The organism is Mycoplasma sp. HS2188 (genome assembly GCF_025209835.1).
GTDB lineage: Bacteria > Bacillota_I > Bacilli_A > Mycoplasmatales > Metamycoplasmataceae > Mycoplasmopsis.
This window is the reverse complement of the sequence record NZ_JAOAOI010000003.1, coordinates 1-103,730: the sequence shown is the minus strand read 5'-3', so window position 1 is coordinate 103,730 and position 103,730 is coordinate 1. Positions and strand designations below refer to the sequence as shown.

Here is a 103,730-nt window from a genome sequence, read left to right as displayed (position 1 = left end):
TTAAAAAAGGTATCAAACACCCAAGCCTATAATGACGCACTAATTAGTGTTTTATCTAAAAAAGATATTCTTGCTGAATGCAAGGAACTACAACAACATTTTAATGAATATGGTTATTTAGCACCCAAAGCGGAATTATTAAAAAATGACAAAAATGAAGATTTTAGAAAAATTAATGACCAAGATAAAATCACTAATTCAATTGAGCTAGAGCTATACATTGAAAATTTTTTATATACAAACAAAACATATTTTATTGATACAACAAAATACAACATTAATAAATGAATAAAATCAACATTTATCGATGATCCTAATAAACCTGAATATATTTCAGCTAATCTAATTTGATTTGTAATTAGTTATCTTTACATTAGTCAAATTAAACAAATTCATAAAGAACAAATAAATAAACACAAAAGAAGTCAGCACGAAAAAGAATTTATATTGTCTAAACAAAACTCTTTACCAAGCAATGAATATCAATGAATAAATAATGACTTACATTTTGCCTTTGACAATGAATTTGATGAAGCGAAATTAAATTACGCCTATCAAAACACGTTTTTCATTGATGAAAAAGAAAAATATAAACATTATTTAGACAGTCATAATGAAGAAATTATTTTAAGTGCACTAAAAAATGTATTTAAAGAAAAATACAAAAATAATGTTCAAGCATTTTACGACAAAGTAAAAATTTGAAGCAAAAACCCGGCTTTAAATGGTGTAAATTATGAATACTATAGTAAAGATTATGATATTAAAAACTCTTTCCCTGACATTGTAATTAAATACGGCAATCATCAACTTATTATTGAAGTAAAAGATGCCACTAATGACTACGACAAAGATAAGACTAAAAAAATTGTAGAAGCATATCGTGCTTATATTAACGATCATTCTGACAATAGTTTTGACTTAGTACCATTAACATTATTAGTTTGCAAAGTTAAAAAAGAAGATTCACAAAATAATAAAAACGGACAATTGACCATAACTTTTGAAGGTGCCAGCACAAATGAATTATTTAATAAGAAAATTAATGATGGCGAATTTGATAAAAAAGGGTTTGCTATAGACAATATTTTCAAAGATATGTTCGATCTGATCGATGAATTGGATAATAATTTGCATAATCAATAATTTTTTTAAACTAAGTAAATAAGTAAAAATTAAAGCGAGTTAAAAAGCGAAATAATTAGGTATTTGTTCTCTATGAAATATAAAACAAAAGTTCTCATTTGTTAAATTCAAAAAATTGGAACTTTTGTTTTTTGTTTCATATCCAAAACCAGCGATAACACCCAAACACTGCATTGCGTCGATTTCTAGTATAATTAAATTGATGCAAAATCGAATGAAAACATATTTTCAAAAATATTTAAAATAAGGAAGAAATGAAAAAATTACAAAAAAAACTATTATTATACCCATCTTTAATCGCAACTACACTATTAAGCGGGATAAGCGCTGCAGCTTGTCAAGGAAAAAAACAACAAGATAATCAAAAATCTAACCCTGCAAAGCCCGCTTCGAAAACTAATTCTGATTCTAATGCACAAAATAATACTGTTAATAACGAAAAAGAGTTAACTTCTCAAGACCCATCTTTTGCAAGTTGAACTTTAAATCTAAATAACGCATTAAAAATTTCTGCGGAAGTTAATGAAAATATCATTAATTTAATTAATGGTAAGAAACTATTTTACTCATTTTCAAAAAATGCTTTAGTTGTGAGTGAAAATAGACCATCAAGAAATGAATGATCAAGCGCAAAAACAGTATTTGAATTTAAAAATACTCCACCTAAATTTTTCAACATCGCTTCACCCGATATTAATCAAGGCGATAAAAATAATGATGAAATTAAATACCAAATAACCGATGATGAAATAATTTTAAGTTACAAATCATCAAAATATATTAAAGGACAAAATCCATTAATTTCTACCCAAGTTTACCAGACTAAATTTGTTAGAGATAATTCAACATTAGGTATCAAAGACAACGAAACAAAACAAACAAATCACTCAGTCAATTCAAGTGCAAATAATAACGACAATACAGATGCAAACACAACAACCACCGGTGAGGAAAAAAGCGTAGCAGTAAGAAAAACGAAAGATGGAGTTTATGAAAATCTAGTAGCTCCGTCAATAAAAACTGCCAAAAGCATTAAATATGTCGAAAGTAATTTTTACCAAAGTTTAGAAGGAAAAAGTGGCCAAGAATTGATAAATGCCTTAATTAATTTACAAAAAATGCACCGAGATACGACCGGAAACTATAATGATTTGTATGCGACATATCGTAATTCATTTGTCGATAAATACTATGAAAAAGATAATTCACTAATGGATATTTACGAAGAAGATCCGCAAGGAAATGATCCACACATTTATGGTTTCAACAACACAGGCGGATCTGGTTATGAAGGTAAAGGTTGAAATAGAGAGCACTTAGTTGCGCAATCATGATTTAGTAAGGCTTCGCCAATGCGTAATGATGCACACCATGTTTGACCAACAGATGCGACAGTAAACCAAGCACACGGAAATTATCCTTATGGTGAAGTTAGTCGTGCTACATTTACCTCTGAAAACGGAACAAAAGTCGGGACTAGTGTTGAAGATGGCCAACCTGTTACTGAAGTAATTAACGAGTTTAAAGGTGATGTTGCTCGAGCATTCTTATACTTTGCGATCACATATCAAGATAAAAACATCACAAACAACGAATCAAGCAATAGATTTTTCGATTCTAGAAATGGAAACTCGATTAGAAAACCATTTTTGGATACTATGTTAAGATGATCTAAACTTGACCCAATTACCCAATTTGATTTAGATAGAAATAACGGAATATATCAACACCAACAAAATAGAAATCCGTTTAGTGACTATCCAGAATTAATTGATGTCGTATTTAATGGCGACACTGAATATGTCTTCCACAATCACGGTTTTGCTACCGAATTAGTGTTTGAATAATGTTAAATTATTTAAAAAATCCAGGTAATTTTACCTGGATTTTGCTTATTATATTGTTGTTAGTATTGTGTAATAATTGGGAATTCTTTCGTTAGGGAAACTACTTTATTTTTATATTCAGAGAATAATGTTTCATTTTGAGTTATATTAGCATGATTTCGTAAAATAAAATCAATGATTGATGCTAATTCATTTCATTTAGTGAAGTTACGCGAGGTCATTGCTGCAACACCGATACGAATGCCCGAAGACACCATCGGACTTAATGAGTCATTAGGTATCGTATTTTTATTTACAGTTATATTGAATAAACCTAGCAATTTCTCTGCGTCTTTACCGGTTAAGCCATAGCTTTTATAAACATTGATGGTAAATAAATGATTTTCAGTTTTACCGGAAACTATTTCAACACCTCTCGAAATGAATCATTCACTAAAAATACGGGCATTTTTGACGATATTTTCACCATAGGTTTTAAATTCGGGTTTTAGCGCTTCACCAAAAGCAACAGCTTTACCAGCTATTGCATGAAATAGTGGACCACCTTGGTATCCCGGAAATACTCATCTATCTATTTTTTTAGCAATTTCTTCGTCATTAGTCATTACTATTGCACCACGTGCACCACGCAATGTTTTATGTGTGGTTGAAGTAATAATATCAGCATAGCCAACTGGCGAAGGGTGTACGCCGGCAATAATTAAACCTGAAATGTGTGCAATATCTGCCATTAACTTAGCACCGGCAGCGTCAGCTATTTCCCTGAATTTTTTAAAATCTACAATTCTTGGGTATGCTGAATAACCACATATTATGACTGCTGGTTTTTCTTTAATTGCCAATTCTTTAATCGCTTCATAATCTAAAACACCGTCTTGACCAACTTCATATGAAACTGATTCATAAAAAATTCCGCTGAAACTGATTTTATAACCATGTGTTAAGTGACCACCAGAATTAAGAGAAAGGCCCATTATTTTAGCACCAGGCTGAGCAATTGAAGCTAAGGCTGCTGCATTAGCTACAGAGCCTGAATAAGGTTGCACATTAGCAAATTTGACACCAAATAGTTTCTTTAATCTATCGATAGCCAATTGTTCAACAATATCAACATTTTCGCAACCACCATAGTAACGTCTACCAGGATAACCCTCACCATATTTATTTGTTAAAACGCTCCCTGTTGCTTTTAAAACATCATCCGAAACATAATTTTCCGAGGCAATTAACTCAATATGTTCATTTTGTCTTTTAACTTCGTTATTAATAGCTTTTTCAATCTCTTTGTCATTAAGTTCAATAAGTTTATACATTTTTACCTCTAATTGTATTTTTGATTAAGTAGTTCAATAGTTTCACCATCAGCACTAATTCTTAGTGTGATTTTTTTAGTTTTTTCAGTATGGTATTCATCAATTTTTTGAATAGCAAAAACGTTGAAGTTATCTTTAATGTCATCAATATTTTGGCCGATAGAAACATCCTTAGCAAGTTCGAATGTGATGTCTAATGTCTTTAAAGGATTGCTATTGTAAGGTTTGAATGTTACTTTTTCAGTATTTGTTGACTCTTTAAATTCGGCAACTCAAACATCTAAATTAGAATAACAAGGGTGAATTTTACCAATTCAGCCAATCATTTTGTTGTCTAAAATAATTTTTGCTGAAACATTATGATTAATGTGTTCATCATCAACAAAAGGGACAAATTTCAGTGTATTTTGTTTAAGATAATTGAATATGTCTTGTTTAATTTGGCTATATGTTTTAGTATTTGAAACTAAACCAACCGCATAATCATTGTAATTAATCATTCCTTTTTCAAAAATATCGATTTTCTCAATTTTGCGTTTGAAATTGTATTCAACGACCTGCAACATTGAAGTAATGATTGAATTTCGAATAACTTCACGTTCTTTAGAAACAAATGTTTCAAGTTTAATTTCGCTATCATATTTAAAAGGATTTAATCAATTGTTTTGCGCACTCTCTAATGTAAAAGTTCTCACTTCGTTATAGCCCATTGCTTGCAATAATGATTTTGAAATATCACGTTGAGCTACTTTAAAAGGTACTAAATTTGGGGCAACTGGTTTGAAATTATCATAGCCATAAAATCTAAAATACTCTTCAATAATATCTTCATAATTTGATATGTCACGACGATAATTCGGTGCAGTAATTCTGTTTTTGTCCATTTTGAAACCAATAGTTAATAATTGCTTTTCTACATTAGCAAATTTTTTCAACTCTCCGATTTCGCAATTAGCATAAATAGCTAATTTTTTACGGTTTTGCAAAACAGAAACGCCTTTTTTAGCAGCCGGTAAACCGACAACATTGCTAAATTGATTTTTATCCTGATGGGCTTTATATTGTAAATATTGCATACCTAAGCGCACCATTTGGGTGCTAACAACACGGCCTGCTTGAATACTTGAACTAGTTTCCATTTTAATTTCTTTAGCACCATGACGAATTAATTTATGATCAAAAGAACCAATTTCAAAAGCAACTAAATTTGTGTTTTCATCAACTGCTGAATTTTGTGCTCCAATAAGCGAAGCTAACGAAATAACTTTTTCGTTGTCATGAATAGCTAAAACGTTTTTAACTTCAACCACTTTATTACCTAATACTTCTACTTCCCCTGAATAAATTTGAGTAGAAACACGTGAGCCAATTTTGTTTCTATCATATGCATGAGTAGGAGCACCTGTAAATAACAATGTTAAATTCGTAACGTCAATTGCTCAAATTCCTTTAGCATCAACACCATGTTTAGCCAAAAACAACATATCTAATAACGAAGTTTTGTTGTTTTTGTGTTTTAATTCCATTAATGCTAAAGCATTTTGATCATTTTTCTTTGCAGTGATGTGTGCTTTGAATTTTTCTTTAATTTTCTTGTTTTCTCAGTCAAATCAATTGAATTCTGTATTGTAGTATGCTGCTAATTCTCTGGCTAAAACATAATATGAGTTGGCATCTGAACGATTAGCCGGTGTTGTGATGTCAATAATGTAATCATCTAAACCAAAATATTCAACCGGATCAGCATCTAAAGGCAATTGTTCATCTAGCATCATTAAATCATCTTCGTTAAATGGTAATTTAGAAATATCAAAACCTAATTCGTTAAAATTTGACAGCATACCTTGCGATTCAATACCCGCCATTTTTTTGCTACCAAAAATTATTTCACCATTAGTTGAACCTTCAACAAAGGCAGTAGTATAGGCATCAACTCTTGCGTTTTTTGCGTTTGTTTGAATAGTGATTTTTTTTGCTTTATCTAATTCAAGCTCCACCACGGTTAAGTTTTTCGAATTTGGGTTAGGATAAACATTAATAACTTTAGCAAATTTAACACCTCTTACTTTGCTTAACGGAGTTATCGATTCAACTTCATATCCTAAATTATTGATATCTTTTTCTACACTTAAATCTAAATGTTTATTAGGTAGGAATTTATTTAATTCTTTTAATGTAATAATCATTATTTTTCCTTTCTTATACTGAAATCTATTGGATTTAGCAGTTTTGCATTGACTTTTTTATAAAAATTAAAGTCTTTAAAACTCACTTTTCCCCTTGAATACGATAGAGGAGAGGGGTGTGAACATACAATCATATTTTTTGCATTAATTACGCCTGAATCAACTAGCGGTTGCACAAATTTTAAGGCCTGATTGCCCCATAAGGCGATGAGAACATTACTATTGGATTCATACACAAATTGCAATAAATTAAGTACAAATTTTTCTCAACCTAAATATTTATGTGAGTTAGGCTCTTTTTCACGCACGCTCAAAACTGTATTCAGAAGTAATACTCCTTGCTTAGCTCATGAATCTAAACTAAATGTTTCAATCTTTGCTTGCGGATAATCTTTTAACAATTCTTTAATCATGTTAGCTAAACTGCGCGGACACTGGTTTTGTTTGGTACTAAACGCCAGGCCATCTGCTTGGTTTGGTAAATGATAAGGATCTTGTCCTAAAATAATTAATTTTGCATCCTCAGGTTCAAAAAATTCTAATGCTCGGTAACGATCGTTGTCGCTTGGATAAATTGTGTATTTTTCCTGTTCAAGTTTTAGTTTTTGCTTTAATTCTATAAAATAATCTTTTTGTTGTTCTTTGTGTAAAAATTCAGTAAATTTATTCGCCATTGAACTGATTTAGTGTTCTTAAATCATTATTATAGAATTCGCGAATGTCTTTAATTTCGTATTTAATCATAGCCAATCTTTCAATACCGATACCGGCTGCAAAGGCATTAAATTTTTTCGAATCATAGCCAGCTAAATTCATCACATTCGGATGCAGCATTCCCGCACCTAAAACTTCAATTCATTTCCCTTTGTAAAATATATCTACTTCAACACTAGGTTCAGTAAATGGGAAAAAACTTGGACGCAATCTTAGTTCAACTTCTTCTTCAAAAACATACGAAAGTAAAGATTTAAGAGTTCAAATAAGGTTTGGAAAACTCACATTACCCACGCTAACAAAATCTAATTGTGTAAATTGGTGTGAGTGAGTAGCATCATCTTCATCGTTACGGTATACTTTACCGATTGCAAAATTATTCATTGTTTTATTCACATTTTTTTCTAATTCAACAGCACTTATACCAGTATTATGGGTTCTTAAAAGGGTTGTGGCGTTTAAGTATAAAGAATCTTGCATTGCACGAGCAGGATGATCAGGTGGAATATTTAATTTTTCAAAATTATAATAATCCGAAACAATTTCGCCTGCCTTTGATTCAAAATAACCATTTTGAATAAATCAATCACGCAATCTATTTTCAATGATAGTAATAGGGTGTAAAGAACCACTTGCTAATAACGGTTCACTAACATCAATGCGTGAAGAATCAACTATTTTTTGAATACGTAACTCTTCAATTCTTTTTTCTGCTTTTTCAAATTGATTTTCGTATTCGGTTTTTAATTTATTAATTTGTTGCCCAATTATTTTTTTCTCTTCGACCGGAGCTGATTTTAATTGTAGTTGTAATTTAAAAATTTCACCATCCTTTGAATAAATTTTGCTTTTAGCAATTTTTAACTCTTCAAGAGTGTTGATTTCATCAAAATTTATATTCATTATTTTTCTTCCTTCCATTTCTCAATTAATTTATAGTAATCAACTATTTTTTTTGCGTCATTTTCGCCAGGAGTAAAAAATTTAACATTCTGTATTTTCTTTGGTAAATATGTTTGTTTTACTCACGAATTTGGGTAATCATGTGGGTATTTATAGCCAACACCATGACCTAATTTTGCCGCTGATGCGTATGCACGTTCTCGTAAAATACTTGGCACATCGTAAATATTACCTTGATCAATAAAACTTTGAACTTTTTTCATTGCTTTGTAAGTTGTTGAACTTTTAGGTGAAAGAGCAATATAGCTAACAAGATAAAAAATCGGTAAATTAGCCTCCGGAAAACCTAGTCTTTCAACCGCATTCATTGCAGCTTCAACACGCAAGGCGATGTTAGGATCAGCTAAACCGATATCTTCATAAGCTATCGCTGTTATACGCCTAAATAGGCCTTGATAATCGCCAGTTTTCAAAATCAATGCTGCGTAGTATAAAGCAGCGTCAACATCAGAGCCACGCATTGATTTATGAAATGCAGATAAATTATTATAGTGTGCGTCAGCGTCCATATCTGAATAAAAATTAACATTAGGAATCAAAGTTTTAATTGTATCTTCTTCGACTTCTTCGCCATTATTGAGAATTGCCAACATTTGCAAGTTATTTAAACAAAAACGATAATCTCCGGACGAATGTTTTACTAATATTTTTAAATTTTTATCACTGATTTTTAACTCAGGATAAACTTTGCTTGTAACTTTTTTAATTGCGTTAAAAACTTCTTCTTCTTCCAATTTACGAAACTGCAAAATTTGCATTCTGCTTCTAACCGCCGGATTAACTCTAAAATAAGGGTTTTCAGTTGTTGTTGCGTAAATAATTATTTTGTCAAATTCCAAATAAGAGAGAAGAATATCTTGCAAATTCTTATTTAAGCGGTGTATTTCATCAATAATAACAATGTCATTATTTTCAATAGATTGCACTAAATCATTTTTAGTATGAATACTAGCATTGAAGATTGCGTAATTGAGCTTTAGCTCATTAGCTAATGCAATTGCGCAAGAAGTTTTGCCTGTTCCTGCTTCGCCATAAAAAATAAAACTTGTATGTAGTTTTTTGGTAACAATTTGCTTTAGTAATTTTATATTATTGACCTGACCGATAATATCGTCGAGTTTTTGTGGTCGTAATTCATTTGCGAGATTATTCATAATATAATTTTAAGACAATAACGAAAAAAAATAACAAAAATTAAAAATTCCCAAAATAAGAGAATTTTTAATTTTGCGAGCTATTTAAATTAGACTTTCTAAATATGTTTTAAGATCTTTAAAAACAATGTTCTTATTGATTTCATTGTGTATTTCGTGGCGCATTTTTTTATAAATTTTAACTTCCACATGTTTTAATTTGGCACTTTTGTAGTATTTCGCACTTTTAATAACACCTTTCCCGTATTTTCCAATTGGATCATCTTCGCCAGCAATAAAAAACATTTTTAAATCTTTATTTAAAAGTGCTTTATATTTCTTATTACCCATGTTAATGGCTAAGCGTGCTAGGTCAACATAAAAACTATTAGTGCATAAAAAACCGCATAAATCATCATTCATAAATTTATCAATTTCACTTTGATCGCTTGTTAGTCAATCAAACTTTGTCTGTGGGTTTTTAACTCTTTTATTGACATTTTTTGATGCTAAATTATTAATGAAGCGATTATAGCTGTTTGCTCCTTCATTTTGAACAAATTTTTGGGCAATATATAAACCTAATTTTTCTTTAAGGCCGGCAAAACCACTTGTGCCACTAATAATAGCGGCACTTAAACTTTTTGAATACAAAATCAGGTAATTTCGTAAAATTATCGAACCCATACTATGTCCGAAAATAACATATTTTGCTTCTGGGTATTTATTGTGTCAAAATTGGTATAAATCGTGCATATCATTGATTAATTTTCTTGCTCCATCTTGATCATCGATATGGCCTAAAACGCCTGTTTTAACTCCGGTTTTACCATGTCCACGATTATCCATGCCAACAACTTTTATATCTTTGTTACTTAAAAATTGTGCTAATTCGCTATAGCGTAAAGCGTGTTCCATCATCCCGTGACATAATTGGACGATAATTTTAGGTTTGTTAGTTTGCGGAGCAAAATCATAGCAGACTAATTGTGCTCTATCGATTGAAGATTTAATTACAAATTCGTTTATTTCATTTTTCATCATATTAACATATTATAAATAATGTGTCAATCATTGAGTGCTAAAACAATAAACAAAAAATCTAGCGCTGCTAGATTTTGCTATTAATTTGTTGAATTAATATTGATTGTAATTGTTTTTGAAAGTAGAGTTCTACCTACTTCGAAAAATGGAATTTGTACTTTGACTTGATTATTAGTTATACCTCTAACAAACATACCAACTGCGGATGGCGATTTTGACAAGTCATAATTCGTAATGTTTAATTTGCTGAATAAATCTTGCAATCTTAAATTAGCAATATTAAAGGGACTATAATCTTGATTATTGTTGCTTGTTGGTAAAATAGCATAACTATCATGCACAAAACTTTTAGCATCTTTATTTTCAAGGGTAATATTGTAAGTATCCTGAGTAAATAAAGAGTCAATATAATTTTTTTGCGATTCTAATGTTGGTATATTATATGGATTTGTGTTTGGATTTGTTTGACCGTGTGGATTGGCAATATTATTGCCTTGTCATTTATTGATTAGAAAATCAATGTAAGGTAAATCGTAATAATCTGAGTACTCTATCATTCTATTTTCATCAATTTCAACACCACCTTCAATGTCGATTAATTCAGAAATCGAATCAACTTGGTCAAAGGCTTTATTAGATGTGTAATTTCCTTCAACAGATGAAATTGACAATGAAGTTCCATCAGGTAAAGTTGTCGGTAAAATCGAAAATGCTCCACCACCAGTTTTATGACCTATAACTTCTGCGAGATTATTAGTTTTAGCAATCCCAGTCATTATATTTGCTGATGAAAATGTATTGATACTACTCAAAATATAGAATTTATATTTTTCGCCATATCCGTCTAAATCATCAAAATTGTTATCGGCGTTTGCATCGACATCGTATTCTTCAAAAGTGAATGCACCTGTTAATTTATTAACTTGAATATTAGTAATTGGTTTATCAGTCAAAAAGCCTAATGCTTTGATTAAAGCCGCCGACAAACCGCCACCATTTAGAGATAAATCAATAACGATATTTTTAATTTTTGTACTATCGGCTTTTTTGTTGTTTTCTTCAATCAATTCCATTGATTTTTTGAATAAAATGAATGTATCGGAAAGAGCATTTTCAGTCTCAATTGCCCGTTTAGAGCCTACTGTAAAGTTTGGTGGAATAATATATCCGGTTGTGTTGTAAGCTGCAAATAGTGAATTTCTTGAATCAAGGTTTTGACTTTTAAAGTACTCTTGTTTTTGGCTTTGTAAAAATAAAGTTGATAAATAAGGCGTTAGTCAAGTAGCATTTTGGTTTTGGGCTCTAACATCAGGTTGGAGTTCAGGTTGGTTATAAAAAGACAATGAGTGAACTGATGAGTGTCTATCTTTCAGATCAGTGTAAATTAAATTCATTATTGCTTCATTATTGTCTGCAGTATTAGTTGATAAGAATAAATCTTTATCAAATTCGGTAATAGTTTGTTCTCATTTTTGATCTTTAAATTTTCTGTCTTTTAAGCCATAAAAATTGTTCATCAAGAATCTCAACACATTGAAGTTATATTCCCTGTCCTTAGTTGTTTGACTTGCTCTATTAAGTGCATTTGTTTTAATTGTTTCATAATTTGGTCTGCCAGCTTCAACATACATTGAAACACCATAAATATATTGCCCTTCAAAATAAAGGTTGTAATAATTTGGCGAATTGAATAAGATATTGAAAATAGATAGAGGAATTAATAAATCATTTTGTTTGTTAATAAATTTAAGTCCAGCTTCTTTTAAATTAAAAGTAACTTTTGGTTTACCTTGATGAGTTTGTGAATTTTTTGATTTTAAAAATTGTAAATAATCCATACCTTGCAATGGTTCGGTGATTCTCGAAAAGTATGGTGAATCAGCTTCGAATACACCAGCGTCAGTATTAACTTTTATGTTTACTTGGTCAGCAACTCTAAATGTTCACAAATTGCCTTCGTGTGATAATAACTTAAATTTATTACTTTGATACACACCATTCATTTTATAGATGATATCTAATAAACCAACATAAGGAACAACTTCATTAGTTTCTTTGTATAAAGAAATTTTTGCTGACTTAACGTCATATTCCGGAAAGTAATTGACATATGAATATTCATTTACACTTAAATTTTCAGATGCATTTTGTACTTGAATGCTTTTATTGATTTTTACTTCATTTTGTTCGTAAATATTAACAATTTCTTTTCTTAATTCTTTTATTTCTTCTGATGTTTTATTTGGTTGTTCTGTTTTAAGAATAAATTGATTTAAATTTGAACTAATTTCATTTTTTAAAGTTTCATTTTTAATTTGTGTTAAGTATTCAATTTGATTTTTTACTGAATTTATGTATGAATTTACAGTATTTTTCTCTCTATTTTCTTCACTGTATTTGTTTTTAAATTTACTATATTTTGTATTTAAGTCTGCTGGATATTTTGCCATAGCACTCGACAATGAATTAATTTCAGTGTGCGAAATTGATAAGTTTAATGCTTTTTCAACATTTGACTCAACCAATAGTTGTGCTTCATTAAGTAAATTTTGAAAACCTTCATCATTACTGTATTGATTAGAATCCGCTTTAATTTTGTTTAACACACCTAAATAAACATTGATATTTTTGACAAAATTAAATCTGTTTTTAAAAGATTGAACATCATTTGTTAAACTATTAAGCAACATTTTTTTATCGTTGTCACTTAATTGATTGAAATTGTTCATTTTTTCAATAAATTGATTGATTAATTTACTCAAATCATCATATTTTGCTTCAGGAAAAGATGTTTCGGTATTTAGTCTTTGCACTAATCTAGTTAATTCATTTTTGCTATCAGCTAGTTTTTTAGTAACCTCATGGTTGTTGACATTTTCGTCACCTTTTTTCCCCTTATTATCGTTAGTACATGCTGCTGCTAATGCGGTTATTGGTGATAATGATGTCAGCAATATACTATTAAACAATGATTTATTTTTTATTTTCATTTTTCCTCCTAAATTTATTTGTTAAATTATATTATTTATAAAAAAAGAGATTATTTAAATTTAAAATAATAAATCACAGAAAATAACAAAAATATTGAGGACCAAATTCCTCAATATTTTTTTGTATTATTATTTAGAATCTTCTTCTTTAAAACCGTCTGGTTGTGCTTCTTTATTAGCTTCTTGGTTTTGCATTTGTTTCGAGATCATTTCAAATGCTTTATCAATTTCGTCAAGTTTTGCTTTTAGTTCTTCATAGTTTTTATCATCTAGTAATTTTTGTAGTTCATCAACTTTTTCTTGTGTTTGTTTTCTTTGTTCATCGTTGATTTTATCTTTATTTTCGTCTAGTGATTGTTTCATTTTTGAAATTAATGTTTCAGCACGAACTTCAGTTTCTATTTCTTGAGCACGTTTTTCATCTGCTTCTCTATTTGCTTCAGCATCCTTAACCATTTTATCAATTTCATCGTCACTTAATTTTGAGGAGTTTTTAATTACAATACTTTCTTCTTTCCCTGATTTTGCATCTTTCGCTGCAACTGTTGTAATACCGTTGGCATCAATTGTAAATGAAACTTCAATTTGCGCAGTACCACGTGGCGCGGGATCAATGCCTTCTAAATTGAACATTCCTAATGATTTATTGTCTTTTGCTAGTTTTCTTTCACCTTGAACAATGTGGATTGTAACTGCTGTTTGATTATCAGCTGCAGTTGTAAAGGTTTTTGATTTAGTGATTGGAATTCTAGTGTTACGGTCAATTAGTGAAGCAACTACACCGTGTTCAGTTTCAATACCTAGTGTAAGTGGTGTAACATCTACCAATAAAATATCATTAATATCACCTGCTAAAACAGCACCTTGGATAGCAGCACCCATCGCAACAACTTCATCTGGGTTAACAGATTTGTTAGGTTTTTTACCTAATTTAGATTCAACTAACGCTTGGACAGCTGGCATTCTTGTTGAACCACCAACTAATAAAACATCACTAATATCTGATAATGATAGTTTAGCATCTGAAAGAGCTCTATCGATAGGAGCTTTTGTTCTTTCTAAAAGAGATGCAGTCATTTGTTCAAATTCACTTCTTTTTAAAGTCGCTTCAACGTTAATTGGTGCTTTACCTTCCACAAAAATTAAGAATGGTAAAGAAATATTTGCAGTCATTGATGATGACAAGTCAATTTTTGCTTTTTCAGCAGCTTGTTTTAGACGAGCCATTGCCATTTTGTCTTCTTTTACATTGTAGTTGTGTTCTTTTTCAATTTTTTCAACAAGTCATTTAACGATTGCATTATCTCAATCATCACCACCCAATTCATTATCACCGGCAGTTGATAAAACTTCAAATGTACCATCTGCTAATTCAAGGATAGAAACGTCGAATGTTCCACCACCAAGGTCAAATACCAATACTTTTTTCTCTTCTTCTGTTTTGTCTAATCCAAAACTTAATGCAGCAGCAGTTGGCTCGTTAATAATTCTCATGACTTCAAGACCGGCAATTTTACCAGCCAATTTTGTCGATTCACGTTGAGCATTATTGAAGTAAGCAGGAACAGTAATAACAGCTTTTTCTACTTTGTGACCAATTTTTTCTTCAGCATATTTTTTCAAATTGCTCAAGATCATTGCTGAAATTTCTTCAGGTTTATATTCTTTTCCGTTCGCTTTAACAGTTTGTTTAGTCCCCATTAATCTTTTAATTGAAGCAATTGTGTCAGGGTTTGTTTCAATTTGGTTTTTAGCATTATCCCCAACAATAGTTTCGCCATCTTTAAACGAAACAACTGAAGGAGTTGTTCTTTTTCCATTTAAGTTTTCTAGTACTACAGGAGTTCCATTATCCACAATTGAAACAACTGAGTTTGTGGTACCTAGATCAATACCAATAATAACTTCTTTTGCCATAATTATTTTCCTTTCGTCCGGTTTCTTTTTTTGTTTTACATAACTATTTTACCACAAATTAGCACTCGAACTATTAAAGTGCTAATTTTTTTATTTATGACGTTTAGGTCTAAAAAACAGTGGAATATGTAAAAAGAATGCATAAGATATCATTCAAATTAATAAAGTTTTTTGAGAAATATTTAGCGATGTCGCTATAACTATGCTAAATTTCGCTGCCATAATTATTATTTTGTCAAGAATTAAATAAATTAGGTTTAAAAATAGCGGACTGAATGAAAAAAATATACTTAAAATATATACTATCTCAATAATTGGTGCTAAAACGAGTGAATATATTATTCCAGTAATGTTAACAAAATTATTCATTTTAATTGTTCACACTACCATATATAAATAAAGAATAATAATAAACAATATATAACGTAATACCTTATTTATTTTTCACTTTGTGAATATTTTATTAGTGATTAATATTACAAGCGTAATTGAATATGAAAGCAAAAAAGTGATCGAAATTATGTTGTTAAAATCAATAGCGAAAATTATTAAGGCGCTAAAAACCAATGCACTTCAATTTTTCTTGGGAAAAAGCATCAAAAACACATGCATAATAAATGCTCTCAAAGCCGGTACCGGATTATTGATAATGGTAAGGTAGTAAAAAATTAATATTAAACAAAAATATTTAATACTATTGCTAACTCATTTATTTCTAATTTTGGCGATTAATTTATTCGATATTTTAAATAGGATTTCAAAATGTAAACCCGAAATAACCAGCAAATGTATTATGTTAATTTTGATTGCATTAGCAATCACATCTTGAGAATCATTATTTATCCCAAAAAGTATTAATTTTCAATATTTTTTAAAATAGTCACCGCCGCTCGCTGAATAATTTTCAATAAAAGCATCGATTGAATAATCAGGATTTTTAATGGTTTTAATATAACCTTTTTTAATAAAATATTGAATATTATTACTTAAAGCAAAATAATTTTTACTATCAGTTTTTTCAATAAACGCATCGATTTCGACAATATCGCCGACATAAACTCGATTAGGTGTTGTGTATTTATTTAAGTAAATTAATAAGTTGTTGTTATTGACGTTGATGATTGCGTATTTATTTGATGTTTTAGCAATTCGGCCTTTGATATTGTATTCAATACCACTGATATAAACATCGGGTTTTCTTAAGAGATATAAAAATATGTAACAGAGTATTAAAATTAATGCTATTCAAGTTTGTTTAGGTCATAAAAAACCGAAAAATAATGTATAAATTATTGAAAAAAATATTCAAAAGTATTGAGTTTCAATAGGTATTGCCGATAAATGTAAAACAATAGGAAAAAGCATTAAAAAAATTAAAGAATTAAAATTTTTCTTAATTTTTTTAATGTTTCTGGTCCAATTCCTTTTAATTGTCCTAATTTTGTCCAAGTTGTTTTGTTATTTGTTTTTCTGTATTTTAACAATTTGCTAGCAATACTTTTTTTAATACCATATCTGGATAATTGAGTTGATTTATTCAATAATTTTCAGTCAAGAAACGGGCCTTTTTCAATATCATATTCAATAAATATACTCATATTTTTATTGATAGACAAACCGATGTCTATTTCTTTTAAATTTGCGTTTGATAAGGGTTGTGCTTGTTTGATGACATCAAATAATTTATCTCCTTTTTTAGCTATATATTCACCTTTATTTAGCACAGCACCTTCAATTTTAATTTTAAATTCTTTTGGCGTTTCTCTAGGTTTTATATAACTCTCTTTCTTATCAATTACCAAAGAAGTAGTAACCCCAAACACCATTATAGGTACGAGCGTACCCAGAGTTCAAATCTTTCACTTTTTCATGCCTAATAAAAAGGTTTTTTATCCAAAATGGCAAAAAACGGAAAAAATTAATATTTTTATTGATTTTTTTTAATGCACAATTATTGAAATAAAAAATTCAAGTTTAACTTTAAATTAAACCTGAATTTTTATTATAAGTAATGTGGGTTAATTAGTATCCTTCATTTGAAGATTTACCTTCAACAATAGCGATTGAACGGCTAGTTCCGAATCTATTTGCTCCGGCTTCAACCATTTTAATCATATCTTCTTTGTTGCTAATGCCACCGGCTGCTTTAATTAATAAAGCGTCGCCAGCAATTGCCTTCATTATTTGAACATCTTCTAAAGAAGCACCTCTTGAAGCAAAACCAGTAGAAGTTTTAATAAATTCGGCACCTGATTTCATAACAATTCTTGTCACTTCTTCGATTTCTTCCTTAGTTAATAGAGCTGTTTCAACAATAACTTTTAAAACATTGTTAGGTAAAGCAGCTTTAACAGTTTTAATATCTTCTAAAACGTAAGCGTAATCGCCTTCTTTCATTTTTCCGATATTAATAACCATATCGATTTCATCAGCTCCTGCTTTAACTGCTTCGGCAGCTTCAAAAGCTTTAACATGAGATAGAGTAGCACCTAAAGGGAAACCGATTACTGATGTGATGCCTACTCCACTATTAGCTAATTTTGCTTTTGCGTAAGGAACTCATGAAGCATTAACACATACAGTTTTAAATTTGTATTGAATTGCTTCGTTTAATAGTTTATCGATTTCTTTTGTTGTTGCGTCAGCTTTTAAATATGTGTGGTCAATCATTTGGTTGTAGTTTGTCATATTTTCTCCTATCCTAGTTTTGCAATAATTATTTTGTTTTCAACTTCTTTATCATTGAATTTATAAGCGCTAGCTAACTCATCGACTAGTTTTAAGTCAATTGGGTTTGATGAGTATAGAGTGAATAAAGTGTCACCTTTTTGCACTTTTTCATTAGTTTTTTTATTCAATGTGATTCCAGCTTCAAAGTCGATTGAATCTTCTTTTTTAGCACGTCCGGCACCTAGTTTCATTGCCACAATACCGAATGTTAAAGAATCAAAAATTTCTAAATAACCATCTTGGGTTGCTTTAATTTCGTGTTTGTATTTTGGATTTCAAAATTCCGCTTCTTTCATTAAGATATCAGCATCACCACCTTGAACTCTTACCATTTCAATAAATTTGTCCAATGCCTTACCATTATTCATTACTTCGATAACTCTTTGTTTTGCTCTATCGTAATCGGTTTCTAATTTAGATTGCAATAAGATTGTTGAACAAGACGAAATAACTAGCTCATTAAAATCTTGTGGGCCTTTACCTTGTAGGGTTCAAATTGCTTCTAAAACTTCGTTTTTGTTACCGATTTCTCTACCGATTGGACGGTTCATGTTGGTGATTTCAGCACGAACATCAACGTTCAATGATTTACCGATTTCAATCATTGTATTCGCTAATTCAATAGCTTCTTCTTCATTTTTCATAAATGCACCATTACCGCATTTAACATCCAACAAAATAGCATCCGAACCAGTTGCCAATTTTTTAGACATAATTGAAGAAGCGATTAAAGGAATTGACTGAACACAGTTAACAACATCTCTTAATGCATACAATTTCTTGTCAGCAGGCACTAATTGTCCTGTTTGACCAATAATTGCAATTTTGTGTTTTTTAACTTGCTCGATAAATTCACTTTCACTTAAAGCAAATCTAAATCCAGGAATAGATTCAAGTTTGTCTAATGTTCCACCTGTGTGACCTAATCCTCTACCAGACATTTTAGCAACAGGAGCTCCTAAAGCCGCAACAATTGGAGCAACGGCTAAAGTTGTTTTATCACCAACACCACCTGTTGAGTGTTTATCAACTTTAATTCCTGGAATTGAACTTAAATCAATCACATCACCTGAGTGCATCATTGTTTTAGTGAATTGAGCAATTTCTTCTTTAGTCATTCCATTGAACATAACAGCCATAATAAAGGCTGACATTTGATAATCTGGTGTATCTCCTGATACATAGGTTGAAATTAAGTGATGAATTTCTTCTTTAGTTAATTCTTTGTTTAGTCTTTTTTTCTCAATTAAATCAACAATTCTCATTATTTAACTGCTCCTAAAGCAACTTTCATCATATTTGTAAATGCAGTTTGTCTTTCTTCAGGTGTAGTTTCTTCTTGAGTAGCAATATTATCTGATACTGTCAATAAACATGCTGCATTTTTGCCTAATTTTTCGGCATTTGTGAATAATGCTAAAGATTCCATTTCAACACAAATAGCTTGTGTTTCATCAATTCTTTCTTGAAGTGTTTGAACTGAATAGAATACATCTGATGAGTGAACTCTTCCTTCGATTAATTTGATATCTTGCGCTTTAGCTGATTCTTTTAATCTTTCGTTTAATTCGGCAGAAGGCATTGAAACGTTTGATTCAAATTCTTTTCCTAAAACTAATCTTCTAAAGTGAGAACTATCTGCTACTGCTTCAGTAGCTAAAACTGTATCGTAAAGTTTTAATTCGGGAATATAAGATCCAGTAGAACCAATTCTAATAATTGAGTCTACATCATAGAATGCGAATAATTCATAGCTGTAGATACCGATAGAAGGGCATCCCATCCCTGAACCAGCGATTGAAACATCTTTTCCGTTGTATTTACCTGTGTAAATAAACATGTTTCTTACTGTGTTTACTAATTTAGCATCTTCTAAAAAAGTTTCAGCAATAAATTTTGCTCTTAATGGGTCTCCTGGCATTAAAACTGTTTTGGCAATTTCGCCTTTTTTTGCGTGAATATGTGGGGTCATTTTATCTCCTTTTTTTAAAAAATCAAAATTCTTGAAAGTTCGTGAAATCTGATAACGTGCGATTTATGTATACTAGCTTTCTTTATATAAATATATAAGTAAAACTTACGAGTAAATTTTACCATATTTTCTTCATTTTTTACTGATGTTTATTGTCTTACATTGTTGAAAATTTTGATAAAAATACAGGCATCAATTAAATCTGATGCTCTGTATTTATCTTAGTTATAAAACCGTAATGTGCTATATAAAAACTCAATTAATGTAGTGCTTGATCACTATATACTGCGATACGACCAATATAATTTATAAATTGCTCAAGTTGCTCATCTGTAAGTTGTTCTGCTCCATTTTTGGTTAGTTCGTCGTACCCACTTGAAAAAGCATCAATATATTCTTTAGACCCTGGAAATTTGCCGTATTTTTCTTTAAATCATTGAATTTTTCTTCTGGCTTTTGAGTTGTTGTCTTCTTTATTACATGCAATTGTTGCTAATGGTGTTATTGCGGTAGCTAAAACAGGTAATGAATAAAACATTAATTTTTTTTAATTTCATATTTTTATCTCCTAAATAAAATACACTTGCGACACTTTGTTTTGAATTCTCAGAATGTCACATGTATATTTTATTTTTTTATTTTTTTGCAAGAAAGTCAACAAAATTATTAACAAGATGTGAAATAAAAAAACAAAAGTTCTCATTTGTCAAATTCAAAAAGCGGAACTTTTGCTTTTTATTTCACAAAGAAAATCACCAAAATTATTAACAAGATCAATGTCTTTTTTTCGTTATAATTAATAAGAAAACTATGTTTGATAATAAACACAAAACATTAAGCAAAATGGCTTAAAGTGTGTTAGTTTTTCCCCCAAAATTTATTAATATCTATTTAATTTATAAATTTAAATAAAAAATTAATGTATTATTTACTAGATTATAGACAAATGTCGGAAAAGAGGAATTATGAAAAAGAAACCTATTGTGTTTAGTGACGTTGACGGCACAATTTACACAAGCAACGGTTATGTGTCAATTTATAATTTAAACATAATTAAGCAAAACGAGTTAAGTTTTAACATTGCAACAGGTAATCCTATTTGTCCAAAAATGTTTAAGCTGGCAAAATTAGTTAATGCCGATTACATCATCGGTTCTAGTGGTGTTCAGATCTATGATTTTAAACACTATAAATTCGTTCGTGAAGAATTTATTAAAGAGAGCGAAGTTAAAAAGATTTTTGACTTATTTAGAGAGAAAAAAGTTTCTGCTGCTGGTTGAAGTTCAGATGCATTCTACATTTTCAAAGATGAAGATAAAGAATTTTTAAACCGTATTTACTTTAAGTACGAAAACTTCGACCAATTTGAGTTATACGAGGGACAAGAAATTAAAAATGTTTCAAAAATCGAAGTTTATTTCGAAACCACAGAAAATGTTGATGAGTTAATTGACGTTCTAAAAAATTATGATGTTAAATTAATTAAAACTCATATGAACCTAGAAATTTTACCTCGTGGTGCTTCTAAAGGTAAAGCAATCACATGAATGATTCAAAACATTTTTAAACAATACACAACTGATGACGTAATGGTAATCGGAGATAGTGAAAACGATTTCTCGATGTTCAAACGTTTCAATTATTCATACGCAATGGATAATTCAAAAGATTTTGTTAAAGAAAAAGCAAAATATGTGACAAGATCAGTGCAAGAGCACGGTTTGGGAATTGCTATTCTAGACTATATTTCAAGATTGAATGGCGAAAACGAAAAATAAATTTATCAAGGAGGTAAAATGGCTAGATTTATTGATGAAATAAAAATACAGCTTATCGCCGGAAAGGGTGGCGACGGAATGATTTCTTTTCGTCGTGAAGCACATGTAGATAAAGGTGGTCCTGACGGCGGCGATGGTGGTCGTGGCGGAAACATTTATTTCGTTGGTGATTTAGGTAAAAATACCCTCTTATCTCTTTATGGTAATAAAAAAATCACCGCCGATGATGGTGTTAACGGAGGCCCTAAAAACCTTTATGGTGCTGCCGGTAAAGATAAATATATTCCCGTTCCTATTGGTACAGTGGTTTATCGTGACGGCAAAGTAGTTGCTGATATTATTGAACCAAAAGAATACTTAGTTGCCAAAGGTGGGCAAGGTGGCCGTGGAAACATGAAATTTAAATCTCCACGTAACACTGCCCCAAGAATTAGTGAAAACGGAACAAAAGGCGAAAAATACGATGCACATATCGTTTTAAAAATTATGTCTGATGTTGGTGTGGTTGGTAAACCATCGGCCGGTAAATCAACATTACTAAGTGCTTTGTCGAATGCTAAAGCCAAAGTGGCTGAGTATGAATTTACAACTTTAGTGCCTCAGCTTGGTATGGTTAAATATTACGATAATTCATTCGTAATTGCTGACTTACCTGGACTTATTAAAGGTGCTTCACAAGGAAAGGGATTGGGAATTCAATTTTTAAAACATATTGAAAGATGTCGTGTTATAGCGCATATTGTTGACTTTGGTAGTGAATATAAAGACCCAATTGCCGATTTTGAAGTTATTAAAGATGAACTAAAAAACTACAGTTTAAACTTGGAGAAAAAAGACCAATTAGTAATTGCTAATAAATCTGATTTACCGGATTTTGAACAAAATTTGAGTAAATTTAAACAAAAATACCCTGAAATTAAAATTGTATCTATCTCTGCTTTAACAAGCGAAAATCTGGATGAAGTAAAGAAAGAATTATTCAATTTGATTGAAATCAATAAGTTAAAACCTGTTGAAGAGATTGAAGAAGATTCAGTTGTAGAAATTATGCTTGAAGAAGAATACAAAGTCATAAAACCATATGAAGGTTTTTACGAAATTAGTGGACCTAAAATTAAACATCTATACGAAAAAATTCCGTTGGTTAGTTATGATAACTTATTAAGATTCAATAATATATTGAAAAAAATCGGCGTTTGAGACGACTTAATCAAAAAAGGCATTCAACCTGGTGACACAGTTAGAATTTTTGAATATGAATTCGAATGGGACGGCGATTATTAAACAACGCGTTCGACATACTAAAAAATAAACCCTTGTTTTCATGCTTCGGGTTTATTTTTTGTCCTATTTTAAGGTGGTTTATTTTATATAATAATAAGTATGAGAAATAAAAAAATTTTAAAATTAATAAGTCTCCCAATTTCTGCAAGTTTTTTCCCGATCGCACTATTTACCGCATCATGTACGAAACAAAAAACTAAACAAGATAGCAATGAAAATACAGAAAAAAATGCAATTGAGAAACAAGAAGGAAGAGATAAACAAAAAGATAATACAAATCAAAATTCAACAAATAATACTGTTGTCGAAAACAATAATGAAGGAAAGACCAACATCAATAACGAAGAAAAAAATGATTCGACAACAAATATAATAGCAAAAGACCACTTAGTTGCTCCGACACCGGCTGAGTTAGACTTAATTAGTAACAATGTACAATTAATTGACCCAATTGAACAAAACAATGATTTTATTGTTGAAGATGACGAAGTCGAAAATACTAGTGAACCTTCATATGTGTCTTTATTTAAACATAAAACCAATCAACAAATATATGTAAATATCAATGAATTTTTCACAAATGTTCCAGGTTATTTCAGTGTTACGGCACTTAAAGAAATCAAATCAAATAAACCATCAATAATTTCATACAAAGTTAATGATAGTGATGACTTAATTTTTGATGCTGAACAAGAAAAAATTACCTACACATCAGAAAATTCTTTTATTATTAACGATCAAAGCGAAACTCCCGACCCACAATACAATTCTCATCTAAATGAAAGTGAAAATGTCTATCAATACAACCGTGTCGAAGAAAGCGATTCCTTAGATATTAACCTTAAAAAATATAACTTCGATATTATTGTCAAAGACAATTTTGTATATATTCCTTTAGCAATATTTAACTTATTCTTTATGTCAAACGGCTACAATAATATTCAATATAATAACGATAAATTATTAATTTTGAGCTATGAGCTAAGTAGAACTACCGACACAGATAGCTTAGATCGAGAAATAGAAACTTTATACTCTGGTAACAAAAATGTTACAGGAGCACAACGTCGTGAAAATTATGATTTTCTAGCATTATTATTTGATAATTTCTATGGATTAAACAACGAATTATACAAACGCAACGGAAATGCTATTGATTTTTATTCTTTCGCTAAGACGACTAATTTAGAAAATGAATTATTATCAACAACGCCAAGTAAATATTATTCTGCGTATAAAAAATTGTGGGGAGTATATTTAAACGAAGCACACTCGAGAATAATCTCCAAATCTTATGCGCAAACAAATGAAAAATATGTACCTAATAATGTCGATACTTCGGCTAAAAGTAAAGAATATGATAAATTGGCAAATAAATTATACGAATTAAAATATGGTGTTGATAGCGAAAACGAAACCGAAATAGACCCAAATAAGTTATTCCAAGTAGAAAATGACACAGCGAGAATAACTATCGACTCATTTAATTTGGAAATTGAACCAAGTAGAGTAAATGCAAATGATTTATGGAAATATGATACATTTTTCTTTATGTTAAAAGCAATGGAACAAATCAAAGATTACAACAACAAAAATAACAATGTAATCAAAAACATAGTTCTTGATATATCACAAAACGGCGGTGGATCGCCTTTGTCTGCTCAACAACTTTTAGGATTCTTAACCAATAGCGAGAAAAAAATTAAACAAGTTATTATGGATAAAATGTCGAAAATTCTATATGACATCGAGTACTTAGTCGATACGAACAATGATGGTACATTTGATCAAAATGACGGTTATGCAAATCTATATAACTGATATGTTTTAACTAGCGGAATAACTTTTAGTGCAGCTAATATGTTTGCTCATGTTGTTAAAACCAATAATCTTGCAACATTAATCGGTCAAAAAACTGCTGGTGGTATGTATTCAATATTGCCAACCGTGTTACCTGACGGAACAAATGTTGATATTTCTTCGGTCAATGCATACGCAGGAAAAAGCAATGAGGCATTCGAAACCTTAGACGAATTCCCTAATACCGAAGACGGTGTGGAACCAGACATTACCTTAAGTTACGAACATTTTTATAATGGCAATATATTAAAACACATCAAACAAAACGACCGACAATAAATTTGAACACATAAAAAACTTGAATCATTGCGATTCAGGTTTTTTTCTTATTATTGATTTTGCCTTAAACTGATAATTTTTTTAAAATAATCAATCATGCTTAAGCACTATTATATAAACCTTGAACCATCCCTTTGAATTGAAAAAGTTTGTTTGTTAATGCTAGTCAATACCATATGAAGTGGTGAATAATATTCATATAAAATTCTAATTAGTAATATTAATTGATTACATTTTTATATTTATAAATTCTTTTAGATAACAAAAAAACACCTACAAAGGTGTTTTAATTAATCTATAAATTTTGATTTATACAATTTAGCTTGCTCTTTAATTGATTCAAATTCTTCATCAGATGCCAGAACAAAATGTTTATCAGTAACTTTTTGTCATTTTGGTTGATGTTCTTCATCATAATCGTGAATACTTGGGTCATAAATTTTACCGACCAATGAACCTTTTTCGGCTTCAATTGAAGGAACAGCATCCAATAAACTTTGAGTATATGGGTGATGTGGATTATGGATAACTGATTTAGTCGGTCCAACTTCAAGTAAAGTACCTTTATTAATAACTGCAATCCGGTCAGAAATATATTCAACCATTCGTAAATCGTGAGCAATAAAGATAATAGTTAAATTATATTTTTCTTTTAGCTCTTTAAAGATATTAATAACTTGCGCTTGAATTGAAACGTCAAGTGCGGAAATAGGTTCGTCGGCAATTAAAATTTGTGGTTGTAAAACAACAGCACGACAAATTCCCACACGTTGTTGTTGCCCACCAGAAAACTCTAATGGATATCTATTTAGCACAGTTTCATCTAAACCAACTTGATTTAAAATATCAACAATTAATTTACGTTTATATTGCTTTTCGCTCAATTTATTTTCTGCATCACGAATTTCTCTTCGTGATTCTAAATAATTTATTAATGATTCATATTGTTCATTATTGAGTTTAATACTTAAATTATTAAGTTTTTGTTTAGTATCTTCGTAAACAAATTTATACAAACTTTTGGCACTTTCTCAGTTATTTCTAATATCTGATCACACATCTTTAGAAAGGGCAAGATCAGGATTGATCTCACTGATTTTTTTGTTTAATTCAACATATGTTTCAGTATCAACATTAGTCAAATAAATATATCTTGAATTTTTTAAATTTGTTAAACCTTCACCAACTACAGTTTCCACATTTTTAAATGGGTTTAATGAGTTAGTTGGATCTTGGAAAATCATTTGGACTTTATTAACCATAAAGTTAATAATGTCTCTACCTTTTTTTGACCATTTAAAAATTTTATCTCTGTTTTTTGGTATCACACGATCTAAGATTTTAATTTGACCAAATGCGTGTGGAGTTAAGCCGATAATTGCTCTTCCGGCAGTGGTTTTACCCGAACCTGATTCACCAACTAAACCTAAAACTTCACCTTGATAAATATTTAGGTTTAAATCTTTTAGCGCGTAAAAGGTGTTTGCACCATAACCATAAGTTACATCCATATTTCTAATTTGCACAATCGCTTCTTTATCAACAGAATTCAACATTTCCTCAGTACCAGGTCTGATTGGGCGGTAAAGTTTTTTACCACTACGAGTGGTCTCAACGTAATATTTTTTTTCTTCCATTATGACTCCTCGATTTGTTGTTGTTTTTGTGCGATTTCGTGTGCTTGTTGTTCTTTTATCTCAATAACTTTTGCATTATGTTCTTGTACTTTATTTAAATCATTCATGTAATCATCGTGTGAGACAAAAATATTTTCACCATGAATTAATTTCAAACGATCAAAGTAACGTTTTCAAAGATTTTGAATGATTTTAGGTGGCTCATAAAATGGTGCATTTTCGTCCAACAAATTAGATTTAACATAGTGGGTTGGCGATACATAATAAAAGTTTGCTTCTTCTTCTAAATCAATTTTTAATGCGTAATCATTACGCACTGCAAACGCATCACCTTTGATGTTGTTTAGAGATGAAGGCACAGCACCTTTAATCACATTCAAACGTTCATCATTATTGTAATCAGGCATCGAAGAAATCAATCCTCATGTGTATGGATGTTGTGGGTGCATTAGCACTTCTTCACGAGTTCCTGATTCAACAATTTGTCCTGCATACATAATGTTGATAAATTCAGATATAGATGCAACAACTCCTAAATCGTGGGTAATGAAAGCTACTGCGATTTTGAATGTTGATTGAAGCTCTCTTATGATGTCTAAAACTAGAGCTTGCACTGTTGGGTCAAGAGCGGTCGTTGGTTCATCCATTACTAATATTTTCGGTTTAAGACTAACAATTGCCGCAATAGCAATACGTTGAATCATTCCACCTGAAAGTTCATGCGGATAAAGTTTCATAACTTTTTCTGGATTGTTAATTTTGGCTAATTGTAGATATTTAATTGCTTCTTGAACCGCTTCTTTTTTAGTTTTAACAATTCCGTTAATTAACATTCCTTCGGTAATTTGATTACCTACTTTCATCGTAGGGTCTAATATTGACATTGGGTTTTGGAAAACAGCACTAACTACCCGACCTCTTAATTTTGATTTTTCTCAGTTATATAAGTTGAAATTATGAACTTCTAAGCCATACAACTTCACAGTTCCTGATTCAACAATTGAGTTATTTCCAGTCAAACCGTATAACAGCGAAGTAATTACTGATTTACCAGAACCGGATTCGCCAATTATTGAGTGTATTTTTCCTTCATATATTTTGAAACTAGGACCTCTTAAAACAAGATTTTTTTCTTTAGGGTTAGCTGGGTTTTTAAAAGTTAAATAAATGTCTTCAATTTCGGCAGCTACTTTAAGATCTTCGCCTAAAACGTGTTCAATACGTGCTGAGTCAAAATATGACTGTAAGTCAATATTTGATTGGAATTTTTTGCCTCAGCGAAAAATTCTACTAATTCCGTGACAAATATTTTTTCAAAAATCAGCCACATCTTTTCAAAAGCCTTTATTTTTTTCTTTCCGTACTTCTAAAAGATTAAGTGGGTGTGGTTTTGCTAATTTTTTTATAACTTGTGGATAAAGTTTACTGTAAGGTGCTGGATTTAATTCACCTTCTGTTTTCAATGTTGTTTGCATTGTTGAAGCATAGTATTCAATTTTTTTATCATAGGATAGATCATTTCAATTCTTGGGTTTATTCATAATTCTCCTATCTTTGTCTTAACAATGAATCTTGAATACTTGCGGCAATTAATTGAATTGATGTTGTCAATAGCACAAGCACCATCGAAGGCAACAGCACATAGCGCGGATACGCCGTAAATACTTTTGAACCTTCGGAAATCAAGTTACCTAATGTTGGAATATCAATACTCAAACCAATAAATGCTAATGATGTTTCCGAAAGAATAACACCAGGAATATGGAAAACAATTTCGGTAACTAATAAAGGAATAACAACAGGTAAATAATTAAGCAGTATTTTTCATGTTGGAGTACCTAGAATGCCCGAAGCCGAAACTCACTCAAATGTTTTTGCTCTCAATACTTGTGAACGCATTTGGTTAGCGATACCCGTCCATGAAGTAAAAGTTAGGGCAAAGACCATAACTCAAAATGTTGGCCGTCAAACAATAGTAATAACAATCAAAATAATTATTGAAGGCACGTTTGAAATTACTTTAATAACGTAGGTCATAATTGTGTCAAAAATTCGAAAGTGACCCATCGTAATTCCAATCAGTAAACCGACAAAAACTTGAATTACAGCCGTAACTAAAGCTAGTGCTAGTGAATATCTTAAACCTCATCAAAGACGAGCGAATAAATCACGTCCTAGTGCGTCAGTACCGAAAATGTAATCAGCCGATTCAAAAAAGTTGTGATATCTGTCATTAATACTCAATTTATCAGGATCTTTTGTGAAAAAAGGAATAAATACTGCACTAAGTACAATTACCATAAATAACACAAATCCGAAAACTCCGGCAAAAGATCTAGAAAAACGATAGAAGAAATCTATTCATTTGTTTTGTTGTTTTTTAACATTGTTTGATTCATGAAATTCTAATAAATTCCCTAATAATTCTCATTTTTTGTAATTTAAAGGTTGCACAAAACGATTCGGTGCTAAATTTTTACCGTGTTCGTTATTTGGCGAAGTCTTATTTCTGTATGCTCAAATTGCCATATTGTGTCCTTTCTATTTACTTCTTCTAACACGTGGGTCAATCGCTTTATATAGCAAGTCACGGCATGTGTATGAAAGTATTGTGATTAATGAGAATAATGTAACCATAAATAAAATAATATTATAGTCTTTTGAAGTAATAGCGTTCAATAATAAACCACCACTACCAGTGATGAAGAATATTTGTTCAACAAATAAACTTCCAATAAAACTTCCAAAGATTACTACTGGGAAAAAGGTAGCAATCGGGAATAAAGAAGGTTTAAGTGCATGTGTTCAAACGAATCTTGATTTTGATAAACCTTTTAAATAGGCGAATTTTGCGTGTTGTGAATTTAATTCTCTATTTAGCTCTGTTCTAATATATTTAATATAGACGATAATCGAACCTAACGAAAGAGCCAATCCAGGCAATAGATAGGTTGCTAAATCAGTTTCAACATATAGATAAGGTATTTTAACTGTTCTTCCTAATAATAATAACCATAGTGCGAAAACCAATGAAGGTATTGATGAAAATATCGAAACTATCACGGTTGCAATATGATCGGGTAACTTATCGGGATTCATACCAACATAGACGCCGACAGGAATTCCAATCACAAGTGTTAACATAACCGAGAAAATACCAATTAAGAATGATTTATAGAATCTAATTCACACAAAATCATTGATATTTTGGCCTGGAAAGACTGAAAGCGATACACCGAAATTACCGACTAAAATATTTCTTAAATAGATAAAATATTGTTCAACTAGTGGTTTATCTAATCCGTAGGTCGCCTCAACAGCTTTTCGTGAAGATTCATCCAGTCCTAATGTTAATGATGTAGAACCGGGAATTGATTTAATTAAAAAAAATGTAATTGTAATAACAATTCAAGCGATTGTTAAAAATTCAAAGACAATAATTAGAAATCTCAATAGAAATTTAATTAAAGGAGATTTAATATTGAACGTCATCGCAAGCTTAGAAATATTAGGCTTGATTTTGTTGTTAAAATCAACATATGATGGTCTTTGAACATATGCTTTGTTAGTTAAATCAAGTTCTGATTCACTAACAATATTATTTGTCGTTTTTTGTTCCATTTTTCCTCCTTTACTTAATTATTTTTGGCAATGTTGCTGATGGTGGGTTAGAAACATCATAAGCATATTGCAACGAGTAACTATATAAACTCGAAGTACCATTCACCCTTGAAACTTCTCAATAAGTATCAACTTCCATTAAAGGAATAACAGGGGCAGTTTCTCTAACTATTTTTTCAAAACCAGCTATTACAGCAAACGCTATAACTTCGGTTCAACCGTCTTTTTTCTCTTCGGGTGTAAATTGTGAAGTGAAAAATCTAAGGTGTCTTTCAGTATAATCATTGATATTTTCGCCATTTTTTACAACTGATAGGTCAACTATCTTATCTCAAACATCCGGACCACCTGGCTTAGTACCTAAAATTCTCAATCTTTGTTTTAATTCATTTATTTGTTTTGCTTTAACCGGATCATTAATAACAAGATTATTGTTTTCATCACGTGAATATCCTAATGATCTGAAATATTCATCATATGTTCATGAACCTGAAGGGTTATTTCTAAAACCTGTTGTTTTTTGACTTTTGGAGTCAATACCATCTGATTTTAGAAACACTCTGATATATGAATAAATATCACTACCAAAGGCATCGAAGTTACGGTAAATTAAGTCATATTTACCAGTAGTTCTTCAATCTTCATAAACGTTTTCCGGTAAGTTTTTGATGTCAATTTGTACATAGTCACCAAATGCTTTTTTCATGAAATCACGCAAAGCAATTCCGGCATTTTTTTGCTCGTCAGTTGAGTTAGAAATAAAATTCAATGTAACATTTTTTAGGTTTGGATGTTCTTTTTTAAACTCATCCAAAAATGCACGAGCAACATCTAAATGATAACCTTTATCGGTACGATCGACAGTCTCGAATTTCATTGATTTAGATATATGATCAATGTGAGTGTAATTTTGTACAGGAATTGGAATTCCTCAAGATTTATCTTTAGCTTCTTCTTTTGCTTTTTTGTAAATATATTTATTTAAATAATTTTTATCGTTGTTTAACTCATCGCCCGAAGGGTATGAACCAAATTTGGTATACATATAGTCGTGTTCAAAACCAGATTCAACTGCATCACCAAAACTAGAAGATGCTTGACCAAAGGCTGTTCATGTAATAACGGGGAATGATGAAGATCACCCAACAATGTTTAATAATTCATTTCTATCAATTGCATAATAAATCGCATTTCTTAAATTTTGGTCATTAACGAAAGAATTTTTATTTGTTTCAGCGTCCAAGTTAAATGCTAAGGCAATAGTACCAAAACCGTTTGATTTATTCATATATGTACGATGTTCTTTATCTGTTCAATATTTTCATTGTAAAACAGGTGGAATTCTAGTGGCTGAAATATAGCCATCATCATACATTGCTGAGTTAATGTTTGGGTCATTTGAGAAATAAATTTTTATGTTATTAGAAATAGTTTTTGCAGCTGAATAATATTGATTATTTTTAGTTAATCTCACAAATCCTTGTGGACCTAAAACAAGTTCATCAATATTGAAAGGACCATTTGTTAAAAAGTTTTCTTTTTTCAGCCCAAATTCTCTTATTCCACCAATTGACTCAACAAAACGTCTATTGATTGGCACTACAATTGATGTTATATCTTGATATGCGTTGTTTAAATTTGTTGGTTGGAAATCGTCATAGGCGATTCTTAAGGTAAATTCATCCAAGGCTAAAACTCTATTTTTAAAGTATTTTTTAGGATCAATATGTTTAGCAAAAGGATTATCAAGTGTTGTTTGGCCACTTGGCAATAAATTAGCGTATAACTTATTTACTGCATCTTGGTAAGGGATTGGGTCAAATTCATCATACGAAATAGACCCTAATTTATGTTTTAACTCATGTGATTGCTGCAAAATCTTTGTAAATTCATCCGAAATTGTTTGTTTAGGGTCAAAATATAGATACTTTTTAACTCTGGTAGGAATTCTTTGTGGTATTTCCTCCAGTTCTTTTTCGGTGTGCAAGTTTAGTGAATATTCAGGGTTAGGAAGCATCAAAATTGTTTCATCATCTTCTCAGTTAAAATCAGGTGAATATGGGATTGATGTTAAAACAGTTTTATTGTCTAAATTTCAGTACATTCTACCTGAATAAAAACCAAAATTTAAAGCAGCTTCTTTAATTTTTGCAACAGCTTCTTCATCACCTTCAACTTGTGATGCTCAAGGTGAATAATCGAAATTGAAAACGTCATATATTCATTTACCGTTTACTTGTTTTAAAGGTGGATAAGCAAAAGGATTTTTATATGCCACTTTGAATTTTTGAATGTATTCTTGTTGGGCTTGCAAAATCTCATTTGAAGCTCTGAATTTTCTTTGCAACATTGTTGTTTGTTTTTGTGATCCAGTTTCTAAGTCAAAGATATAGTGCATTGCGTCAATGTAATCTTCGGCAGTAACTAAATCACCATTGCTTCATTTGCTTTGACCATCGTTAAGTATTACATTCATTGAAAGAAACTTATTACTTGGTGTAACAACTGCATTTACTGGTAAATAGTCTGTCAAACCAGTTCCGATATTACCGGGAGCTGAACCAAAATCATCCAATGAATAGAAACGACCCGAGTTTTCTGGGTTAGGATTATCGTTTAAAAACTTATCTAAAGTCCCATCTTCTTCTGTTTGATATGTTCCAAGACGGATATTTGGAATATTAGCTATTCTTTTTATTGCCTCGTTAGGTCCAGATTTTAAAGGTGATTCAACAATAGAAGGAAGAATTGTGTTTACTGATGGATATTTAATGTAGTTCAATGAGTTGATTGGGTTAGTAGCTAAACCGAAGTCATAATCTTTTTTGTACTCTAATTTAGTTTTTTGATTATGATCATCTTTTTTGTTATTGGTGCAAGCTACAACAACAAATGGTGTTGCGATAGGCAATAAACTCAATAATTTTCAATATTTTTTACTCATTTTCCCTCCTATTTTGTTCCGTTGAATTGGAAACCAACTTTTATAACTGATACTTTTTTACCATCAATATCTTTTCTATAAACAGATATTGGCGCTTGAGAGAAGGTTTTACCATTCTCTGATACACTTTCGTTGCTTCCTAAGTCAATATTTAATTTTTCACCTGCTTTATTTGCAAAGTAAATTTTGTACTCGTGTCCTGGTGTTAATAATTTATTTGAATAATTCGACATAATAGCATAATCACTAACTCAGGCTGTAAATCCTGAACCGCTATGGTGTCCATTAGAATCAGTGTAGTCATAAACTTCATCTTTTAAGTAGTGACGTGAGCTAGGATCTGATTCGTTATTTACATGTTGAGTTTTGTAATAGAACATATTACTACTGTTTTCTTTATTGATTTTTAGTGTTTTAACTTCTTTGGTTGATAGATCTTCGAAAACTAAACGATCAGCTTTATCAACAACGTCGTTGCTCAAGTAACCGAATAATGCCACAGCATCTTTATCTGTGTTTCTTCAAATGTTTGAAAGGTTTCTATCACCAATTCCTTGGGCTTGAATGTAGTATTCTCAATAAGCTTGTGGACGATTTGTCACTGTTTTACCAGTTAAATCTTTAATTCTAATTGTGTCATCGTGGATAGGTTGACCATTGTCATCGTATAGTTTAAATTTCAACATTTCTCTGTATCAACGGTCTTTAAATCAACCGTTATTGATTGATTTAAATTGGCCGAAGTAGTTTGAAACTCTATTTGAATCTTCCGAAAATGCTTCAGAATTAACAAATGAACTTGGTTCAAAATCAGTACCCAATTTATCAGCACGTAATTTAGCTTCGGTATCCTCATTAATTTCGTAATTAATAATTGCGTTTTGTACATTTGTACGTTGTTCGCCAGTGAAATTAACTTTTAAGTTATTTCATTTATCAGTTGGAGTTCCATCGATCACATATTCTAAACCAGTATTTGACTCATTTACATTAGTTAAAAACGATGGTAGGTTTTTAAACTCTGTATTTGATGGAGAATAGGTAATTTGCAAGTTATCACGGTTAATAACTTCGGCAAATGAATATGTATAGTCAGAGAAGAATTCATTGAATCTTCTTTCAGTTTTGGTTTTGAAGTATTCTTCAACATCTGAAGTAGGTCTTGATTTTTTAGTGAAACCTTTAACTATTGAAAGCAAGATATCTTTCATACTGAAATTAGATTGACGGAAATTGAAATGTAATTGTGTTGAATACATTTGTGTTTTGTCGTCTAAAATCAACTCATCGAATAACGACATATCATCTAAACTTACACCATTTTCAGTGGCAAAAGTTGAAAAAGTATCAAATAATTTTTTAACACTTATTTCTCAATTGTGCTCATCAATTGAATCAGGATCGGCATTCACATCGTTTGATTTATATAGTCCATATCCAAGATTTTTGTCAAAAATTCAGCCATATCTCAATGCATCATCAGTGTTTGCATTCACTTTTTCTTTAATTTTACCTAATTGAATATCTTTAACTAACATTGCAAGTGGAGAACTTGTGAATCTTTCCATTATTTCATTAGCCATCACTTGTTTATCGTAAGAACCATCTTGGGCAAATAGAGCATTTAGTCTTTCTCTATCGCTTTTTGAAAGAGTGGTTGCAGTCGAAAGTGCTGATCTTAGTGAGTTTGCGAATCTTTCAATATTGAATTTAGATTCAACATAGTCTATATCTCAGTTAACAACTTTTTTAACTGGGTCTAATTTTGCTCTAGTAGTATCCACGCTTGAAAAACTAAAGAACTTATTGTAGTCGTTGAATGTAATATTGTGTCCAAAACGTTTTATTCCATTTTCGTCTGTTGAATAGAATGAATTAAATAAAGATATTGCTGCGTCTTTTGCCAAAATGTTGTCATTAATTTTAACGGCGCTCATCTCTCAAAACGCAGGGTAATCTTTGGCTCTTGGGTTTTCGTTAACAACTTCACCACTTGAGTTAACCATTATATAAACATGTTTTCTTAAGTCATGCCCAACCATTTCTTTCATGTATGGACTGAATCAATTCATATATGGAAGTTGGTTTAACTGTTTTAGGATTTGCGGACTAAAACTGTCTGCTAAGAACCCAGTGGTTAGTGATTGAGAAAGTTTGATATTTGGTAAATAAATTTCATCTGGTGAAAGTCATAATGCTTGTTTTCCACCTGCTGAAACCATTGAATAATTACGTCCATCTCCAAGATACATAGCAATCATGATGTCAGCAAAAGTTACACTCGATTTATCTTTTTCTCTTCCTGTTTCATCATCTTCAATAAATGGGTTAACATAGAATATTTCTTGATCAATTGGTGTTGAAAATCTTACTTTTCTCACTGCTTGTCTTGAATCATTAATATCGTAAAGCAATTCACCATCTGTTGAATAATATTTTGCAAAGAAATAACCTGGTCTTAATCATCCGGTTTCTCTTTTTCTAGAATGGATGTGGTCTAAGTAAGGTTTTAGCAATACATTATTGTAGTTTTTGTCAACTTCGGGGAAGATTTCACTATAGCTAGGGTAAGCAATTTGAGTTTTAGGTGTCAATGAAGTATTGGTTGTCGCAAAGTCTCAACCGTTAATTGAGAAATCTTTAACAATTAAGGCTTTAATTGTATTTGATGCATCAGTAATTTTTTTGTTTACAAACTCTAATGCAGCATTATAAGTTTGATTTGCTCTTCTTCTTTGTTGATAATATGGATTGACATTTAAGTCGGTGCTTGATAAATCAATACCAGTTGGAACATTCACAATTGGAGTTCCATCAGCATTAAAGACTAACACTTTATTAATTGTGGTGTAATCACCAGTAGCTTCGTTTCTGATACCTTCAACGATTTTAGGAACAACTTCACCTTTGTAAATTTCAAATTGAATATCGTTGCCTAATCCATCTTTTGCAATTCCTTTTAACATATCTAAAGAAGCTTTTTTGAATGATCAGGTGCCATCAGCGTTTTGTGTCATGTATTTTACAGGGTATTGGTCATCAGAGTATTTTGTTGGGTTCAATGTTCCAGAGTTTTGATCTAAAGTATTCATTAATCATAGGTCGAATACTTCAAGTCATTTTTTATCTTCTTCACCATCAATACCGTTTGCTTTACGACGCTCTTCGGTTGCTTTAACTAGACCTTCATATGTTTGCAAGAAACGACGTTTTGAATTTTCTAATGCTGTTTTTAAATCTTCTTCGCCAACATTGTGACCTCAAACATCGGCAGCAGTTTCCACTGTTGTTTTATCAATAATAATTTGATCACCTTGTTTTTTAGCTAAGTTGTATAGTAAGTATTCACCTTCATTATTTTCTGAAACGATATTAGGTTGGTTCAATAACGGAGATGAGTTTAAACCAACGTGGGTTCTAGCTTTTAGATATAAATCTAATACTTTTCTTGAGTAATAGTTTTGAATGTTTGGAGTTGATCCAGGCACTAAGGCAGAACCATAAAGTGGTTTTTGTCCTTTGTCTCCTAAATCTTGTGCTGCGTTTAAAGTCATATGGTGTCCATACTCATGGGCTGCAACAAATTTTAGAAAATCTACTGATAATCCTTTGTAATCAGGGTTGTTCATTGCCAATAGTGATCATAGACCAATACGTGTATCTGGTTGGAAACCTAAATATTTTCCATCTTCGATTGAATACTCAAATTCACCCTCGTCATTAACTTTTTTAACTAGGTGTTTTCCTTCCAATCATTCAGCAGCTCAAGGTACTTTTCTTAATAATTCATCACTAAAGCCGTCGTATGCTTCGACAAAGACACTGTATGTCAAAATTGTTTTATCGTTGCCTTTTTCGTCTTTAACAATTTTGCTACCTTCTTCTTTAATAACTGCTGGTTTTATTGAAGGTTTGTAGCCAGCTGAGTAAAACATTTCTTTTAATTGTTCTAATGATTGAGTATTTAAAGCGAAATCATCTTTGGCATCAATGTTGTATTTTAAGTATCTAATTGCTTTTAATGTATCAACATCATTAGCACGTTTATCACTAACTTCTTTCAATGTGAAAAATAGTTTTGAACCTTTTTTGTAAGTTCTGTCAATTTGCACATGAAGAATTTTTTCATTAGCTTGTTTTGCCAATTCTTGAGGTGATGTGGTGTCGCCATTAGCACTTATAATACCTAATTTAGTTAATTTTTCTATTAACTCGATTTTAGAAGTTGCAACGATTAATTGATTTTCGTTGTTTAATTCTAGACCGTCACCATTAATCATTTCGTTAAGAACTAGATTTTTAACACTATCAGTTAATTTGATGTTTTTAGCAGCTTTAATTGCGTCAAGATATTTATTGTTTATTTGTCTCTCGAATGACTCAAGATCATTTGCAACAGACAATAGAGATTCAGCTTTGTCAATAATGTCTTTAACAAAAGCTTCTCTTCTATCATTGTAGTTGTTTCTAGTTTGTACATAACGAGTAACAGCGGCGTTATAAGCATCAACAATTTCTTTGTTCGATTCGTAATTTAGTTGATTTTCTTCGCTAAAGTCAAATTCGTGCTCACCGTCATCTTCAAAATCGTAAAATTCGTAAGCATCTTCAAAAGCTTCTTTTAGAGTGTCAAGATTGAATAAATCAACCATTTTTTTGTTGTTTGGTAATTGTTGACTTGATTCACTCTCATCATTTTCTTCTTCATCTTCAAATTCTTGGTATCAAGATTTTTTAGCTTCCGCAAGATAAAAATTAGCTTTTGCTTGTGCATCGGTATATTCACTTAATTTTTGGTTATATTCTGGTGAATTTTGTTCTAATTCGTCAAGTTCATTTTTCAAGTTTTCGGCTAGTTCTGAAAACTCATTGTGTTTTTCAATTTTTTGATCGAAGAAGTGTTTTTGGAAAGCAATTACTGGGTTAAATATAGTTGCTAGGTAAACTATTTTACGTTGTTCAGGAGCATTTTCTCCATCTCTTGTAAATGTTTTGTAAACATTGTTTGTGACAATTGCGAAGTATGTTCTGATTAATTCGTTTGTGTCGTCAATCATGAATTTAGCAGCAATATCTTTTACATATTTCAGCGGTTCTTTGAAATCAGCCATTATTGATGATAAATCTTGATCATTGCTTAATAATGTTAGAGCTTTAAATAAATCTTCAACGTTATTTTTTATTGCACTATCAGACAAGTTAGCATCTTTAATTTTCTCGTATATTTCATTGATTTTTTGTGTGAAAAATGCAAGTTTATCTTTTTTGTATTGATCAATACCGCTATCAAGAGTTGCTTTATTAGTAATTATTTTTGAATATTCGTCGTAAATAGATTTAATTATGCCGGCAGCTTGTAAGTTGAAATCTGAAATTTGTTTTTCAGCATCTCTTCTCATATCGTCAATATTATCCATTACATATTCAAACGAAGATAAATGCTCTTTTAAATCATCGTTTGAATTAATGATTTCTAGAATTTCGTCTTTTAAAGTAGGACGATTTTGTTGATCAGTAAATTGAACAATGGCTTTTAGAGTCATTATTCTCACATAGTTTGGAATATAGTACTCAAATTCTTTTGATAATTTACTTAATTTATCAATATCGTCTTTAACTTTTTGCACTGAATCGGCAATATTTAAAGAATCATATTGTGATGAAAGCTCATTATATGCATTTTTTAATCTTGCTTCATCAATAAACTCGTTTTCCAAGGTTTTGAATTCAGATTTAATTTTATTCGCAATATCGTTAATTTGTTCATCACCGCCAGTAAAATCTTCCGCAACACTTCTAGCATTAGGGGCATAAACAAAGAAATCTTTTGGCTCATCATCATTTTGCGAACGAATGAAACCGTTAATGTCTGAATATTCTCTTCAATTAACTTGTGATTTTTCAATATTTTCTTTTAATTCATCAATTGCAATCAATTGTAATGGGTTAAAAGCTAAATCGTGTGAATACAAGACAAATTTTTGTTTTTCAGGCACGATTCTAGCAAAGAAATCACCACCAAGGAATTTTTCATAATATTTATAAATTGGTCTAAATTTGTCAATTTCCTTTTTGAAATCAACAATATATTGTGCTTTTTCAATTAATGAAGCAAATTCAGTTTGTGGGTTGATAAACGGTGATGCTTTGATGTCAGTATAAAGTTTTTCTAATCCAATAAGTGTGTCAAATGTTGCACTTTGGATATTTGCTCTAGCTAGAATTTTTCCAGCATCGCTTTTTAGTTTTTCTTCATTTAACTCATCTTGTTCGTTCAACAATGCACCGATTTGTGTGTTAACTTCTTGAACTTTTTCTTTATTAGGCAATTTATAGTATTGCTCTAAAGCTGAATTAAATCTAGCTAATAATTCATTCAAGTCGGTTAGTTTTTCACGAGCAGCTTGAACTTGTTTATTTAAGTTTAAGATTTGTTCTTTTAGTTTAATTATTTCATCTTTGTCGTGCTCATTTTCAATTTGAGTGTTAAGTTCTTTAATTTTTTGTAATTGTAAACCTAATTTAGTTTCAGTCTCTTGTCTTTCTTGATTGTTTGATTCGATTAAATTATCATAAAAACTCTGAACTGTTCTAAATTGACCAGAAGTATTTGTGGCGATTAAATTGTCTTCTGTTGCTTGAGTTTTATTTATTTCATTGCTCAATTTAACAATTTCTGCTTTAATGTCGTCAATTCTTTTTAACTTTTTAACCAATTCTTTGAACGATTGAAAATCAGCTTGTTCAAGCAGTATGTTTTCCGACAATCATTTTGCGTATAAAGAATCTAAGTCACTATTTAAGTTATTAAAATCTTTTAGACTTAAGTCAAAACCTGCCTCAATGCTCTGTACATTTTTTGATTTTTCTCACATTGCGTCAGTGTCTTCATTGGTAGATGACACTTCGTATTCGGCATCTTCAATTGGACTAAACATTGTGAATGATTTACCATCATTAAAGTTTAATTGAACAAATTTGTCGGCAATTTTATCTTTTTCTTTAGTTTCTTCAACAAAATCACGAGTTATATTCATAATAGTTTTTTGTTCAAAACTATATGATTCAATATCAGTTGAAAAACCTTTTATACCTTTTTTCGCATATTCATTCAATAGTTTGGCAAATTTAGTTTTAGCTTCTTCAGCGCTAGCGGCATTAACTATTGAAACATATTCAGAACTTGCATTTACCCTTCCTGTTTCAATAGGACTGAATGCATCGTCTTTGTATTCAGCAGGTAATTGTCCTTTTACGGCAAAAACAGTTTTATTGATTAGTGCTCTCATGTCAGGGATTGATCTAAACGAGTTGGCTTTAAGCGTTTTAAGTGAAATATTGCTAAATGCATTATATTTGCTTGCTTTGTCTAAAAATGATTGAATTTCTTCAGAAGTCAATAGTTTTTTATTGATTTTATATAACAATGAATCCGTTGCGTTACCTTGACCACTAATTGTGCTGTAAAAAGGAATAGAACCGAAAAACGCATCAGGGAAGAATTTGATTGTTGTATATTCTTTGTCTTGATTAGAGTGTGAACCTAATGTTATATTATTTCCTTTAAGTTCAACACCCTTAACAATTGAAAACTCTTTAAGAGTAATGATTTCGGGACCTCATGACACATTTTTCATAAATCATTTAGTAAATGAATAAAAGTCTTTTGCACTAACAGCTTCTAAGTACTCATTGTAAAAATCAAACATACCATATCTAATATTTAGAAATGGATATGCTTTATTCGCTTCGTAATATTGTTTTAGAAACTCATTGTATGACAACTCTTTCCCTTTGTAAACAACAACACCTTCTTCACCTTGATTTGGATCAAATGAAGCTACTTCACTTGTTTTTTCAGAGTTTACGAAAGTCATAGACGGCTCTTTAGATAAGTCTAAAAATTCATTGCTTAATTTTTTAGCTTCTGTTCCGTCCTCTAATTTCGGGTTGCTTGAGTTATATTTAAGTACACCGATAGTTGCACCCGCTGCGGCTGCAACTATTCCTAGTGAAATTAAATATTTAGGTCAAACTAGTGTTCTTCAATTTAATGCTTTTTTGGGTTTCTTGTTATTTTTTTTCATATCCCCTCGCTTATTTTTTATTTTACATATTCGTTATATAAATTCGTGGCCACTTTGTTAACTCCGGTTGATGATACATATTTTTTCAATAAATCAAATGGAGTTAATTTGTCTTCTGCGTCTTCATCAGTTACGTATCTATCAGCGCTCATTCTGATAAATTTATTATCTAAAATTACACCTTTTTCTTTTAGAGAATTTAAAAATTCATAATAGTTATTTCTTGCTGTGTTAACTGATGCTTTTAGTTCATTTTCTTTGCTATCTTCGTTGTTTTCAATAAATTCAATCAATGCATTAGCATATTGCTCTTCTAATGTTCTGAATTCTTGGAATATTTTATTTTGCTCAGCAGGGTTTTCGTGACTAAAGTTTTCTACTTCAACAGAAGTAATTTGTTTAGCTGAACTTGGTTGGCTAGTTATTTTTAGAGATTCATCAAAGAAATCAGCGATTTCTTTATCTTGACCACCGTTAGCCTCTGTTGCATTGTTTCCGTTTTGGTCATTTGATTTTTTAGGAAGAATTTCTAATAATTTTGATTTTTGATTATTTTCATAATATCTAATTAAGACTAGCAATTCTTGAATTGGTAATAATTTTGCTAGATTTTGGATTCTTCTTTTTCTTCTATTTAGATTTTGAATTGCTTCGTTTGCTGTATCAATACTGATTTTGATTGAAGAAGTTAATTCGTTTGTAGGTGTATCAGTTGCAGGGTTTCCTAGTCCAGGAATTAAAGTTGCAAGTCTATTTTTAATGCTTGCTAATTGTGCTTTTGCACCGCCGTCACCATCAACATTGCCAGATTCTTTTTCAGAAAGAACTTTTTGAAGTTTTCTATCTAACCATAATAAATCGACGGCTATATCATCTCTAATTTGGTTTACAATTTCGCCTTCGACATTTCAGTCGTAGTGACTGTTATAATCTTTTGCGTTTTCAACATTTTGTTTAACTGTTGCTAGTTGAGTTTTGATATTGTTTATATTAGTAACCAGGTTAGAATCATCATAGTTTAAATCTTTTGACTTATTGTATAAATCTAAAACGTCAGTAAACAATTGAATTTGTTTGCTGTATTCTTCTCCAGATGTTTCGTATCCTTGCTCTTGTAAATTATTGAAGAATTGAACAAAATATGAATCAGAGTCGCTTTGATCATCGTTTGCTTCATCTTGGTTTTCTAAAGATGTTTTTGAACCAAAGAAATCTGTTTTAAGTTTATTTGTTTTTTCTTTAATTTTTTGAATATCACTAATTAGCGATTCATAATCTTTTGATTGTGCTGATGAGTTGATTCCTTCAACAAATTCTAAATAGTTGCTGAACTCTTCAATCATTTTTCTTGTGTCTTCTGCAGAATAAAATGAATTTCACTTACCACCTTCTGCAAAGTTTGTAGTTAACAATGTTTTATCTTCATTGGCTTTGGTATAAATATTTTGGATATAAGCCAATGCCTCTTCTTTTGTAGAACCTGTATATTCTTGTAATAATGCTTGAATTAGATCTCATTTTTGTTTTAAAGCATCTTTGTATGAAGCAATTTTCGCTTCTTGTTCTTTAATTTTTGAATCAATTTCTTCGGTACTATCATATTTAGTTAATGCTTTAAAGTTGTCATCATTAATATTATCGCCTAGTAATTTATGCAAGTCAATTAATTTGTATGCATGATTAATTTCTGCCTCTAAAGTTAAAAATTGAGTGTATCTAACAAATGATTCTTGGAAGTTTGAGTGTGCTTTGTTTCTCAATTCAACAATTTTGGGTCTGTAATAATCGTTAAAATCTTTATACATCTTTTCGTAATTGTCTTCGTTTTCTCTAAATTCTTTAGTATTTCTGCTTGCGAATGATGTTCATAATGTTCCGTCAGCACCAACTGCATCATCAACTAATTTATCAAGTTTTGCTTTCTCTGCTTCAAAGTCAACTGCTTTTAATTGTGATAATAATTCTTTGGCTTCAGCAATAAATAATTCAACGTCTTTTTCGTATTCAAAACTGCTATATTTAACACTATCGCCAGTTGTTGAAGAAATTAAAGAGCTAAGTGTTGAAATTAGTTTTGTGTAAAGTTTTGTGTAACGCAATGAACGTACAAACGGTTTTTGTTTTTCAACTTTTAATCACTCAACAACTTGATTTTTCATCGCTGTTAATTTTTCTTTGGCACTTTGAATAAATTCTTGATCAATTATTGATTGATATACAGGGAATGGCGAAATTGTCATACTTGGATCAACTTTATATTTTGCTAAGAAACGTCTATTAGCTATTGAGTCAGTTACTGAACCTACATTAATAAATTTTCCAGCAACAGCTGTTGCAGTATTATCTTCCAATCTGTATCAACTAGCAATTTGAGCCATCAATAATTTTTCGTTTTTAGCATTCAAGTATTCTTCTTTATATGATTCTAATTCAGCGATAAGTTTTTGTTTTTCGCTCGCACCATCATCATTAGAGCCCTCTGTGTTATACACTGAGTCTTGATTTGCTTTAACAGCTTCAATCAATCTATCAATATCATCAATTCTTCATTGGAATAACATTGCTAATTGTTCATCTGCTTTAACAGGTAATAAAACAACACTCGAACCGCTATTAACATAGTTTGCAACAACTGAAGCACGACCTAAAACATTGATAATTGCTTGTTGTCAACTGATAAAATTAGATAAGTCTTCTGGAGTATTGTTGTACTCGTTCAATGTAGCTAAAACACTTGTTCTAATTTGATTTAGAACATTTTTTTCGCTCTCATATCTTTCAGGGAACTGTCTTTGCAATTCATTTGGAAATTGATCGGTTAAAAATTTCGATAAAGTGTTAAGTAATTTTTTAGCCGAAACATTACTTCTTTCGATTTTTTTACCTCTAACTTTTTCAATTTCTCTATTTAACAATTCAATTTGAGCTTCTAGATCAGCAATTCTATCTTGATCATTTGAGTTTGGGTTTTGTTGTGCTTCTAATTGAGCAGTTAATTTTTCAATCAATTTTTTGCTTTTTTCAATATCTTCTCTTGCTTTTTTCAATGTATTTGTTAAACTAGCAATTTTTCTTTCGTCTTCGTTATTGTTTGATTTTTGTCCGTCATTAGTACATGCAGCAGCCAAAGCTACTAATGGCAATGGCGACAATGCTGTTATTGACAATAAATTTTTCTTCTTCATATTGACCTCCGTGGTATTGATTTATGGTTATGTAAATAAAATTAAAAGTAGATTTCTAGAACCTACTTAAGTTAATTAAATTTACTGGGTAGGCTTCGATCAGCCACCATAGAAACACTTGTGGCTCGCATTAGTAAAAATTCATGATTTGAATCATGATAATATTTTTCCCTTTAAAAATGCGTGCATTTAAGCTTTTTAACATAACAATTCAATTATATAGAAAAAAGATTTTTTAAAAAATAATTTTTATTATAAAAAAACACTTAAAAAGTGTTTGAAATCATTTGTTTTAACGAACTAATAACTCGATTTTTTCAATATATTTATTGAGATTTTCTTCAGAAATTTTCTTTGTTTTGCCATAAGCAAAAATATAAAACTTAATTTTTGGTTCAGTGCCAGAAGGTCTTAAAGCAATTCAATCATCGTTATCTTTAAAACTGATCTTAATCATATTTGCTTTCATGTAATCAGTGTTTTCGTTAAAGTCAGTAACAACTTTATTTGCTAAGTCAATATTTTTAAATTGTTGTTGTAATTTAGATAAGTCAAAATTTTCACTGATTTCAATATTGATTGTTTTCGAAGAAATAAAATTGTATTCTTCGTAAATGTCATTAAGCACATCAACAAGTGTTTTGGATTGTTGTTTGTAAAAATCAACCATTTTTAACAGTATAGCTAACGATTGCAAGGCGTCTTTATCACGTGCAATTGATGGATCAATTAAAGAACCATAGCTCTCTTCAAAACCATATAAATAATTGCCACTGTTTTCGTTAATAAATTTAGAAATTCATTTAAAACCTGTCGGAACTATAAAACTATTTATATTGTGTTTTTTAGCAATCAAAGCGGGTAGATTTGATGAGACAAACGAGTAAACAATGTATGAATTTTGTTTAATGTTTTCAATATTTTTCAGTAAAAAATCAAAAATTAAGGTAGCAGTTTCATTTCCATTTAGCAATACATATTGCCCTTTATGTAAAACCTTAATACCTACTCGATCCACATCAGGATCAGTAACTATAATTGCGTCTGCATTGTTTTTTAATGCCACTATTTCACTCTCTTTATAGGCTTCATTTAATTCGGGATTAGGATAAGGACAGGTAGGAAAATTACGATTAGGTTTTATTTGTTCTGTTGGCATAAAATAATCAATATTTTGTTTAAAGCCAAATCTGTCAAAAATTTCACGAGCAAATTTAATTCCCGCTCCGTGCAAACTTGAATAGACAAATTTTATTTTTTTAGAAGTGCCAAAATTATATTCGCCGCCAGCTTGAATAGCTTTAGTCAAATACTCTTTTTTCTCTTTTTCAGTATTAATTTGAATGTTTTTGCTACTTAAAGGAAATTTAGCATCAACATATTCAGAATAAAAGTCATAATTTTCAAAATATGATTTTATTTGTTCAATTTCCTCAGGCAAACATTGTGAACCATAGTTGTTATATAGTTTGATTCCGTTGTATAGATAAGGATTATGACTTGCAGTGATATTAAAACCACCATGGGCTTGGTGTTTAATAATTAAAAATGAAACAAAGGGTGTAGGTGTTAAATCTTTGCTTATAATTATTTTAAATTTTTTGTAGCTTTGCAAAATATTTGCAATAATGCTTGCGTATTTGTGTGAGTAACGACGGCTATCACGTCCAATTACCACTTTTATTTGTTTTTCATCTTTGTATTTATTCAATAAATATTTAGCAAAGCCGTGTGTAATCCGTTGAACATGTGCTTGGGATAAATGATTTATACCCTTGCCGACAATTCCCCTTATGCCTGCAGTTCCGAAATCTATCGGTTCTAATTTAATATTTTTACTCATGCAATAATTATAAATTAATAAACTCCTTATTAGTTATAAACTGGTAATTTTATACAAAAAGTCAAAAAATAAAAATTTTTTTCAAATATTCATTATTCCTTTTCTGTGTGTTTATAATTCATCTTGAATTGGAGGTTTATGAAAGATTCTATTATAAAAAAACCTAAGTCTAAAACTTGAATTGACGAAATTTTTAAAGTAAATGTTTATGAACTGGTTCTTGGCGCTATATTTTTGTCAATGCATATTGTGATTATCTATTTTGCTAAATTTACAATATTGCGTGTAATTCCAGTGCAATTAGAATATCTGATGTTTATTTTTTATGGTCTAATTTTCGGACCTTTTAAAGGTGCAATATTATCTTTATTAGGTGACACTCTCGTTCTTTTATTAACAGGCTCTATTGGAACATGATTTTGGCTTTACGCAATTGTGCCCCCACTAATTTCGGTTGTATCTTATTTTTATTTTTTAATGTTTAAGAAAACAAAAATAATTCGTTTTGTATTTGCTTACACATTGACCATAATTTCTTTTGTACTAGCAATAATCATTTATTTAAAATATGCCGATCCTAATGGCGATTTTAAATTAAGCAAAAAAGTAATTGCTCCTCGCAATATTATTGTCATTTTAATTATGGTTTATGCATTCTTATCACTGATTTTAACTACTTTTTTCACTATTTTGTACTTCATTTACAAAAACGAAAAATGAAACTATTATATTCTCGTTACATCATTAATTTTATTTATCTCAATAGTATTTAGATGAATACTAGGACCAGTAAGCTATATAGAATTTTATAATTACTTTTTTGCTCCCAAGAGCGGAAAATTAAAACATTATGGCATAGACTATATTGTTTTATTCGTAAAAATAGTCATTAAAGACTTATTTATAATTCCAATTTACATTACAGTTTTTAGCCCCGTATTTATCGTAACTAATATTTTGAAAGAAAAATTCATTAATAATGTCCGAAAAATCAAATATTAATTGAATTTTAGTATACAATTACAAACATGAATAAAAAGACTAAATCACGCAGAACTAATCGAATTGAAGTCATTAATGTTATTTATGCTTGCGAGTTATTGAATAATTATGATTTAGCAAGAATAAGACAAACACACGATGAATTGAATGATGAACAATTTTTACAATTAGAAAAAGTTGTTCAAAATAAAGACTATTTAGCGAAAATTATTGACAAATTTTTAACCAATAAAACTTGAAACGAAGAAAGCCCATTAATAAGAGCAATTTTATTGAACTCAACATTGGAAATGTTCAGTATTAATCCTAGAATTGTAATTAACGAAGCTGTCGAAGTAACCAAAGATTTTTTTGGAGAAGAATCCAATTTATACAAACACGTTAATAGAGTAGTTGATAATGTTTATCGTTTCTTCGTGGTTAATGAAGCATTTTTACGTAAATATTTGAAATAATAAAAATGGCTTGCGCCATTTTTTTATATTTCCAATGATTCTAAAATTTTATTTAATTCAGGTTTAACTTCAGCAATGATTTCATCGTGGCTTTGTTTGCTTCTAGGTTCAACTTTGTTGCCGTCTACTAAAAATGTTTCAATTTGTTTAGCACCAAAGAAATTGAAAATTCCTTTTAGTGTGTCAAGAAAACCGGCAAATGGGTATCAACCTAATGGAGCTCCTTGGGTTCCGATAATAACAACTTTAAGATTAGTTAGTAAACCAATTGAACCACCTTTTGTACTGTATTTATATGAAAAAGTTTTGTTGGCAACTGCAATAGCATCTAAAAAGTTTTTAATTCCTGCTGTGTATGAAAAGTTTGTCATTGGTGTCGATAAAACTAAAACATCTGTGTCGTGTAATTTATTGATTCATTCGTCTGAGTCAACATCTTTAAAAAATTCTGCAAAGTTTGTTGCTGTCAATGAATGATTAGCAAATTGTGAATTTGAAGTATCTAATTTAGTTAATGTTGAATTTGGATATTTAGCCATTAATTCTTTTACGGCTTCATTGTTTAGTTTTTCTGATAAAGATTCTTTATTTACGGTACCTGTTACCGATAATATTTTTAATGATTTCATTTATTCCTCCGATTATATAACGTTATTATAACACCACACGAAATAGCATAAATAACTTTTTTTCGGTTTTTTTCGCCTTAAATCACGTTTTTTGCTTTTTTTGCACCTTTAATGCCGGCGAATAGTCATTAAATTAAAATAACGACTTGAAAATTATTTATAATTAAAACATTATGAATCAAAACCAATTTAATCAGATTTTGCAAAATACCGCCAATGAGCCAAAAAATATATCGTTCGAAATGCGAAACGGTATTATTATAGGCACAGTTTTAATGGGATTATTAATCGTATCTCTATTAACTCTTTACATTTGACATATCACCAAAGCAAGAAAAAAAGAAACAATGGGCTTTAAATTCGAATCGCAAATTTCCAACGAGTTAACTTACTACGCAAAAAACAAAAAAATCAATTTCAAATACATTCCTGGTGGCTTATACGAATATGCCATGGGCAGTCAAAAATTTGAAATTGACGGAATTTTATACAACAACAAAATATTCATTATTATTGAAACGAAATATTTAATTGGTGAATTAAAAGGCAGTGTTGCCAACAAAAATTTGTCATTAGTTTATAAAAAACACAACCGAAAAGTAACTAATCCAATATCGCAAAACCATACACACTTAAATCATTTCCACGCTATGTGCGGCTTTAATTTACCAATGTTATCGATGATCATTTTTCCCGAAGATTTGAAATTTAGTGTTGAAGGTGTTGATAATCACACAATAATTGCCAGCAAAAAAAATTATCAACAAATACTGCAAGAAGTTGAGAACGATTTGGATGAATTCGGAGAAATGGATAAAGAAAAAGTTAATGCTGTGTTAGACGCTATTAAAACAAATAAAGTAACTTCACGTAAAGATATTAAAAAATGAGAAAAAGGCTTCAAACAAAATGGAGAATAATATCCCGAGCTCAGTATCTATTGACAATGTCACCTACGATTTATACTATACAAAAAATAAAACTAATGGCTATAAGGCTAGCTCAATAACTAAAAATATTGTTATCTTTTACAATAACAAAAAGAATTTAGCAAAATACATAAATGGACTTATCCAAAATAGTAACTTTATTAAATTTGAACAAAAAGCAATATACGTTTTTTCACCAATCGAGAATAAATTTGTTTGAATAGGTGGAAAAAGATACCAAACAAAATTCATCTATAAAGACACAAAAATGCGTATGCTTTTAGATGATAAAGAAAATATTGCCTATTTTGTATTGAAGCAAAATTATCGCAATATCAGTATGGAAAAACTTAATTCAAAACTATTGAATTTATTGAAAATCTGGTTATTTAAAGAAGTTGAGCAAAGACACAGGAATATTGAAAGTAAGCTCAATGTTATTGATACAATTCCAATAAATATCTATAAAAGATTGAGCTATTGGGGATCATACAAGTTCAATACCTTAACAAAGAAAAAAGAAATTCACTATTCAGTGTTAACATTGTTAACACCGCGTGAATATTGAGATTCAGTCATGATACATGAAATCGCACATGATATTTTTCGTGGTAAAGGCCACAGTCGTGAATTTAAACAATTTTGTAAGCAAAATGATTCTAATTTTAATATTTATTCAAGAAAAAATAATGAAATCTCTGCACATATAAATTTAGATTTAGAAATAGCAAAATAGCTCTTTTTAATAAAGAAAAACCGGCGTTTATATTGACGCTGGTTTTTGATTATTTTTCGCTTAAATCTATTTATATTAAAGCAATTCTTTATATTTTTTTAGATACAATCTTTTTACAAATAAAGTTAGGGTTATGTATAAAAGTATTGAGCCAGCCAATAAGGCGTAGAATCAAGGATTTAATGCCTCAACTTTTAATGCATTATTTAGTCATGGAACATAAGGACTAACAGTAATTAGAATTGACCCTAAAATTGAGAATAACAATAGCGGTGTTGCCGGTTTTGATTGAATAAAGGCAATTTTTTCAGTACGAATAAAGTGAATAATCAAACTTTGAGTTCACATTGAAATTATGAATCAGCCTGTTTGGAATAAGATTTTAAATCTTTCGCTGTCAACATCAAGACCTGGATATAGATTAGGTATAAAGACATAGCGCAATAGTATAAAGGCTAATATATCAACTATAGATGAAACAGGTCCGAATCAGAGCATAAATTTAACAATTGACTTCGGATTCCACTTACGAGGTTTGTTTAGTAATTCTTTATCAACATTATCTCAAGGTATTGCACCACAAGAAATATCATAGATTAGGTTAAGGAATAGAATTTGAACTGCCATCATTGGCGAGAATGGTAAGATCAACGCAGCAAATAAAATACTGATAATATTACCGAAATTACTTGCGACAGTCATTTTGATATATTTATTCATGTTTGAGTATGTTTTACGGCCTTCAATAATTCCGGTTGCTAAAACATTTAAGTCTTTTTCTAAAAGAATAATATTGGCACTTTCTTTGGCAATATCAACTGCTGTATCCACTGAAATAGAAACATCAGCAACTTTCATTGCGGGGGCATCATTAATACCATCACCCATATAACCGACAACATGTCCTTTGTTACGTAAAGCGGTAATAATAGTTGCTTTTTGGTCTGGTGAAAGTTTGGCAAAAATATTGTAATGTTCAACAACATCTTCAATTTGTTCTTGGTTTAATGACTCAAGGTCTTTACCTAAAATTACTTTTTCGCTAGGGATACCAACTTGTGCGCAAATAGCTCTTGTAACACGAGCATTGTCACCTGTTAAAATTTTAACTTCTACACCGTGTTTGTGTAGATTTTCAATAGCACTTGCTGTTGATTCTTTAGGTGGATCAAGGAAGGCTAAATAACCAATCAAAATCATTTCTGATTCATCTTTAACGCTAAATGTTCCTACGGTATTTAAATCAACATCTTTACGGGCAACCGCAATAACACGCATACCTTTATCGTTTAAATCATCAACATTTTTCAATACTTTTTGTATTAGATGAGTACTTAATTGTTCTATTTTGCCACCAATTTCAATATGTGAACAAATTGATAACATTTCTTCAACAGCACCTTTAGTAATAACTTGTACTTTTGAGTCTTTGCTCTTAACAATAACTGACATTCTCTTTCTTTCGAAATCAAATGGTATTTCATCAACTTTATTGTATAAAGCCTCTAATTGACGTAATTGCTCATCAATAACACTTAATTCTTCTGTTTTATCAATTATCGATAAATCAAGCAGATTTTTTAAACCTGTTTGGAAATACGAGTTTAAAAAACCATATCGTAATACACGATTATTGTCTTTACCTAAAACATCTAAGTGACGTTCTAAGACAATTTGATCTAAGGTCAATGTTCCAGTTTTATCTGTACAAAACACGTCCATTGCCCCAAAATTCTGAATTGAATTTAGACTTTTGATTATTGTTTTTTTCTTAGACATTGTCACAGCACCTTTAGCCAAGGTCGATGTGACTATCATCGGCAACATCTCAGGAGTTAAACCAACAACAACTGAAATAGCAAATAGCATTGCTTCTACTCATTTACTACTATCACCTTTGACTTGTCCTTTAATACCAATAATCAAAAATACAATCGGTACCACTATCAACATTATTCTAATTAATAATTTTGAGATTGATGAAATACCTTTTTCAAAATCAGTTTTAACTGGTTTTTCGTTTATTTTCTGTACAACTTGACCAATGTATGTTTCATTTCCAGTCGCCACAACTATTGCCCGAGCAGAACCAGAAATAACATTAGAACCCATAAAGGCTAAGTTGTGGTAATCAACGATATTATCGTAGTCAAAGTTTTTGACTAAATGCGAAAATTTTTCGATCGAATGACTTTCGCCGGTTAAAGAAGACTGAGAGACGAATAAGTCTTTCGCACTCAATATTCTCACATCCGCAGGAATAATATCGCCCGCAGCCAAGACTATGATATCTCCAACCACGATCTCTTCCAATGGCAACTCATAATAGATTCCGTTCCTTTGAACCCTTGCGGTAGTTGATATCATTTTGATTAATTTATCAGATGATGAACTCGAACGAATTTCTTCAACTAGATGCAAAATACCACTTAATAAAACCATAGAAAGAATAATAATCATTGTTGCCGGTTCAGCTTTTTCGTTATTTACTAATTTCAATATAACATCAGTAACAAGTGAAATAAGTGACAAAACGATTAAAATAATTGAAAATGGATTAAAAAAGGAAGTCACAATTTTATTCCAAAGTGTATTATTAGATTTTTTATCCAACTTATTTGAGCCATAAATCTCAAGATTTTTTTCAATAGTTGAATCATCAATAATTCCTTTGGCTGAGGAATTAAATGTTGCAAATAATTCACTATCATTCATATTCGCACTCTCGTGAATACGTTTTTTAACTAAATCGGTTGAGACAGCTTGTTTTTTGTTTTTTCTTTTCATCTAACCTCCTTTACTATGCACTTATATATTAATTTTATATTAATTAAATATATAAGTTAATTATTAAATGAATATTTAAATATTTATGTAAAATAAAAATCAGGAGATTAATATGAGTAAAAAATATGAAAAATTAAGTACAAGACTTAAAGAATATATGGCTATTGAAGCAATGAGTAGATACGAAGAACCAGTCGTTGATGCTCTAAAAGCAAACATCAAATCAGATAAATTAGAATTTAGTAGAGACGGTTTTGGTTCGCTAATTATTTCAAATAAACAAAGCGATCCTAATGCCCCTGTAATTATGTTTGCGGCACACATGGATGAAGTTGGTTATTTTGTTAGAAATATCGAAGAAAACGGTAATTTACTAGTTGAACCAGTTGGTGGAATTTGACCAGTTACTGTTATCGGAACTAAAGCTAAAATTGTCACAAATCGTGACAACAAGGAAATTACTGGTATTTTCGGCCACACATCAATACACATTTTGGAAAGAGAAAAAGTTACAAAAGCCCCAACAAATAAAGAATTATTTGTGGACGCAGGTTTTGCTAACAAACAAGAAGCAATTGATTTTGGTATCGAACCAGGAGATAGAGTTTATATGAGTGGCGAAGCATTTGATATGCCTAATAATTTAGTTGCCGGTAAATCAATGGATAATAGAGCTGGGGTAACAGTTATTGATTTTCTAGCCAACAACATCAAAGATTTAGACTTACCAAATAAAACATACATCGTTGGTACAGTTCAAGAAGAAGTAGGTCTAAGAGGTGCTAAAACAGCAACATCTATTATTGATGCTGATGTGGCAATTGCAATTGATACATGTGCAAGTCACGATACAACTGGTGCAATTAAAGGTGGAACAAAATTAGGGGATGGAGTTGCTCTATTAGTTAAAGATGGAGGTTTACTAACTAATCCTAAATTTACAGAAATGTTAATGTCTTTAGCACGTAAACACAATATTCCTGCCTATAAATATATTTCTGAAGGTGGTGGTAACGATGCAACTGCATTGCAATATGGTAAAGGCGGTGTGCCTGCAATTACTTTCTCTCTACCACAAAGATATCTACACTCACCAATTGGTGTGTGTTCGTTAGTTGACATACAAGCCGCAATCGATTTAGCAACCGAATTCGTAAAATTCTTCAATGCCGAGAGAGCCAAAGAATTAAAACACCAATAAATATTCATTATTAAAAACAGCGTCAACAAGACGCTGTTTTCTTAAAAATTCGCAAATTATTCAGTCTTTTTATTGATTAAGTCCAACTAATATACCTTTATCAACAAAAACATCATCGCCAGTTCCGAAAATTAAACTAGCTAAATTGGGATAGTCACTGAATGGATTACGCAACCCTCCATAGTATTTTGCAATTTCGTTGTTTCGTTGGATATCAAAACCATCAATGCCATCTTTTTTACTTCAATCAATGTAGGTGTCTAAATATTTTTTGTTTAAATAAGGGAATGTGTTTTTGAATAAATCAGCACTACCCTTACCATCTTCTCATGAAAGTGGATATGTTAAAACAAAATAAAGTGTTGCACGCGCTAAATCGCCTTTGAATGCGTCAATAGGTTCAGTGTAGTTAGCGGTAGTTTTTGTTCCATTTAAACTTATTTTTGCACCATTATCCACAGTATAATAAATTCCATTCCCCCTATCGGCATTTACTTTTTTATCACTAGGAAATACAAAATGTGCATCAGTTCTTATATTTGGTTCTTTGTTAAATCAAGATTGTGGAACAGTATGTTCTCTGTTAAACACACTTCCTTCACCTTTTGTGTTATTAATCTTCTTACCACTTTTGTTGTTTTTGTCGCGCCCTTCATAATTATTAAATGAATATACATAAGGGTCTTTACCATTTGGATTTTCTGAATAAATATCAATAATTGATTGATCTTTTTCAAAGAAATTATCAGCAAAAGCTGTTTTGTAAATATTGTATAGCTCTGCATATTGATAATCGTGTTTGTTAGGCCCTTGATTAATAATTTCTCGGCTGTTTTTGATAGCTACTTTTTCAGCTTGAATTTTTGATAGTTCTTCAAAAAGTTCTTTGCCACGCAAACCATTTAGCGATGAATAATAATTGTTTTTTTCATAGACAAATTTGTTGTTAGTTGAATTACTTTGACTGCTTGAGTCAATGTATTTCATATGGATTTGTTGTGTTTTTTGTTCACTGGTTTTTCTTGTTGCTTTGTCGACGATTTCAAATGTTACTAATAAGTTATCGTCGCCTACTTTTTGAATTTTTTTTATGATTATTTTATTATTTGGTGATAGTCCATCGACTTTAAGATACTTATCGCTAGCGAAATCGTCTAGTGATACACTAGAATCAACACTATCACGTACTGGTGTTATTGATACTTTTTTTAGTTCTTCATTTAATTTAGGATCTGTATAGTTGCAAGCGCTTAGAGTAATAGGCATCAGTGCGACAGGCAATAATTTAAGTAAATTTTTTCTCATCTTTCTCCTTAAGAATCTTTCATAGAAATTTTATTATTTTTTAGTTCAAAAAATAGAAAAAGACACACAAAATAAGTGTGTCTAAATCTTTAATTTCTGGTTTTTTTGTTTCAATAAGTTGTTAGGTTTGTCTCGGTTTTTTGATCGGTAGGAACTATTGCAGTGTGGTTAACATCATAAGAAATCAATGTTTCGCCACTTACTGGATCGACAATTTCGTAATTGTCTTTAATTTCATAAAGTTGTTTAGCGTATTTAGCTTCGTATAGTTCTTGTTTATATTTTTCTAACGCTTCAGGTGTTTTTTCATCATCTTTCAACTCGTCAACATTAAAGTTGTTTGCAGTTATATAGTCATATAAAACTTTATACACCGGTGTATATGAAACATAATCAAAATTATCGTATGCTGAATATGTTCGAATTGTTTCTTCACTAACATTTTCTCATGTTCTTTCTTCACCTTCGTTGAATTGAAGACCACTCATGAATGCATGTTTAACATTCTCTAACATTTCATCATAGAATTTTTCATTGACTTTATCACTGTTTGTAATAACTAAACCATCAACTAACAATAGATTTTGTTTTGGTCTAATGAATCTTATTGTTCCTTTTTTAACAGCTTCGTAATTATCCTCTGAATTGTATGCGTCAAATGCATCACCGTTATAGATAATTCCGGCCTCAACATTTGAATCAAAATTAATCAAGTTATTCAATAATAATTGACCATCACCTAAAAGTTGTAAATTAGGATTAGTTAAGTTGTAACCGATACCGGCTTTAATTGACTCAGCAAATTGATTAATCAATTTTTGATATAGTTTTGGTTCTGATTTTGTACTTGCTTCACCTGTTGGGATTTGATTGTTATAACCTGAACCATAAATCATGTTATCTCTAACTGAATCGGTTAACTCTCAACGATTGTAACTAGATTGTTTCAATGATTGCAACGCATCAACAAACATAACTTCTTTTTGATCCATAGGTTTATTTGCGTTAAAACCAATATTTGCTAATTTATTCAATACTAATGAGTCTAATTCGTAAAGTTTTTTTCTTTTTTCAACAGTATCTATTGAAGCGTTTTTCAACTCATTATCAAGTTTTGTAGGATTATATGCAATAACCATGTCTTGACTAAAGTAAGGAATAAAATAGTCGTATAAGTGTTTTGGTTCATCATCTTCTCATGGTTCATCCATTAAGTCGGTTTTTAAAACTTCATCGTAGTATGCTAAGTGATCTCAAACTAATTTTGTATAGATTTGGGTTTGCATTTTTTTGTATTGATCTAGTTTACGATATTCTGCAAATGTCTTACCTTTTGCTCAATCAGGTGTATCTTTGTAAAACAATTTAACATAATCAATTCTTTTCAATTTATTACGTTTAATTAATTGAACTGCCTGCGCATCTGAGCCAATACCACCGATTGCTTTTTCTGTTAAAACAGCTTTAGTAAATTCACCAATTGTTTCAAATTCTTTAAAGTCAAATTTTTCACTTACAGCCTGTCTTGCATTGTCTGATATATATGATTTATAGTTATAAAAAGTTGGTTTAAATGGTTTTTTAAATTTATAGATTAGAGCAGCTGCTAAAGCAGTTGCCATTGCGGTTAAACCAACGCCAAAGGCAACTCTTTTTAAAATGAATTTAGTTTTAGTTTTCATTTTGCTCCTTAAATTTTACTTTTTTAACTTTAGTTTTTTTGACTTTGTATGCGATATAAATTGCGTTACCAACTAATGTCATCAATAACACTGCAGCACCAACAACCAATCCTCAACCACGGAAATTACCTTCATATAGTTTTGTTCCTAGAGTTGAGGTATTTGTTGTAGTTTTTAAGATGATAAAATCATCAAACGACAAGAAAGTGGCAACAAGACCTGCAAAAATTATTGAAGGAATCATGTAGATAAAATAGGTTTTGAATCAGGTTTTGAATTTTGAATAACCTAAATCTTGACTAGCTTCAAATAATGAACGCTCAAATTTTTCACTTCTTGGATACATTAAACTAATTCCATAAGGTAAAGCCATAACTGTATGAGCAACTATACCTCTTAAAAGTCCTTCTTTTGCAACAGAAAGAGTTCCAAAAAACAGTGAAAATACTAAAACCAATGCAATAGCTGTAATATTATCAGGATTAATCAAAGGAATATTATTAACAGATTTAATTACACTCTCAATTTTTTTATTTTTTTGTCTTCAAAGAGCAAAAACCGTTAACAATGATATCGAGACAACTAAAACAGCTGTAAACAAAGCAACAATTATTGAATTTATCAGTGCAATATCTCTACCGTCATCGAAAAATGTATTTCATGATTCTAGAGAAAATGCGTTTCAAGAAGTTGACAAATATCCTTTATCGCTTGGTTTGTTAAAACTGAAAATTACTGAAAACACAAGTGGAATGTAAGTTAGAGCAAGAATGAAATAAATGTATGTTCTTTTAAAAAACTCAGCGATTTTATTCATTGTTGCCTCTTTTCTTGTGATTTACTAACTTAACAATTAATCTTGGTATAAAGTTAATTCCTGCGTAACAGCCAATGAATAAAGCACTCACAACAATAACTAACACTGATCCTGAAGATAATTCAAATACGTTTGATGGGTTTGAATATTGGTTAATTATCGAACCTACTGTTTGTAGTTGAGCAGGATTAGCTAATAATTTGTCGCTAATCACAAAAGTGGTAGCAGAAGCTAGAAAAATTAAACTCACACCACTTAAAATAGCTTTAGTACTGTATGGAATAACTACTCTGAATAAAGTTTGGATTTTGCTATATCCTAGATCGTGACTAGCTTCAATAATATTTTTAGGCATGTCTTTAAACACTGAATACAGTGGCATAATCATGTAAGGTAAATTTAAATAAGTTAATGCTAAAATCATAAATCATTCAGCCTCTAAACTATCTTCATTGAAGATACTCAAAAAGAAGCCTCTTATTGCGTATATCTTCGCAATAGTGAATATAATCATTGGCGAAAGAATTAGACTCATCGCATAAATTGGTAATATTTTATTTTTTGTTGTCGCTATAAAGTAAGCATAAGGGAAACCTATTAATAAACAAAGAATAGAAGAAATAACACCAATTTTTAAGCTCCGGCCAATAATTTTTCAAGTTCCAAACTCTTTTATTAATTGAGCACTATCGAAATTATGTCTTGGAGTTAAAGCTTTAATAATAATTAAAATTATAGGTAGAATAACTAAAAATATTGCTAATAAAATATAGGGCAAAAGTAATAATAATCGATTATTTCAGGAAATTTTACTTTTAATTTTTGAATTCATCAGATTGATAATCCCATTTTTCATCTTTTGCCATTAAGTGAATTGAATCAACGGTTCAACTAATAGCAACCGTTTCATTCAAATTGAATTTTTTAGCAGTTTCAACATAGATGTGAAAACCATTTGCAAATTTAACTTTTAAATAGAAATAACTTCCACGGTAAGTTGAGTCAATGATTGTACCTAAAATTACATCTTTGCCATTTGATTCATCAAGCGATACGATATCAACATCTTCAGGACGAATTAAAACGTCAACATCTTGTCCAATTTTAAATTCATCTTGTTTATGTATTGTTTGAAAATTACGACCCATGAAATCAACACTTGCTCCGTTTCTGAAAACACCATTGTAAATATTTGAACTTCCAACAAAGTTTGCTACTCATTTGTTTACTGGGTAGTCATAAATTTGTTTTGGAGTGTCATATTGCTCAATCACACCATCACGCATAATCGCAATTCTATCCGATAACTCAAGTGCTTCGTCTTGATCGTGAGTAACAAATATGAATGTAATACCCAATCTTTGTTGAATACTTCTCAATAGTTTTTGCATTTTTTCTCTAATTTTAGCGTCCAGTGCACTTAGAGGTTCATCTAGCAATAGAATACTTGGTTCGATAACCAATGAACGAGCCAATGCAACACGTTGTTTCATTCCACCAGACAATTCGCTAATCGCTTTATTTTCAGAACCGTTTAGGCCGACTAATTGCACTATTTGAGCAATTTCTTCTTTCATTTCCTCTTTTGAAATTTTTCTAGTTAAATATTGCTTTTCGAATGCTTCAACTTTCATTTCAACATAGTTTTCTCAATATGAATAGTTAAAATCAGATTTATCTAATCATTTTTGTCTTTTCTTGAATTGCAATGAATTAGGCTTAAATTTATCCATTTCAGATTCATATTGGGCTTGTAGTTTGTCCAATTTAGCCATTTCTAAAGCGGCTTTTTTTTCTCATTGTTGTTTTTTAACTTGCAATAATTCAAGATGCTTTGGATTGATTGTTTCTTTTGGAACACGTTTTAGTGTTAAACCATATTTAATGTTTCCTTCAACATTTAAATGCGGGAATAAAGCATAGTCTTGAAAAATAGTTGAAAGATCTCTCTTGTGGGCTGGTAGATCTTTAATATCTCTACCATTAAATTTAATTTCACCACGTGTGGCTCTTTCAAAACCAGCAATAAGTCTTAAAATTGTTGTTTTACCAGAACCAGAAGGTCCAAGAAGGGTAACAAATTCACCTTTTTTAATATCTAGATTAATTTTTTCTAAAACTACTTTGTCATCAAATTCTTTAACAACTTCCTTCAATTCGATAACATTTCGTATATTTTGATTTTTTTCCATAAATATACTCCTTAATTTAAAAAGTTAATTAAAGTTTACTAGTCGGTCAAATGCTCAACTAGTAATTATCGGAAGCTAAATCAAAAATATCCTCAAAGTATTCGGCGTATGAAAAACATAGCGAAGTGCAAAACTTGCTAGAATAATTCGCTAATACAAATTTAGTACCTGTTTTATTTAAGTCTTTCATAATGGAGATAATTATATTAAACAATCGCAATTGTGAATAAAATTTGCGAAGATTTTTCGGCAATAATAATTCAATCTATTAATGCTCACTGAAATTATCATTTAGCCTTTAATTTAACGCTATTATCGGTATAGAAATAATTCTACTTTGTAATATAATTAATAATTATTAATTAAAAGGAAAGGAGAAAAAAAGATGAAACAATACAAAAAATTGAGCGATGTTGATAAAAAATATCAATTTGATTTAGAAAGTTTATTGAACGGTAATGGCATTGAAGATTTATTCAATGAATATCAAACAAAAATGCAATATTTTATTGATGTTAAAGAATCTAAATACGACAATATTGATGCATATATTGAATATTTGAATAAATCGGCCGAAGTTGGTGTGCTAACAAATAGAATTTCTAACTATCTTTCGAATAATTCTAATCGTGAATTAACAAATTCTAAATACTCAGAACTAAGTAATAAATGAGATCTAATTAGTCAAAAAATCAGTGAACAAATTGGGTCTGAACCTGTTAGATTTTTCAAAAATATTGAAAAAATCAAATCATGAATCAATGACCCTCGTCTATCGAGTCACAGAAAAAATTTAACTGATGCAATTAATGATTTTGAGCATAAGCTAGATGATAATGTTGAAGAATATATTGTCAAACAAGCAAATGCAACACCATCGTTCGAAGGTGTTTTTGATTTAATTACTGATGCAGAATTAGATTATGGATTTATACAAGATTCAAAAGGTAAAAAATATAAGTTATCACCTGCATTACGTATTAAATTCATGAAATCAAACGATGCTGTGCTGAGAAAAAATACTTATTTGAATTATCAAAAGGCAAATTTAAGACACAAAAATTCATTGGCTAATTTGTTATTCCAACAATTCAACACGATTGCAACCGAAGCAAAAATTAGAGGTTATAAAGATTCAGTGAACATGCTGACTTTTAGTGATAAAGTTGATGATGAATTATTACAATCATTATTCCAAAAAGTCAGTGGTCTTAAAACTATTATTGCCAAGCGAAATAAATATTTTAAAAAATTTTACGAAGCCAAGTTTAATGAGAAATTTCGGCCAAAATATGACTCGATGCGTGAGTTAGTAAAAGTCAAATCTACTTTCACTGTAGAACAAATGAAAGATATTGTCCTTGAAGCATTAGAACCTTTTGGACAAGAATATACAGATATTGTCAAAAAAGCTTATAGTGAAAATTGAATTGACTATATGACAATAGACAATAAAATTTCTGGTGCATATTCAATAGGTTCAACATATGGTTTAGATAAAAAATACATTTTAATGAACTTTGATGGCGATTTAGGTTCAGTTGAAACCTTAGCCCACGAATTAGGTCACTCAATGCATTCTTATTTCAGTGATAAAAATAATGAAATTCATAATGCTTCATATCCAATATTTTTAGCAGAAATCGCTTCGATATTTAACGAGCTAATGCTATATGACCATTTATTGAAAAAATCTAATAACGATAAATTCAGATTCAAAATTATTGAATCAATGATAGATGGCTTTATTGGTACTGTATTTAGACAGACATTATGAGCAAATTATGAGTATGATTTGTATAAAAACATTGAAGAAGGTAAAATTGGACCAAGTTATGAAGCAATAGCAAAATTGTATTATGAAAACAATTTAAAGTACTCAGTTAAGAAAGCAAAATTCAATAGCGATCAGCAAATCGCAGCTGTAACTGTGCCGCACTTTTATTACGGTTTTTATGTTTACAAATATGCAATTGGACAATTAGTTGCTAACTTTTTCTATAAAAAATACAAAAATGAAGGCCCAGCCTTTTTAGATACTTATATCAAAGAATTTTTATCAGCTGGTGATAGAAATTATCCACTTGATACGCTTGCTAAAGTCGGTGTAGATTTAAAAGATGATAACTTTTACAAAATTGGTTTTAGTTATTTCGAAGAACTTGTTGAAGAATACATCAAACTTGGTAAGAAAATCTTTAAAACCAGTTAAAAAGGAGGTTAGATGATTAAATTAATGAAAATGCTCCCTAAACGTATTAAATGAATCTTTGCCCTCGGGGCATTATTAGTCTTTTTAGGTGTTTTGGTTAGTTTGACAATTCCTAATTTTATATCGCAATTTATAAAACTATTGTTTTCGGACGCACCAATTGTCGATCATATTGAAGTTTTAAAAAATTGACATATTTTTAACAATATGCCAAAGGTTGATGTACAGAATAAATTGATAATTATTATTGCTTTACAAACAACATTGTTATCGCTATTTACATTTGCATCAACATTTGTTTTTGTGTTTGCTGCCGAAAGATCATCGCTATTTTATCGGAAACAACTATTTAAAAAACTTAACGCTTTAAGTTTAAAAAATATTTCTGACCTAAAACCTGAATCAATAATGACAAGAATTTCAAATGACGTTGCAATCTTTTGAAACTTTCTTGTTGGCGGATTGAGAATGATGGTTAAAGGTTTTATTATGATAGTAGGTGGAGCAACAATTGCGTTTTCAGTTGACTGAAAAATGGCATTAATTATTTTGCCAGTAATACCTATTATGATGGGTGTGATGGTCGCTATTGGTAAATTTGCCTCGCCATTGATTAAAAAAACTCAATGACAAGTTGAAAAAGTTACTAAAGAAATCGACGAAAACATTAAAGGAATTAGAACAATAAAAACATACAATCTCGAAAACGAAAGATTGGAAAAATTTAGAAATTCTAACAATACTTGATTCAAATTAAATTCAAAAGCTGCAACTATAATCACTTCCTTACACCCAATATTTTTTACAGTCAATAACTTTATTGTTATTGGAATATATATGTTTGTTAGAGGTGAGTATATTTCGAAAACAGCTACTGATAATACAGTAGTGCAAATGAATATATTTATTGAATATCTTTGAATGATTGCTTTTGGAATTTTACTAATTACAATGTTTTTAAGATTTGCCTTCAGAGCAAAAATTTCTGCAGTCAGAATCAGAGAGGTATTGATCGCAAAAGAAGACAAATTAGTTGTAGAAAACGGAATAAGAATCAATAATAATGAAGAACAAAATCTTGATATTACAATAGAAAACTTAAATTTCAAATACTATAAAGATAACCCCAATTATTCTTTAAGTGATATTAACTTACACATTCCGTATAAATCAAGTTTAGGAATTATTGGTTTATTTGCTTCTGGAAAATCAACTCTAGTTAGCTTGCTTTTAAATAACTATGTTTATGATGAAGGTTCAATTAAAATTGGTAACCACGAAGTAAATCAAATCAATACAAAGGACCTATTAAATACAGTAGGTATTGTTTATCAAGACGCAATGTTGTTTTCTGGTACAATTCGTTCAAATATGCAATGAGCAAAACCTGATGCAACTGATGAAGAGATTAATACTGCTTTAAAAAATGCTTGTGCTTATGATTTTGTTTACAAATTTGGTGACAATTTAGACCATAAAATCACGCAAGGGGCAACAAATATTTCTGGCGGGCAAAAACAAAGACTTTCAATTGCTCGTTCATTATTGCGTAAACCAAAAATTTTAATTTTAGATGATTCTACAAGTGCTTTAGACAACATAACCACAAAACAAGTAATTGAAAATATTACTAAAAACTATAAATGTACCACTATTTTAATTTCACAAAAAATTGGTGCTTTAAAAAATTGCGAGAATATTATTGTGATGGATTCTGGAAAAATTATTGCTAAAGGAAAACACGAACAATTGGTAGAATCTTCGCCATTCTATGCACAAATACACAAAAGTCAATTGGAATTATAAGGAGGGAATATGAATACACAAAAGTCTAAGCGTAAATTCGGTTCCACATTAGGAATCATTAAACTTGTTACAAAATATTCTGGACGCTCTCCTTGATTATTTGTCTTCGGAATTTTCACAACCATTATCAACTCGACTGCTTATATTGCCGGAATAATGATGGGTGGTATTCTAGCTTCAAAATCATTTACTCACGCAGCCTTGCAGGCTGATGCTAAATTTAATGATACATTTTTTATCTCAATGATTGTCGCTATGGTCTTTGTCTTCTTAATTTTTGGTATATTTAGATTCCTCGAATTCAAAATATATTTAATATTAGGTTTTTCAACAGCCATGAATATGCGTCGTTTAGGGATGGAAAAACTATTAAAAATGCCTGTTTCGTATTATGATACACACAAAACCGGTGATTTAATTTCCACTTTAATCAATGATGTCAATAATATTTCAATGACTCTAAGTCAAATATTGACGCAAGCTTTTTCAAATATTGCTCACCTGTTAATTACCATTACAACAATGATAATTTACAGTGCCAATATTACTATTATTGTTATATTAATAACATTATTCCTATTTTCTTTTGGTTTCATAATGATTAAAAAAGCACGTCCAAATGTTGAACGTGTTTGAGATGAATTTGGAAACCTAAACGCCTTTGTTGAAGAAGGTGTTAAAAATATGAAAATCACAAAGACTTTTGGCCGTCAACAAGAGTCGACCAAAAGCTTCAATAAAATAGCTAAAAATATTTATCGTAACGCTTTTAAGGCTGACTTATGAACCGAAATGTTTATTCCATGGTTTATTATGTCAACTAATATTATTGTTTTAGCTGCCGCAGCAATCATTGTCGTGTTCAAAAACAATAATATTGCTTTATGAAGCTTGTTGCAAGTTTTGGGTTTAAATAGCAATGGCCCTGATCTTGGTTTTTTCCTAGCTTATATTGGTTATATACATAACGTAACAGGCGCATTTCAATCAATTATTAGTACAATTTTTGGATCACAAAACGGTGTTATTTCCACTGTGCGGATCAATGAAATAGCCCAATTAATTGAGCCTGATACTTCTAACGAAATTAACGAGTTAAAAAACGTTAAAGGACACATAAAATTTGAAAATGTGTGATTCAGATACAATAGCAATAAAGATGAATGACACTTAAAAAACGCTTCATTTGAAGCTCTGCCAGGCCAAAGCATTGCTCTTGTGGGGCCTACAGGGGCAGGAAAAACAACTGTTATTAATTTATTAAGTAAATTCCATAATTACGAAAAAGGTTCAATAACAATTGATGGCGTTGAATTAAAAACTATTAAAAAAGAAAGTTTAAACCAATACATGGCTGTTGTTTTACAGGATTCATTTATGTTTAAAGACACAGTTTATAACAACATATTGATTGGAAATAAAAACGCAAGTGAACATACGATTTACAATTCAACCAAATTAGTTTCAGCTCACAATACTATCCTAAGACTTGAAAAGGGATATCACACAATGCTAGAGGATAATGATATGTTGTTGTCCAAAGGGGAAAAACAATTGTTAGCAATCTCGAGAGCAGTTTTAGGCGATAAAAAAATCCTTATTTTAGACGAAGCGACTTCTAATATTGATACAAACACTGAGAAAATTATTCAAGATGCTTTAGCAAATTCAATAATGAAAAACAAAACCAGCATTGTTATTGCGCACCGTTTGAGCACAATCAAAAATGCAGATCTAATCTTGTTTGTTGAAGATGGTGAAATTGTTGAACGTGGTACACACCACGAATTAATTGAACAAGATGGCAAATACGCCGCTTTATATAAATCACAGTTCGCATAAAAGTAAAAAACAATAAAGCTAATTGACTTTATTGTTTTTTTACTTTGTTTTGGACAAAATATTTATATAAACCACCATTTTTATGATTTGGTGCAATTTCATCAGCGACCGATTTAAGTGAAGGAGTCGAATTTCCCATCGCTACCAATTTACCAACATAACCTTTTAAACACGAGTCCGACATTGAATCGCCAATATGAACAGTATTTGATAAATCAATATTATTAATGCGACAATACTCAACAGTGGCCATTGCTTTGTTTGTGGTGATGTCTGTAATTTCGATTATGTAATTGCGGCTAGCGGTGTATGAGTTAGTTAAATTAGGAAAATTTTTTTCAATTTGTTTAAGAATTTTTTTTGAAAATAAATTTGTGTGAAAAGCAAAGGCGATTTTCGTAATTTGTTTGTGTTTTGATATATCAAAATCTTTAAATAAATTTATTGACTTTACCCAACGCTTAATTGTTATGTTAGCTAAAAATCTTTGAATTTTATTTTTTACATAAATATGCTCGCCTGTAGCATCATAAACCATAAATAATATTTTTTTTGATATTGCATAATCAACAATTTTTTGCACTGTTTCATTGCAAATAGGGTTAGCTAAAACACGCTCACGGTTGATGTAAACTTCGGCACCCGATGAACTAATAATATCATGAATATTTAACTGTCTCATTGCCTGTTGAACTCTAAAATCAGAATAACTGCGGCCTGTCGAAAAGACAACATTAGCGAAATTTTTAAGAATTAAAATAGCACTTAAATTTCTGTGCGAAATTCGACTAAAACCTCTTTGATCAAATAAAGTTCCATCAAGGTCAATAAAGTATGTAATTTTATCTTTTGGTTGCATGTTTGTTAATTATAAATAATTTTATTTTAAAACCTAAAAATCTGACAAAATACTATATAAAAAACAGCAAATGCTGTTTAAAAACTAATTTTTGTGTTTAACTTTGCTTACTAGTGCAATTCTATTTCATGTGTTAATCGCAATTGCATTCATCATTAAATCAGAAATTTCGGCTTCATTAAAGAATTTTGATAATTCTTCAAATGTTTCATCACTAAGAGCAACATTTGAAATATGTGTTATTTCTTCTGTCATTTTTAACACTGCTTTTTCTTTTTCACTAAATAATGGTGATTCAGTTCATGCTGGTAGTGCAAAAATTCTACGTTCTGTTTCACCTGCCTCTAAAGCCGCTTTTGTGTGAATTTCTAAACAGTAAGCACATTTGTTAATTTGTGATGCTCTAACTTTAATTAACTCAATTAAAATTGGGCTTAAATTAGCTGAAATATGTGCGTTTAATTGAGATAAGATTTTTGTTGATTCTGGGTCTTGTTTTGCAATAACTACTCTTTTGGTCATTTTTTTGCTCCTTTTTGCATTTTTTCATTTTTTTATGCAATTATTATTTTAAATTAAAACACATTAAAAACAAAATTAATTTCTGCCAGAATATTTTCCAAGCAAAAATAAATACTTAATTAGGAGCTTGCTATCAAATTACACAAAAAAGTATAAAAAAATAGCAGCTCCCTATTTTCCCATCTCTGGTATCGTCGGCACTACAAGGCTTAACTACTGAGTTCGGAATGGTATCAGGTGATCCCTTGCGCTATAACTACTGATAAAATAATACTATATTTTGCAAAAAAGCAAAATAATTTTTTAATTTATTTTTAATAAAATTTTTGCATTTATTAATAAATGAATATATTGAAAGTTAAACTACGTTTTTATATATTGTTAATAACGACGATCTTTATTATCAACAATATATGATAAAAATTCTGTGACAATTGACGAATCAATTTTGTTTAAATATAGCTCCATAAGTGTTTTTAGATCAAAGTGATATAGGTTAATGTAAACATACGTCTTATTTTTGACATGGGTGTGAATATAATTGCTGATTACATCAGCATTAGGAGCATTAAACTAATATTTTTTTGTCAATAACAAAAGTAATTAGTTTTTGATTATTAAAAATAATTTAAAAAAATAAAAAAAATAGCAGCTCCCTATTTTCCCATCTCTGGTATCGTCGGCACTACAAGGCTTAACTACTGAGTTCGGAATGGTATCAGGTGACCCCTTGCGCTATAACTACTGATAAAATAATACTATATTTTGCAAAAAAAGCAAAATAATTTTTATATTTTTTTTAGGGAGTTAATTATTGACTCATCAATTTGTCTTAACTCGCCTTTTTTCAAGTCTAGAGGTAAATTTATTGAACCAAAACTTATTCGTTTCAAGTATGTTACTTGATATCCGAAAAATGATAACATTTGCTTCACCTGATGAAATTTGCCTTCATAAATAGTCAACTGACAGATATTTTTGGCAATAAAATTGAATTTATAATCCTTAACCACATGGTTTTGGATTTTGATATCACCTGTATAGTTTTTTATGTGATCATCAAAATCTTTATCAACCTCAACATGATATGTTTTAGGCACATGATTTTGTGGTTTTAATACTCAATTTGACCAACTTCCATCATCAGTTATGATTAATAAACCTTCCGTATCTTTATCTAGTCGCCCAACACAAAAATATTGATTTTTCTTTAAATTTATTAGATCAAAAATTGTTTGTTGATTTTTATCTGTATTAGCCGATAAATAACCGGCAGGTTTATTGAATAAATAGTAATGATATTTTGTCAATGTAATAGGCTGATTTTTAATTGAAATTGCGTCATTTTCAATATCAACTTGAATACTTTTCAATATTTTTGTTCCGTTTACAGCAATATCACCTTTGCGAATCATTTTCGTTATTTGTGCGCGTGAGAATTGCGTTGAACGAGCTATTATTTTTTCTATTCTTTCTTTTGGCATACTGATATTTAGTTTGAAACAGGTCCGTCTGGACTTGGATTAGATTGGTTTGTGTTGCCTTGTGGATTATTAGCTTTTTGTTTTTCTAATTCAGCAAGTTTTTGTTGATCCTCGTTTGTTATTTTTTTGATAATTTCAATCACATTATCGTATTGTTTCTTATCAAAAGCAACAAATAAAGACGTCAACGAATTTGTAAAGTAAAATTCGTATTCTTTTGGTAATTGAACATTTGGCGCATAATCACTTACTGTTGGTAGTATTGATAAACCATAAACAACTTTACCATTAGAATAGTCAAACGGCGCTAATGATTGAGAAACTAAATAGTCTTTATCACGGTATTGAATTGGTTTCATTGTTGTATTGCTATTTGAAATATAAACAAGAAATTTATCTTTGAAAAACTCTTTATTGAACACATTAGAAATTTTAAAATTACTTATGGCATCAGGCACTTCATCTCAATCGATGTCTTCAGTTAATTCGAAATTGTTATAAACTAAAAAACCTGGAAAAACTTCGCTGGCTGTTAAATCGTTTTCTAGAATTAGAATCTTATTATCGTGTGGTTGTGACTTTAAAAAATCAAGATAGCTGTATTTTTCAATATTATTTGTTGTAATTTGTTTTGCAATATTATTAGTTGAACCTTGATCTCCGACATCATTTTTTGTATCTTGTTTTGCAATATTATTCGTTGAACAAGAAGCGGTTAAAATTGGTAATATCGTCAACAATGACGACAATGCTATTTTTTTCATATTTCTCCTTATTATTTGCATTTTTTATTATGTAAATAATATCAAAGAAGAAAAAAAATTGAAAAATAGATTTTAAGGTTCTTGATATTATTTATTTCTATTTTCTAAAAAAATATAAAAAAAATAGCAGCTCCCTATTTTCCCATCTCTGGTATCGTCGGCACTACAAGGCTTAACTACTGAGTTCGGAATGGTATCAGGTGATCCCTTGCGCTATAACTACTGATAAAATAATACTATATTTTTTTTATAATCCAAATATTTTTTATATTTTTTTTAAATAAAAATAAAAAAAATAAGCTTACGCTTATTTTGGTCAATTTCTTGAAATGGTACGCCCTAGAGGATTCGAACCTCTGACCCAATGGTTAAAAGCCATTTGCTCTACCTGCTGAGCTAAGGGCGCATTTAGCGATCTTGCGATCATTTGGTACCCAGAACTGGACTTGAACCAGCACGGTGTTACCACCGAGGGATTTTAAGTCCCTTGCGTCTACCTATTCCGCCACCTGGGCAACTTCTTAAAATTGCTATTTAATTATAGTATATTTTTAAAAAACAAAAAAGTTTTTTTTATTTTTTTTATAAGCGAAATAATTAGTAACAAAAATTAAATAAAATAGCTTATTTTATTCTTTTTGTTTGCCCATTTCATAATATCCATAGTAAATTGATTTAGATGTTTTGATTGGCGTTTTTCATGTTTTGCCATACCATTGTTCTAAATATTTCTCAGTATTATTTAAACACATGTATTTTCTGCCACACATTTCAATTGAACTTGGTGAATTGAAATCAACACTTTCAATTAAACAATAATTACTTTTGTCTGGTCAAACGGTTAAAGCGTATTTATCAGAGTTTGCAACATATAATTTATCATAAACTGCTTGGAATGTTAAACCTTTTAGTCATCACATGCTCAATTTAACAAAAATTCTTGCAAGTGTTTTAGCAATTTTATGATTAAAGTAATATTTAACATTTGTTCAGCCACGTAATCCTTTTGTTTTATAAATTGGCTTAGTTAAATATTTTTTAAAAACTTCAGCGCTGCTTGGCACGACAACAAAGAGGTCGATATATTGTGAGTTTGGATCTTTCACATCGACATTTGAAAGCGAGTCAACAAAACGAGGAAATGTTAGAAAATGATGCTTGGTATTTTCATTTGTAACAATTCGATCGGGGTATTTGGCGATTAAAAAATCAAGAGCTGATTTAGTAATGATTATGTCAATATCAGCATCTCATTCAATTAAGTCATTATTTCTAACGGCACCTAATAGTGTTCCGTATGCCAATGAATACTTAAAATTATTTTGTGTAAGAATATCAACAAGTTCGTTAAGCAATTTTAAATTGCCTTGTTGTCTTTTTTTAATATTTGGCAATAAACCAGGATTATTATTAATTTTCATAGACAAAATTATTATAAGACTAAATTGCATTTATTGATAAAAAAAGATAGGTAAAATTAGCATATGAAATAAAAAACAAAAGTTCTCATTTGTTAAATTCAAAAAAGTGGAACTTTTGTTTTTTATTTCACGCATTTATTGGTAAAAAAGATAAGCAAAATTACAATAAAATAACGAGTAAAGTATGCTGTTTTTCTCAAAAATTACCATTAATAAAAAAATATAATTTTTTTCTTGAAAATAAATAATTATTTGATATAATCACTCAGTAACTATGTTACGATAAAAGTGTTATCCCTTTTAATTATTAATTTATTTTTTATACACCGACAACCTAATGGTTGTTATTTTTTTACTATTTTTTAAAAAAGAAAAATAAAGCCATTTTAAGCATGGCTTTATTTTTATTAATTATTCATCGTCATCATTTTTGATGTTACGTGTTTTAATAACTTGATCAGCAATATTTTTTGGTGTTTTTTCGTAGTGATCGAATTGCATTTGGTAGTTTCCACGACCAGCAGTCATACTACGTAAATCAGTTGCGTAACCAAACATTTCTTTCAATGGAACGTGTGAACGAATCACGTGAGCACCATCATTTCTAGTTTCGTTATCAACAATTTGTCCTCTACGACGAGTTAAATCACCCATAACGTCACCAAAGTAATCTTCAGGTATAACAACAGCAACGTCCATAATTGGTTCAAGTAGAACTGTTCCTAATTGATCTTTAGCTTTGGTTAGAGCTTTAGAAGCAGCAATTTTATAAGCCATTTCTGAAGAGTCGACATCGTGGTATGAACCATCAAATAATGTAGCTTTAATATCAATCATTGGGTAACCGGCTAAAATACCGCTTGCCATTTTATCTTCAAGACCTTTTTGAATTGATTTAATGTATTCTTTAGGAATTTTACCACCAACGATTTTGTCCACAAATTCAAACCCTTTATCTTTGTTAGGTTCAAATTTAATTCAAACGTGACCGTATTGACCTTTACCACCAGATTGTTTAATGTGTTTTCCTTCAACTTCAGCTTCGTTAGTAATTGTTTCACGGTATGAAACTTGTGGAGCACCAACTTTAGCTTTAACACCGTGTTCACGTTTTAGACGGTCTACGATGATGTCTAAGTGTAATTCACCCATACCAGCAATAATAGTTTGACCGGTTTCTTCATCGGTGTAAGTTCTAAATGTAGGGTCTTCGGCTGCTAGTTTTTGTAAACCTAAAGCCAATTTTTCCATAGCATCTTTTGTTTCAGGTTCTAAAGCTTGTGAAATAACAGGTTCTGGGAATACCATTCTTTCTAGAACGACTTTTGGTGATTTGTCAGCAACTAGAGTATCACCTGTTGTAGTAGCTTTTAGACCAACTAAGGCGTTGATGTCACCAGCATAACATTCATCGATTTCTTCACGTGAGTTAGCGTGCATTTTAATGATACGTCCAATACGTTCTTTAACGTCTTTAGTTGTATTGTAAACGTATGAACCTTTTTGTAACACACCAGCATATGTACGGAAGAAAGTTAGTGATCCAACAAATGGGTCAGTCATAACTTTGAATGCTAAAGCCACGAATGGGTGATCATCTGTAGCTGGAACTGAAACTTCTTCGTCTCCTAAATATCCTTTAATAGCTGGAACATCTAGTGGAGAAGGTAAGTAATCTACAGCAGCTTGAATCATTTTTTTAACACCTTTGTTTTTGAAACTTGTTCCACAAATACATGGGAAGAAAGTAGATGTTAAGGTCGCTTTACGAATCATTGCTTTAAGTTCATCTTCTGTTGGTTCTACACCTTCTAGAAGTTTCATCATAAATTCGTCATCGTATGTTGAAAGAGAGTCAATTAACATTGCTCTTCTTTCTTTAGCAACTTCTAAGTATTCAGCTGGAATTTCAGTTACTTCTGGATTTTCTTCAGGTTTTCCGTCGTAAATGTATGCTTTCATTTCAACTAGGTCAATAATTCCTGTGAAGTTTGATTCAGCACCAATAGGTACTTGAATAGCAACTGCATTTCCGTTTAGTCTTGATTTAACTGAGTTAACTGACATAAAGAAGTCAGCACCCATTTTATCCATTTTGTTTACATAAACAATTCTAGGTACTTTGTAGTTTGTTGCTTGTCTTCAAACTGTTTCAGTTTGAGGTTCAACACCACTTTGGGCGTCAAGCACAGTAACTGCACCGTCTAATACACGAAGTGAACGTTCAACTTCAACTGTAAAGTCAACGTGTCCTGGAGTATCAATAATATTGATTCTGGTTCCTTTTCAAAAGGCTGTTGTTGCGGCTGAAGTAATGGTAATTCCACGCTCTTGTTCTTGAGCCATTCAGTCCATTTGTGAAGCACCATCGTGGGTTTCACCTAATTTGTGAATTCTACCTGTGTGTAGCAAAATTCTTTCTGTTGTTGTTGTTTTCCCTGCATCAATGTGGGCCATAATACCGATATTACGGTAGTTTTTTAATTCGTATTGTCTAGCCATAATATCTTATCATCTAAAGTGAGCAAAAGCACGGTTAGCTTCGGCCATTTTGTGTGTATCTTCACGTTTTTTGATTGCTCCACCAGTTTTGTTTGATGCATCAATGATTTCGTTAGCTAAACGAACATCCATTGTTTTTTCGTTTCTTAGACGTGAATATTGAACTAATCATCTTAATGATAAAGTTTGTTTTCTACGTGCTGAAACTTCTGTAGGAACTTGGTAGTTTGTACCACCGATTCTTCTTGTTCTGATTTCCAATTGAGGAGTAATGTTTTCAATTGCAGCTTGAAATACTTCCATTGGTTCTTTGTTTGTTTTTTCTTTAATAATGTTAAAGGCTGAGTATAGAATGTCTTGCGCTACGGATTTTTTACCATCTAGCATAATTGAGTTAATCAACTTTGTAACTAGAACTGAATTAAAAATTGGGTCAGCAAGTACTTCTCTAACTGGAGCTTTGTGTTTTCTTGACATAATTTTCTCTCTTTCTTTCTAATTAATTGCTTGATTTTTCTTTTTTGGTTCCGTATAGACTTCTACCTTGTTTACGGTTATTAACTCCCGCTAAGTCTTGTGTACCTCTAACGATGTGGTATCTAACACCAGGTAGATCTTTAACTCTACCTCCTCTGATTAGAACAACTGAGTGTTCTTGTAGGTTGTGGCCTTCACCACCAATGTATGCGGTAACTTCCATACCGTTTGATAATTTAACACGAGCATATTTACGCATAGCTGAGTTAGGTTTTTTAGGAGTCATAGTTGCAACACGAGTACATACACCACGTTTAAAAGGAGCTGATTCTTTACGGCTCGATTTTGTAAGAGTGTTGTAGCTTAAGTTCAATGCAGGAGCATTTTGTTTACGAACTTTTTGCACTCTACCACTACCAACTAATTGATTTGTTGTAGGCATTTAAATTTTCCTTTCTGTTTTTGTTAACTTATTTTTTTAAAATATTGCTATATAAAAATAACGTGCTTATTATACAACAACTTACCCGTGTGTTTCATTTTTTTTAAAAATTTGTTTTTTTACGAAAAAATCTAGTTTTAAAGCCAAAAAATCAATGTAACTCTTTGGACATGATGAAATAATTTGCGAAACAGAGTATCTTTTATCAATTTTTATCATATATAATTTAAAATATATTTCACTATTTGAAGGAGTAAAAATGATTAATTACGTAAAACAAACTCACGAAATTAATGTTTCGTCAGTTGAATGAAAAAAAATAAAAAATGATATTTTAAAAGATGCGATCTCAAAAGGCTTAAAAGTTTCGCCCCAAGAAATCAAAAATAAAGCTTCAACGACTGTTTTAAGAGAAAAAACAAAAGAATATATTGAACAAATTCTTGATCCTGCCAAAAAAAATGTGCCTGTAGGTGGTCCTTATGTTGATTTTATTAATGATGAAGATGAGTTTAGATCAAAAGTTGATTTTGTTTACTATCCAATTGAAGAAATAAAAAAATTAGATTATAAAAATTTGAAAATTAACTTTAATGTTCCTGCAATTACACAAGAAAGTTTAGACGCTATTTTCGAACAATTTAAAACCAATTATCCAATAACTAGAGAGGTTAAAGATCGACCAATTGCTGTTAAAGATGTTGTAACTTTAAATTTAAAAGGGTCAAAAGATGGTCAAGTTGTTGATGAGCAAAGAAATGTAAAATTGCAAGCATTAACATCAAATGATTTTTCAATTAATGCAGAATTAATTGGTAAAAATGTTGGTCAAACTTTTACATTAAACGACCCATCAAATGTTTTTTGAACAATTGAAATTATTTCGGCAACTTATGACGAAATAATTCACGTTACAGAAGAAACTTTTGTTAAATTAGAAGAACAAAATATTAACTCGCTTGCAGAATTGAAAGTAGAATTTGAAGCCAACTTGAAAAAAGAATTATTCTCAAGAGAATTATTGAAATACTACGAATTGAATGCTGACGCTATTGTTGCTCAAAACATTATTAATTACAGTCCTGAATATATTACTGAAACAATGCAAAAAATAGCCCAAAACGAAATGCGTCCAGGTGGTTTAGCACAAGACATTAACTCGCCAAAAGATTTAGACATGAAAAATCCAAATCACCTACAAATTAAAAATATTGCGGAAGCTAGTTCAAAAAAACGTACTGCATCAATGTTATTAATTCAAGCGATCCAAAATGATTTTGACTTTGTTGTAAGTGATGAGTTAGTTCAAAAGCAAATTGACTTTATTCAAAAAATTCATAACCGTAATCCACAAAGTTTATCGTTTGAATCATTACGCAACGTAATAAAACAACAACTAACGATGCTAAAATTAATGGAATTAACTAGTCCAGAAAATGCAAAAATTTTCACAGATGCGTTAAAAATTACTGAATAATGTGCTTTTTGCACCCTATTTAGTCAAAAAAATAATTTTATTTATGCTCTCATAATATAATTATTTCGACAAGGGTGCTGTAAAAGGCTGAGATTATACCTATGTGCGGATCATGGTAATTCATGCGTAGCACGAAATTTTAAAAATATCCCCTTGTCGTCGTATAGAGGATATTTTTGTTTATTAAATTTTTAAAATAAAAATAAAAAACCTCTCCGCTAGGAAGGAAAAATGAAATTAAAAATATTAACTATATTACCTATAGTGTCAGTTTTGCCCATAAGTGTTGCTTGCCACAAAAATACTAGCAACAATACTGAATTGGACACTGAAAGAAAAGAATTTTTAAGTGCAACAAAAGCACTGAAAATGTTCAATAAAAACTCCACAGAGATTGATATACCTGAATATATTACTGAAATTGGACCTGGTGCTTTTAGCAAATTTTATAATCTAAAAAAAGTTAACTTTCCCAAAAATTTAATCAGTATTGCGCAAGGTGCTTTTGATTATACAGCAATTCAAAATTTAGAACTACCTGATGGTATTGAATCGCTTAACGGGTTCAATTACACATTAATTGACAACCTTCATCTTCCAGAATCTCTAAAAAAGATAGGTGGATTTAAAGAAGTGTTACTGAAAAATATTGAATTTCCTGAAGGTTTAGAAGAAATTGAGCAAAATGCTTTCGATGAGTCAGATTTAATTGCATTAACTTTGCCGAGTACTTTAAAAAATCTAGGTGGTTTTGCGCGTACCAACATAAGAACTATTGATTTACCTGATAGTATTGAAAAAATATGCAAAAATAGCTTTGATGATACAAAAATCACGAGTGTTGAATTGCCTGCTAATCTAAAAGAAATTGGGGGTTTTGCTCGTACTTCAATTCGTAAATTGGAATTGCCAAATAACCTAAAAATAATAAGAGAAAATAGTTTTGACTCAATACCTATTCAAGAATTAAAATTGAATAAAAATTTAGAAAAAATTGGCGGTTTTTCGCATTCAACACTGAGAAAAATTGAATTTAACGAAAAACTAGACGAAATATTCGAAAATAGTTTTAGTGAATTAGAATACCTAAATTCAATAGAATTACCTAACAATTTAAGAAAATTCGGGGGATTTCAAAAATCGAATTTTAGCGAAATAATTATTCCTGATTCTGTAATTGAAATCCACCCTAACACATTGGCTTATTCAAAAAATATAAAATATTTAAAATTGCCAAGCAAACTAAAAAAATTAGGTGGGTTTCAAGGAACACTAGTCAGTTCACTACAACTGCCACAAAGTCTAGAACAAATTCATCAAGGTTCATTTGATTCAACACCAATTTCGAGTTTAGATTTACCGCAAAATTTAATTTATTTAGGCGGGTTTGCAAATACTGATATAAGAAACCTAAACATACCTGAATCAGTTAAATTTATTGCTCCTGGTTCATTCGATTTGAAGAGTGATATTCAATATGATGTCATTAACCTAAAATTGCCAGATAATCTCATCTCGTTAGGCGGGTTTAAAAATTGAAATATTGAACAAATCGAATTGCCTAATACACTTGAGACAATAGAAATCGGTACTTTTGATAATACGAAAATCGCAAAACTTAAATTGCCACCACAATTAAAAAATTTAGGAGGCTTTGCCGGTACCTTTATAAAAGAGATTCATTTACCAAATTCAATTGTAAACATTTATCCTGGAACTTTAGACGAAACCGAATTGAGCTCACTGAATTTACCAAACAATTTAAATTCACTAGGTGGTTTTGCAAGAACAAGAATTACAAAACTAAAAACGCCAAAAACACTCAAGATCATACATAAATCAGCGTTTGATAGAGCACCGATTTCAAGTTTAGATTTAAATGAAGGTTTGGAAATATTGGGAGGTTTTGCCTTCAATCAACAATTGACAAGTTTAACCATTCCATCAAGTGTTAAACAAATACTGCCCGTTTCATTTAATGATACAGGAATTAAAGAAATTACATTACCTGATAATTTAGAAGTATTAGGGGGCTTTGGTGGTCAAAAATCATTGATTTCATCAGTAAATTTACCCAAAAATCTAAAAAAAATAACTAATGATGCTTTTACTTATAATCAAAAAATTAGAAAGATAACCTTGCCGGAAGGACTTGAAGAATTATATGGGTTTGGTTTTACCAGAATATATGAATTAAAATTACCATCTAGCATCAGAAAAATAGGGGGCTTCAATCAAACACAAATAAGCAAATTAGTTTTGCCACCAAGATTGAAGAGTTTTTCTGGCTTTAGCGAAACCGGTGTACAAGAATTAACATTACCACAATATGTCAAACAAGCGGAAATATCAAAAACATATTGACCACATTTATATTTAATAAATATTTACAGCAAGTATTTAATAAATAACAAAGAATGAGTTGAAGACATTAAAAATCAACAAATTCCATTCAAAGATTTCACAAAGGGGAAAAATGAAAAAGAATAAATTAATATTGCTTGGATCTTCATTTGTTTCTATTCCATTTGTTGCAGCTGCATGCAGTAACAACAATAAAAAAACACAATCAAACGAGGAAAATAAACAAGAAATCGCAAAAAGCGAATTTGATATTGAAAAAGAAAAATTACAAAAAATTATTGAAGACGCACAGATTAAACACAAATCTTATAGTTCCGAAGAAGGAAATGAAGCTTTTAGCAAATCGGGGGAAGGAATAACAGAGGCCACTAAAGCGTTCCATGAGGCACAGACGGTAGAACAGTTAATTCAAGCCGGCCAAAAACTAAAGAAAATCATTGAAGAAACTGAAAAATATAATAATTTAACAATCGATGAAAAGCGTCAATTAGTTAAAGACAAATTTAACGAAAAATTAAACAAAGCTAAAAGCATATTGGGTCAATTAACAAAACCTGACGCAATTGAACTTTTGCAAACTACAATCAATACAAGCGAAGCAATAAGCGAAGATGATTTAAGATACTATAATAAATTAATTAAAGCTACAACAAACATTGAATTAGTTATTGAAAATTCTTTAAATTTAGATAAAAAAAGCAATAAAGAACTATACGAATTATATTTAGGTCGTGAATCTAGAATAATGAATAATTTCGAAAGAGAATTTGGAAATAGCGAAATATATTTAGATATTCAAAATAAAATTAGAAGTCTTTTTACTACTGAAAAAGACGCAGATAAATCAAGTTATACTGAACAAATTTACGCACAAAAAGAAGCAGATTTAAAAAGACAAATAAACGAAATATTGCTTGATGTTAAAACAACAACATTGACAAAAAATGCTGCTCTAACTTTATATGATTCAGAAATCACAAGTCTACAATTGCTACCGGAAATTAAATACATTCAACAAGATGCATTTAAAGATTATTTTGAACTTGAAAATATAGTCTTTAATGATAAACTGGAAACTATTGATCAAGGTGCCTTTGCAAACACTAAAATTTCTTCATTAACTCTTCCGCAATCATTGAAAAAAATTAGCGGTTTTGAAAAAACACCAATAAAAGAACTTATTTTGCCACAAAATGTTCAAATAGTCGAATTTGCATTCAATAATGCAAATAATTTGAATAAATTATTGCTAAGTGAAGGATTGCGAGAATTAAGTGGTTTTAACGAAACATCAATAATTTCACTGAATCTACCGGCCTCTTTAACGAAGTTTTATGGTTTTAGAAACTCATTAATAAATGAATTATCTTTACCAGCATCACTTACTACATTTGTTACTTATTTACCAGAGTTGACAACATTATCAATACCAGCAGAGTTCAATCTTGATTTAATTACAACAGATACAAGTTCGACTAATGGTATTGTAATTTCGTCTGAATTATTTCCAAAAATTGAAAATATTTTTGTTCAAAACGAAGAACAAAAAACAAAACTAAAAGAACTTTTATCAACAAACATTGAAATTGAAAATGAAGACGAAATACGAAGTGAAATTGAATCGTTAGAAAATACCAAAAGTGAAAGAATTAGAAGCTTGCAGTTATACATTTCATACTTGCAAAATATAGCAACTATTGCCATCGATAATTATCCAAATATAAGCGAACAAGCAAAACATGAATTAATTGAATTAGCACAACCAGAAAGCAATGATGATAACAGCGTTATTGCTGAAATAAAAAACTATCTTATCGATTATAAATACGCCTGAACGACAAACAAAAAATTAACTGATATTGACGAAAATATCATTGCATTAAAAAAAGTTATTAATTTAGCTGGTTACGAACTAAATGCTGAAAAAATTAATAATGATGAGAAATTAAAAGAAGAAACAAGAACAAATTACATTGCTGAAGATGAAAAATACAACAACAATAAAAAAGACTATGATGGAATTGAATCAAAAATCAGTAAATTGAATGAACTAATAAAAAAATACAGAGAAGTGGTTAAAAATTCAGAATATTATATTCAATATTTGAATCTAATCGCAAAATATAAAGTTCTACACAAAATACAAACATTGACTGACGAACAAAAAAACGCAATAAAAAAATTAATTAATTTATCAATCAATGAAATTGATGAAGAATTAACAAACAAACTGAGTGATTTTATTTTTGTTCGTAAATACAATTCACATGATACATTGATTAATACTCAAAGAAAAATCGATGAATTAATCGCTTTGATAAACGTTGTTAATTTTGAATTAACAGATGAAAATATTGCTGCGCAAACTGAAGAAGAATTGCCAAATGAAGATTCAATTAAATCTGAATTTGAATTAGAAAAAAATAGATTTGAAGGTTCAAAAGTTAATAAATGAAATGACATTATAAAAATAAAATAGGTTTAAAACTTATTCCTACAATAACTACATTTATCTCTTTGCCAATTGCAACTATTTCTTGTGTAAATAGTGCACGAAAAAATAATGATGTTTTCAATAAAGAAATTCCGTTAACTCTAAAGTTCAAAAAGCAATATAGCTTTTTAAATAACTCTAATCAGTACAAAATAAATGATGTAAAAATTGATACATTTATCAATCCTAAAAATGAAGATTTATACATAAACGTCAATGAATTTATTGCAAAAATCGACGGAATAACAGATCGTACGCTGTTCAAATTCAAATCCAAAAAACAAAATAAAATTTATTATGTAAACGGCGAAAATGAAATAATTTTTGATCCGGATCAAAACAAAATTTTAGTCAATAATTTAGATGTATTTCAAATACTAAAGAATTCTGAAGTCATTGACTACGCTAAAAGAATTGAATATAAATCTACTGAAACTACTAAACTTTCAGACAATGAATTTAGTGAATTTGATTTAGCAAAATACAATATGAGTATTGAAGAAAAAAACAATCAAATATATATTCCTTTTTCAATATTTAATCTACTATTTCTTAGTCAAAATTATTATAATGTTTATTTCAATGGCGAAAAATTCATTGGCGTTAGCACCGTAATCAATAAAGATATTGACGCAAACGAGTATAACTTAATAATGAATAATATAAATAATAATAAAGAACAAACAAAGCAATTTAGATTAAATAATTACAATTTTATATTGTTTGTTTTTGATAATTTTTACGGACTAAAAAATAGTTTTTTAGCACAAAATAATGCAAAAAGTTTTGATGAGTATTTTGAAAAAACCAAATTAAAAGAGCAATTTTTATCAGTAAATATTGACGATAATACTGCCGGTTATGAGAAATTGTTTTATGAAAATTTAAACGAGTTACACTCTTCAATACAGTCAGGTTCATATTATCATCCACAAAATTATCGTGCTAATCCTTATGGGTCTGCGAGAAGTCAAAAGGTGAATGAATACATTGGTTGATTAGGCATACTAAGAAAAATTAGAAACGCTTCACTAGCTAATAAAGAAAATAAATTTGTTAGTTTTCACGACGATACAGCAATAATTTACCTTGATGAATTTATTATCGGTACAAATGAAAATTTAATGAGTGAAGAAAGTTATCAATATGATAGTTTTGAAAAAATGTACAAAGCAATGGAATTAATTAAGCAGAACCCAACGCCTATAAAAAAAATAATTTTAGATCTTTCTCTTAATGGCGGTGGTTCTATCGCAGCAATGGAAAAAGTAGCAGGATTTTTGACAAATAAAGATCAACAAATTTATTTCTACGAAACAATAAGCAAATTGTTATCGTACTCAAAATATCGTGTTGATGTCAATAAAGATAATGCGTATGATACAAAAGATGGTTACCCTGATTATCAATGATATATACTGACCGGTATCAATACTTTCAGTGCCGCTAATTTATTAACACACATTGCCAAAGTCAATAAGTTAGCAACTATCATCGGTAATAAATCAGGGGGCGGAATGTATTCTATTTTGCCGCTTGTTTTGCCTGATGGAACAAGTTTAGAAATATCATCAAACAATGCCTGAGTTTCAGGCTCAAATGATCAAATTAAAAGTGAATCTCAATTGCCTTACACACAAGAAGGTATTGAAGTTGATATCACAATCCCTTATCTAGCCTATATGAACTATGACATCATTAATGCCTATTTAAATGACCCTGTTCAAGGCGAAAAAGAGTACAACAAATATTTAAGAACAATAAAACTGTCGGCTTGAAAAAATGAAAAAGACAATATTGATAAATATCTTAAATTTATCAATAAGAAAAAACGCAAACAGTACGAAAACGAAATTAATGACAACGTCATACAAGAACAAGATAGCCTAGATACAATGGAAGAAAAAATTGAAAATATGAAAGCTATCTTTAGATATGTAGAACACGAGTACTTTAAAAAATACAATAATAATTAGCAGTTTAAATCAAAATAAAAAATCAAAACAAAACGCAAAATTTAATTAAAAATTGCGTTTTGTTTTTTTGTGGCAAGTAAAACATAAGAAAGTGAGAACATAAAGCAAAAAATTAATTTTTGATATAATTTAAAAATATTTATGGAGGTTTCATGTTAGAAGTACAAAATTTAAGCAAAATATTCAGTGATAAAAAACTTTTTGAAAATGTCAATTTAAAATTTACAGAGGGTAATACATACGGAATTATCGGTGCAAATGGTGCCGGTAAATCAACATTTTTAAAGATAATTTCAGGTGAAATAGAGGCATCAGGTGGTCAAATAATTGTTGAAAAAAACCGTAGAATTAGTGTTTTAAGCCAAGACCATAATGCCTATGACGACTTAATCGTAACCGAAGTGGTCGTAATGGGAAATACCGACTTATACAAGATAAAAAGCGAAAAAGACGCAATTTATGCTAACCCTGACGCAACAATGGATGATTACACTAGAGCTGGTGAATTAGAAGAAAAATTTGGAGAACTAGGTGGCTGAACCGCCGAAAATGATGCTCAAGAATTACTTTCAGGACTACAAATCCCAAAAGAAAAATGAGATGTTCCAATGAATCAATTGACTGCTAATCAAAAAATTAAAGTTTTATTAGCAAAAGCTCTTTTTGGTAACCCTGATATTTTAATCATGGATGAGCCGACAAACCACCTTGACTTGCGTTCTATCAAATGATTAGAAAACTTTTTGGCCGAGTATGACAATGTTGTTATTGTTGTTAGTCACGATAGTGATTTTCTTGATAATATTTGTACACACATTGTTGATATTGACTTTAATGAAGCAAAAATTTACACTGGTAACTATACATTCTGAAAAGAAAGTAGCCAACTTGCTCTTGAATTAACAAAACAACAAAATGCTAAAAAAGAAGTACAAATTGAAAAATTAAAACAATTTATTGCTCGTTTTAGTGCCAACGCATCTAAATCACGTCAAGCAACATCACGTAAAAAATCACTTGAAAAAATAACTTTAGACGAAATTAAACCTTCAAATCGTAAATACCCTTATATAAATTGAGATATCAATAGAGAACCTGGAAAAGATATTTTAGAAGTTGATTCAATCTCATATGAAGAAAATGGTAAAGTAATGTTTCAAAATGTTTCATTTACACTGTCAAAAGGTGAAAAAATGGTTTTGATTGGTGAAGATGATATCGCTAAAACACGTTTTCTTGAAGTTTTATTAGGTTTGAAAAAACCTACAAGTGGAAGTGTAAAATGAGGTCAAACAATTAAGCACACTTATTATCCAAACGAAAATAAAAAGTATTTCACTGAAAAAATGAGTATTTTAGATTGAATTTCTCAATGACCGCTAGAAAATACAACCGAAGAAACTAGAGATGTTTCCGACCAAAGAATGCGTGGTTTCTTAGGTCGTATGTTATTTTCAAACGACACTGTGTTTAAAGATGTAACAGTTACATCTGGTGGTGAAAAGGCTAGATTAATGTTCTCAAGAATGATGCTATTAGAAGCTAATTTTTTAGTTTTAGACCAGCCATTAGACCATTTAGACGCCGAAAGTATTGACTCATTAATCACAGGATTAAAAAATTACAGGGGTGGTGCTATTTTCACAACTTATAACCGTGCCCTTGTTAATCAAGTTGCCAATGTTATTTTAGAAATTTCTCCTGATAAAAGTTTTATTTATCATGGAACACTTGACGAATACGAAGAATTAATGAATTATTAATAGCGTTGATTTTACATAAAAAGATATTAAATTAAATACCTAGAATATTACAAAAGATCTAGGTATTTAATTTTTTTAAAAAATAAACTACTATAAATTGTGACCAAAAAAACAGCTTAATAATATTTGAGTATTTTGCAATAAAAAACCCAAAACTTTCACAATAAAAACGCTTTATTGTCTGGAAGTTTTGGGTTTTTATAAACATTAAACAAAATATTGTTGATTAATTTTGGCTTTCATCAGCTGGTTTAAATTCGCTAGCTGGTAAGAATTTGGTCTCACCGTTAGGGTATCTAAACGACATATTATCATTTTTTTTGTTAGTAATGTTGATGTAGCTAACACGAAATCCATTTTCCTCTTTTTCTATTGAAAAATGTGGAGTTATCTCTCATTGTTCACTATATTTTGGATTTTTAAATCTTAATTTAATATCAGATGCTGAAGCATCATTGAATGTAACATTTTCTTTGTTTTCATAAACAACTTCAATGTCATCGAAGATACCGAAATAATCAGTATCAACAATTTCATCAATTTCATCAGGTTCACGAACTATTGGAACTACATGTTCTTCAAACTTAACTTCAACCTCTTGAACAGTAGGTGCGTTTTTAGGAACTTGTAAAACAATATTTCAGTTAAAAATGCTATTTTTAATTGATAATAATTCTGGTTCTGTTGTTTCTTTTTCATTTATGTATTGTGGATAAAGACTTTCTAAAACATGAAAATCATCTTTTAAAGAATTTAAAAGGGTTTTTGATTTATCAATAAGACCTTTACTTTTTAATAGATCAGCATATTTGTTTTTGATTTTGGCTACTATACCTTTACCGTCAGCTGTTTCGCTTAATTTTTTATTTCTCTCTTGTTCTTTTTCTAATTCTTCATTTTGTTGCTTTATTTCATCTTTATTTACTTTCTTCGTTGATAGAGCAATTGGAATAGAAATGCTAACTGCGGCACCCGCTGCAAAAAGAGAAACTGCACTCAAAATTCCTCTTAATTTAGTTTTTTTATCATTATTTGATTTCATCATTACCCCTTATTAAAGTTAATTAAAAATAAATGTTATTTTAATTATATAACTATTAATTTAATTAGGTTCAAATTTATTGAAATTTATTGAAAATTATTGATATTTTCTTTAAAAAAGTATTTTTCGTATTTATGATTACTTATCAATATTTATGTTTTTTGCATTAAATAAATACTTTTTAGATGTTTTTTAAAAAAATAATTAGTGATTGGCACTAATTATTAATTTCTCGATTTTGAATTAGAAGCAAAGATAAAATTAATGTTTTTGCTCTTTTCACTCCATTTTTTTTCATACCCGGTCATTACATTATCTTTAGCATAAGCACTTGAATGTAGATTTGTACCAAAATCAATTATTTTTCAATTGTTTTGGGCAAATGATTCCAATGAAAACTCATACAATTGATCATTGTCCGATTTAAATTTCAAAATAGAACCATTATCCATTAATTTACTGTATAAATCTAGATATGTCTTGTATGTTAAACGACGCCGAAAGTGACGAGCCTTTGGTCACGGGTCGCTAAAAGTTAGTCAAATTGTATTTGCATATCCACTAAAAATTTGGGTTATGTTTGCTGCGTCTGCAATGATTATTTTAAAATTATTTAGTTTATATTCTTGTGCTTTTTTTAATGACTTTGCAGCTACAGTTGGGTATTTTTCGACTCCAAAATATTTATTACTGGGGTTCATCCTTGCCAATTCCACAATCATTTCGCCCTTGCCCATGCCAATTTCCACAACTGATGTCTTGTCTAATTTAATCGGTAAATCACTATCTTTAACTAAAAATTCGGAATTATTTAGCTTATCTATTGCATTTTTATCATGTCTTAATCTCATAATCACAATTTTATTAAAAAGCATAGTCAAACAAAAATATTTAAAAATATTAGCAGACTAACTATAAGAGTGCTAAAATATAATTATTAAAAGGAGGTTGTATGAATCCAAACGATTTTAATATTGAAGACATTTTTGGAGGATTAGATCCAAATAATAAAAATAAAAAAGAAGATGTTTTAAAAACATATGGAAGAAATTTAACAGATTTAGCAATTAAAAATGAACTAGACCCAGTTTTAAATAGAGACGAAGAAATTCGAAGAATTATAAGAATATTAAGTAGAAAAACAAAAAATAATCCAGTCTTGGTTGGGGAACCAGGTGTTGGTAAAACTGCAATTGTTGAAGGTTTAGCACGAAAAATTGTTGAAGGACAAGTGCCAGAAAATTTAAAAGGTAAAGATTTAATTGAGTTAGATTTAACATCGATTATTGCTAACGCTTCATATCAAGGACAATTTGAAGGAAGATTGAAAGAAATCTTAAAAAGAATTGAAGAAAGTGACGGCGAAATCATTTTGTTCATTGATGAAATTCACATGTTGATCGGAACAGGAAGAAATGATAAAGGGTCTATGGATGCTGCTAACATTTTAAAACCGTTAATGGCTAGAGGTAAATTACATTTAATTGGTGCCACTACTTACGATGAATATCGTAGATATATTGAAAAAGATGCGGCCTTAGAAAGAAGATTTCAAAAAGTTGACATAAATGAGCCTTCTGTTGATGACACTATTGCAATTTTAAGGGGAATTAAAGAGCGTTTTGAAAACTTCCATAACGTTAAAATTCAAGACGATGCAATAGTAGCTGCTGCTCGCTTATCATCAAGATACATTTCAGACCGCTATTTGCCTGATAAAGCAATTGATTTAATTGATGAAGCTGCCGCTACAATTAAAACTGAAATAAACTTTAAGCCTGAAGAATTAGAAATTGCTCAACAAAAATTAGCAATGCTTGAAATGGAAAAAATTTCGTTATCAAGTGACAAAATTAACAAAGAAAAAAATAAAAATAGATTAAGTGAGTTAGAAATCTTAATCAATGAAGAAAAAGAAAAAATCAATAATTATCAAAAACAATGAGACTTTGAAAAAGACCGTCTTGAAACTTTATCTTTAGCAAAATCAAAATTAGAGAATTTAAGACACCAGTTAACAATTTATCAAAAAAATGCCGAATTTGAAAAGGCGTCAAAAGTTTTATACATTGAAATACCAGAATTAGAAAAACAAATAATGGAATTTCAAAAACAAATTAATGACTCGTCTTCATCTCTAATTCAAGATACAGTTACAGGAGAAGAGATAGCCTCAATTGTCTCAAAATGAACTAAAATTCCAGTAACTAAATTACTAGAAAATGACAAGACAAAACTATTAAATCTTGAGCAAGATTTAAGAAATAGAGTTAAAGGTCAAGATGAGGCAACAAGACTTGTTACCCAAGCGGTTTTAAGAGCAAAAGCAAACATTAATGACCCAAACCGTCCGTTAGCTAGTTTTCTATTTACTGGGCCAACAGGAGTTGGTAAAACCGAATTAGCCAGAGCATTAGCTTATTCACTATTCGATTCTGAAAAACAAATGATTAGAGTTGATATGTCTGAATATATGGAAAAACATTCAGTTTCTAAAATTATCGGTGCTCCTCCAGGATATGTTGGCTTTGACAGTGGTGAATCATTGACAGAAAAAATAAGAAAAAATCCTTATACAATTCTGCTTCTAGACGAAATTGAAAAAGCACACAAAGAGGTTTTAAATATTCTTCTACAAATTCTTGATAACGGAGCTATAACTGATTCTAAAGGACGTGTTATTAATGCAAGAAATTTAATCATTATTATGACATCGAACCTAGCTTCAAACATTGAACAATTGAATCAAAAAATTGATACAGAAGAAATCAAAATTGAGTTATTGAAATATCTTACTCCAGAGTTTTTGAATCGTATAGATGAAGTAATTAAATTTAACTCATTAGACCAGGACACAATAATTGAAATTGTAAAATTAGAACTAAAAAAATTGAGCGACAGAGTCTATGAGGCCAAAGAAATAAAACTTGATTTTACACAAAAAGTAATTGAATTTATTGCTAATTCTGCGTATGATTCACAATTTGGAGCCAGACCAATAAAAAGATTTATTCAAAATAAAATTGAAAGTTTATTAGCCTACAAATTGATAGAAAACGGGAATAAAATTAACTCAAACATAATAATTGATGTCTTTGCCGGCAACATTGTTATCAAATAAAAATTAGTCGTCTTTCTAAGACGACATTTTTTCTTGCATTTAAAACCTGCGAATAAAATATTAACTTATATTTTGGTATGATATATTGAAATGGAGAAAATATGAATGTAAAGCAAGAAAAAACATATCAACTTTTACTGGAATTTATTGAAATTTGCAATAAAAATAACCTAAAATACTCGTTGTTTTTTGGCTCGCTGCTTGGTGCTATTCGACATAGTGGTTTTATTCCGTGAGATGATGATTTGGATATCGTCGTTCCGCTCGAAACATACGAATTCTTAATTAAAAATCACAGTAATATGTTTCTGCATAACGAAAACAGCAATAATTTTTTATTGTTTGGCAAATTCACAAAAGATAGAGAAGATGATCCGCACTCAACATTTATTGATATTTTTGTAGTTGTCAAAACCAATAAACAAAAATTAAAAAAATACTCGTCTTTATACAATAAAGTTCGTTATATGCATAACTATACACATAGAAAGGTATTTAAAAGACAATGAGGAATGAAATTATTAAAATTCTTTTTTGCTTGAACCTGATTATTCAAAAAAATATCATTCAACGAAATGTATAGCTTGCTTGATGATACTAACGGCGAATTAAATCACGTTATATCTTGACCATTTAAAAGTCAAATAAAAACAGGTACTTATCAAAATATAGATTTTGACAATTTAGTCCAAGTCGATTTTGAAAACACAAAAGTTAATGTGTTTGCCAATTACGAAGATATCTTAATTACCAGCTACGGTAAAAATTGAAAAAAACCTGTAAAAACACTGATTTCTAAACATTTAGGTATGTATGATATGGACATTTTTACATTTAAAGAAAAAGGGATAGAAAATGAAAAATAAATTACTATGAAAAAATAAAGCCGATATTATCGGTTTAAATACGAGACCATTGCGTGTGGTAATGGTTGGGGACTCATTTTTGCCATTAGTCGATGGTGTGGTGAGGGTAATGGAAAATTACATTGAACAATTTCAACAAAAAAATGTTGAATTCTTAATATTAGCACCCGCCTATACTGATTATGATTTAAGCGAAGATAAAAAATTAAACTACAAACCGTTTAGAATTAAACCGAGCGTCCTTAAATGAGGAGGATATCAAGTAATAAGAACACCTTTGGTGCAATCGGAATTGAATGTAATTGATAATTTCAATCCCGATATCATACATGTTCACTCGCCTTTCTTTGCTGGTTCGATCGGTAATCAATTGAAAAAAAGATACAACATACCTGTTATTCTTACAATGCACACTAACTTTAAAGAAGCAATAACAAAATCAGCAAGCAGTACAATGGTAGGGAAAATTGGTGGCTTAATTGTTCAACAATTTGCTAAGTCAACCGATTGCATTATTCATGTTTCTAAAACATCAATGATTGAAAGCGGTCTTGATTCGAATGCATCTAGACACGAAGTAATCAACAACGGAACTAAATTCACTTTTGATACAAATCATGAGTATCTTAAACAAAATGCTATAGCAAAATTTAACATTGATAAAACTAAAAATAATTTATTATTTGTTTCTCGTTTTGTTTGAGAAAAAAACATTAAACTGCTTTTGGACAGTTTTAAAAAGATTTTGCAGGTCAATAACAATTTCTCATTAACAATGGTAGGTGGCGATTGGCGTGAAAACGAGATTAAAGAATACGCAAAAGAATTAGGTATTTATGACAAAATTATTTGAACCGGTGTCATTCGTGATTTCAATGAATTAAAAGGTCTATATTTAGCACACGATTTGTTTGTCTTCCCTTCGGTTTTTGACACATTTGGTTTAGTTGTACACGAAGCTGCTTCACAAAAATTACCTTCTTTAGTTATCAAAAATTCAGCAGCCAGTGAAAACATTATAGATGGGGAAAACGGTTATATTTCTGACGAAAATTATGTTGCGTTTGCAAACAAAATTATTGAAATCTTCAATAACAAAGCGGCAATTAAAAATGTTGGAGAAGCAGCAGCGAAATTACCATTTAGCTGATCAGAAGTTGTTGACAAGTCAATTAACTTATACATTGATGTTATTAAAAAATACTATGTCAAAAGTAGAGAAAAACGATTAGAAAAAATGGCTATTAAAATTCGCCGTAAATTCAATCACAACTTATAAACGCAAGCATGGTATATACTTCGTTTTTTATAAAATTTTGTTTTTGCTATTAATCTAAATATTAAATCTAAATTAAAGTATTAAAATATATTTATATTAGAAAAAGGAGGCAGCGTCAACACACGCAATATTATGAAAAAAAAGAAATTAATAATTAATACATTGGTAAATAACTCAGTAATTCTATTGCCTTTATTGGTAGTTAGCTGCCAAAAAGAAAAGTTTGTAAATGAAAAAGCAATGCTTCGTGATAGAGTAAATTCAATAAAAGATGTATTAAAACAACAATACTTTATTGAGAAAATAAATTCAATTTCAAATCGAAAACAAATAAGCGAAATTGAAAATGAAATTTCGTTATATTTTGAAAATCTAAATAAACAAAATTCAGAAGGCAATAAAAACAAAATAGACAATAAAACAAATAGCGAAACCAATGATGTTAATAGCCATGAAGACCAAGGCCAAAAACAAAAAGATAATGGCAGTGACAATAGCAGCCAGGTTGTAGATAACACAAAAGATACTGACCAAAATCATCAACCATCAGAAAGTGACACTAACCATAACAATTCAAAAAATAATTTCGATCCTACTGGGGAAAAAAATATAGAAAACACAGATGAAACAAATTCTGCGAAAAAAAATAATGATCAATCTGAATCTATTTCAAATAAATCAACTGAAACACCTGATGATAAAAAGGATAAAGATTTTTCTGAAAATAACGATGAACAAGATGTAGCCCCAAAACCAGAAGAAACGTCTAATAATGATTCATCGGTTGATGAAAAAGACAATCAAACAAACACTGCCCCTGATGAATCGAGTGAAACTGCAAACGATAATAAAAATACCGATAATCAAGATGGCATTAATGAAAATACAACAATTAAAAAATCTGATAAAACAAGCAACGAATACGGCAATGTACTCAGCTTACAAAGTGCCAATGATTATACAAACGAAGACCTAAACATCTCTGATTTCAGTGATGCTATTTTTGATAGAACAAATTTGATTTCATCAAATAATTCATACCAAAAATATTTTGATACTATTGATAAGCATTCTACTTGAATACACTCAAATGATGCTGATTTAGAAACTATAAAAGGTCAAAATATAAATATTGAATCAATAAACGTTGCCGACAACAATGTGATCATTAATTTAAATAAAAATCAATATCCTAACAAGACACCATCAATGGTTTTAGTTAAAAGTTGAAATGACGAAAAACCATGAAGTAAATGAATAAATTTACACGAAATTAATTCATCATCTGTTGCTTTTGATTATTTATTATTGAATAATAAAATATCAAAATTTGTTATTGTTCAAATGGAATTCAATAATGGCGATGTATCAAAAATAGCTTTTGATAAAAAAAATTCATTCAATAACACTCTTTCGCTTAATAATCTTAAAATAGATTCTTTCAATGTATACAAAGACAATAAAAATAAAAATATTTATGGCTCAATTGCACTTAATTTAACCGAAAATCAACATGAATATATTAGTGACAAAATCATTGCCCTAACATTTAGTGTTAAGGAAAAAATTTATAAACCTGAAACTGATTTATTTGGTAGCCCTACCAATAGTGAAGAAGAATTTAACAAAGAAAATAGTGTTCCAAACAGAAAAAGAATATACCTAGATTACAATCAGTTGCATAAGTTCAAATTAAACGGTTTACAAGAAAAAATTCAATATAAATTAAATGAACTCGAAGTATTAAACACAGATTTTTCACCAGTACAAACACCAATAAAAATAACAAATACCAACTGATTTGCATTTAACTTTAACTGAATATCAGACCACAAATTAAATGATCAATTGATTGAATATACACATGATGATGTCCAACCAATAAGCAAAGAAAGTTTAATTAAAAATAATCGCAATAATTTAATTGATTTTTCAGTGAAAAATTTATCAACATTAATTGATTATAATTTCGAAAAACACAATTTCTTAACAAGATACCCAAATAATAAGAACAATATTAATTTTAAGGATTATTCAATTGTAAAAAACAATAAAGAACAACAATTGCATTGATTTAAAACTCGTAATTTTCTATCAAAACAAATTATAAATATTGACAAAAATGGTAAAAATGCAAATATAGTCAAAAAAATAAATTCAATACAAGGCTTAAATAACATTGACCCTGAAAATGTATTGCTATGAATAAATCTACAATTAGACACTAATCCGATAAATTCAAGACTTTGAACTGAGTTTAATGACGTTCACAGTCGTGTTCGTATTCCAATCTCATTAAAAAGCATCCAAGAAAACAGTGTTATTGAGGATGTAGATTTCTTATTTGACTATGTTAGTGAAGACCCGAAATTCCAACAAGATCTTGCAGCAAAAATCAAATCACTAGTTAAATTTGACTTACACTTAAATGGCGATGATTTAGAACTTAAATTAAGTGCCAGAGAAGGCTTTGATACATCATTTACAAACTTAGCATCAAAACACAATACAGCAACAAATCACTCAATTTTTATTGATACAGCCGACTTATTCGTGTATTGAATTCAAGATAAAAATACTGATAAATTATTAAGTTTTAAAGAAGTCGAGATGGTAGATAATCTCTCAATCAAGCCTTCAACAACTAGCTACAATGATACATACGACATTAAAACTGAAACTGTTTCGCATTCTTCTCAACAAATAAGTAAATACGAAGTTAAAGATGTATTAATTCCGACGCCTTCGGCTGAAGAAACTGGAAGAAGACTTTTCCAACAAGACTCCAGCGTCGGTATTGAACAAGGTAGAAAAAGAATGTTTTCATTATCAAACAAGTTCGACGGTACATGAAATGTGATTTCTAAAGTAAATGATGATCCAAATGATTTTAGGTTTTGAGTTTTTGCAAATTATCATGTTTGAAATGTCAATACTTCAAAAAATTCTGGTTTGTTTTCTAACAAAACAACCGGAGAATTTGGCAATGACAAATATAGTGTGAATAAAGGGCAACTTGTAGTTCCAACATTAATATCAAAAGACGATAATCGACAAGGACCTATTTACGGTTTTGCAAGCAATTTACCAGACCTAGAAGTTACTGGCAATCTATACGACTTCAATTTTGTAAACAGTAACAACGCAATAACAATTGAATTAATTAAGGATTTTTCAAGAAATAAAGCCAATAATTTTGATGATTCGAGAGATAATGAAGGTTTTATTATAGACAAAAACAATCTTAATTCAGCGTCTGGCGCCGACATTGCAATCGCAATAATAGATTTTAAAGTTATATTCGAAAAATTTGGTAATGGTAAATTAGATGACTATGTTGAAAATGGTTCATTTTTGAGTCAAAGACAAAAAAATGCAATACAACATATATTGAATTTTAAAGACTTAGAACCAATGAAATTTTCTAAAAAATCACGTTATATGAACTCTGACAATAATCTAAACTTTTATATCGCATCCCTACCAAAAGTAAACACTTCTTCAAATGAAGATGGATACGCAAATATAGCAAGATATAGAGAATATCTATTTGCTCTAAACACTTTAAAAATATCATTATCCGAACCATCAACGATTTTTAAAGGATTTCAAGGTGCTTCCTGATGAGAAACGAGATATTTTGATTTATTTTCAGGATCATCTGGTTCCGGAATATATGACCATGAAGGCAATTTAGTAGGCTTAAACACACAAGGTAGCCCTGCTAGAAAAAATAATTTTACCTTCAGCGAAACACAAAAATACTCATTTTTTGGAAACGATGACACACAATATAATCCAGGTAGTTTCTATGAAATAAACAAAAAATTAGCATATTTATATCCAAACGATTTTAAAAACATTTTCAATGATTAAAATAAACTACCATTTCAATAGCAAACAATAAAATTTTTTAAGCAATTAATTATGTTGTTTAATAAAGATTTTAAGGCATCTATTTCATGAAAAATAGACTTTTATACATATGGGAAGAGAAAAACTATTTTTTTATTAGAATTAAAAGTTACAAATTACTGAGGGAGGTTTATGTGAATATGAATAAGAAAAAAATAGCTTTAATTTTGACTAACACTGCGGCATTTACTGGGGGAATTATCACAACAGCAACAGTAGCTGCGTGTGCAATTCAACACAGTAAACAAAGTTATGACTCAATTCAAAGAGACATTGAAAATTTGAAAAAAGAAAATACTGATTTAACAAAACAAAAGCAGACAGAATACAATCACTATTTAGACATTATTAAAGATGCGCACGAGTCATTTATTCAAAATTCGGATTCATTGAACGAAGAACAAAAGCGTATCTATAAAGAAAATACATTGAAAAATATCAAAAATTTGAGTAAACAATTTATAAATATAGACAGAAAAGAATTGGATGATTTAAAGGCAAAAGTGAACGAAATCAAAAAAGACACATCAGTTAAAACTAGTGAGCCTTTAACAAAAGACATTCTTGTTAAAAAAGGAAAATTACCTGACATTAAACCTAGCTTAATTTATTTAGGTCATAATCGCCTTTTCAATCCAGAAATTAGCGCTAAAGTGGATATAAATACTTATTCAGATTTTAGTTTAGACCTTGAAGATCCCCAAGCAATTAAATACATTATAGATCCATATACTCCCGAAGAAAATTCTGATTCAAATAATTACATCGGCTTGTTTAACTACAATTCAAAAGCTAATGGCAAATTCAAACTTAAAGAATCATTGAAATTAATACTTGATGAATATGAAAGAGATAGAAAAGTACAAAACCTTAGTGAGAGAGACTATTACGCTAAACCGGCAATAGAAGAAATTAAAAAGATTACTGATAAAATCAGCAAAAAAACTGGTTTATCTTTTTACACCCCGCTAAGAAGAAAATATTACGAGTTGCTACTATCAGATTCTAATGAACATAAGGTACTTTTTACCCCACATGCTAAAATTTTTCTTAAAAGATTGACTTCGTCACTAAAAAATTACAACTATTCAAGACCAATAAATCGCGATTCTCTCGAATTTATTGAACATTATTTAATTTTTACTGTTTTAGTGAATGGGTTCAAAAGTATGGATCAAGATACGACTCAAGATTACATTTATTCACTGTATTTAAGCAACCCAAAAGAAAGTGATTTAGTTGAACGATTCGAAAACGTGTACCAGCATCTAAAAACCAATTTTTGGAATATTAAACCTTTCGCAATCGATACCGAATCAGACAGCCATAGCTGGTCAAGTGGTTATCCGAAAGATTTAGAATTTCTTTTGGATGGCAAAAACGGTTTAGCATCTAAATATCCAAAAAGACAAGATGTACAAAATCAAAATACCTTTTATCTTAATGCTAAAATCCTTACATCTGTAATTGATCGGAACTCTCAATCATATCTTAGAAATCAATACTCTTACGCCAAAAATAGTGGCTTAGAATATGTTAGATTGCAACTGGGTGTTGCGGAGTTAGCAAAAATAAAAGACAAGGTTATTTTAGAAAGACCAGAATATGAGGGAAGACATGCTGGTATATACAGAACAGGTCTTTCTAAAACCGAAGAAGAACAAGAGGAAGTTTTTAAACATACATTTCTAAATCCTACTTTACTTCCTCATATCCAAGTCGGTTATATTGATGCTGATTTAAAATCAGAAGTATATTTTGACGGAATTATTAAAGAAGGGATGGCAAAAGGACAAAACATTCCACAAAACTCTACTCCTTTATATCTTGATAAAGTAGTCGCAAAATATTTAAATATGAAGTGAGAAAAATATCAAGAATTTATGCCTCCATATGTTCCGTTTGATTCTGGTTTGAGAAAATTATCATCAGAGCGTTATGAGCGTTTAAGATTAGCTTTAGCTACTTTAGAATTAGAATTTGATCAGAGTAAGTATACTTTAGCTGATTTATTAGGTTCAAGCGTAAAACCAGATACTGATAAAGTTGGTTTATATAACGAAATTTTTCTAGAGCATGTTGGCGAATATCTAGAACAAGAACAATGGGGAGTTTATTCTTTACCTGAAAATAATTTTAAATTAAAAGAGCTATATGACGGTAAAGTTGACTACAATCGCGCTTATTCTTATAACTTTGATTATGTAGAAGGCGATTTAACAATTGCAATGTCTAATATGGTTCAGTTTTTCGAAAATAAATTTAAATATAACTTTGTAAAAGAAAATTATAAAACTCACCCTGAATGATTTAGTTTTAGAGATGCAAGTCGTTCCAGTTCAGGGGATAGACTTGAACCTTGAAATTATTTGACAAAAGTGTCAATTATAAGCGATAGTGAAGGGGATAGATTATATCAACAACAACTTATTGAACATTATCTAACGCCTCCTTTTGCACAAAATAATGAACAGCTGAATCTATTAAAATCTAAAATTGATGCCTACTTGAAAAGCAAAAAAGAGGAATTTAAAGCAACAACTGGTAAAGAATATAATCTTGACAGCTGAGTAAGAGTTCAATTGATTGACCTATATACCAATCCAAATAATAAGGAATTAATATATTCTCACATAAATGAAGGTGACAACTTCGAAGAGAATATAATAGCTCAAATATTCAATGTTTCATTTAAAAAACAAATTGAATATTGAAAAACAGTCAACAATCAATAAATTTAAAGAAATTATTATAGTTTTAAATAACAAAATATCTAATTTAATGTCGTTATTTAGTAATGGTTCTTTGCCTAAAACTCACATTAATCAAGCAATGAAATAAAGATATTAAATCATTCAGTTATTGATGATAAAATAGCTGTTTATGGTTTTGAAAGGAAATAATTAAATACCCAGTAGCTAAAGTTGATTCTTAAACTGAATAAAAATAACAATACCGAATCACTAAGATTTGGTATTGTTTTAATATACATTAACATTGTCTATTTCTCAATAAAAAAACAGGATTCACGGGTCTAGAATGCACAAAATATTACATTTACGACATTGATTATTTAGTGAAATTTTTCACATTTATGACAAAAATTGCGTCTATTATAAAGTCTATTTAAACCATATTTGACGCCATTAGTATAATAAATATTGAAAATATTATAGTTTATGAGGAGATAATATGGTTAAGAAAAAATTAATTTTAATTTTGACTAACACTACAGCTTTTACCGGTGGAGTTATAACAACTATGGCCGTGGCTGCATGTTCTATCCAAAGACTTACTAAGTCAAATTTAGAAGCACAAATTGAAAATCTAAGAAAGATTAATAATGATCTAGGACATCAAAAAAAATATGAATATGACCAATATTTGGACATTGCTAAAAAAGCGTATGATACGTTTATTGAAAACTCTGGATCTGCTAATGAAAAACAAAAAAGCGATTATAAAGAAAACGCACTGAAAAATATTGAAATTTTGAATAGAGAGTTCAAAAATGTTAATAAAACTAAATTAGAAGACTTAAAAACTAAGATTCAAAAAATAAAAATAACAGTTAAGAAAATAGAAGTTAAACCCACTGAAAAATCAATCAATAAAAAAATAGTTGAATTACCAAACATAAAATCGTCTTCATTATACCTTGCGGGTGGCGATTTATTTGAGCCATATGTTGCTCCAAAAATCAATTCTAAAGTGGTAGAAGATTTTAATTTAGATTTAAGCGATGCGGCTGCAATTGATTTTCTTTACAATATGAATGATTTTATAAAAAATGCGACTGATTCAGGTTTGTATAACTATAATTCAGCTTACAATGGAAGACTTATTCTTAAAGAGTCTATACAATGATTGTTAGATAACTACGAAAATGAGAGAAAAGAACAAAACTTGAGTGAAGTAGATTATTATGTTAAACCTACAGCGGAACTAATATTCGCCATCACGAAAAGAGATAATATAGATAATTTTCAGTATCCGATAACGTACCTTGAATTTTTAATATTAAATCAAAAAGAACATAAAGTAATACTGACACCGCATGCCAAAATATTCCTTAAAAGATTGTATTTTTCTTTAAAGGAATACAATCATGCTCGAAAAATAGATAACTTTGCATGATATTATATTACAAATTATCTAAGATGAACAGTCATTGTTAATGGTTACAGACATTGAGGCCCAGATAAATTAAATGAGTCTGCATATTCTTTATTTTTAAGCAATATTAATAAGACAGATTTAGTAGATCGCTTCAAGGATGTTTATCTACAATTAAAAGAAAATTTTTGAGATGTCAAACCATTTCATATTGATACAGAATCGGATGAACATACCGTATTTGACGCAAACACAAGTGATGCACGAGTACATATTTTAGATGGCAAGGAAGGTATAGCTTCAAAATATCCAAATAGAGATGACATACAAAATTCTGATACAAGATATCATACGGTTGCTGTTATAACTTACTCCCAAGAGGCCAATGGCCCACATTCCGAATCATCGAATTTATATTCTTACGGAAAAAATTCTGGATTGGAATATGTTAGATTGCAGTTAGGAACCGCTGAACTAGCAAAAATAAAAAATAAAGTAATTCAAAACAGACATGATTATGAACATGACTATGACTCTTTCGTAAATCTTAATAACGCTGTAAATGATGAAGAAAAAGAAGAAATATTTAAACAAGCATTTTTCTACCCTTCAATGTTGCCTGACATTCAAGTGGGATACATTGATCCCTATACAAATGAGAAAATATATTTTGACGGCATCATTAAAAGTGATATGAGTAAAAATAAAACCATTCCTGAAAACGCAAATCCTTTGCTTTTGAAGGACGTAATATCAAAATACTTGAATGAAAAATGAGATAAATATCAATCGTTGATGCCACCACATGTTGTCTTTAATTCGCCACTAAGAAAATTGTCATCAGAGCGTTATGAACGTCTTAGATTAGCATTAGCAACATTAGAATTGGATTTCGACCAAAGCGAGTATACCTTGGCAGACTTATTAGGGTCAAGCGTGAAAACAAATTCAGACAAAATTGGTTTGTATAATCAAATTTTTCTAGAACACGTTGGTCAATACCAAGAACAAGATCACTGAGGAGTATATTCAATACCAGAAAACAATTTTGAACTTAGATCTCAAGGCAATGGCAAAATCGACTATTATAATTATTCGTATCGTCACAATAAAAAAATGATAACGAATGCTATGGATAACATGATTACTTTTTTTGAACAAAAATTTGAGTACAAATTTAAAAAAGATAATTTAAGAATCCATCCTGAGTGATTTACTTTAAAAGGATTGGATGGCTACAAAACTATAGATAATAAATTAGAACCTTTTGATTATTTTGAACATTTAATAATAAACGATGGTGAAGGTAAACAAGTCTTTCGTGATCAACTTTACGAAGAATATTTAACGCCGACTTTTTCGGAAAATGAAGCACAATTAAGATTAATAAAATCTAAACTAAATGCTTATCTTGAACTGAAAAAAGAAGAATTTAGACAAAATACACACCATGAATATAACTTAGATAAGTGAGTAAAAACACAGTTAATTGACTTATATACAAATCCGAACAATAAAGACATGATATATTCAAACTTAGGAGAGGATGATGACTTTAGCAAAAACATCATCGCCCAAATATTCGATATATCATTCAATAAACAAACTCAATACTTTGCTAGATAACAAAGCTAAATTTTCATACACAATCTAATATGAGTTTTTAGGATATAGAATAATAAAATATTCTAATTACGGTTAATAAAAAAAGGGGGGATATATGAATAAGAAAAAAGCGATTCTTGTTCTACAAACACCACTGCGTTTACTGGCGGAATCGTTACATCGATAGCGGTTGCCGCATGTTCGATTCAACGCTTTTAAAGAAAAATAAACAATGATTTATTAAACTGAAAAAATAGCGAATATAAAGAATATGTTGATCTTGCTAAAAAACATATAATAAATTCGCAAACAATTTAGACTCAATTAGCGAAAATAAAAAGCGTGAATATAAAGAAACCGCTCTTAAGAATATAGAAATGATAACAAGTGAATTTCCAAAAATTATAAAACTGAATTAAACAAATTGACAAATAAGATTAATGATATTAAATTAAAAAAACAGAAAAATCGCATTCTAAACTAGGACAAGCCATTCTTTTTATTTCTTCGAAAATTTTTTACATTTCTTTATAGATTTCAATACTCACTTCATAAGTGTGTTGCATTAGCGGATTTAAATCGTAGTTTTTCTCTTCTAATTTGTGTATCACGTTACATAAAATAATTGCAAATATTCTGCGTTTTTGTAGAGTTTATACATAGGTTTTGAAAGCATCTCGGTAGATGATATTTTGTACTGTAAGCAAAATTTTTGAAAATCATTTAACTCATCACCTTTTAGTATTAAAGTGTTAAAAATAATGTTGTTGATGCTTATTTTAATTTCGCCTTTACTATCTATCATTATTCGTGCATCATCAAAGGGTCAAATTTTCAATTTTTGTCCTTTTTCATTCACTGCAACATAATACTGATTTTGATACTGAAATGCTGAAGCATAGGCTTTTCTTTTAATTTCGAGATAAACTTTGTGTTCGTTTTCGAAGTGTCGCATGTCCTGAAAATATTTTGTTTATGAGCGTAAAATTTATTGTTTCATTGATGAAAATCGTTGATTAAAACTTCCTTGTTTTTATTAAAATCCGTTATTGCTCTAATACCTAAATTTTTAAAATGGATGGGGAAAAATCGTTGTATTGCGTCGTTAGTGCGCTCAACAAGACGCTTAAATATAGCCACGTTAGAAGATTCAACTTTTATGTTCTTTTTACTTATATTTTCTACAAAAGGTGTGTTTTTCGCTTCATTTCCGTAAAAAGTTCTTCTTTTATCAGTTCTTATCAAGACTGGAAAACCCCCACTTTGAAAATAAATCTTCAAGCAGGACCATGTAACCTTGGTTCGTATCTTCTTTTTCGGCGTGCAAAGCTAATATAATTCCCGTCGCTGATCAACAGAACATATATGTGAAACTTGTTATCGGAATTTCATCAATGTTCGGTTGCATCTATTTCAACTATCTCTCCCAGACTTAAATGTGCTCCTTTATTTTTTCTTGAAATAAATGCGATGTTTTTGTCTAATTCTTTCAAAATTTTATTAATAAACACGATTGTTTTTGCATCATCTTTTTTAGATAAATTGGCTAAGTTTTTCGTGCTTCTTTTCTACCGTTTTTACTCATTCCGTATGTATAAAATCCACGTGCTTTTAAATTCTTAATCATACTTGCATATGTCATATTGTTCTTAAGTTTTCAGGTAGTTCATACTTGTAAAAATATCTTAAATTTAAATAAAAATTTAAATATTTATCCTTGTATATTTCCTTTAAAATCGAATAATAGTGTTCGATTATTAAACCGATTTGACTAATGCTAATTTTTCTTGAATATTGGTTTGTTGAATTTTTATGTGTGATTGTTATTTCATTATCATTTGCTAATTGTTTTCTAAGATTATAATAAATAGTTTTTGTTGAAATATTTAACGCCAGTGATAATGTTCTGGCTGTTGTATTTGGATTGTTTTTTATATATTCCAATTGATATCTCTTGTTAATTTCGTAATTGCTTTTTTTCATTACGTTAATACTTTATTAAAAATTAGAACTTTTGTTTTTTTATTTCATATATTAATTTTTTTACTATGTAGGTCAAAATATATGCACAAAACATTAGTATAATATGATTACTATAAAATTGTTGAGGATAAATATGAACAAAAAAAGAATAACATTGATTTTGACTAACACTGTAGCATTTGCAGCAGGAGTGATTACAACCATGGCTGTTGCTGCGTGTTCAATCATCAAACCTCAAGCTAATTCAAGGATTATCGATGAAATCGAAAACCTGAAAAAAGTTAATGAAAACTTGATGAAACAAAAAGATTTTGAATATGAGCGCTATGTAGATATTGCCCAAAATGCTTACGATATGGTTAATCAACACTTAGATTCAATCACACAAGATCAAAAACGGGAGTATAAGCAAAGTGCACTGAAAAATATTGAAATTTTGAGTAATGAATTTGAAAATGTAGATACAATCGCTTTAGAAATATTACGAGATAAAATTCAAGAAATTGAATTAGAAAATTCTAAAAAAGAGCCTTCGCCTACTAACGAAATTATTACAAAACAAATTGCGAAACTGCCCGACATTAAGTCAAGTTCACTTTATTATTTAAACGGTATGTTTTTTGGACCTGAAATGGATCAAAAAATAACATTAAATATTTTTAAAGATTTTGATTTAGATTTAGAGAATGATAAAGCAATCGATTTTTTATTTTTACCCAGATATGATGCAAACAGTAAGCACAAAAATATATTTGGTTTGCTAAATTATAATTCAAATCTTAACGGTACATTAAATCTGAAGGAGTCAGTATTGGCTTTATTATCTAAATATGAAGAAGAAAGACAAAAAGAAAATCTTAATGAAATTGATTACTATGTAAAATGTGAGTTAAGAAACAAAAAAAGCCTTTTTTAAAAAATAAAAACGGGCTTTTTTTGTTTTATACATTTGTGATTTAAATGTAGAATTTTATTGTCTAGTATTGTGCTTTTTTTAAAGCACATTTTAAATTTTATTAATTAATTCCTGATAAGTTTTAGATAATAATTTAAGAATTTCCTTGGAAACCAACAAGTTTTTTTCAAGCAATTCTTTTTCTCTTGTGTTTGAATTTCTTAATTCATTGATCACGTTATATAAATTAATCGCAAACTCTCTACTTCTTTTAACAGCACGGTAGAACTTTTTA

The 103,730-nt window shown here is 29.9% G+C and carries 67 protein-coding genes, 2 tRNA genes and 3 rRNA genes; 25 read left to right on the top strand and 47 right to left on the bottom strand.

The genetic code is table 4. The features are described 5' to 3' along the window. Positions 1-1,146, top strand: a 1,146-nt coding sequence (locus N1F73_RS01990; RefSeq protein WP_396888682.1) for a hypothetical protein, incomplete at its 5' end; no start/stop codon positions are given. A gap of 254 nt (positions 1,147-1,400) precedes the next feature. Continuing rightward, complete coding sequence (locus N1F73_RS01985; RefSeq protein WP_260359778.1) at positions 1,401-2,993, top strand: endonuclease; 1,593 nt, start codon at positions 1,401-1,403, stop codon at positions 2,991-2,993. A 59-nt stretch (positions 2,994-3,052) separates the two neighbouring features. Here the strand turns inward: N1F73_RS01985 and glyA are convergent, their stop codons facing one another. From glyA to N1F73_RS01915, 14 genes are all read right to left on the bottom strand, one after another. Continuing rightward, positions 3,053-4,306, bottom strand: coding sequence for a serine hydroxymethyltransferase (glyA, locus tag N1F73_RS01980; protein ID WP_260359773.1), 1,254 nt, complete (start codon positions 4,304-4,306; stop codon positions 3,053-3,055). An 8-nt stretch (positions 4,307-4,314) separates the two neighbouring features. After that, entirely contained in the window at positions 4,315-6,492 is a 2,178-nt protein-coding gene (locus tag N1F73_RS01975; protein ID WP_260359771.1) for a phenylalanine--tRNA ligase subunit beta, read from the bottom strand. Beyond that, positions 6,492-7,166 (bottom strand): uracil-DNA glycosylase, encoded by a 675-nt coding sequence (locus N1F73_RS01970; protein WP_260359769.1) that lies wholly within the window; start codon positions 7,164-7,166, stop codon positions 6,492-6,494. Before N1F73_RS01970 ends, N1F73_RS01975 begins: the two co-directional genes overlap by 1 nt. Next, positions 7,156-8,109: a phenylalanine--tRNA ligase subunit alpha gene (gene pheS / locus N1F73_RS01965; RefSeq protein ID WP_259290509.1), complete on the bottom strand. Its 954-nt coding sequence runs from the start codon at positions 8,107-8,109 to the stop codon at positions 7,156-7,158. Before pheS ends, N1F73_RS01970 begins: the two co-directional genes overlap by 11 nt. After that, complete coding sequence (locus tag N1F73_RS01960) at positions 8,109-9,323, bottom strand: replication-associated recombination protein A (protein WP_259290508.1); 1,215 nt, start codon at positions 9,321-9,323, stop codon at positions 8,109-8,111. The genes pheS and N1F73_RS01960 overlap by 1 nt, the downstream gene beginning before the upstream one ends. 84 nt (positions 9,324-9,407) lie before the next feature. Continuing rightward, positions 9,408-10,346 carry a lysophospholipase gene (locus N1F73_RS01955; protein ID WP_260359767.1) on the bottom strand — a complete coding sequence of 313 codons (939 nt, stop codon included), beginning with the start codon at positions 10,344-10,346 and terminating at the stop codon, positions 9,408-9,410. An 80-nt stretch (positions 10,347-10,426) separates the two neighbouring features. Then, complete coding sequence (locus tag N1F73_RS01950) at positions 10,427-13,336, bottom strand: S41 family peptidase (protein WP_260359765.1); 2,910 nt, start codon at positions 13,334-13,336, stop codon at positions 10,427-10,429. Positions 13,337-13,465: 129 nt separating this feature from the next. After that, positions 13,466-15,253, bottom strand: coding sequence for a molecular chaperone DnaK (gene dnaK / locus N1F73_RS01945; protein ID WP_259290185.1), 1,788 nt, complete (start codon positions 15,251-15,253; stop codon positions 13,466-13,468). Between the two features lie 90 nt (positions 15,254-15,343). Next, positions 15,344-16,702 carry an MAG0480 family ComEC-like protein gene (locus tag N1F73_RS01940; protein ID WP_396888679.1) on the bottom strand — a complete coding sequence of 453 codons (1,359 nt, stop codon included), beginning with the start codon at positions 16,700-16,702 and terminating at the stop codon, positions 15,344-15,346. Next, positions 16,627-17,079, bottom strand: coding sequence for an MAG0490 family ComEA-like DNA-binding protein (locus N1F73_RS01935; RefSeq protein WP_260359760.1), 453 nt, complete (start codon positions 17,077-17,079; stop codon positions 16,627-16,629). The genes N1F73_RS01940 and N1F73_RS01935 overlap by 76 nt, the downstream gene beginning before the upstream one ends. 196 nt (positions 17,080-17,275) lie before the next feature. After that, positions 17,276-17,941 (bottom strand): deoxyribose-phosphate aldolase, encoded by a 666-nt coding sequence (gene deoC, locus N1F73_RS01930; protein ID WP_260359758.1) that lies wholly within the window; start codon positions 17,939-17,941, stop codon positions 17,276-17,278. Positions 17,942-17,949: 8 nt separating this feature from the next. Further along, a complete protein-coding gene (locus tag N1F73_RS01925) occupies positions 17,950-19,248 on the bottom strand; it encodes a pyrimidine-nucleoside phosphorylase (protein WP_259290181.1) in 1,299 nt (432 codons plus the stop codon). Beyond that, positions 19,248-19,955, bottom strand: a complete 708-nt coding sequence (deoD, locus tag N1F73_RS01920; protein ID WP_259290180.1) for a purine-nucleoside phosphorylase — start codon at positions 19,953-19,955, stop codon at positions 19,248-19,250. The genes N1F73_RS01925 and deoD overlap by 1 nt, the downstream gene beginning before the upstream one ends. A gap of 259 nt (positions 19,956-20,214) precedes the next feature. Continuing rightward, complete coding sequence (locus N1F73_RS01915; protein WP_260359755.1) at positions 20,215-20,493, bottom strand: hypothetical protein; 279 nt, start codon at positions 20,491-20,493, stop codon at positions 20,215-20,217. 427 nt (positions 20,494-20,920) lie between these two features. Between N1F73_RS01915 and N1F73_RS01910 the strand changes: the two genes are divergently transcribed. The 3 genes from N1F73_RS01910 to N1F73_RS01900 all read left to right on the top strand — a co-directional run bounded on the left by N1F73_RS01910 (position 20,921) and on the right by N1F73_RS01900 (position 25,156). Then, the gene (locus N1F73_RS01910; RefSeq protein WP_259290177.1) at positions 20,921-21,733 is read left to right on the top strand and encodes an HAD family hydrolase; all 813 of its coding nucleotides are present in this window, start codon (positions 20,921-20,923) and stop codon (positions 21,731-21,733) included. Between the two features lie 18 nt (positions 21,734-21,751). After that, positions 21,752-23,017 carry a GTPase ObgE gene (obgE, locus tag N1F73_RS01905; protein ID WP_260359754.1) on the top strand — a complete coding sequence of 422 codons (1,266 nt, stop codon included), beginning with the start codon at positions 21,752-21,754 and terminating at the stop codon, positions 23,015-23,017. Positions 23,018-23,116: 99 nt separating this feature from the next. After that, the gene (locus N1F73_RS01900; protein WP_260359753.1) at positions 23,117-25,156 is read left to right on the top strand and encodes a S41 family peptidase; all 2,040 of its coding nucleotides are present in this window, start codon (positions 23,117-23,119) and stop codon (positions 25,154-25,156) included. Positions 25,157-25,446: 290 nt separating this feature from the next. Here N1F73_RS01900 and N1F73_RS01895 read toward each other — a convergent pair whose 3' ends face one another. From N1F73_RS01895 to N1F73_RS01860, 8 genes are all read right to left on the bottom strand, one after another. Further along, positions 25,447-26,793 carry an ABC transporter ATP-binding protein gene (locus N1F73_RS01895; RefSeq protein WP_260359749.1) on the bottom strand — a complete coding sequence of 449 codons (1,347 nt, stop codon included), beginning with the start codon at positions 26,791-26,793 and terminating at the stop codon, positions 25,447-25,449. Next, positions 26,793-28,268, bottom strand: a complete 1,476-nt coding sequence (locus N1F73_RS01890; protein WP_260359780.1) for an ABC transporter ATP-binding protein — start codon at positions 28,266-28,268, stop codon at positions 26,793-26,795. The genes N1F73_RS01895 and N1F73_RS01890 overlap by 1 nt, the downstream gene beginning before the upstream one ends. 73 nt (positions 28,269-28,341) lie before the next feature. Further along, positions 28,342-29,322: an ABC transporter permease gene (locus tag N1F73_RS01885; RefSeq protein ID WP_259290173.1), complete on the bottom strand. Its 981-nt coding sequence runs from the start codon at positions 29,320-29,322 to the stop codon at positions 28,342-28,344. Between the two features lie 12 nt (positions 29,323-29,334). Continuing rightward, positions 29,335-30,414, bottom strand: coding sequence for an ABC transporter permease (locus N1F73_RS01880; RefSeq protein WP_259290172.1), 1,080 nt, complete (start codon positions 30,412-30,414; stop codon positions 29,335-29,337). 10 nt (positions 30,415-30,424) lie between these two features. Further along, positions 30,425-33,358 (bottom strand): ABC transporter substrate-binding protein, encoded by a 2,934-nt coding sequence (locus N1F73_RS01875; protein ID WP_260359746.1) that lies wholly within the window; start codon positions 33,356-33,358, stop codon positions 30,425-30,427. 8 nt (positions 33,359-33,366) lie between these two features. Continuing rightward, positions 33,367-41,445 (bottom strand): PDxFFG protein, encoded by an 8,079-nt coding sequence (locus N1F73_RS01870; RefSeq protein ID WP_260359745.1) that lies wholly within the window; start codon positions 41,443-41,445, stop codon positions 33,367-33,369. 17 nt (positions 41,446-41,462) lie between these two features. Then, complete coding sequence (locus tag N1F73_RS01865) at positions 41,463-44,630, bottom strand: hypothetical protein (RefSeq protein WP_260359744.1); 3,168 nt, start codon at positions 44,628-44,630, stop codon at positions 41,463-41,465. A gap of 292 nt (positions 44,631-44,922) precedes the next feature. Continuing rightward, positions 44,923-46,473, bottom strand: a complete 1,551-nt coding sequence (locus N1F73_RS01860) for a phospho-sugar mutase (RefSeq protein ID WP_260359743.1) — start codon at positions 46,471-46,473, stop codon at positions 44,923-44,925. A gap of 138 nt (positions 46,474-46,611) precedes the next feature. Between N1F73_RS01860 and N1F73_RS01855 the strand changes: the two genes are divergently transcribed. Together N1F73_RS01855 and N1F73_RS01850 are read left to right on the top strand one after the other, a co-directional pair. Further along, on the top strand, positions 46,612-47,475 hold the full coding sequence (locus N1F73_RS01855) for a hypothetical protein (RefSeq protein ID WP_260359742.1): 864 nt from the start codon (positions 46,612-46,614) through the stop codon (positions 47,473-47,475). A 26-nt stretch (positions 47,476-47,501) separates the two neighbouring features. Further along, positions 47,502-47,930 (top strand): transcription antitermination factor NusB, encoded by a 429-nt coding sequence (locus N1F73_RS01850; RefSeq protein ID WP_259290166.1) that lies wholly within the window; start codon positions 47,502-47,504, stop codon positions 47,928-47,930. 23 nt (positions 47,931-47,953) lie between these two features. Here the strand turns inward: N1F73_RS01850 and N1F73_RS01845 are convergent, their stop codons facing one another. After that, on the bottom strand, positions 47,954-48,559 hold the full coding sequence (locus tag N1F73_RS01845; RefSeq protein ID WP_260359741.1) for an FMN-dependent NADH-azoreductase: 606 nt from the start codon (positions 48,557-48,559) through the stop codon (positions 47,954-47,956). Between the two features lie 173 nt (positions 48,560-48,732). Between N1F73_RS01845 and N1F73_RS01840 the strand changes: the two genes are divergently transcribed. Next, positions 48,733-49,479, top strand: a complete 747-nt coding sequence (locus N1F73_RS01840; RefSeq protein ID WP_260359740.1) for a nuclease-related domain-containing protein — start codon at positions 48,733-48,735, stop codon at positions 49,477-49,479. Further along, positions 49,469-50,224: a YgjP-like metallopeptidase domain-containing protein gene (locus N1F73_RS01835; protein ID WP_260359738.1), complete on the top strand. Its 756-nt coding sequence runs from the start codon at positions 49,469-49,471 to the stop codon at positions 50,222-50,224. The genes N1F73_RS01840 and N1F73_RS01835 overlap by 11 nt, the downstream gene beginning before the upstream one ends. A gap of 75 nt (positions 50,225-50,299) precedes the next feature. On the opposite strand, the gene mgtA is transcribed toward N1F73_RS01835, so the two are convergent. Next, the gene (gene mgtA, locus N1F73_RS01830) at positions 50,300-53,011 is read right to left on the bottom strand and encodes a magnesium-translocating P-type ATPase (RefSeq protein ID WP_260359737.1); all 2,712 of its coding nucleotides are present in this window, start codon (positions 53,009-53,011) and stop codon (positions 50,300-50,302) included. 112 nt (positions 53,012-53,123) lie between these two features. Between mgtA and N1F73_RS01825 the strand changes: the two genes are divergently transcribed. After that, the gene (locus N1F73_RS01825; protein ID WP_260359735.1) at positions 53,124-54,212 is read left to right on the top strand and encodes a M42 family metallopeptidase; all 1,089 of its coding nucleotides are present in this window, start codon (positions 53,124-53,126) and stop codon (positions 54,210-54,212) included. A 69-nt stretch (positions 54,213-54,281) separates the two neighbouring features. Here N1F73_RS01825 and N1F73_RS01820 read toward each other — a convergent pair whose 3' ends face one another. The 5 genes from N1F73_RS01820 to N1F73_RS01800 form a co-directional block, all read right to left on the bottom strand. Further along, on the bottom strand, positions 54,282-55,517 hold the full coding sequence (locus N1F73_RS01820; protein WP_260359732.1) for an endonuclease: 1,236 nt from the start codon (positions 55,515-55,517) through the stop codon (positions 54,282-54,284). An 89-nt stretch (positions 55,518-55,606) separates the two neighbouring features. Beyond that, positions 55,607-57,199, bottom strand: a complete 1,593-nt coding sequence (locus N1F73_RS01815) for a hypothetical protein (RefSeq protein ID WP_260359730.1) — start codon at positions 57,197-57,199, stop codon at positions 55,607-55,609. Beyond that, positions 57,189-58,016 (bottom strand): ABC transporter permease, encoded by an 828-nt coding sequence (locus tag N1F73_RS01810; RefSeq protein WP_259290158.1) that lies wholly within the window; start codon positions 58,014-58,016, stop codon positions 57,189-57,191. The genes N1F73_RS01815 and N1F73_RS01810 overlap by 11 nt, the downstream gene beginning before the upstream one ends. Further along, complete coding sequence (locus tag N1F73_RS01805) at positions 58,009-58,848, bottom strand: ABC transporter permease (protein WP_259290157.1); 840 nt, start codon at positions 58,846-58,848, stop codon at positions 58,009-58,011. The genes N1F73_RS01810 and N1F73_RS01805 overlap by 8 nt, the downstream gene beginning before the upstream one ends. Next, entirely contained in the window at positions 58,832-60,208 is a 1,377-nt protein-coding gene (locus tag N1F73_RS01800) for an ABC transporter ATP-binding protein (RefSeq protein WP_260359729.1), read from the bottom strand. The genes N1F73_RS01805 and N1F73_RS01800 overlap by 17 nt, the downstream gene beginning before the upstream one ends. A gap of 385 nt (positions 60,209-60,593) precedes the next feature. Between N1F73_RS01800 and pepF the strand changes: the two genes are divergently transcribed. Genes pepF through N1F73_RS01785 form a run of 3 tightly spaced genes read left to right on the top strand, consistent with a single transcriptional unit; the run spans position 60,594 to position 66,068 of the window. Next, positions 60,594-62,420 carry an oligoendopeptidase F gene (gene pepF, locus N1F73_RS01795; protein WP_260359727.1) on the top strand — a complete coding sequence of 609 codons (1,827 nt, stop codon included), beginning with the start codon at positions 60,594-60,596 and terminating at the stop codon, positions 62,418-62,420. Between the two features lie 12 nt (positions 62,421-62,432). Beyond that, complete coding sequence (locus tag N1F73_RS01790) at positions 62,433-64,226, top strand: ABC transporter ATP-binding protein (RefSeq protein ID WP_260359725.1); 1,794 nt, start codon at positions 62,433-62,435, stop codon at positions 64,224-64,226. Positions 64,227-64,235: 9 nt separating this feature from the next. Beyond that, on the top strand, positions 64,236-66,068 hold the full coding sequence (locus N1F73_RS01785) for an ABC transporter ATP-binding protein (protein ID WP_260359724.1): 1,833 nt from the start codon (positions 64,236-64,238) through the stop codon (positions 66,066-66,068). A 28-nt stretch (positions 66,069-66,096) separates the two neighbouring features. Here N1F73_RS01785 and N1F73_RS01780 read toward each other — a convergent pair whose 3' ends face one another. The 13 genes from N1F73_RS01780 to rpsL form a co-directional block, all read right to left on the bottom strand. Then, positions 66,097-66,927: an HAD family hydrolase gene (locus N1F73_RS01780; protein ID WP_259290152.1), complete on the bottom strand. Its 831-nt coding sequence runs from the start codon at positions 66,925-66,927 to the stop codon at positions 66,097-66,099. An 84-nt stretch (positions 66,928-67,011) separates the two neighbouring features. Next, a complete protein-coding gene (locus N1F73_RS01775) occupies positions 67,012-67,449 on the bottom strand; it encodes a carboxymuconolactone decarboxylase family protein (RefSeq protein WP_259290151.1) in 438 nt (145 codons plus the stop codon). Between the two features lie 158 nt (positions 67,450-67,607). Further along, positions 67,608-67,713: ribosomal RNA gene (gene rrf, locus N1F73_RS01770) — 5S ribosomal RNA — on the bottom strand. A 379-nt stretch (positions 67,714-68,092) separates the two neighbouring features. Next, positions 68,093-68,198 (bottom strand): 5S ribosomal RNA (rrf, locus tag N1F73_RS01765). Positions 68,199-68,237: 39 nt separating this feature from the next. Next, a complete protein-coding gene (locus tag N1F73_RS01760; RefSeq protein WP_260359722.1) occupies positions 68,238-68,933 on the bottom strand; it encodes a pseudouridine synthase in 696 nt (231 codons plus the stop codon). Between the two features lie 8 nt (positions 68,934-68,941). Then, positions 68,942-69,697, bottom strand: coding sequence for a hypothetical protein (locus tag N1F73_RS01755; RefSeq protein WP_260359721.1), 756 nt, complete (start codon positions 69,695-69,697; stop codon positions 68,942-68,944). 121 nt (positions 69,698-69,818) lie between these two features. After that, positions 69,819-69,924 (bottom strand): 5S ribosomal RNA (gene rrf, locus N1F73_RS01750). Between the two features lie 103 nt (positions 69,925-70,027). Further along, a tRNA-Lys gene (locus tag N1F73_RS01745) sits at positions 70,028-70,103 on the bottom strand. Between the two features lie 22 nt (positions 70,104-70,125). Continuing rightward, positions 70,126-70,212, bottom strand: a tRNA-Leu gene (locus tag N1F73_RS01740). Between the two features lie 114 nt (positions 70,213-70,326). Beyond that, a complete protein-coding gene (gene mf1, locus N1F73_RS01735; protein WP_259290148.1) occupies positions 70,327-71,118 on the bottom strand; it encodes a diacylglycerol cholinephosphotransferase Mf1 in 792 nt (263 codons plus the stop codon). 411 nt (positions 71,119-71,529) lie between these two features. Continuing rightward, the gene (gene fusA, locus N1F73_RS01730) at positions 71,530-73,620 is read right to left on the bottom strand and encodes an elongation factor G (protein WP_259290147.1); all 2,091 of its coding nucleotides are present in this window, start codon (positions 73,618-73,620) and stop codon (positions 71,530-71,532) included. Between the two features lie 6 nt (positions 73,621-73,626). After that, positions 73,627-74,097, bottom strand: coding sequence for a 30S ribosomal protein S7 (gene rpsG, locus N1F73_RS01725; protein WP_259290146.1), 471 nt, complete (start codon positions 74,095-74,097; stop codon positions 73,627-73,629). A gap of 22 nt (positions 74,098-74,119) precedes the next feature. After that, on the bottom strand, positions 74,120-74,539 hold the full coding sequence (gene rpsL / locus N1F73_RS01720) for a 30S ribosomal protein S12 (RefSeq protein ID WP_259290145.1): 420 nt from the start codon (positions 74,537-74,539) through the stop codon (positions 74,120-74,122). A 259-nt stretch (positions 74,540-74,798) separates the two neighbouring features. Between rpsL and N1F73_RS01715 the strand changes: the two genes are divergently transcribed. From N1F73_RS01715 to N1F73_RS01695, 5 genes are all read left to right on the top strand, one after another. Further along, positions 74,799-76,016 (top strand): trigger factor-related chaperone, encoded by a 1,218-nt coding sequence (locus tag N1F73_RS01715; RefSeq protein WP_260359720.1) that lies wholly within the window; start codon positions 74,799-74,801, stop codon positions 76,014-76,016. Between the two features lie 231 nt (positions 76,017-76,247). Continuing rightward, positions 76,248-78,506 (top strand): leucine-rich repeat domain-containing protein, encoded by a 2,259-nt coding sequence (locus N1F73_RS01710; protein WP_260359719.1) that lies wholly within the window; start codon positions 76,248-76,250, stop codon positions 78,504-78,506. Next, positions 78,493-80,859: a leucine-rich repeat protein gene (locus tag N1F73_RS01705; protein ID WP_260359718.1), complete on the top strand. Its 2,367-nt coding sequence runs from the start codon at positions 78,493-78,495 to the stop codon at positions 80,857-80,859. The genes N1F73_RS01710 and N1F73_RS01705 overlap by 14 nt, the downstream gene beginning before the upstream one ends. Beyond that, positions 80,832-82,850 carry a S41 family peptidase gene (locus N1F73_RS01700; protein ID WP_260359717.1) on the top strand — a complete coding sequence of 673 codons (2,019 nt, stop codon included), beginning with the start codon at positions 80,832-80,834 and terminating at the stop codon, positions 82,848-82,850. Before N1F73_RS01705 ends, N1F73_RS01700 begins: the two co-directional genes overlap by 28 nt. Positions 82,851-83,002: 152 nt before the next feature. Next, positions 83,003-84,613 (top strand): ABC-F family ATP-binding cassette domain-containing protein, encoded by a 1,611-nt coding sequence (locus N1F73_RS01695; protein ID WP_259290140.1) that lies wholly within the window; start codon positions 83,003-83,005, stop codon positions 84,611-84,613. A 226-nt stretch (positions 84,614-84,839) separates the two neighbouring features. On the opposite strand, the gene N1F73_RS01690 is transcribed toward N1F73_RS01695, so the two are convergent. Both N1F73_RS01690 and trmB read right to left on the bottom strand, forming a co-directional pair. Continuing rightward, positions 84,840-85,655, bottom strand: coding sequence for a hypothetical protein (locus N1F73_RS01690; protein WP_260359714.1), 816 nt, complete (start codon positions 85,653-85,655; stop codon positions 84,840-84,842). A gap of 224 nt (positions 85,656-85,879) precedes the next feature. Then, positions 85,880-86,506, bottom strand: coding sequence for a tRNA (guanosine(46)-N7)-methyltransferase TrmB (gene trmB, locus N1F73_RS01685; protein WP_260359712.1), 627 nt, complete (start codon positions 86,504-86,506; stop codon positions 85,880-85,882). Positions 86,507-86,607: 101 nt separating this feature from the next. On the opposite strand from trmB, the gene N1F73_RS01680 reads away from it, so the two are divergent. From N1F73_RS01680 to N1F73_RS01655, 6 genes are all read left to right on the top strand, one after another. Next, positions 86,608-88,776 carry an ATP-dependent Clp protease ATP-binding subunit gene (locus N1F73_RS01680; protein ID WP_260359710.1) on the top strand — a complete coding sequence of 723 codons (2,169 nt, stop codon included), beginning with the start codon at positions 86,608-86,610 and terminating at the stop codon, positions 88,774-88,776. Positions 88,777-88,877: 101 nt separating this feature from the next. Next, a complete protein-coding gene (mf1, locus tag N1F73_RS01675; RefSeq protein WP_260359708.1) occupies positions 88,878-89,642 on the top strand; it encodes a diacylglycerol cholinephosphotransferase Mf1 in 765 nt (254 codons plus the stop codon). Next, positions 89,632-90,921, top strand: a complete 1,290-nt coding sequence (locus tag N1F73_RS01670; protein WP_260359707.1) for a glycosyltransferase — start codon at positions 89,632-89,634, stop codon at positions 90,919-90,921. Before mf1 (N1F73_RS01675) ends, N1F73_RS01670 begins: the two co-directional genes overlap by 11 nt. A 132-nt stretch (positions 90,922-91,053) precedes the next feature. Then, the gene (locus N1F73_RS01665; RefSeq protein WP_260359706.1) at positions 91,054-94,797 is read left to right on the top strand and encodes a hypothetical protein; all 3,744 of its coding nucleotides are present in this window, start codon (positions 91,054-91,056) and stop codon (positions 94,795-94,797) included. 179 nt (positions 94,798-94,976) lie between these two features. Beyond that, positions 94,977-97,571, top strand: coding sequence for a hypothetical protein (locus N1F73_RS01660; RefSeq protein WP_260359702.1), 2,595 nt, complete (start codon positions 94,977-94,979; stop codon positions 97,569-97,571). A gap of 457 nt (positions 97,572-98,028) precedes the next feature. Next, complete coding sequence (locus tag N1F73_RS01655; protein ID WP_260359700.1) at positions 98,029-100,578, top strand: hypothetical protein; 2,550 nt, start codon at positions 98,029-98,031, stop codon at positions 100,576-100,578. Positions 100,579-101,152: 574 nt separating this feature from the next. Here N1F73_RS01655 and N1F73_RS01650 read toward each other — a convergent pair. Continuing rightward, positions 101,153-101,512: a hypothetical protein gene (locus N1F73_RS01650; protein WP_260359698.1), complete on the bottom strand. Its 360-nt coding sequence runs from the start codon at positions 101,510-101,512 to the stop codon at positions 101,153-101,155. Positions 101,513-102,168: 656 nt separating this feature from the next. Next, on the bottom strand, positions 102,169-102,540 hold the full coding sequence (locus N1F73_RS01645; RefSeq protein WP_260359697.1) for a hypothetical protein: 372 nt from the start codon (positions 102,538-102,540) through the stop codon (positions 102,169-102,171). Between the two features lie 133 nt (positions 102,541-102,673). On the opposite strand from N1F73_RS01645, the gene N1F73_RS01640 reads away from it, so the two are divergent. Continuing rightward, positions 102,674-103,456 carry a hypothetical protein gene (locus N1F73_RS01640; RefSeq protein ID WP_260359696.1) on the top strand — a complete coding sequence of 261 codons (783 nt, stop codon included), beginning with the start codon at positions 102,674-102,676 and terminating at the stop codon, positions 103,454-103,456. Positions 103,457-103,546: 90 nt separating this feature from the next. On the opposite strand, the gene N1F73_RS01635 is transcribed toward N1F73_RS01640, so the two are convergent. Next, on the bottom strand, positions 103,547-103,730 hold a 184-nt coding region (locus N1F73_RS01635; protein WP_260359694.1), incomplete at its 5' end, for a hypothetical protein.